Below are 99,339 nucleotides of genomic sequence, written 5' to 3'. Positions count from 1 at the left end.
AGTAGGTCATCGTCAAGATTAAATTCCGAAACCCCAATTGCGAAAGCAGTTGGGGTTTTGTTTTGGGCGCTCGAAAATTCCAGCGCTTCCAGCAACATTAAATAATCTGCCGTTGAGGGAATTCGATACAAAGTGTTTCTGCATTTTTGCTATGGTGCAGCACATTTTCACAAGGATTGATCTTTATCCGCAGGATGCGGCGTCGACCTTTTCCAACGAGATGCTGTAGAAATGCCTGAACCGATACCTATCAAAGACCACGAAAAAGAAAACCGCCTAGTCAACAAGCGCTTGCTCGCCTGTGCGGTGCTGGTGATTGGGATCACCTGTGCGCTGGTAGGGCGCATGTATTTCCTGCAGGTGGTGCAGTACGACTACCACTCCACAATTTCGGAAAACAACCGGGTCCACGTACTGCCCATCACACCGACTCGCGGCTTGATCTATGACCGTAATGGCGTGGTGCTGGCCGACAACCGCCCTAGTTATAACCTGACCATCACCCGTGAGCGCACCGCCGACCTCAAGGGTGAGCTGGACGAAATCGTCAATCTATTGCACCTGCCTGCCGAAGACCGTGCGGTGTTTGATAAGGCGCTCAAGCAGGCCCGTCACCCGTTTGTTCCCGTCACGTTGTTCTACGAATTGACCGAAGAGCAGATCGCCGTTTTGGCCGTTAACGAGTTCCGTCTACCTGGGGTGGACGTGGAACCACAATTCGTTCGCCACTACCCCCTGGGCGCGCACTTTGCCCATTCCATTGGCTACGTCGGTCGTATTAACGAAAAGGAATCCAAGACCCTTGATTCGGTGGAGTACCGCGGTACCCAATCTATCGGCAAAACCGGAATCGAGCGTTTTTACGAGTCTGAACTGCATGGCCATGTCGGTTATGAAGAGGTAGAGACCAACGCACAGGGCCGTGTGCTGCGCGTGCTCAAGCACACCGATCCGATCCCTGGCAAAAATATCGTCCTGAGCCTCGACGTCAAGCTACAGGAAGCTGCCGAAGAGGCCTTGGGTGACCGTCGTGGTTCGGTGGTCGCCCTGGACCCGCAGACCGGTGAAGTACTGGCTATGGTCAGTAAACCGAGTTTCGATCCGAACCTGTTTGTCACAGGCATTAGCTTCAAGGAGTACGCTGCGCTGCACGACTCCATTGACCGCCCGCTGTTCAACCGCGTGCTACGCGGGCTCTATGCGCCGGGCTCAACCATCAAGCCGGAAGTGGCCATCGCCGGTCTCGACAGTGGCGTTGTTACTCCACAAACCCGAGTGTTCGACCCGGGTTACTATCAGTTGCCAGACTTTGACCATAAATACCGCAACTGGAACCACAGTGGTGACGGCTGGGTGGACATGGACGCGGCCATCATGCGTTCCAACGACACTTACTTCTACGATCTGGCCCATAAACTCGGGATCGATCGCCTGCACGACTATCTGGCCGAGTTCGGCCTGGGTCAGAAAGTGTCCCTGGATATGTTCGAAGAGTCTGCCGGCTTAATGCCATCCCAGGCCTGGAAGCGTGCAACCCGACGCCAGCCGTGGTTCCCAGGCGAAACCGTGATCCTCGGCATTGGTCAAGGCTACATGCAAGTAACACCTCTGCAATTGGCCCAGGCCACTGCATTGATCGCCAACAAAGGCGTATGGAACCGACCGCACCTGGCCAAGACAATCAATGGTGTGCCACCGGTGGATGAGCACCCAATGCCCAACGTGATCCTCAAGGACCCGCGTGACTGGGAACAGGTCAACCATGGCATGCAATTGGTGATGCACGATCCCCGCGGTATCGCCCGAGCGGCAGCGCAAGGCGCGCAATACCGTATCGCCGGCAAGAGTGGTACCGCCCAGGTGGTGGCGATCAAGCAGGGTGAGCGCTACAACCGTAACAAGACGTTGGAGCGGCATCGCGATAACGCCTTGTTCGTCGGTTTCGCGCCGGCCGAACATCCGAAAATCGTGATTTCAGTCATGATCGAAAACGGTGAGGCCGGCGGCCGTGTAGCCGGGCCTGTGGTGCGACAGATCATGGATGCCTGGCTGCTCGACCAGGAAGGCCATCTCAAGCCGCAATATGCAGCGCCGGCCAAGGCTCCCGGCGATCCAAGGGTTTGACTCAAACCTCCCACTCATCCCAGCGTGCTACGCCGTCATAGGCCAGCCACGGTACTTCATGGGCCGTCCAGATATGCGAGGTGGGCCTGACGCCCGGATCATCATCCAGCGTCGCCACCCGCACGATCACGTGAGGCTGATGCCCACGTTCAGCGATCAGATGTGAGCCGCAGCGCGAGCAGAAATGTCTGAATTTGCCCGGTGAGGATTCAAATGACGACAGCAGTTGCTCACCCTGCGTCCAGCGAAAATGCTCACGCATCACCCCGGCCGTGGCAACAAATGCTGCCGCGTGTGCCTTGCGGCAGCTTTCGCAGTGGCAGTGGCTGATGGGCATGTCCAGGCTGTCCACTTGATAGCGCACGCCTTTGCACAAGCAACTTCCATTCAGTGGGTCAGTCATAACCTATGGCCAGGCAAGGAGGGGGTCATCATCATCGCGCACAACGCAAGGTTGCGCATTGGTTGATGTCGCCTACTGTTCAATGAAGGAGGTGACTTATGCACGTATTAGATCGCATCGAACGTAAAGTCCTGCTCAATGCGTCACGTAAACAGGTCTGGGAGGCTCTCACGCAGGCCGAGCAATTTGGACGCTGGTTCGGTATCGCGCTTAAGGGTAAAACCTTTGTGGCTGGGGAAACCATCGAAGCGCCGATTACCTATCAAGGTTATGAACATGTCGTGTGGAAGGCCAGGATCGAACGTATCCTGCCCCAAACGCTGTTTTCCTTCTGGTGGCATCCTTTCGCAGTGGAAGAGGGCGTCGACTACGACAAAGAGGCGCCGACGCTGGTGGAGTTCACGATTGAAGATCGCGCTCCAGGCATTCTGTTGCGGGTCGTTGAGTCCGGTTTTGACAAGGTGCCCGAAGCGCGTCGTCAGAAAGCCTTCAAGATGAACTCCCGTGGCTGGGATGAGCAAATGGGCAATATCGAAAATTATCTGAGCAAGCCCCCAACAAGGTGATGGCGCACACCGGAGGGCAGTCTTCACTCCCCTAGGCAGACAGGCCGCTGACGGGCTCACAAATCACGTTCAGCTCAATGCCTTTTCTTGATTTGCTGGGCTTCATGCACGTAGCGGTCGGTGGTGGCGTTTGCACGGATGCCGAGTAGAATCACGCCCTGAAAGCGATTCCTGAGGTGCGGTACGGTGGATTTACAGCAGGGTTTTGTCCTGACCCGGCATTGGCGCGATACCCCGGCGGGCACCGAGGTCAGCTTCTGGCTGGCCACCGATCAAGGGCCACGGTGCATTCGCCTACCCGTGCAGACCTCGGTGGTTTTCATCCCAGAGGCCCATCGCAAGCCACTCGACTGGCTGCTCAAGGGGGAGCGCGATCTCGAGTTGCGCCCCTTGCAGCTATGCGACTTTCATCACCGCCCGGTTCTGGGCCTCTATGCGCGCCAGCACCGCCAGTTGATGGATATCGAGAAGCGCCTGCGTGCTGCCGGGGTCGATGTCTACGAAGGTGACGTGCGCCCTCCGGAGCGCTACATGATGGAGCGTTTTATCACCGCTCCCGTCTGGTTCGGTGGCACCGCTGATGCAAGCGGCACCTTGCTCGACGCGCAAATGAAGCCTGCCCCCGACTACCGTCCTCCCTTGAAGCTGGTGTCCCTGGACATCGAGACCACCGCCCAGGGCGATCTCTACTCCATCGCTCTCGAAGGCTGTGGCGAACGCCAGGTGTACATGCTCGGCCCGCCGAACAAAACCGACGCCGTGGATTTCAAGCTCGACTATTGCGACACCCGCGCTCAACTGCTCGAACACCTCAACCAATGGCTGGCCACTTTCGACCCCGACGCGATCATCGGCTGGAACGTGGTGCAGTTCGACCTGCGCGTACTCCACGAACACGCCCAGCGCCTGAACGTGCCGCTGTTGCTCGGGCGTGGCGGTGAGGCCATGGCCTGGCGCGAACACGGCAGCCGCAATCACTACTTTGCGGCGGCGGCAGGAAGACTGATCATCGACGGTATCGAAGCGCTGCGTTCGGCCACTTGGAGTTTTGAATCCTTCAGCCTGGAAAACGTTGCGCAAACCCTGCTCGGCGAAGGCAAGGACATCTCCACGCCGTACCAGCGCATGGACGAAATCAACCGCATGTTTGCCGAGGACAAGCCTGCTCTCGCGCGCTACAACCTCAAGGACTGCGAACTGGTCACGCGGATTTTCGAGAAGACCGAGTTGCTCAAGTTCCTGCTGGAACGTGCCAGCGTCACCGGGTTGCCGGCCGACCGTAACGGCGGCTCCGTGGCCGCCTTCACCCACCTGTACATGCCGTTGATGCACCGCCAGGGTTTCGTCGCGCCGAACCTGGGCGACAAACCGCCCCAAGCCAGCCCCGGCGGGTTTGTCATGGACTCGCGCCCGGGCCTCTATGAATCGGTGCTGGTGCTGGACTACAAAAGCCTTTACCCGTCGATCATCCGCAGCTTCCTCATCGACCCGGTGGGCTTGATCGAAGGCCTCAAGCATCCCGACGACAGCGATTCGGTGGAAGGCTTTCGCGGAGCGCGCTTCTCCCGCACCCGGCATTGCCTGCCGTCCATCGTCACGCGGGTGTCCGAAGGCCGCGAAGAGGCCAAGCGCGAGCGCAATGCGCCGTTGTCCCAGGCACTGAAGATCATCATGAACGCCTTTTACGGTGTGCTCGGCTCCAGCGGCTGCCGGTTCTTCGACACCCGGCTGGCGTCCTCGATTACCCTGCGTGGGCACCAGATCATGCGCCAGACCCGCGCGCTGGTTGAGGCCCAAGGGTACGAGGTGATTTACGGTGACACCGACTCCACCTTCGTCTGGCTGGGCAGTGCGCACTCTGCGCAGGACGCCAATCACATCGGCCTGGCGCTGGTGCAGCACGTCAACGACTGGTGGCGCGCGCACCTGAGCAACGAGTACGGCCTGCAAAGCGCCCTGGAGCTGCAATACGAAACCCACTTCAGCCGCTTCCTGATGCCGACCATTCGTGGCGCCGAGGAGGGCAGCAAAAAGCGCTATGCGGGCCTGGTCGTGCGCGAAGATGGCAGTGAAGACATGGTCTACAAAGGCCTGGAAACCGTGCGCAGCGACTGGTCGCCCCTGGCCCGGCAATTCCAGCAGGAACTCTACCAACGCATCTTCCATCGCCAACCCCATCAGGACTACATACGCGACTACGTGCGGCGTACCTTGAGCGGCGAATTCGATGAGTTGTTGATCTACCGCAAACGCCTGCGCCGGCCCTTGCACGACTACGAACGCAACGTCCCGCCCCACGTACGCGCCGCGCGCCTGGCAGACGAGTACAACGACCGCCTGGGCCGCCCGCGCCAGTACCAGCGCGGTGGCTGGATCAGCTACGTGATCAGTGTCAACGGCCCGGAACCGCTGGAAGTGCGTCAGGCGCCCATCGACTACGACCACTACGTCACGCGCCAATTGCAGCCCGTGGCCGACGCAATCCTGCCCTTCGTGAATGACGATTTCGGTACCCTGGTAGGCGGGCAGATGGGGCTATTCTAGGTAATCACCACAGGCTCAATATTGCCCATCGCTCAGGAGGAAACGCCCATGTACACCCTTTATGGCACCGACGAATCCGGCTCCTGCATGATCGAAATCGCCCTGCAGCGCTGCGCAGTGCCGTGGCATCGCGTGCAGGCCAGTTCCTGGCAGGACGGCGAGGGTAGCGACGCCCTTGCACGTATCAATCCACTCAAGCAGATCCCCACCCTGGTCACTCCAAATGGCCAGGTACTGACCGAAAGCGCCGCGATCCTGATCCACTTGGGCCTGGAGTATCCCAAGGCCGAATTGCTGGCCGGCGATCGTACGCAGATCCTGCGCGGCTTGCTGTATATCGCCGCCAACTGCTATTCGGCGATCGGCATCATCGACTATCCGCAACGCTGGTTGGGCAATGCCGATGAGGCGCAGCAAGCACAACTGGTCAGCGGCACACGGCGCTACCTGCACCAGGCTTGGGTCGTGTTTGCCGATCAGTTTGCCGGCCAGCTGTTTACACCCAGCAACGCGCCGAATGCACTGGGCATCATGGCGGCGGCGGTATCGCGTTGGGACGACGCGCGCGAGGTGCTCGGCAACCTGGCGCCGGGCTTTGCGCAGAGCCTGGAGCGGGTAGACGCCGACCCTGTCGTGGCCCCCGTTTTTGCCCGGCATTGGCCGCAGTGGAAGGTCTCGTAACCGGAAGAAACAATGACCGAGCCACTGTCCAAGCCCTTGCGTAGCGGGCTTCCTGACCTACGCTTCTCAAAGTGGTGTAGGAATCATCCTTGAATTTGGCTGTCGCAGACATGAAACTCAAGAACCCTGCATGGAATTCAAAGGAGGTGCGCATGCTCATCCGGTCGCTGACCCTGGCTACCTTGATGGCTTTTACGGGGCCGTTGTTGGCCGCTGATGATAATCCGCTCAAGCAGGAATTGGGCAAGACGCGCCCCCTGGTGGTCGTGGAGCTTGATGCTGGAAACCCGACACTGGCAACGCTGAAGAAACAACTGGAAGAGGCTGCCACCAAGCAGGCCTTCGAAGAGCGCAGCATGGTGTTCTACACCGTGAAGTTCGGCAGCATTGGTGCCGAAGGGGAGAAGTTCGCCAAGGATCCCAAAGACAGCAAAAAGCTCACGCCGCCTGAAACCAACGCACTGATCCGTGCCCTCAAGCTCGGCGTCGGCAGCGGCACCAAAGTGATTCTGGTCGGCAAGGACGGCGAGAAGAAACTCGAAAAAACCGTGCCGCCGGACAGCCTCGACCTGAAGGAATTCTTCAGCGCCATCGACCAGATGCCGATGGCAGAAAAAGAAGCAGCTGCCGTGGCAGAACCTGAGCCTGCCGCACCTGCTGCGCCGGCCAAGGGGGCCAAACCTGGCAAACCCGTCAGCAAGTCGGCGCCTCAGCAACTTGATGATTGAACTACATGACCCATGTGGGAGCTGGCTTGCTGTGGCAAGCAAGCCCGCTTCCTCATTAGTCCTGTAGTGCTTTTAGGGTTTAGGCGCTTTGCGCACCGGAAACGGAAAATAGAAAAACCGCAAGAACGCCACCCGCTTGATCACTTCCCCTATCAGCAACGGCACCAACAGTGCCACCACCAAACCTACACATGCCGCCATGAACGGATGCAGGCCCAGGCGCTCCATCAGGTCAAACGTCTTGTGCTGGATTTCGCCATGAAAGATCAACAGAATCAGGGTGGACTGGCCGATATAGGTCATCACTCGGGTGAGCAGCGCCGACACCATCAACACCCGCGCCAGCGCCCAGCAAATGTACACGCCGATCACCGCCAGCAGGCTGGTCCATAGCCAGTGGTCGTAGCGTCGCTGGGCCAAGTCCATGGTGTCGTGGCTGTAAATGAACACGGCGGCGAACAGCACCACCGAGATCAACAGGGTCAGCAACGAACCTTCATGCCGACGCAGCCAATCGCGCAGCAGGTAGCCATAGATGAAGTAGGTGCTGCTGATCAGCGTGACGTCGAGGCTGAAAGGCAGGCCGGGCAGCGTCCAGGTGTGGTCACCGACGCTCACCGGTATCTGCCAGAACCATTGCAGCGTCCAGATGCCTAGCAACAGTTGCACGCCGATCAGCATGCAGGCGGCCACCAGGGGCAGCTTCAAGCGCTGGATCAGCCGCAGCATCAGCCAGCTGAATAGAATCGCCACCCAGAAGTGCGGCAAGAACCACAGCGCTTGCCATGGGATAGTGTCCACCGAGGCATACAGCACGCCGCCTATATCCGGCAGCAGCGGTTGCCCCCGCAGTACGTCACGCACGATCACGTACAGCAGCATGGTGAAAAAAAACGGCTTGAGCAGGCCATCGGCCTTGCGCACCGCCATCTCCACGAACGGTTGCTCGGGCTTGAAGAACACCCCTGACAGGAAAAAGAACAACGGCAGCACGAACGACGCCAGGATCGGGTACATCAAGTCCAGCGAGGTGGCGACGAACCAACTGTGGCCATACACAATAATCAGGATACCAATGCCCTTGGCGATATCCATTTGAATCCAGCGATGTTTCATCTAAGTCTTCCCGAACGATCATTCACGCCTTGCGCCACGGCCTAAGCCACAGCCCCATGCCCAGCAACACCAAAGCACCTGCCAGGGTACTCAACCCCAACTGCAGCCATACGCCTTGCAACCCGAACAACACCAGCGCCGCCAGCCCCAGCATCAACGTGCCGAGCAGCCAGTGCCGCGCCCAAGGCAGTGCCGTGAGCAGCCCCTGGCGCTGCATCAGCAGCAGCGCGGTGCAGATCACCCCAGCCAACGCCGCCAACGGAATACCGGCCAGGCCAAATGCAAACGGCAGTGCGCAGAGCAACAGCACGTTGACCAGGCTGCCCAATAATTCACAACGCAGCGGCTGGCGCGTATCACCCGCGGCATACGCATAGCGCGCCAGCAGGGCGTTCCATGCGCCAAACACCAAGGGCACGGCAAACCATGCCAGCAGCAGTGGCAGAGGCGAATCAACCGATTGCTTGGGCAGCAGCAACGCCACCAGACTGGGCGCCGCCGCCACCAGGCCGACGCCCGCCGGCAGCGTCAGCACACTGGCGGTTTCCAGGCCGCGCTTGAGCAGGGCCAGGCGTTCATCGCCCTGACGGCGGCTCATCATGCCCAGCAGCACCTGGTTGAGGCTCATCAGCGCAATCAGTGGCAGGTTCATCAGCTTGCGGGCCAGGTTGACCCAGGTCACCGCGCCTTCCCCCAGCAGCGACGCCACCAGGCGTTCGATCAAAGCCAAGCCCTGGCTGGCGCCGTTGCTCAGTAACAGCGGGCCTATACGCTGGCCCAACTCCCGCAGGGGGGCAACCGACAGCTGCATGCGCCACGGCCGCCAGCCCTGACGCCAAATCGACGGCAACAACGCCAAAGGCATCAACAGGCTACCGGCGAGACAGGCCAAGGCGAGGCTATGGGGTTGACTGGCCGTGCCGGCCAACGCGAGATAGGCCACCGGCGGCAGGTTGAACAACAACGAGCCGAGCCCTGCCAGCAAAAAACGCTCGCTGGCCTGCAAGGGAATACTGAACAGTGCATGCAGCATCAAGCCTGGCACGCACCAGGCCACGACCTGCAAATTGCTGGCGGCCAGGGCGGTGGCACTGGTCGCCAGCCCCGGGCCCAGTACCTGCACCAGCCAGGGGGCTGACAGCATCAGCAGCAGACTGACCAGCAGGGCAACCAACAGCAATGCCGGGAACAACACGGCCAGCCAATCGAGGCGCTCGCTGTCCTTGCGCTGCAAGTAGAGCGGCAACGCGGCGGCGCTCAACACGCCACCGGCCAGTGACATTCGCAGCGCCTCGGGCAAGAACAGTGCGATCAAGAACGCATCACTGCGCTCCCCCGCGCCCCAGGCCGCCACCAGTAACCATTCGCGTGCGAACCCCAGGCACAGGCCGAGCAGGGTCGCCAGCGTCAGCCATACGGCAGAACCGAGCATCAGGGGCGCGCGCCATCAAGCAGCGGCTTGCGAAAAACCACAGTCTTGACCTGTGGCAGGCGCGCTGGGAACAAGCGCCGTGCTTCCAGCACATTGATCCCAACCATCAGCCAGAACAGCGCGACCATCACGACGGCAAAACTGAAGTAGTGGTCAAATAACCCACTGACCAGCGCCGACAGAATTCCTGCCGTGCTGCCCAGCCACAGGGCATTGTCCTTGGTCAGGCGGATCGGGCCTTTTTCCGGCCTGGCTTCACGCCACCAACGCACCGTAACGGCTATAAAGAGCAGCATGCCGACGATGCCGGTCTTGTAGATAAAGTTCAGCCACAGGTTGGAGATCCCCAGCAAGTGTGTGCCCGGTACCGGAGGGTCAACCTTGAAGCCAATGCCGAACGGATACGCCACCACGGCCTGGGGGAACATGCGGTATTCATCAAAACGAACTTCGGTGCTGGCGTTGCTCGACGAAAAGATCGTCGCCAAGCGTTCCTGCAGCGGTGGATAGGCCATCACCAAGGCCACGGTCAACGCCGCGCCGATCATCAACAAGCGTCCGGTGTAAGGCACGCGGCGGGTGGCCATCCACATCAGTACCAGCGCCAGGCTGACCATCGCGCCACGGCTGCTGGCCAACAGCAACGCCGCCGCTCCCAGGCACGCCACGCCAAGGCCCAGCGCACGTTTGAAACCTTGTTCGGTCATGCCGTAACAGAACGCCAGGGGCAGCAACAGCGCCATGATCCCGCCGATGGCGTTCGGGTGCATCCACGGTGAACCCATGCGCGACGACATGGCTTCCAGGCCGAATTTCAACATGTCGAAGTTGCCGTAGTTGAGAAGGGCGAGAATCGGCGCAATCCCTGCCCCTGAGCGCGTGCGCACGAACACGGCGATCGACATCACCAGCATCGCCAGAGTGCCCAGCAGCAAGGCGATCACCAGGCTTTCGCGGCGTTTATAGTCCACCAGCAGCTTGGCGGCCAGGAACACCCCAGACAGGTTCAACAACCAGCGCAGCCAGTTGGCTACGCCGCTGCTTTCGGCGTGGATGCTCACCTGGCCAACGATAAACGGGAACACGCTGAACAGCATCAGCCACAGCAGCATCTGGTCGGTGGGCCGGCGTGCCAGGCGCGGTGCATCGGGCAGGCGTGACAGGAAGCTGTGCCACAGCACGGCGCCCCAGGTCAGCGCCAGGATGGCTTCGCTTACCGTGCTGCGGATGCCCAGGTTGAGGGTGGAGTAGGGCATGAAGGTCGCGACCAGGGCAAACAGCAACAAGCCCCAGAAGGGAAAGCGCAGGATGGTCACGGCTGCCGCAACACCCATCACAGCGAGAAAGGCCTTGGCCGGTGACAGCGCCAGGGCGGCTGCACCAAACAGCACGCCGAAGAGGATGGCGACGAGGCTTGCCAGGGAGAGTCTCATTTCAGTTCCTCGATCAGTTCGGCCAGGCGCCGACGATAGGCGTTTGGGTTGTAGCGTTCGGCCCATTGCTTGCGTTGTTCTGCAGAAGACTCGTCGCTGCGCTCGCCCAGGCTCAGCATCAGTTGCACCAACGCCGGGCCATCGGTCGGGGAAAACCGCGGCGCCGACGGCGGGGTGATTTCATCCAGCGAGGTACCGCTGGCCACGGCCACAGGTGTGCCGACGCTCAGCGCTTCAATCACCGGTAAACCAAACCCTTCCGCGTAGGAGGGCTGCCATACACGGGACGCCTGGCGGTACAACGCCTGCAGTTGGGCATCGGTGACACCACTGAGTGCGCGAATTCCCGGTAGCCCGCGCTGTGCTTCGGGCAAATGCTCAAGGCTGCCCACCAGCACCAATTCCGGTACAGCGGGTGATTGCTGCCGCGCCTGCTGCCAGGCCTTCACCAGAAAGGGTACGTTCTTGCGCAACTCGCGAGTGCCCACCAGTAGCCAGAAGGCTTCGGGTAAGTGGCGATCAGACAGGTCTGCTGCCGGCTCATTGAACCCATCCACCTGATTAGGCAGCACACGCACCTTGCCCGCCGCCTGGGGAAACAGGCGTACGGTTTCATCGGCACTGTATTGGGAGGGTGTCCACACGCGGTCGGCGCTGCGCACCGCATAGGCAATCGACAGCCGGTCGCTGGTCTTGTAGACCAGGGCCTTGAGGCGATTGGCGTGGTAGTTGTCCAAGGTGATCTGGAACAGGTCGTGCAGCAGTACCACAGTGCGCAGCCCCTTGGGCTTGGGTGGTAATGGCAAGCCCATATTGAAGGTGCTGATGTACAGGTCAATCTGTTGTTCGCGCAGGGCCCGGGGTAAAAAGCCGGCTTCGAAACGCAGGCGATTCTGTGGCTGATGCATCGCCGTCTTCGCGCAACCCCAGGTCGGGCAGTGGGCCTGCAAGCGTGTCTGGTCGCCCAGCGGGGCCACGGTAAACCGTTCCAATTCGATACCCGGCAAGGCACGCAAGGCGCTTTCCAGGGCATACACCTGGCGGCTGATACCCGATTGCGGCGAGGTGCCGACGGTGCGGTAATCCAGGCCTACACGCATACAGGCTCCTTTTGAGTGAGCGGCGACAGGCTGGCGTACACCTGCTCCAATTGGCTGGCGGCCACGCTCCAGTCATGGGCTCGCCGCACATAGGCGCGCCCGGCTTCGCCAATGGGCGCTGCGGCCGCGGGGCATTGCAGCAGGCGTACTACAGCATTCGCCAGTTCAGCGGCGGTCTGCCCTGCGAGGTAGTCCAAGCCGTCGACCAGGTCCAAGCCCGACACGCCCTGCTCGGTGCTGGCCAGGGGCAGCCCGGCCGCCAGCGCTTCCAGCACTTTGAGCTTGGAGCCGCCGCCATGGCGTAACGGTGCCAGGAACACTGAACAACTCGATTGCAGGCTCAGCAGGTTCGGCACGAAGCCTTGCCACTCGATGCGGGGGTCCTGCCAGCGCTCGCGCCAGCTGTCGGGCATGCCGAAACCGCACACGCTCATGCGCGCATCCGGGCAGCGCTCCCAGACTTTGGGCAGGATTTCATCCAGGGCCCACTCGATCGCGTCCACATTGGGCGCGTACTCGTAGTTCCCGAGAAACAGTACACGGCGTGTCGATGGATCTGGGTGTGCAGCGGCAAAGTGGTCGCAGTCCACGCCATTGACCACCACCGGCACCGGTTTGCCGGCGATGCCTTGCATCACCTGTGCATCGCTGTCGGTTACTGCTACCACCTGGGTAGCCTGGCGCATTACCCGGCGTTCCCAGCGCATATAGCGCCATTGATCGTAGCGAATGAACGGCAGCGCCCAGCTCGGCAGGCGGTCATAGGTGGCCGCGCCCAGGGCCGATTCCACGTTGTGTTCGGTGAGCACGAAGGGCTGGGACTTACGCACCAAGGCGTCTTCATACGGCTGGAAGCTGTAGCTGTGTTCTATTTGCACCACATCCCAGTGCTCATTGAGCAGTTGGTTGAATCGGTCCTGCAACGTCCCCGACAGCCCATTCACGCTGGCCAGCAAGGGGTAGGGTGCAAAGAGTCCGGCCACCAGGGTCTTCACGCTGCGCAGCGGGCGACGGGGCAAGATGATCAATTGCTCTAGAAAGGCTTCCAGTACCTGGCGATCGCTCAGTGATACCGGGTGTTTGTCATGCAGGAGCAAGGTGATCCGATGCCCCCGGGCCGCCAGGCTGCGCAGCAGGTGGAACTGACGCGTCTTGCCGCCGCTGGTGGCGGGCCAGGGTGAGTAGGGCAGGATCCATAAAATGCGCATGACGGGTTTCAATCCCATAACAGAATTTGCAGGTTCGGCTTGACCGCAACGGTCAAGCCGTTGGTGCCGCTCACTGGGGTTTGCGTGCCGCGCAGCGGGTCATACAGGGTGGCGTTGGCGAGGTCCGGCAGGTGCGCATTACCGCCTTTTGCCGACCAGAAGAACCACAGCTTGCGACCATCGGCGCGCGTCCATCCGATGCTGAACAGGCCCTCGGGCAGTTGGTCGGCGGCGGGTGGGTCGCCAGGCGTCAATTGCGGTCCGCTGACATCGAGAAAATGCTTCAGGGCGGTGTAGACCGGTTTTGGCTTGGCATCGAGGTCGAGCAAGCCGTAGGCACGGTCGCGCACGCTGGCGCGCTGGTCGAGGTCGCTCAAGGTGAACAGGAAGATCTTGTCGAAATCCATCGCGCTCATCAGGGCAAGGCGGCGGAGCACATAGTCGGCCTGGCCTTGCAGGGTAATGATGTCCTGGACTTCCTTGGGCCCCGTGTAGGCTGACCAGCCCCATTCGGTGCTCCACAGGGTCTTGACGCCATTGCTGCGCAGTTTCTGGTTGAGCGCAGTTGTCTTGGCGACGAAGTCCAGGTTGGCGGGGTCGTTTCCTTCGGGCAACTGGGTGTAAGGGTGATAGGACATCACGGTGTTCAGGCTGGGCACGCCGAGGGCATCGAAGGCGTCGAGCATGGTCTGGCCGTTGGGCATCTCGCTGAAAAACGCCAGGCCAGCCGCCACCACTGGTTTATTCGGGTTGACCGCACGCAGGGCCGCTGCGCTGCTTTTCAGCAGGGCGGCGTAGCCGGCCGGGTCGGCCACGGGGCGCCAGAAGCCGAGCAGATTCGGTTCATTCCAAACCTGCCAGGCATCAACGCTGGGATAACGTTGGGCCAACAGCGCCATGCGGATCGCGAACACATTCGGGTCCTTGGGCGGGTACTGGTCCTGATACGGCGCACCCACGGGCGCGGTGGTGATGAAGGGCGCCGAACCCACCAGGTAGAAGACCGACTTGAGCTGGTTGTCCTGCAACTTGGCCACCAGTTCGTCCAGCGTGGCCACCTGGTACTGATCAGCCACCGGCTCCAACCGATCCCAATGCAGGTCCAGGCGTACCCACTGCAAGCCCAGGTCCTTGAGACGGTCGATCTGCATCTGGTAACGCTGGGGGCTGAACCACAGGAACTGCGCGTTCACTCCCAGGAAATCCTTCCACACCAGCACCTTGTTGCCCTTGAGCACATGGCTCTCGGCATCGGCCGGGCGCCCCCAGATAAAGACGGTAACGCCCATGACCGCCACCAGTGCAAGCGTGGCCAAGTACGTACGTTTACGCACCATAAGGGGCCCCCGCAATCGCTTGCTCAAAAAGCTGCTTGAACTGCCGTGCGGTCAGCGGCCACAGGCGTTGGCCGCCAATGTGCGCGGCGCGTTCGGCCCAGTCCCTGGCCAGCGTCGGGGTCTGCGCCAGGCGCAGTAGTTGCGCGCTCAACGCGGCGACGTCGCCTTGGGGATAGATTGCGCCGTTCCCGCTGGCAACCTCTTCGGCAAATGCCCGTGCATCCGAAGTAATCGCCCCGCGCCCGCACGCGGCGGCCCAGGACAACGCGCCGCTGGTGCCGCGCTGGCGACCCAGCAGGCCAAGTTTTTTCGATTCGCGATACGGCAGCACCATCACGTGGTGCGCCTGTATCGTCTGCGCAATCTCGCTGGCCGGCAGGTTCAGCCGCCAGTCGATGGAGCCAGACAGGCCAAGGTCGGCTATCTGGCGGTTCAATTGTTCAAGGTAATTGCCGCCCGCCCCAAACGCCATTTCGGCGGCAGTGCCACCGGCCAGGGTCAGGCGCACACGGTCACGCAATTGGGGGGCTTGCTGGAAGACTGCGGCCAGGGCCTGTAACAGGTCTTCAATGCCTTTGCCCCGGTAGATAAAGCCGAAATAAAGCAGGTGCAGCGTATCCAGGGGCGGCAGCGCCACCGCCGCAATCGCCAGGTTGGCATGGTTGATCACCGCCACTTTGCCCGCAGGCAATTGCATACGTTGGCTGAGGCAATCGGCGCCCAGGCGGGTGAGGGTGATCAGTCTTGTGAGGCCGCGGGCCACCTGCCGCTCTTCACGCAGGGTCAGCGGGTCTGCCAGCACCACCGCCGCTTGCGGCAACGGGCTGGGCAAGCGCTCCAGCAGGTTGAGCGGGAAGGGCAGTTGCTCGCGCCGCCATACCATGCGCTCGGGGTCATGCACGGTGGCCGTCAGCGGCAGGTTGGGATAGGCCTTGCGCAACTCGCGCAACGCCAGAAACTCCCCCAGCCGGCCGCCGCCCAGCTCGGCGTGGACCAGGTCCACGCTCTGCCAGTCGAATGCAGCCATGGCCTGCTTGATCGCGATGCTGGTGCCCTCGACGCCGCTCAACGGTGTCGCCACCGTCACGCCCAGCTGCTCCAGTGCCGTCTTGAAATGGTTCGCGTAGTCGGCGATCCCATTTTTTTCCGGCGGCAAAGGCGCGAGCAGGGCGATGCGCATCAGAACGCCCCCCGATATTTGGCGATGGTCTGCAGCACCTTGGCCGGCACTTCGAATTTACGCCGGTTGATGATGATGCCGTCCACTTTGCCGAATGCGGTATTGAGGATCGACAGCGCATGCTCCACCACCGGGACCGTGCTTTTCTGCGCCTCCACCACCAGGGCGATCAGGTCGGCGCGACGCAGATTGACGAAGGCATCGCGGTTGTCCAGCAGCGCCGAGGCATCCAGCAGCACCACTTCGCCCGGCGCCGCCGGGGCCGCACCGCCGACACGCACAGTAATGCCGTTTTCCTGAAGCAACTGGCGCAACTGTTCCACTACAAACGTCACCCCTTCGCCATGGCGCGCCGAGGTCAACCCGAGGGTCAGGCCGCGCTCAGTGATACGGTCCAACTGCAGCAGACCGTAGAGCCGGTAGATGCTCGCGTTGAAGGCGTTGGTGCCTTGTGCGGTACTGGTATCCAGTTCCGGCAGGGTGGTCCACAGCGGCAGGCCGAACTTGCGTTCCACCAGGCCGCCGTCATGGATGCGCTGGTCGAGCAGGTAGCACAGGTAGATCACCAGCAAGCCGACCACGATGGAAAACGGGATCGCCAACAACAGCATCAACAGGGTTTTAGGGAAGATTCGGCCAGGGTTCAGGGTGGCTTCCTCGATCACCGCGATGTTGCTGATCTGGCTGTTATCCAACTCACGGTCGATGCGCGATTTTTCCAGGTTATCGACATACAGCGCATAGTTACGCTCGGTGGCACTCAGTTCACGGGACAGGCGCGCCAGCTCCGGTTCAATCTCCAGGGCTTCCTTGCGTTGCGCCTCGAGGTTCACCAGTTGTTTCTGCTGTTGCACCAGTTGTGTACGCAGCGCCGAGTTGTTGCTGGACTCATCGAGCAGCACCCGCTGCAAGTGGATCTCCAGAGTATTCGGCGCACGGTTTTCCGAGCTTTGCACGGTATTGCTTTCATTTGCGACCTGGGCCTGCATGGCGCGGATCGACGCATCCAGGGCTTTGACCGGCGGCGCATTGTCGGTGTAGGTGCGCATCATGTCGGCCTTTTCCAGCAACTTCTGGTTGAGCAGGCGACGCAAGTCCTGCTGCTGCGGGTTCAGCGCAATCTGGCGTACCGTGGTCACTTCCTTGGGTTGGGTCTTGAGCTGAGTGCGGGTGCTCTCCAGGGCGCTGTCGGACGAGGCAATCAAGCGCGTGGTATTGAAGGTTTCGCCACGCAGCACGTTGATGCGCTCGGACAAATCCTCCAGGCGATCGGTGATGCTTGCCGCGCCGATCTGGTTCAAGTGGGCAAGAATCTGCTCCTTGTAGCTCTTGATCTCGGTAGCGCTGTTGGCTACCTGGCCTTCATAGAAGGCATACAGGCTCTTGCGTCCCAGGGCCTGGGTGCGTTCGTTGATGTAGGTCTCGACCCAGCTTTTGACCACCGCCTGGGCGATTTCCGGGTCGCTCCACTTGAAGCTGATGTCCATGACCGTGGAACCGGCCGCGTGGCTGACGTCGAAGTTTTTCTCCAGGCTGGCGGCCAGGCGCTCCACGGGTGTGGTCTGTTCAATGATGCCCACGGTTTCCAGCACCACGCGCACACCGTCGAACACTGCGCCGATACCACTTTTGACGTAGTACTTGGTGCGCTTCCAGAGGCCTTCCGGTGGCGGCATTTTGTCGATGACTTCCAGGTAATGCTCGGCCACCGCCCGCACGATAGGGCGACCGGTCAGCAGGCGTTCCTCATCGACAATCGGGTCGCGTTGAGTGCTCGGCATGACCAGCGCCTGGCGGTTGCTGATCTCAATGGGCAGCGTCGAATCGCGCCCCGGCTTGACCAGCAAGCGTGCGGTGGATTCGTATTTGGCTGGTAGTAAAAAGGCCCCCAGCAGAATGATCACCAGCGCCGCGATGGCCGCCAGCTTGAACTCGTGCCGGAAGATGAAGAACAGGCGCAGAAGATCGCGAAAAGAACGGATCTCGATCATGGGATGTCGCTCCTTTAGTTACTGCCGCCGCTGGTTCGGGTGTAGTTGTAGCCAACCCCGATCGACTTGGTGAATGGGATCAACTGGTTCAAGTAGGTATCTACGCCCTGGATGCGCTCGCCCACGTTGGATTTGGGCACGAACACCACATCTCCCCGCTGCAGCGGCACTTGTTTACGCCCGTTGGGGCCGGTCTTGAGGTACTGGCTGAAGTCCAGGAAGTAAGCGCGGTAGGTGCCTTGGGTGTCTTCGCGCAACAGTGCGACCATGCTGGCGTTGCCCGCCGGGTTCACCCCGCCGGCGCCGACGATGGCTTGTTCCAGGGTGTTGGCCGAGGCGATCGGCACCGTGGTCGGGTTGTTTACCGCACCGCCGACGATGATCGAGTTGCCCGGTGCCTGGTTGATGTTCACCGTCACCCGTGGCTCGCGATACACCGGCGCAAGCTTGTTGCTCAGCTCGTTCGCCACCTCGGCTGGCGTACGACGCGCTACCTGGATCGGGCCCAGGAACGGGTAGTTGATCTTGCCATCGGTTTGCACGGTGTACAGCGTCAGCTCATAGATGGTGCTGACGTTGAACGCCGACAGCGTTGGCATCTCACCGGCATCGCGCACAATGCGCAACTGATCGCCGATGCGGATACGCTCTACCGCCGGCGGCAGCTGCGCAAGCTGGTCGAGGGCGCGCTTGCCGTCCTCGACCGTCTTGCCGTCGGGGGGGACGATACGTGCAGGGGTATTGCAGGCGGCCAGTGCCATCATGGCCAGGACGAGCATAGTTCTTTTCATCAAGGGGGACTTCCTGTAGGTCATGATGCTCACCTCCAATAACCGGGAAACATGCTGATGCGCCGCTTTAGGGCGAGGGGTAGGCGGCGTTCCAGATGGCCCAGCCGATAGCCGAGCAATTTGAACGCGCTGCGCACCAGTACTTCGGGTACGCGGTGCAATGCACCGGCTGCGCGCAACGCTGCGAGTTCAGCCTGTACATAGCGTTTACCTTCACCGCCGGCATCGCCAAAGGCTTGGCGAATCCACGGTTCGCGACCGTAGAACACGCCAATGTCGAAGTAGCGGTGAAACTCATCCATGAGTCGGTAATCGTGGGAGTGGTACACCCGCGCCGTGGCGGCGTAGCGCACCTTGTAGCCATCAAGCAGCATGCGCGCCGCGACGTAGGCATCCTCACTGCCGATCACATCGGCGGGGAAGCCACCCACGGCCTGCAGGGCGCTGCGCCGGTAGACTGAAAACGAGTCGGAGCTGAAGCAGGTTTTAATCCCCAACTGCGCAGCGTCGGCAAGGCTCTTGGTGCGGCTCTGGGCCGGGTAATTGAAGTGGCGTGACTGGGCTCCCAGCACGCCAGCACCTGGGTGCGGCAATTGCCGGCCGTAGGCCACGCCGTTGAGTGGGTCTTGTTGCAATTCTTCGAGCAGGTTGGCGAAGGTCTCGGGGTCAGCCGGAATCGCGTCCTGAGTCATCACGATCAGTGCGTCACCGCTCGTGTGTTCACTGGCCCAGCGCCGTGTGCCACCGTGGTTGAAGTCGCGTGCGTCGATAACCTCGACCCGCGCGCCAAATTCGCGAAAGCGCGCCACGGTGTCATCGCTGGACGCGCTGTCGACTACCAGCATCTCGTCCGGTTGCCGGGTCTGCATCTGCAGCGCGGGCAGCAGCCGCGTCAAATGACTGGACGCGTTGCGGGTCGGAATGATCAGCGAGGTGCGCATGTCATTTCTTCTCTGCGGGCGCGCGCCCATAGATGTCATCGAAGCGCACGATGTCGTCCTCGCCCAGGTATTCGCCGCTCTGCACTTCGATCATCACCAGGTCGATGATGCCGGGGTTAGTCAGGCGGTGCTTGTGCCCTGCCGGGATGTAGGTCGATTCGTTGGCGTTGATCAAAAATTCGCGCTCGCCATTGGTGATCTGCGCGGCACCGCTGACCACTACCCAGTGTTCGCTGCGGTGGTGATGCATTTGCAGCGACAGCGACGCCTGGGGCTTGACCACGATGCGCTTGATCTTGAACCGGCTGCTTTCCTCCAGCACGGTGTAGGTTCCCCACGGCCGTGTGACGGTGCGGTGCAGGCTGAACGCCGGATGGTTCTGGCGCTTGAGCTCGGCGGCGATGTAGCGCACGTCCTGGCTGCGATTGGCGTCGGCGATCAGCAGGGCATCGGGGGTATCGACGATGATCAGGTCTCGCACGCCAACCGCACCGAGTACGCGTTTGGGCGAGTCGATATAGCAGTTGTGCACGTCATGCAAGATGGCTTCGCCATTGACCTGGTTGCCCTGGGCATCGCTGGGCGTGAGCTGGCGCAGGGCTTCCCAGGAACCGATGTCGCTCCAGCCGATGTCGCACGGCACCACGGCCACTTGCGCGGACTTTTCCATCAACGCCACGTCGATGGAAAGGTCCGGCGCGGTGCCGAAGGCCTCGCTGCCCAGTTCACGCTGGCGCGAGGTGCTGTTTTGCAGGTGCTGGCTCTGCTCGAGGGCTGCACGAGCGGCCCCCAGTACGTCGGGAGCATGGGTCGCCAGCTCGTCCACCAGAGTACTGGCCTTGAAGCAGAACATGCCGGCATTCCACAAGTGCTTGCCGCCGTCGAGATAGGCTTGGGCCGTGGCCAGGTCGGGTTTTTCGACGAAACGCTTGACCCGGTTACCCAGGCTCAGGGCTTCACCTTTTTCGATGTAGCCGAAGCCTGTTTCCGGGTGATCGGGTTGAATGCCGAAGGTCACCAGGTAGCCGGCTTCGGCCAACTCGCGTGCCTGGGTCACGGCGTCGGCGAACGCGGTTTCATTCAGCACCAGATGGTCGGCTGGCATCACCAACAACTGGGCGTCGCCACCGAAATGCTCCTGCACGTGCAGTGCCGCCACCGCAATGGCCGCTGCGGTATTGCGACCGAACGGCTCCAGCAACAGGTCCAGAGGCAGCCTGGCCTGGTTGACCCCGCGGTAGTCATCCAGGGTGCGAAACAGCAAGTCGCGATTAGTGACGGTCAGCACACTTTCCACGCCGGGCAGGCGCGCGGCACGTTGAAAGGTTTTCTGCAGCAGGCTCTGGCCGTCCCGCATACGCATGAATGGCTTGGGCATGTTCTGCCGGGACACCGGCCACAGCCGCGTGCCTGACCCACCGGAAATAATGCAGGGGATTAATCCGTTGAGTGTATTCATCAATAGACTTCCTTGGTGGAAAGGACGGCTGGGACCGTCATGAAGACGATGTACAAATCGAACCACACGGACCATTTGGAGATGTACTCCAGGTCGTATTCGACGCGTTTCTGGATTTTGAACAGGGTGTCGGTTTCACCCCGGTAGCCGTTGATCTGCGCCCAACCGGTGATGCCGGGCTTGACCCGGTGGCGCGAGCTGTATTCGCTCACAGCCACTTCGAACGGAATACCGGCGGCTTTGGTGGCGGTGGCATGAGGGCGCGGGCCGACCATCGACATGTTGCCCTGCAGTACGTTGAACAACTGCGGCAGCTCATCGATGCTGGTCTTGCGGATGATGCGGCCAACCCGGGTAATGCGCGGGTCTTCACGAGTGGTCTGGCGTTCGGCGGTAAAGTCGCTCTGGTCGGTGTACATCGAGCGGAACTTGAACACGCGAATTTCGTTGTCGTTATAGCCGTAGCGGTTCTGGCGAAACAGCACCGGGCCCTTGGAGTCGAGCTTGATCGCAATGGCCGTGACCAGCATCACCGGTGACACCAGCACCAGGGTGATGCTCGCCAGGAGCAGGTCTTCGCAACGCTTGATAAACGGCGACCAACCGCGCAGCGGCAACTGCGAGGTATTGAACATCAGGATGCCGCCCACGTCTGTGATCCGGCTATGGCCGTAGCGCAGGGCAGCCATGTCGGGCACCAGCATCACGTTCACCGACATTTGCCGCAGGCGATTGACCAGCCCGTGAATGCGTTGCTCGGCAGCCCAGGGCAGGCAGATCATCACTTGGTTGACCTGTTCGGCGCGGATCAGTTTTTCCAGGTCGCGGGTATTGCCCAACAGCGGCAGGCTGCTCAGCTCCTTGGGAATACGCTCGGTGCGGTCGTCGATAAAGCCGATAAGCCCGGAGCGAATGTCGCCGTTGCGTTGCAAGTGGTCGGCGACATGCACGGCGGTGTCTGTGAAACCCAGGATCACTGTGCGTTGCAGGTATTTGCCCTTGCGCATGAGTTTGCGGTACAGGCGTAGCATCACCAGGCGTTCGGCACAGAACATCGTCAAGCTGGCGATATACCACACCACCAGGTTGCGCGGGTTCAATTGCGGAAATACCTGCAGGATCTGGTACATGAACAACAGGATGCAGAATGCGGACGACCAGGCCACGATATTGGTGCGCAGGCGCAAGCGATTACTGAACAGTTCCTCGGAATAAATGCCCAGGGCCTGGAACAGAATGATGGTCAATACCGCAAAAAACAGCAGCAAGCCCAGAAAGTGCGAACGCATTTCAGGGTCCATCGGGTCGAGGAAAAGCGCCAGGACCAGCGGTGGGAAAATGGCCGTCAGACCGTGGACCAGCTTGACGAAAACCACAAAAAACTCGACAAACCCTGCTCGGGTCAAAAACAAGCTGACAACTGACGACTTCTCTCGCATACAAACATCCCTCATTGCACACCAGGCGTTCTATTCGGTCGTCTGAACCAGACGGCAGCGGACTACGCTGGGTAAAACGCATCCCTTCCTTCGGATGGATCGCTCCAAATGAAAGAATTTTGCAAGGGCAGTGGCTACTACAGGAGGACTTCCTTTTCTCTTTCAGTCAATAATTTGACCTTGTTTCAGCGATGATATCATAGACACTTTAAATGTTCCTTCTTGTGTCATTTTGTTGACATTCCTTGTGCAAGAGGACCCGGTCTCGGGGTGTGATTTTGAGTGTAGGAACAAAAGTGTGAATTTTCCTGTTTGTCAGGAAACACTTTTTTGACGGGTCCCGGGGAGGCGTGGGAAAAGAGGGCGCAACGCACCAGGCGCGTGCCCTCAAGAGGATTGAGCGGGTTAAAAGGTGCCTTTCAGACTGACCGTTAAATTACGCGGTTCGCCATAAAAATTGCCCCATGAGGCTGTGCCGACGGTTTGGTAATAGTTTTTGTCGAAGAGGTTCTTGGCGTTAAGGGCGACGGTCCAGGTGTCATCTACGCGGTAGGCCAATCGTGCATCCCAAACCGTATAGCCGGCCTGTTCGAGCTTGAGGCCCTGCTGCATGCGATAGTTGCCGCTCTGGGCATTGACCCCCGTACCCACGCTCCATTTGGACAGCGCGCCATCCAGTTGGTAATCGCCCCACATGCGCAACATGTGGCGGGGTACATAGGTGTTGGACGCGCCTCCTTCGATAGCGGTATCAATGTTTTTCAGCGATTTGGTCTGAGTGTAGGTGTAGCCCCCCGAGACTTGCAGACGTTCGAGCAACTGGCCGCTGACTTCGGCTTCGACGCCCTGGGCGCGGACCTTGGCAGTGTCGGTATAGCAGTAGCCATCGGACGAAGTTGGGCAGAAACTCAGGAAGTCAGTCTCGGCGCCGTTTTTCTCTGTGGCCCGGAACAACGCTACGGAACTGTTGAGACGCCCGTCGAACCATTCGCCCTTGATACCCAGCTCGTAGTTGTCCCCCATCTTGGGCTTGAGTGCCGCGCCGTCGGCGGTGGCATAAGAGCTCTGCGGCTGGAAGATATCGGCGTAGCTGGCGTACAGGGAAAGGTGCTCGTCGAGGTCGTAGATCAGAGCGGCAAACGGCGTGACTTCACCGGATTCCTTGGTGCGCGCATCTTGCACGCTCCACTCGCCCCAACCCAGGGTGTTGGACTGCCGGCGGTTTTCGTACCAGCTCACACGGCTGCCCACGATCAACATCAAGGGCTCGGCCAGGCGCAGGCGCAAGGTGGCGTAAGTACCATACTGGGTAGCGGTTTCCTTGACCGTGCCACCGCGGTACATGTTTGGCCAGAAGGTGTCATTGGCCGGTTCGGGGAAGTGGTGGTCGGGCTGATAAATGCTCTGGCGCGTGGGCAGGTTCTGGATCGCGAATACGTCATCCTGGGTGCCTCGGCTGCCGTTGGCCCCAAGGATCAGTTCGTGTTCCAGCCCAAAGGCTTGGAACTTGCCATCGACGTAAGCGTCGAGGCCGAAGTCCTTGTGCTCATAGTCCATCAATGCTGCGTAGGAGTTGGCGGTGGGGCTTGGGGCGCCATAGGCGATGGTACCTTCGCTGGCGGCGTACTTGGTGTCTTGCAGGTTGCGGCTGTGCACAGCGGCGACTTTGATTTGCCAGTCGTCATTGAAGTGATGGGTGAGGTCAGCGAAGAACGTCGTGCGTCGGCTTTGCCAGTCGTTCCAGGATTGGCCCAGGCAGGTGGAACGGCTTAACCTGGCGCTCTTGCCATCGCTATAGCGCGGCAAGCCACCCCAACAGGGGCTGGCGTCGACGTCTTCGTAGCTGGCTCCCACGCCCAGGGTTGTGTCGGGGCTCAGGTCGACGTCCAGTGCGGTATAGAAGGCCTGGTCCTGGCGCTTGGAAATGTCCATGTAGGAGCCGCGATCCTGTTGGCTGAACGCCGCGCGGCCGCGCACGGTGCCGCTGTCATTGAGCGGGCCACCGGTATCGACGTCGGCGCGGTAGTTGTCCCAGGTGCCGGCGGACAGCATCAGGCTTGAGGTCGGGGTGGCCTGTGGCCGCTTGCGCACGAAGTTCACCGCACCGCTGGCCGTGCCGGCCCCCTTGAGCATGCCGGCTGCGCCTTTAAGTACTTCCACGCGATCATAGATCGCCATGTTGGCGCTGAAACTGTCCGCCTGCACATAGTCCTTGCCCATGTCCAGCGGTACGCCGTCGTACTGGTACTGGCCAAGCATCTTGAATCCACGGGAATAGAAATACTTGCCGCCCATGGGCGACTCGTAGGTGGTGATCCCCGGTGTACGTTCCATCACATCGTCGATGGTGGTGACATTCTGATCGTCCATCAATTGGCGGGTCATCACGCTAACTGACTGTGGCGTTTCCCGCAGGCTGTGTTGGCCTTTGCCGATGGTGACCGCGCCGGTAGTGTAGGAACCGGTGCCTTCGGTCAGGGCCCCCAGGCGTTGGCCGGTCACCGTGGTCGCGCTCAGGTTCAGGGCACCGGTGTCGACCATTTGCGGCAACAGCAGCCAGATATCATTGCCTTGGCGCTGGGCTTGCAGGCCCTGGCCGCGCAGTAACTGGCCCAAGGCCTGTTCTCGATCGAAGTTGCCGCTCAGGCCCGTGCTGGTTTTACCGGCAACGCTGGTGGCATCGTAGGACAAGCTGATGCCGGCCTGACGGGCAAATTGATCCAGTACCGAGGTAAGGGAGCCGGGGGCGATCGCCCATGCGCGAACCTGGGTATCAGCGCTAGCGGAGTCGGCCATCACGGCGAGCGGCAAGACGCCGCCGCCCAGGCAGGCGCCAAGGAGGGCAGCCTGCACCGCGTGTTTGAGTGGAGAACGTTTGGAGGGGAACGCTTGCATGACCGCGGGATGCTCCTGAAGGAAGTGGACAAACCGGCCTGTTGATCGGCCCTTCCTTACAGGTCGAATGGCAATGAGAATTCACCTCATTTATTTTTGGCCGGTCACACCCGAGCGGAGACGGTTACCCAGTAGCGGCTGCGGTAGGTCACATCGATCGCCAGCGATTGAGTGACCAACTTGAGCACCTGGTCGGTGTCCTCCAGTTGGTAAGTGCCCGACACCCGCAGCCCTGCCACGGCTTCGCTGCAACGCACCAACCCATTGCGATAGCGGCCCAGCTCGGCCAGGAAGTCGTCCAGGCGCATGTTGTGGGCGCTGATCACGCCGTCACTCCAGGCCCAGGGGTCCAGGCCGTTATTGGGGGAAGGGCGAATGCCGCTACGGTTGAACATCACCTGTTCGCCTGGCTTGATCACCTGGCGTGCGGCGCCGTCATGGCGATCGGCAAACACCGCTACCGCACCCTGTTGCACGGCCAGCAGGGTACCTTGGGGTTCTTCGCGCACCAGCAAGCGCGTGCCGACGGCGCGCAGGTAACCGTCGCGGGTATGCACCCACAGCGGGCGGTGGTCGGCGCCGGTATTGATCAATATTTCACCCTGGCGCAGGTTCACCAGCCGTTGTTCGGCGCTGGAGGTAATGTCGACGGCACTGGCGCTGTTGAGCTGGACTTTGCTGCCATCCTCCAATGTTACCCAGCGCCGCTCGCCAGTGGCGGTGCGGTAGTCCGCCATCAAGGCAGGCAGGGGCGTGTAGTCGCGGCCCAGCCAGGCTAAACCTGCGGCGCCGGCAAACAGCCCGAGCAGTTTCAGGCTTTCACGACGGCTGATGTGCTGGCGTGCGCCGTCGAGTGCATGGCGACTGACATGCGCTGGCAAGTGGTTGAAATCGTCATTCAGGGTGGCGACCCGTTGCCAGGCCTGTTGATGCGCCTCGCTGGTGTGCAGCCACTGGTCAAAGGCCGCGGTGCTGGCGTCGTCGGCGGTGTTGTAGCGCAGCTTGATCATCCATTGGATGGCCTGGTCGACCAGGTGCGAGTCAGGAGTCGGCATAGCGCAACCGGTAACAGGCGTGCAGCGCCTTGGACAGGTCGCGTTCCACCGTGGCCTTGGACACGCCCAGGCGCAAGGCGATCTGCGGGCAGGTCAGGCCGTCCAATTGGGCCAACAGGAACGCCTCGCGCACCCTCGGCTTGAGCTGGTCGAGCAAACGGTCAATGCGCTCCAGGCTGTCGAGGATCAGCCGCTTTGTTTCTTCGCTCGGCACCTCTACTTGCGGGAAGTGCGCCAGGCTCTCCAGGTAGGCGCGTTCCAGTTCGCGGCGCCGGTATTGGTCGATCATCAAGCTGCGCGCGATGCTGCTCAGATACGCGCGCGGCTGCTGCAAAGTCTGTTGCTGGCGCGCGTTGAGCAGGCGCACGAAGGTGTCCTGCGCGAGGTCAGCCGCGCGCTCTTGGCAGCCCGTGCGCCGGCTCAGCCAGCCTCGCAGCCAGGAATGGTGGGCTTGGTATAGCTGGCCGATGGCAGCAGGGTCCAGTGGGTGATCGCTCGACATGGTCATCCTGGCGCAGCAGGCTTAATTGATAATGTTTCGCATTCTAGACGTTGGTCGTGGCATTCAGCAATCACTGGGTTCGCTGCGTGAGCAATGTATCCAGCACAATTTTTTGTAGGGCCTGCAAGCGCCGATTAATCTGGATTTTTTCCCAGCGGACGGTTCAACCATGATCAGCCTCGTCACACTTGGTGTTTTTTCCGGCGCTGTGTTGCTGTTGCTGCTGTCACCGGGGCCGAACATGGCGTTTGTCATCAGCCAGGGTGTCGCCCATGGCTGGCGCGGCGGCGTTGCTTCGGCCCTGGGCATTGGCGTGGCCGACCTATTGCTGACGGCATTGACCGCCATGGGGGTGACGGCGTTGGTTGCCAGTTGGCCGCCGGCATTCGACCTGATCCGTTATGCGGGCGTGATTTACCTGCTGTGGCTGGCTTTCAAAACTTTGCAAAAACGCCCCCGTCTGGACACCGCTGACGTCGGCCGCGTGGTGTTGGGCCGGGTGTTTCTGCAGGCCATGTTCAACAGTTTGCTCAACCCCAAGGCGTTATTGTTTTTCATGGTGTTCCTGCCACAGTTTGTGCGGCCCGAGGCGGGGGCCATTGCCTTGCAACTGATGGTGCTGGGCGGCGTGCTGACGTTGATCGCGAGCGTGTTTCACATGCTATTGGGCCTGTTTGGCGGGGCGCTCAGTCGTTTCTTCGCCAAACGCACCAAAAGCGCTTGGCTGCAGAAGTGGGGCTTGGCAGCGGTGCTGACGGCGTTGGCCGTGCGCTTGGCGGTGATGTCACGTCCTGCCTGAATGACAGGCGGGAAGCCAAGCAAGTTTCTTTGTGGCGGGGGAGCTTGCTCCCGCAACGGCCCGACAGCCGATGCTCATCTACCAGACACCCCGCAATCCAACTGTGGGAGCTGGCTTGCCTGCGATGGCGGCCTGCCAGCCGACGCCTATCTACTTGGCACCCCGCAATCAAACTGTGGGAGCGGGCTTGCTCGCGAAGGCGGCCTAACAGGCGACGCAGTTATACCGAGAGCATATCCATTCCTGCGGTAACGGCTACTTAGGGTTCCGCCCTGACGGCGGCTCACTTTCGAAAAGCGCGAAAGTAAGCAAAGCGCTCTTGCCCCACCACTCGGCACCTCGCTTAGGCTCGGTGTGCCCGTAATCCGCCAGTGATTTGGGGGGCCGCCGCCACGCGCCATCCATGGCGCGGGGCGGCTAAACCGGCATCCCTGCCGGTTTACCCCCCAAATCCCTGTCGAATTCCGGCCAGCGTGGTTTAACGGGGCGCCTAAGATCAAAAGCAGATCAAGATCAAGAGCGGCTCGCTTCGCATCGTGATTACCGTTGAGCTAACAGAGTTATGTAGATACCTATGCTGCGATGGCGGTGGGTCAGCTACCTATAAGCTAACTGGCAGGCCGCTATCGCAGGCAAGCCAGCTCCCACATTTGGATATTCGTCAGGCATAAAAAAAGGCCACCCGAAGGCAGCCTTTCAAAACTAAAGAAAGAGAGTTGTTACTTACACCGCCGCAACGGGACGCATGTAAGAGATCGGTGCGGTGCTGGCATCTTCGAAGGTCACGACTTCCCAAGCGTCTGTCTGCTCAATCAACTTGCGCAGCAGCTGGTTGTTAAGGGCGTGGCCCGACTTGAAGCCTTTGAACTCGCCTATCAGGCTATTGCCCAGCAGGTAGAGGTCACCGATTGCATCGAGGATCTTGTGCTTCACGAATTCGTCTTCGTAGCGAAGGCCGTCTTCGTTCAGTACACCATCCGCGTCGACCACAATGGCGTTTTCCACGCTGCCGCCGAGTGCGAGGTTGTGCTTGCGCAGGTACTCGATGTCACTCATGAAACCAAAGGTACGGGCGCGGCTGACTTCTTTTACAAACGAAGTGCTGGAAAAATCCACGCTTGCACTTTGGGTGCGGTCACGGAATACCGGGTGATCGAAATCGATCTCAAAGCTCACTTTAAAGCCTTCGAACGGGACGAAGGTGGCGCGCTTGTCGCCGTCTTCTACTGTCACTTCCCGCAGAATGCGAATGAACTTCTTGGCTGCGTCCTGTTCTTCCAGGCCGGCAGATTGAATCAAGAATACGAAGGGTCCAGCGCTGCCATCCATGATCGGGACTTCGGACGCGGAGAGCTCGACGTAGGCGTTATCGATGCCCAGGCCAGCCATGGCCGAGAGCAAGTGCTCCACCGTGTCCACTTTGACGTCACCGTTGACCAGAGTGGTCGACATCGTGGTTTCGCCAACGTTTTCCGCGCGAGCAGGAATCTGCACCACAGGGTCCAGGTCGGCACGAACAAACACGATGCCGGTGTCGACAGGTGCGGGCTTGAGGGTCAGGTATACCTTCTCCCCGGAGTGCAGACCTACACCTGTGGCACGGATAATATTCTTCAGGGTGCGTTGTTTAATCATGGCTTGGACCGCTTCAGCGCAAATTGCGAACTGGTATCAACAAAGGCTGGCGATAATAACAGACCAGACCTTTGCTGAACACCAATCACCTTCATAGCCCTGATACATTCCATTAATCGGCCTGACGACGCAGGAATGCCGGGATGTCCAGGTAGTCCAGGTCATCTTGCGGATTCGGGCTACGGGACGCCGCAGCACCGGCCTGAGCCTGGTTGCGCATCACGGTCGGACGGTCCAGGTCACGGTAGTTCACCGACGGCAGTTCCTGGCGAGCAGGGGCTGGGGCAGCAGTTGCCTGGCTGGCCTGGCTAGTGTGCAGGGTGTTGTCGATGACCTTTACAGGCTTCTCGATTTTCGCACCCAGGCCGGTCGCAACCACGGTTACATGCAGTTCGTCGCGCATGTCCGGATCGATAACGGTACCCACCTTGACCATGGCGTGCTCGGACGCGAAGGCTTCGATGATGCTACCCACGTCGGAGTACTCACCCAGGGACAGGTCGGGACCGGCGGTGATGTTCACCAGGATGCCGCGTGCGCCTTGCAGGTTCACGTCTTCGAGCAACGGGTTGCGGATGGCCGCTTCGGTGGCCTCGCGTGCACGGTTCGGACCGCTGGCGCAGCCAGTGCCCATCATCGCCATGCCCATTTCGCTCATGACCGTACGAACGTCGGCAAAGTCGACGTTGATCATGCCCGGACGCTTGATGATGTCGGAGATACCGCGAACGGCACCGGCCAGTACATCGTCAGCCTTGGCGAACGCAGACAGCAGGCTTGCGTCCTTGCCCAGGATGGTCAGCAGTTTCTCGTTGGGGATGGTGATCAACGAGTCGACGCTTTCAGACAGCAGACGGATACCTTCGTCGGCGATCTGCATGCGCTTGCGGCCTTCGAACGGGAACGGACGCGTCACGACAGCAACGGTCAGAATCCCCATTTCCTTGGCCACTTCGGCAATGATCGGTGCAGCACCGGTACCGGTACCGCCGCCCATGCCGGTGGTGATGAACACCATGTTGGTGCCTTGCAGCACTTCGGCAATACGCTCGCGGTCTTCCAGGGCGGCTTGACGGCCGACTTCCGGATTGGCGCCAGCGCCGAGGCCTTTGGTCACCGCGGTGCCCAATTGCAGGATGGTCCGGGCGCCGATGCTTTTGAGCGCCTGGGCATCAGTGTTGGCGCAGATGAACTCAACGCCTTCAATGTTGCTCTTGACCATGTGGTTGACAGCGTTGCCGCCGCCACCGCCGACACCGATTACTTTGATAACCGGGCTAGCGGGGATGTTGTCTACGAGTTCGAACATGTTCCCTCTCCTTTCATTTTCTCTAGTTTTTTCGCCTACTGCTTATTGCGGGTGTTGCGGTGTCGCGGTAAATCTTTAGAAATTGCCTTTTACCCAAGCCTGCAGCCGCTCGAACAACGGCGCTTTCGCCTCGTCGTCGCTGCGGTAGCTGTCACGGATGCTCGGGCCCGACAGGGAAATGCCGTCGGTCTGCTTTTGCAGCCCGTACAACAGCAAGCCCACACCGGTGGAATAAATCGGGTTACGCACCACGTCGCCCAAGCCCTTCACGCCATGGGGCACGCCCAGGCGCACCGGCATGTGGAAGATTTCCTCGGCCAATTCGACCGCGCCTTCCATCTTCGAGGTGCCACCGGTCAGCACGATGCCGGCCGGGATCAAATCTTCGTAGCCGCTGCGGCGCAGTTCAGCCTGGATCAGGGTGAACAGTTCGTCGTAGCGTGGCTCGACCACTTCGGCCAGGGCCTGGCGCGACAGCTCGCGGGGTGGACGATCACCCACGCTTGGCACCTTGATGGTCTCACCGGCACCGGCCAGCTTGGCCAGGGCGCAGGCGTAGCGGATCTTGATTTCTTCGGCGTACTGGGTCGGTGTGCGCAACGCCATGGCGATGTCGTTGGTGACCTGGTCGCCAGCAATCGGGATCACGGCGGTGTGACGGATCGCACCCTCGGTGAAGATCGCGATGTCGGTGGTGCCGCCGCCAATGTCCACCAGGCACACGCCCAGCTCTTTTTCGTCGTCAGTCAGGACCGAGTAGGCCGAGGCCAACTGCTCGAGAATGATGTCGTCGATTTCCAGGCCGCAGCGACGCACGCATTTTTCAATGTTCTGTGCGGCGTTGACGGCGCAGGTCACTACGTGGACCTTGGCTTCCAGGCGAACGCCCGACATGCCCAGGGGCTCGCGCACGCCTTCCTGGTTGTCGATCACGTAGTCCTGCGGCAGGGTGTGCAGCACGCGCTGGTCCGCCGGGATCGCCACGGCCTGGGCAGCGTCGAGGACGCGCTCAAGGTCGGCCGAGCTGACTTCACGGTCGCGGATCGCCACGATGCCGTGGGAGTTCAGGCTGCGGATGTGGTTGCCTGCCACGCCGACGAACGCCGAGTGAATCCGGCAACCGGCCATCAGCTGCGCTTCTTCGATGGCGCGCTGGATCGACTGCACGGTGGACTCGATGTTCACCACCACGCCCTTCTTCAGGCCCCGGGACGGATGCGTGCCAATACCGACGATTTCGATCGCGCCGTCTTCCCCGACCTCGCCCACCAGCGCCACCACCTTGGAGGTGCCGATATCGAGACCGACGATCATTTTGCCGCTTTGCACGTTTGCCATGGGTCCTGCCTCTTCTTAATTCTTCGCGACAGCGGGTTGTGCTGCCGTGGGCGCAGCCGGTGTACGCCAGCCGACGGCCAGGCCGTTGGCGTAACGCAGGTCGACGCTCGCAATGTTCGTAATCTGTTCTTTCAAGGTTTTTTCATAGATGGCAATAAAGCGGCGCATCTTTTCCACCAAGCGGTCGCGTCCCAGCAACAACTCGATGCCCGGGCCGGAACTGCCTGCCCCGGTCGTCAAAAACCAGCTGCCCCGCTCACGCAATTCCAGGCGTGCAATGGAGAAGCCCAGTGGCCGCAGCATCTGGCTCAAGGCCTGGTACTGCTGCATCACTTGCTGCTGCGCCCGCTGCGGCCCGAACAGCTGCGGCAGGTGTTCATAGTTGGCCAGCTCACGCGGAGTGAACGCCTGGCCCTGGTTGTTCAACAGCGCTTCATCGCCCCAACGGGCCACGGGCAGTTGTTCTTCCAGGCGGATCGTGACCTGGTCCGGCCATACCCGGCGAACTTCGGCGTGGGCGATCCACGGCATCTGCTCCAGCTCCGAGCGCATGCCAGCCAGGTCGATGGTAAAGAAGCTCGCCGCCAGGTATGGGCCGATGCGCTGCTGTACCGCTTGCTGGCTGATGTAGCTCAAGTCGCCCTGCACGCTGATCTTGGTGATCGGCCGGTCGGCATACGGCAACAGACGCTGCGCGCCTTCGTACGTGCCAAAGCCCAGCACCACCAGCAGCACCGGCCAGAACAGCGCCTTGATAAAACCAAAGTTGGCTTTTGGCAGGCGCGCCGACATCGGCTCTTTAGCCACCATTCGGCTTGCTCCCCGTGGCACCGGCTTGCGGCTCGGTGCTTGTGGGGGCTGATGACGAAGCGATGCGCCGTTCATGTGTTTAGCCTCTTGGCTCAATGCTGTCGGCCAGGATCGCCAGCACTAACTGCTGGAAATCCAGACCGGCGGCACGGGCTGCCATGGGAACCAGGCTGTGGTCGGTCATGCCCGGTGCGGTGTTGACTTCAAGGAACCAGAAATTCCCTTGGTCATCCTGCATCACGTCTGCCCGCGCCCAACCGGCGATACCCAGCGCCTCACAGGCTTTCGCCGTGAGGTCCATCAATTCCTGTTCCTTGGTTGCTTCGAGCCCACACGGGATCCGGTACTGAGTATCGGAAGCCAGGTACTTGGCGTCGTAGTCATAAAAGGTGTGGGGCGTGCCCAAAGCGATGGGCGGCAATACCTGGCCACGCAGGGTGGCGATGGTGTACTCGGGACCGGAAATCCACTGTTCCACCAACACTTGCGAATCGTAGGTACTTGCCGCTTTCCATGCGTCGATCAATTCGGCGGCCGAGTTCACTTTGGCCATGCCGATACTGGAGCCTTCATGGGCTGGTTTGACGATCAAAGGCAGGCCCAGTTCCTTGGCCGCAGAAATACAATCGTCTTCACTGCACAGTACGGCGTGACGTGGGGTCGGAATGCCCAGGCTGTGCCACACCTGCTTGGTGCGCAACTTGTCCATCGCCAAGGCCGACGCGAGGATGCCGCTGCCGGTGTAAGGGATGCCGGCGCATTCGAGCAGGCCCTGCATGCTGCCGTCTTCACCGCCGCGGCCGTGAAGAATTAGAAAGGCACGGTCGATCTTCTCGGCCTGCAGGCGGGCAAGGAAGTCATCGCCCACATCGATACCGAAGGCATTCACGCCAGCACTTTGCAGCGCCTCAAGCACCGCATTGCCGGACTTGAGCGACACTTCGCGCTCGGCGCTCTTGCCGCCGAACAACACGGCCACGCGACCGAAGTCGGCAGGCGCAAGGGTGGAAAACAGGGAGCCGTAATCAGTGGTCATTTCGACTTCCCCTTGGCGGCTGCAAACAGCGGGCTCGCCAGCAATTTGGGCGCAAGGCCACCGATATCACCGGCGCCCTGGCACAGCAGGATGTCACCGGCACGCAGCAGCGGCTTGACGATAGGCGCCAGGTCCACGCCACGCTCGATGTAGATCGGGTCCAACTGGCCGCGCTGGCGGATGCTGTTGCACAGCTTGCGGCTGTCAGCGCCCGGGATCGGTTCTTCACCGGCCGGGTAGACTTCCATCAGCAGCAGCACGTTGGCATCGGCCAGTACATTGACGAAATCGTCGTACAGGTCGCGGGTGCGGCTGTAGCGGTGCGGCTGGTACACCATCACCAGCCGGCGCTCCGGCCAGCCGCCGCGCACGGCCTTGATAACGGCCGCAACTTCGGTCGGGTGGTGGCCGTAGTCGTCCACCAGCATCACGTCACCACCTTCAACCGGCAGTTGGCCGTAGACCTGGAAGCGACGGCCCACACCGGCAAAGCGCGACAGGCCCTCGACGATGGCTTCATCGCTGACGCCTTCATCGGTGGCAATGCAGATGGTCGCCAAAGAGTTCAGCACGTTGTGGTTGCCCGGCATGTTCACCGACACGTCCAGCGGCTCGCGATCGGGGCGCAGCACGGTGAAGAAGGTTTGCATGCCTTCCTGGCGCACATTGATTGCGCGCACGTCGGCGTCTTCGCTGAAGCCGTAGGTCACGGTAGGGCGTTTGACCTGGGGCAGGATTTCACGCACCACCGGGTCGTCCAGGCACACCACCGCCAACCCGTAGAACGGCAGGTTGTGCAGGAAGTCGACGAAGGTTTTCTTCAACTTGTTGAAGTCGCCATCGTAGGTCGCCATGTGGTCTTCGTCGATGTTGGTGACGACGGCAACCAGCGGTTGCAGGTGCAGGAAGCTCGCGTCACTTTCATCGGCTTCGGCGATCAGGTAGCGGCTGGTACCCAGTTGGGCATTGGTGCCAGCTGCATTCAGGCGGCCACCGATGACGAAGGTCGGGTCCAGGCCACCGGCGGCGAACACCGAGGCGATCAGGCTGGTGGTGGTGGTCTTGCCATGGGTACCGGCGACGGCGATGCCGTGGCGATAGCGCATCAGCTCGGCGAGCATCTCGGCACGCGGTACCACAGGGATACGGCGCTCAAGGGCGGTGGCCACTTCCGGGTTGGACGTGTTCACGGCGCTGGACACCACCAGCACGTCAGCCTCGGCGGCGTTCTCGGCACGGTGGCCGATGAAGATCTGTGCGCCAAAGGACTTCAGGCGCTCGGTGACCGGCGACTCTTTCAAGTCCGAGCCGGACACCTGGTAGCCCAGGTTCAGCAACACTTCGGCAATCCCGCACATGCCCACGCCACCGATACCGACGAAGTGAATACGACGGATACGGCGCATCTCGGGTTGCGGCATGGCTTTCTGATTCTCAACCATGGGCCACCTCCAGGCAGATATCGACCACGGTGCGGGTTGCGTCAGGTTTGGCCAGGCGGCTTGCGGTGCTCGCCATGCTGTTGAGTCGTTCCGGTTGCATCAAAACCTCGGTCAGGCGTGCGGCCAAATCGGCGGCGCCAGTCGTTCTTTGCGGCAGCAGGAAGGCAGCGCCCTCCCCGGCCAAATATTCGGCGTTACGGGTCTGGTGATCGTCGATGGCATGGGGCAAAGGCACCAGCAAGGACGGCAGACCGGCGGCCGCCAGTTCACTGACGGTCAGCGCACCAGCACGGCAGACCACCAGGTCGGCCCAGCCATAGGCTTGGGCCATGTCTTTGATGAAGGGCTGTACATTGGCCTCTACACCGGCCTCGCGATAACGCGCGGCGGTGACTTCATCGTGGTTCTTGCCGGCCTGGTGGAAGATCTCCGGGCGCACATCCTCAGGAAGTTGCGCAACGGCTTCAGGCAGCAATTTATTCAGTGGCTCGGCACCCAGGCTTCCGCCCAGGATCAGCAGGTGAGCCTTGCGCCCCGCCAGCGCGTCACGCGCAATGGCCATGAACAGTTCGGTACGCACCGGGTTACCGGTGGTGCGAAGCTTGTCGGAGGCGGCGAAGGTTTTCGGAAAGGCTTCACACACCCGCGCGGCCAATGGCACCAGCAGGCGGTTGGCGGTACCGGCGACGGCGTTCTGTTCATGGACGATCACCGGCACGCCCGCGAGTTTCGCCGCAACGCCACCAGGGCCGGTCACATAACCACCAAAGCCAAGCACACACACCGGCTTCAACTCGCGAATGATCTTGCGCGCCTGCATGACCGCCTTGAGCAACACGAACGGCGCCTTGAGCAATGACAACTTGCTCTTGCCGCGCAACCCGGTGACGTTGATCAAATGCAGCGGCAAACCGGCATTGGGCACCAATTCGTTTTCGATGCCACGAGGCGTACCCAGCCAGTGCACGGTGTAGCCACGGTTCTGGAATTCACGGGCGCAGGCCAGGGCCGGGAACACATGCCCCCCGGTACCGCCCGCCATGATCAGCACGTTAGCGCCCATGAGTCGGCTCCTCGGCGAAGTCGCTCTCGCTGAACTCCATCTCTTCGCTGCCCAGGTGGGTGCGACTCTCCCACTCGATACGCAGCAACAACCCGAGACAGGCGCAGCAAATCACCAACGAACTGCCGCCATAACTGAGGAACGGCAAGGTCAGGCCCTTGGTCGGCAGCAGGCCGACGTTCACGCCGATGTTGATCAGGAACTGGCCGATCCACAGGAAGGCCAACCCATAGGCAACGTAGGCGGCGAAGAACTGCTTGGCCTTCTCGGCCCACAAGCCGATGTACATGGCGCGCACACAGACGAATACAAACAGAGCCACGGTGCACAGCGAGCCCACCACACCCAACTCTTCGGCCAATACCGAGAACACGAAGTCGGTGTGGGCTTCCGGCAGGTAGAACTGCTTCTGCACACTGTTGCCCAGGCCCACACCCAGCCACTCGCCGCGACCGAAGGCGATCAGCGCCTGGGTCAACTGGTAGCCGGAGCCGAACTGGTCGGACCAGGGGTCGGTAAAGGTGATCAAACGCGCCATCCGGTAGGGTTGCGCCTGCACCAGGATGGTCACCGCCGCGACGGCCAGCACCACCATCAAGGTGAAGCGGAACAGCCCGACACCACCCAGGAACAGCATCGCGGCGGCGGCGCCCATCATCACCACCGTGGCGCCGAAGTCGGGCTCCATCAGCAGCAGGCCAGCCATGGGCAGCAGCACGATGAACGGCTTGAAGAAGCCCATCCAGCTTTCGCGTACTTCTTTCTGACGGCGCACCAGGTAACCGGCGAGGTAGATCACCACGAACACCTTGGCAATTTCCGAAGGCTGCACGTTGAACGCGCCGAAGCCGATCCAGCGCATCGAACCGTTCACCTCGCGGCCAATGCCCGGGACGATCACCATGACCAGCAAGCCGAACGCACCGATCAGCATCAGCCAACCCAGTCGCTGCCAGGTGGCAATCGGAATCATCATGGTGACGATGCAGGCGCCCAGGCCGATCACCAGGTACACCAGGTGGCGGATCATCATGTACAGCGTGTTGCCCGACTGCACGGCGGCCACTTCGGAGGACGCTGAAGTGATCATCACCAGGCCCAGGCCGAGCAGCGCCAGGCAACCGGCGAGCATTGGGAAATCAAGGTCAATGCCGCGCCCGGTAATGATCGGCGACGGGTATGGCTTGATGATGTTTCTCAGGTTGAGGCTCATGCCAAAGCCTCCACGGCGCGGGCGAACAGTTGGCCGCGCTCTTCATAGTTCTTGAACATGTCGAAGCTGGCGCAGGCGGGCGACAGCAACACCGCATCGCCAGGCTGGGCCAGGGCTTTGCACTGGGCAATGGCGTCGTTCAGGGAAGCTGCGCGTACTTGCGGTACAGCGTCACCGAGGGCGGCGGCGATCAGGTCCGAATCGCGGCCCATCAGCACCACGGCGCGGCAATGGGCGGCCACTGGCGCTTTAAGGTCCTTGAAGTCGGCACCCTTGCCATCACCACCGGCGATCAGCACCAGCTTGCCGTCGATATCGGCCCCCAGGCCTTCGATGGCCGCCAGGGCTGCACCGACATTGGTGGCTTTGGAGTCGTTGTAATAGCTGACGTCATTGAGGTCGCGCACCCACTGGCAGCGATGCTCAAGCCCGGCAAAGGTGCGCAGGCTCGCGAGCATGGCGTCGAACGGCAGGCCAACCGCGTGACCGAGCGCCAAGGCCGCCAGGGCATTGGACTGGTTGTGTGCGCCACGGATTTTCAGTTCGCGTACCGGCATCAGGTTCTGGAATTCGAACGCCAGGTACTTCTCGCCGTTCTCTTCACGAATGCCGAAGCCTTTGAAGTCCGGTTTGCCCAGGCCGAAGGTCCAGCAGGGCATGCCCTCGCCTATCAGCGGACGGCTCAGGGCATCCTGACGATTGACGACAAATTGCCTGGCGCCACGGAAGATCCGGTGCTTGGCCAGGTGATAAGCCGGCAGGCCGCTGTAGCGGTCCATATGGTCTTCGCTGACGTTCAATACCGTCGCCACTTCAGCGCCCAGGTCGTGGGTGGTTTCCAGCTGGAAGCTCGACAACTCCATCACGTACAACTCGACGTCGTCGCTGAGCAAATCCAGTGCCGGCACGCCAAGATTGCCGCCGACGGCCACACGCTTGCCCGCCGCAGCCGCCATCTCGCCGACCAGAGTGGTGACGGTGCTTTTCGCATTGGAGCCGCTGATGGCCACGATCGGCGCCTTCGCGTTGCGTGCGAACAGGTCGATATCGCCAGACAGCTTCACGCCACGGGCCGCAGCCGCTTGCAGGGCCGGTGTCGCCAGGGCCAGGCCCGGGCTCACGTAGAGCTCGTCGGCACGGCACAGAAACTCGACATCCAGCTCGCCACAACGCACTTCCACGTGCGGGTAGTCACGGCGCAGCGTGACCAGCTCCGGTGGATTTTCCCGCGTATCGGCCACGGCAAACGACGTGCCCCGGTTCGCCAGGAAGCGAACCAGGGACATGCCGCTCTTGCCGAGGCCGACAACGATGCGGAAGTGGTCTGAAGCGATCAGGGACACTCGTTTCTACCTCAGTTTCAGGGTGGCAAGGCCGACCAGTACCAGAATCACGGTGATGATCCAGAAGCGGACAATCACGCGTGGCTCAGGCCAGCCCTTGAGTTCAAAGTGGTGGTGAATCGGCGCCATGCGGAACACACGACGCCCGGTCAACTTGAAGGACGCCACCTGGATGACCACCGACAGGGTTTCCATCACGAACACACCGCCCATGATGAACAGCACGATTTCCTGGCGAACGATCACCGCGATGGTGCCCAAGGCTGCGCCCAGCGCCAGTGCGCCGACGTCGCCCATGAAGACTTGTGCCGGGTAGGTGTTGAACCACAGGAACCCCAGGCCGGCACCGATCAAGGCGCCGCAGAACACGATCAACTCACCGGCGCCCGGTACATAAGGGATCAGCAGGTATTCAGCGAATTTCACGTTACCGGAGAGGTAGCAGAAGATGCCGAGCGCGCCGCCCACCATCACCGTCGGCATGATCGCCAGGCCGTCAAGGCCATCGGTCAGGTTCACCGCGTTGCTGGAGCCGACGATAACGAAGTAGGTCAGCACCACAAAACCGACACCCAGTGGGATGCTCACATCCTTTAGCATCGGGATGATCAAGGTGGTTTCCACGGCACTTGGCGCGGTGGTGTACAGGAAGATCGCGGCGGCCAGGCCGAACACCGACTGCCAGAAATACTTCCAGCGGCTTGGCAGCCCCTTGGAGTTTTTCTCGATCACTTTGCGGTAGTCATCCACCCAGCCGATGGCACCGAACAGCAGGGTCACCAGCAGCACCACCCACACGTAGCGGTTATGCAGGTCGGCCCAGAGCAAGGTGCTGACGCCAATGGACGACAGGATCAGCGCGCCGCCCATGGTCGGAGTGCCAGACTTGGACAGGTGCGACTGCGGGCCGTCGTTACGAACCGATTGACCAATTTGCAGGTTCTGCAGGGTGCGGATCATCCACGGCCCTAAAAACAGCGACAAACACAGCGCGGTCAGCACACCCAGAATCCCGCGCAGGGTCAGGTACTGGAAGACCGCGAAGCCTTTGTGGAACTGTTGCAGATACTCAGCCAGCAGCAGCAGCATTAATGTTTCTCCGTACTTGAGCCACACAAGGCTGCGACGACGTTTTCCATCACCGCGCTGCGCGATCCCTTGATCAAAATGGTTGTGTGTTTGTCATGTTCAGCCGCCGTCAACGCCTGGATCAGCTCGGCCTGGCTTGCGAAATGCCGCGCGCCAGGGCCGAAAGCGTTGACCGCATGGGCCATGTTCGTGCCAACGGCGTAGAGCGCATCCACTTTGCCGGCGGCATAGGCGCCGACTTCACGGTGGCCTTGTTCAGCCCAATCGCCCAACTCGCCGATATCGCCCAGCACCAGCACCTTGCGCCCATCGAAGCCTGTGAGCAGGTCCACAGCGGCATTGATGGAGGACGGGTTGGCGTTGTAAGTGTCATCAATCACGCGCATGCCGTTGCCAGCCAGTTGCGCCACAGTGCGGCCCTTGACCGGCTGCACCGCGCCCAGGCCCGTGGCAATGCCGAACAGCGACACACCCAGGGCATGGGCGGCAGCGGCGGCGGCCAAGGCGTTGGCGACGTTATGGTTGCCCAGCAGGTTCAACTGCACGTGCTCATCACCTTGCGGAGTGTGCAAGGTGAAGGACGGGCAGCCACGGGCATCGACATTGATGTTGGAAGCGTGAAAATCGGCTGCGGCATTCAGCACTGCAAACGTCAGGACCTTGCGACCGGCGGCGCGTACACGCCAGGTCTCGAACGCCTTGTCATCCAGGTTCAGTACCGCAGTGCCCGAGGCGTCGAGGCCCTCAAGGATTTCGCCCTTGGCTTCGACGATTTTTTCCGGGCCGCCGAACTCACCAACATGGGCGGTACCGGCGTTGTTGATGATCGCCACGTGAGGCTGGGTCAGCGCCACGGTATAGGCGATTTCGCCGATGCGCGAAGCCCCCAGTTCAATCACTGCCGCCGTGTGTTCCGGGGCCAGTTCGAGCAGGGTCAGCGGTGCGCCGAAATCATTGTTCAGGTTGCCACGGGTCGCGAGTACCGGCCCGCGCGTACGCAAGACGCCAGCAAGCAGTTCCTTGACCGTGGTCTTGCCGCTGGAACCGGTAATGGCCGCCACCGGCTTATCAAAAGCAGCACGGTTAAGCGCACCCAGTTGGCCCAGGGCCAGGCGGGTGTCGGCTACCAGCAATTGCGGCAAGGCAGAATCGGCCACTTCACGCTGCACCAAGGCACCGACGGCACCTTTGGCGGCAACGTCGTTGAGGTAGTCGTGACCATCGAAACGCGGGCCGGCCAGGGCGACAAACAGCTGCCCCGGCTGGATGTTACGACTGTCGATACTGACGCCGGTGAATGTGCAGTCGCTCGACAGCACACGGGCCGACAGGGCCTGGGCCAGTTCGCTGAACGTCATCGCCTTAAGCATGGGCGACCTCCCAGCCGGTCAGGGCGTGATCCGCCTCGACCAGATCGGAGAAGGCATGGCGCTCACCGTTGATTTCCTGATAGTCCTCGTGGCCTTTACCCGCGAGCACCACGACGTCGTCCGCGCCGGCACTGGCGATCAGTTGGGCAATGGCGGCGCCGCGACCAGCCACAAACGTGACCTTGGAGGCGTCTTTGAAACCGACACGGATGTCGTCGAAAATCTGGCTCGGGTCTTCGCTGCGCGGGTTGTCGTCGGTGACAAGTACGCCGTCGGCCAAACGCTCGACAATTTCGGCCATCAACGGGCGCTTGCCGCGATCGCGATCACCGCCGCAACCGAACAAGCACAGCAGTTTGCCTTTGGCATGTGGGCGCAGGGCTTCGAGGACTTTTTCCAGGGCATCCGGTGTGTGGGCGTAATCGACCACCACCAGCGGTTGCGTGCCGCCACCCAGGCGCTGCATGCGACCGGCCGGGCCTTCCAGCTTCGGCAGTACCCGCAGGATTTCATCCAGGGCGTAGTCCAGGCCCAGTAATGCACCGATAGCGGCGAGCACGTTGCTCAGGTTGAACCGCCCGAGCAAGGTGCTGCGCAAGTGGTGCTCGCCCTGCGGCGTCACCAATGTGGCGCGCACGCCTTCATCATTGAATTGGGCTTCGCGGCAATACAGGTAGGCACTGGCATCTTGCAGGCTATAGCTGATCAGGCGTGCGTCGCTCCCTTCGCCCGCCAGTTGGCGGCCGAATGCGTCGTCGAGGTTGACCACCCGGCACTTCAGGTCATTCCAGGCAAACAGCTTGGCCTTGGCGGCGGCGTACGCCTCCATGGTGCCGTGGTAGTCGAGGTGGTCGCGGGACAGGTTGGTCATCACGGCCACGTCAAAGGCCAGCGCGGTGACACGCCCTTGGTCCAGGCCATGGGAAGACACTTCCATGGCTACCGCCTTGGCGCCGGCTTTTTTCAGGTCGGCCAGGCTCGCTTGTACGGCAATCGGGTTTGGCGTGGTGTGCAGGCCGCTTTGCAGCGCGCCATAGAAACCGGTGCCCAGGGTGCCGACGATGCCGCAGTGCTGACCCAGCAGGTCCAAAGCCTGGGCAACCAATTGGGTCACGCTGGTCTTGCCGTTGGTGCCAGTCACGCCAACCAGGTTGAGTTGGCGGCTCGGGTCACCGTAGAAACGCCCGGCGATGTCGGACAACTGCGCTGCCAGGCCCTTGACCGGAATCAACGGCACATCGGTGATCGGCAGCACGGTGGCGCCTTCCACTTCATAGGCGACCGCAGCCGCACCGCGTTGCAGGGCATCGGCGATATGCGCACGGCCATCGAGCTTGCCGCCAGGTACCGCCAGGAACAGGTCACCGGCGCGTACATTACGGCTATCCAGCGTCAGCTCACGAATCAGCAGATCGTGGCCGGCATGGGCAAAAATCTTGTTCAGGCTAAGAGACATCAGCCGCGCCCTCCATTGGCTTTGACAGCGGCAGCCGGTGGACCAGCGTTGGCTTGTTGCGTCGGCGGCAGGTTGTCCGGCGTGATATTCATCAAGCGCAGGGTGCCGGACATCACTTTGCTGAACACCGGCGCCGAAACCAGGCCACCGAAGTAGCCGGCTTTACTAGGCTCGTCGATGACCACGACGATGGCATAGCGTGGGTCGCTCATCGGGCCGAAGCCGGCGAACAACGAACGGTAGGAGTTTTCGGCATAGCCCTTGGTGCCCACCGAAGTCTTACGCGCCGTACCGGACTTGCCAGCAACGTGGTACGCCGGCACCTGGGCGCGGAATACGCCACGCGGTGCCTCGATCACTTGTTGCAGCATGCCTTGCATGGTCTTGGCGACGTTTTCCGGGATCACTTGGGTGGCTTTTGGCGCTTCGTCGACGTGGATCAGACTGAGCGGAACCATACGGCCGTTATTGGCCAATACCGAGAACGCGTGGGCCAACTGGATGGCGGTCACCGACAGGCCGTAGCCGTAGGACAGCGTGGCAGTCTCGGCTTTTCTCCACTCGCGGTAGTTCGGCAGGTTACCGACCCGCTCGCCCGGGAAGTCGAGGCCGGTGGGTTGCCCCAGGCCGATCTTTTGCGCCAGGTGATAGATGGTCTCGCCGCCGATATCGAAAGCAACCTTGCTCATGCCGACGTTACTGGAGTTGATCAGGATGCCGGTCAGGTCCAGCACTGGCCCCTCGGTGCGGGACACGTCACGAATGGTGTACTTGCCCAACTGCAAGGTGCCTGGGTAAACCTCGACCTTGTCGCTGGGTTTCCAGCGGCCGGTTTCCAGGGCAGCGCTCATGGAGATGGCTTTCATGGTCGAGCCCGGCTCGAACACGTCGATCATCGCGCGGTTACGCATCATCGCCGGCTGCAGGTTGCGACGGTTGTTCGGGTTGTAGGTCGGCTGGTTGACCATGGCGAGGATCTCGCCGGTCTTCACGTCCATGATCACCAGGCTGCCGGCCTTGGCGCCGTTCTCGATGATCGCGTTACGCAGTTCGCGGTTGGCCAGGTATTGCAGGCGCAAATCGATCGACAACGCCAGAGGCTTGCCGGCCTTGGCGTTTTTGGTGACCTGGACATCCTTGATCAGTCTGCCGCGCCGATCCTTGATGACCTGCCGCTTGCCGGGAACACCGGCCAGCCATTCGTCGTAGGCCAGTTCGACACCTTCGCGACCATGGTCATCGATATCGGTAAAGCCGACCATATGCGCGGTGGTTTCACCGGCCGGGTAGAAACGACGAAACTCCTCGATGCCGTAGACACCGGGGATTTTAAGGTCGAGCACTTGCTGGCCTTGCTCAGGGGTAAGCCCGCGCACCAGGTAGATGAATTCTTTGTTGGCCTGGGCTTCCAGGCGCTCGGTCAGGGCCTTGCGGTCTTGCCCCAGGGCAGCGGCCAGTTCAGGCCACTTGTCCTTGGCAACTTGCAGTTCCTTGGCGTTGGCCCACAGGGTCGTCACCGGGGTACTGACGGCCAGAGGCTCGCCGTTACGGTCGGTGATCAGGCCGCGGTGCGCAGGAATCGGGATGTGCCGCAGGCTGCGGGCGTCACCCTGGCCGATCAGGAAGTCGCGGTCGACGACCTGCAGGTCGAAGATGCGCCAGACGATCGCGCCCACCATCAATGCCAGCAAGCCGAGCATCAGGCGAAAGCGCCATGGGTAGAGTGCCCCTTCGAGTTTCATCATGGCGCCACCATGCGAACTTCAGCCGCGCCTGGGATGTGCATCTTCAACTGTTCGGTAGCCAGCACTTCGATACGGCTGTGGGCCGTCCAGGTGCTTTGCTCAAGAATCAACCGGCCCCATTCTGCCTGGGCTTTGTCGCGCACGCTCAATTCCCCGTAAAGGGTATTGAGCAACTGACGGTTCCAGTGGGCGCTGTAGGACACCGCTATCGCGGACACCAGCACGCCGACAAACAGCAGCAACATAAAGAAGCTGCCGCCCGGGAGGGGCTTGGCGAAAAGCTTGCTCACCGCAATTTCTCCGCAACACGCATGACGGCGCTACGGGAACGTGGGTTGGCCTTGAGTTCGGCTTCGGAAGCGAACTGCGCTTTGCCATGGATTTTGATTTTCGGCACGAAGGCTTCGAAACGCACCGGCAGGTTACGCGGCAGGTTATCGGACTCGCCCTTGACCAGGCGACGCATGAACAGTTTGACGATGCGGTCTTCCAGGGAGTGGAAGCTGATCACCACCAGGCGACCGCCCACTTCCAAAGCATCCAGAGCGGCTTCGAGGCCGGCTTCCAGATCGCCCAATTCGTTGTTGACGTGGATACGCAGGCCCTGGAACGCGCGGGTAGCCGGGTTCTTGCCCTTTTCCCAGGCAGGGTTGGCCACTTTCAGCACTTCGGCCAGGTCAGCGGTGCGTTCGAACGGCTGGATTTCGCGGCGCTCGACCACGGCACGCGCCATTCGACCGGCGAAGCGCTCTTCACCGTATTCCTTGAACACACGGGCGATTTCTTCTACCGGCGCGGTGGCGATGAATTGTGCGGCACTGACCCCACGGGTAGGGTCCATGCGCATGTCGAGGGGGCCGTCGTTCATGAAGCTGAAGCCGCGCTCCGGGTCATCGAGCTGTGGCGAAGACACGCCCAGGTCGAGCAGAACCCCGGCCACCTTGCCCGCCATGCCGCGTTCGGCAACTTCGGCCCCCAGCTCGGCAAAGCTGCGCTGCACAACGACAAAGCGGCCGTCTTCGGCCGCTAGCGCTTGCCCGGTGGCAATCGCTTGAGGGTCTTTGTCGAACCCAAGGAGTTTGCCGTCGGACCCGAGCTGGCTGAGTATCAACCGGCTATGCCCGCCCCTGCCGAATGTGCCATCGACATAGCAGCCATCGGCACGTACGGCGAGAGCCTCGACGGCTTCGTCAAGCAGTACGGTGATGTGGTTAAAGCCGCTATCAATAGTCACAGGATCAAATCACGCAGTTCATCAGGCATGGCGCCCGGTTGTTGAATAGCAGCCAGGTCCGCTGCAGACACAGCATCCCAGGCATCTTCGTCCCACAATTGGAACTTGTTCAGTTGGCCAACCAGCATTGCGCGCTTGTCGAGCCTGGCGTACTCGCGCAGTCGCGGCGGCACCAGGAAACGACCGCTGCCATCGAGTTCAAGGTCGACGGCATTACCGATCAGCAAACGCTGGAGGCGGCGGTTTTCTTCACGCAATGAAGGCAGCGCGCGCAACTTGGTTTCAATCAACTCCCACTCATCGAGAGGGTAAACACACAAACAGGGGTCAACGGCGTCAATCGTGATGATTAACTGCCCTGAACTTCGCGAAATGAGCTCGTCACGATACCGGCTCGGCATGGCGAGACGGCCTTTTGCATCGAGACTGATAGCGTTAGCTCCGCGAAACACAGATGCGTTTCTCCAAATTTTAGCGTTTTACGTTCAAAAAACCCACTTTGTGCCACTTTCCGCCACTTGCGCACACTATAGGAATGCGCCCACCACACCGTCAAGGCGCGTATTCAAGGAAAAGCCTTACAGAACGGAGATTTAGGAGTGCAAAAGGAGGAGAAACGAGAGTTTGGCGATGTTTTTGACTCAACAACGGCATATAGCTCAGAGAGCTAGAGGCTAAAGTTAAAGTAATTTATTAAGAGTAAGATTTTTTTGGTATTACGAAGATGCATCTGCCAATGATTTGGCAGGGAGGGATTCTTGCGTTACTACCGGGTTTGCGCACGAGATTCGAACGCAAGGAAAAAAGGTGGAGAGTCGATCTGTAAGCCGGGTTCTGTCTTGAACAGTCATTCGTCTACGATGGCCATCACTGGACATCTTTAGCAACCTACCCGGTCCCAGCGCGGGCCACGCCTTGGGACCCTATTTGGTCTTGCTCCAAGTGGGGTTTACCTAGCCACGAACTGTTGCCAGTCGTGCGGTGCGCTCTTACCGCACCTTTTCACCCTTACCGGCACCGAAGTGCTTAGGCGGTTATTTTCTGTGGCACTTTCCGTAGGCTCACGCCTCCCAGGCATTACCTGGCACTTCGCCCTATGGAGCCCGGACTTTCCTCCCCCCCCTAATTTTCATAGAGGGCAGCGACTGTCCAATCGACTCTCCGCCGCGCAGGTTAACGGCACGGCGGCTTGAGGACAAGTATTAAAAGTGCGGCATTGCCATCACGTTCAGACGAACTACAGATTTGCCCCTGGAACTATTCGGCCTTCTGCTTATCGAGCGCGACCTGATACAACACGTTCTTGCGCACGCCGGTAATTTCCGCTGCCAGGGCGGCGGCGCGCTTGAGTGGCATTTCCTTGAGCAACAAATCGAGGACGCGCATGGCCTCGCTGCCCACCGCATCTTCATTCTCCGGCGCGGTCCAGCCTGCTACCAGCACCACACATTCACCACGTTGTTGATTGCTGTCGCCCTCGACAAACGCTCGCAGCTCCTCCAGCGGCAGCCCCTTGAGGGTTTCGAAGGTCTTGGTCAACTCTCGGGCCAGCAAAGCCAGGCGCTCACCGCCGAACACCAGCTCCATGTCTTGCAGGCATTCCAGGATGCGATGCGGCGCCTCATAGAAGATCAAGGTGCGCGGTTCTTCTTTAAGCGCCTGCAGACGCGCCCGACGCCCTACGGCCTTGGCGGGCAGGAAGCCTTCGAAGATAAAGCGGTCCGAGGGCAACCCGGCAGCCGATAATGCAGCAATCAGCGCGCAGGCTCCCGGAACAGGCACTACATTGATACCAGCGGCACGGGCCTGGCGGACCAGGTGGTAACCAGGATCGGAAATCAGGGGCGTGCCCGCGTCGGAAATCAGCGCGACGTCATCACCCGCCAAAAGACGTGTGATAAAGCGGCTACCCTCTTCACGTTCATTGTGTTCGTGGCAGGCCGCTAATGGCGTGCTGATACCAAAATGCTGCATCAACCGCTGGGAGTGCCGCGTGTCTTCTGCCGCGATCAATTTCACCTCGCGCAACACTTTCAGCGCCCGGGCACTGATGTCGTCCAGGTTGCCAATGGGCGTCGCCACCACAAAAAGCGAGCCAGCAGTGGAATTCAAAGGACCTGGAGCAGTCAAAGCGCACACCTCGATGGTTGGCAAAAGCCACATTGTAGCGCGTAGACGCCTTGAAAATATGCCATCACGGCCGATGCCGTTTCAGCCACCGCTAGCTAAACACAACATTTGCACGACCTAAATCCACGGTTTAACGCCATGAACATCGCGCCTGGGCCAGTGCTTGGGTACACTTCCACGCTAATTTGATCGGTATCAGGAACACTTACATGATCGCTTGCCTGCGGCTGCTCTCCGCCCTCTGCCTCGCTGCCTTGCTGGCTGCTTGCGCCAGTTCGCCCTCCTCCAGTCTTGGCGAACTGCCACGCACGCCCGACGCCAGTATCGAGCAACTGCTCGAACAGGCGACGAACGCCAAGACGCCAGAAAAAGCCGCGTTGCTGCGCCTGAGCGCGGCGGACCTGGCTTACCAGCAGAACAACCCTGGCCGCTCCTCGCAGATCCTTGCGCAAGTGCCCCTGGACGCCCTGAAGCCAGCCGCGCAGGTATTTGCCAGCACCCTGGCCGCAGAACTGGCCATGGGGCGCAACCAGCCCAAGGCAGCCTTGGCAGCGCTGAACCACCCCAGCCTGCAAAGCCTGAAGGAACTGCCGACCGACCAGCAGATCCGCACCGGTACCGTACATGCACGTGCCTATGAAGCCGATGGCCAGACCCTCGCCGCCGCTCGCGAGCGGGTGTCCATGGCGCCCCTGCTGACGGGTGAGGCTGCCAACAGCAACCACGAGGCCATCTGGGTATTGATTGCCGCGCTGCCAGCCGAACAGCTGCAAGCCACTGGCAACCCGACACTCGATGGGTGGATCACCCTGGCCCAGGCGGTCAAGGGCGCCGGTACGCTGGAGCAACAACAAGCCGCCATCGACACCTGGCGCGCACAGAACCCGGGCCACCCGGCGGCTGTGCAACTGCCAGCGCCGCTGACCAAACTCAAGGAACTGGCCAGCCAGCCCCTGAACAAGATCGCCCTGCTGCTGCCGCAGGAAGGCCCGCTGGCGACTGTGGGCAAAGCGCTGCGCGAAGGCTTCATGGCGGCTCACTACCAGGCTGAACAAGCCGGGCAGAAGCCACCGGTCATCGAGTTCTATGACAGCTCGCGCCTGGGCTCCCTCGACGACTTCTACGCCAAGGCCCAGGCCGCCGGCGTGCAACTGGTCGTCGGCCCGCTGGAAAAACCGCTGGTCAAGCAACTCAGCGCACGCCCGCAGTTGCCGATCACCACCCTCGCCCTGAACTACAGCGAGACCGATCAAGGCCCGGCGCAGTTGTTCCAGTTCGGCCTGGCCGCTGAAGACGAAGCCCGCGAAGTGTCGCGCCGTGCCCGCGCCGATGGCCTGCATCGCGCCGCCGCCATGGTGCCCCGTGGCGAGTGGGGTGAGCGTGTCTACAAGGCGTTCCGCCAGGATTGGGAAGCCAATGGCGGCACCGTCATGGGCGTTGAATATGTCGACCAACCTGTGGCCCTGGCCCAGCAGATCGCCGATCTGTTCCAACTGCGCAAGAGCGAAGGCCGCGCCAAGAGCCTGCAAAGCACAGTCGGTACCGACGTCGCCGCCCAGCCTTCGCGTCGCCAGGACATCGAGTTCATCTTCCTGGCCGTCACGCCGCAACTGGCCCAGCAGATCAAGCCGACCCTGAACTTCCAATACGCCGGCGATGTGCCGGTATACGCAACCTCCCACGTGTACAGCGCCAGCGGTGATCGTAACCAGTACCTGGACATGACCAACGTGATGTTCTGCGAAACCCCTTGGCTGCTTAATACCACCGACCCACTGCGCAACCAGGTCGCCGCGCAATGGCCGCAAGCCAATGGCAGCCTGGGCCGCCTCTACGCGATGGGCGTCGATGCCTACCGCCTGGCGCCACGCCTGGGCCAGCTCAAGGCACTGCCGGACACCCGTGTCGACGGCCTCTCGGGCAACCTGGGTATCAGCGCCAACCAGCGCGTTGATCGCCAGATGCCGTGGGCGAAGTTCGTCGGCGGCGAAATTCAGCGCCTGCCCGATACCCCACGCTGATGCCCGAGCGGTCCAGCGCACAAAGCGGCAAGGATGCCGAACTGCATGCACTCAACTACCTGCAACAACAGGGTCTGCGCCTTCTGGCGCAGAACTGGTTATGTAGACGCGGCGAGCTTGATCTGGTCATGCTTGACGGCGATACAGTAGTATTCGTCGAAGTCCGCTACAGAAAACACGCACAATGGGGTGGCGCGCTCGCCAGTATCGACGGGCGCAAGCGTCAAAAGCTGATACTCGCTGCGCAGTTTTTTCTGCAAAAAGAGCATCGCTGGGCTGACTGCCCCTGCCGTTTCGATGTGGTTGCCATGGAAAGCACCCCGTCAGGCACAGCTGATCTGACCTGGCTCAAAAATGCCTTCGACAGCTGATTCGCCGGGCACCTTCACCACTCATTTTTGCTCTTTGCTTTGCGGGCTGCACATTACCTGTGCCAAACAGCCGCGCTACTTAAGGTCACACAGATGGACATGCAATCCCGAATTCGCCAGCTTTTCCAGGCCAGCATCGACACCAAGCAACAGGCGATGGACGTACTTGCACCGCACATCGAGCAAGCCAGCCAGGTGATGGTCAATGCCTTGCTCAACGAAGGCAAAATGCTTTCGTGCGGCAATGGCGGTTCGGCTGGCGATGCCCAGCATTTTTCCTCCGAGCTGCTCAACCGTTTCGAACGTGAGCGCCCGAGCCTGCCGGCTATTGCCTTGACCACCGACTCGTCGACGATCACCTCGATTGCCAACGACTACAGCTACAACGAAATCTTCTCCAAGCAAATCCGCGCCCTCGGCCAGCCGGGCGATGTATTGCTGGCGATTTCCACCAGCGGCAACTCGGCAAATATTATTCAAGCGATCCAGGCCGCACATGATCGCGAAATGATTGTCGTAGCCTTGACCGGTCGCGACGGCGGCGGCATGGCTTCGCTGCTGCTGCCTGAGGACGTGGAGATTCGCGTCCCGGCCAATGTCACTGCACGTATCCAAGAAGTTCATCTGCTGGCGATCCACTGCCTGTGCGATCTGATCGACAGCCAACTGTTCGGGAGTGAAGAATGACCGTTAATCGCCTCAGTCTTTTGGCCATCACGCTGTGCGTCGCCATCAGCGGCTGCAGCTCGGCTATCACCGCTACACGGGACACCCCTATCCAGGATGACCGGGGCACACGCACCTTCGGCAGCACCATTGATGATTCGCTGATCGAAACCAAGGTCAAGGTCAACGTTGCCAAGGCGGCTACCGACCTGGGCAACGGGGCCTCGCGCATCGTGGTGACCAGCTTCAACGGTGTGGTCCTGCTGGCAGGCCAAACCCCGCGCGCCGACCTCAAGGCCCAGGCCGAGCAAGCCGCCGCCGGCGTGCAACGCGTCAAGAAGGTCCACAACGAACTGCAGGTCATGGACCCGATCACTCTGCTGGCCATCAGCAACGATGCGCTGCTGACCACCAAAATCAAGGCCCAGATGCTGACCGACAGTGCAGTGCCAGGCTCGCGGATCAAGATCGTCACCGATAACGGCATCGTCTACATGATGGGCCTGCTGACCCAGGCAGAAGCCACCCGCGCCGCCAACCTGGTACAGGGCGTGTCGGGCGTACAGAAGATCGTGAAGGTGTTCGAATACATCGACTGATGTAGATCGAAGGTGCCTGATCGTTCCCACGCTCTGCGTGGGAACGCATCCCGTGACGCTCCGCGTCACCGCACACGCTTCAGCTTTTGCGCCAAGAGTAGGACGCGGAGCGTCCGAAGGAGCGGGCATTCCCACGCAGAGCGTGGGAACGATCAAAAAAGGGCGCCGTGCATTGACTGCACGGCGCCCTTTTTAGTGCCCAGGGTTTACTGGTATTGCTGGTACGGGTTGCCCTGGAACTGGTTGTTCTGCTGTGGCGCCTGCTGCTGGCCAGGCTGGCCGTATTGCTGGCCAGGGATCGGGCCGAGGTTGACTTCGACGCGACGGTTCTGGGCACGGCCATTCACGTCGGCGTTGCTGGCAATCGGGTTATCCGGGCCGGCACCGCGTGCGCTCAGGTTGGCCCCGTTGACGCCCTGGGAGGTCAGGTAGTTGGCCACGCTCTGCGCACGGCGCTGGGACAGGTCCATGTTCAGTTGGCGGCTACCGGTGCTGTCGGTATAGCCAACGATCTGGATGGTGTTCTGGTTGAACTGCTTGAGGGAGTTGGCCAAGTTGTTCAGCGGCTGGTAGAAGCTGCTGGAGATCGCGTCCGAGTTGGTGGCGAAGGTAATGTTGCCCGGCATGATCAGCTTGATCTGGTCACCCTGGCGCTGCACTTCCACCCCGGTGTTGGCCATGCTTTCACGCAGTTTTTTCTCTTGCTGGTCGGCGTAGTAGCCATAGCCTGCCGCACCAGCACCCGCAACCACTGCGCCAATCAGCGCGCCCTTGCCACGGTTGTTATGGTCGATGGCCGCACCGGCCAATGCACCAGCCAGCGCACCGAGGCCGCCGTACTTGGCGGTTTTGCTCATGCCGCTCTCGGAACCATTGCTGGCCTGTCCCTGGCTGCCGTCATAAGGGTTAGGTGAAGCGCAGCCAGACAACAGGGCTACGGCGGTAGCGACAACAAGCAGACGACGCGGAGTGAACATGAAGGAAGCTCCTACTTTTGCATTCTGTGATGCAGAGGACATTGGCAATGGACCTGTGCCGAGTTTGGAACGCGACAAGCGGCAAAAATTCCGTGGCTGGCGCCCCAGTAACAATAAAAAGGCCAGCCACTTGCCCAACGCTGCGCCAGCCCCCCGCGTGGTCGGTGATCTGCAGCTAGCCGCGGATATGTTTAAGCATAGCTAACGTTTAGTTCTTAAACTCTGGATCTATCATTTACCTCCGATTCTGCCTCGGATCCGGTGCGTAAACCGGCAAAAAAATATCAACCTTATTGGAAATTTATTCATTTTATTCATAGTGTTAGGAAGTTTTCTCCAAGTACGCCTACGCGCATTTATCGTTATGTTTGCATTGCCTGCCTGCACTGCCAGCAGCTTGAATTCTTAAACGGTTCTGCTATAGATGTCGGGCTTGCGAAGACGTATGGAAATGTCGACGATCCGATCGGATCGCTTTATAAAAAAGTAAAGGAGTACTGGGATGCAGGGTCTCTCCCGTGACGAATCTGCGGTGCCTGAGCTGTTGGCTGAGGTGTGTCGTATTTCGCTGGATTTTCTGGCCGACGCTCGCAATGCAGACGTGGTGAATACTCAGCCCCATCCCCGCGTGATTCAATCCGCTATGCCCGAACAGGGAATTGGCGGGTTAGCCGCCCTGACCAACTATTGGGAAAACTACGGCGCAGCCCACACGCGCAGTACCGGCCCACGCTACTTTGGTTTTGTCACTGGCGGAACCACGCCCGCAGCGTTGGCCGGTGATTGGCTGGTGTCAGTGCTGGACCAGAACGTTGCAACTGAACGCCATTCCGTCGCGGCATTCATTGAAGCCCAGGCACTGAGCTTCCTCGCAGACTTGCTCAGGCTGCCATCCGACACCTTCCATGGCGTACTGACAACAGGCGCTACCGCAGCGAACCTTGTTGGCTTGGCCACCGCCCGCGAATGGTGTGGTGAACAGAACAACGTCAGCATCGCCCGAGATGGCCTTCAAGCCGCCCCTCCCGTAATGGTTTTCTGCGCCTCCCCCCACTCAAGCATCATCAAGGACTTGGGGCTTCTCGGCATAGGCCAGCGTAACTTTATCAACGTCAATTGCCTGCCTGATCGCGAAGTGTTTGATCTGCAAGCGCTGGAACAATCCCTGAGCTCTTGCCCGTCGCCATGTCGAATCGTGGTCGCCAGCGCTGGCACCGTTAATAGTGGCGATTTTGATGACCTGGTTTCGCTGGCCGCGCTATGTAAAAAATATGCCGCATGGCTGCATGTCGATGCTGCGTTCGGTGCCTTTGCCAGGTGCTCGAGTCAGTATGGGCACTTGGTGGAAGGCTTGGAACTGGCGGACTCTATAACGGCCGACGCGCATAAATGGCTTAACGTTCCGTATGACTGCGGTATCGCGTTTACCCGCCATGTCACTCTCCATGAACGAGCCTTTTCGGCTGATGCCCCTTACGTTCCAATGGAAGGGCAATTACCGGCATTCATGAACCGAGGTGTTGAACAGTCTCGACGCTATCGGGCGCTGCCGTTGTGGATGACATTGATGGCCTATGGCAAGGCCGGATACAGGGAGTTGATCGAGCGTCATTGCGGTTATGCCCAGCGAATCGCCACATGGGTTGATGAAAGTCCATGCTTTCAACTTTTATGTGAAGTCAGATTGAATCTGCTGGTGTTTCGTTATTTCAAAGAGGGTTGCTCTGCCAACACCTTGGCTGAACTCAATAGGCAGGTGCTGAACAATCTGAACAGCAGTGGTGAACTGTATATCACCCCTACGACATACCGGGGTGAATATGCGTTGCGTTTATCAATCAGTAATTGGATGACCCAAGAGGAAGATATCAATCGGGTCACTGCCGCGTTACAACGCGCCGCCGATTAATTGCCCGACAGACTTAACCCCACTTTCGATTCCACAAGGAAAGAAGCCAATGTCTTCAAAAGCGTCCGCGAGCCACGCTACTGGCAACGGGCTGTTCGGCCTGTTTTGCCTGGGCAGCTATTTACTCTCCCTGTCGTATGGCACGACGTTTTTATTGGCAATGAAGCTCAGGGAAAGTGGTGGCAGCGAGTCCGACGCCGGAACGATTATCTCGGTTGCAATGCTCAGCACCTTCCTGGCAGTCATCTTCTCAGGCCACTTGACCGACCTGATCGGCGCGCCCAAAGCCATCGCTGCGGGCGCTGTGTTATTGGCAGCGGCGTGCCTGGGCTTCGCAACCGTGCCTGCGTTCGGAGTGGCCCTGTTGGCGAGCGGCTTGATCCTGGGGTTTGGATGGGGCGTGTTCTACACCCTTGGGCCGATCATTGTGGCGATGATCATAGAACCTGCCCGGCGAGTGAAGTATTTTGCCTTGCTGTCAGGCAGCATGATGAGCGGCATAGGCACCGGCCCTTTGGTTGGAAGAGCTGCCGAGGCGCTGGGCCATTCTGTGGAGTCGGCGTTTGTGGTGGCAGCCATCGCCAGCCTGGCTGGGGGGTTGGTGTTTTTCCTGCTCGGGCCGAACATCAAGCAGCAACAAGCGCGACTGGGGCCGGTGACCGTGTGCAAGATCAGCGCCCGTGCGGCGAAGGCAGTACTGGGTTCCAAAGCGGTATTTGCCATCATCATGGTCGGCCTAGGCGGTGCGATCTTCGGCGGACTCTCCAGTTTCCAGACCTCCTACGCCGCTCTCAACCACCTCGACTACTCGCTGTTTTTTCTGGGCTTCATGAGCGCGGCGATCTCCTGTCGACTGTTGGTCGCGGGCTATATTGTCAAGCGCGATCCCTACGTGATGTCCAGCCTGTTAAGTGCGTTGATGGTGGTTTCGGTATTGATGTTCACCTTCTTCGTACACTCATCGGCGGCGTATTTGCTGGCAGCCATTGTGCTGGGGGTAGGGTATGGGCTGACTTACTCGGTGATAAACGGATTGGCAGCCAATGAGGCCCCAACCGGCCAGACCGCGCAATCGTTGGTTTTATTCAGTCTTTCCTACTTTGTCGGCGTGTTCGGATTTCCGTTGTTGGCCGGTAAAGTCATCGTCAACCAAGGCATGTCGACGTTGCTCTATATCATTCTGGTGGTCGCCTTGTGCAACTGGTCGATCACGTTGGCGCGTCTTGTATGGCGACGAACAATGCTCGGCGCGACGGCGTAGCTGCCATCGTTAACGCTGACTGAGTATTGCCGCACCCCGAAGACGGGGCCGGCCATTAACTTTCCTCCTTGCAATCAGAAGTAGCAGGAACAATAAAAAAACGCTCACTTATCGAGCGCGGCACACGCCGCGCTCGCCACTGCGACGCCTCTCAACGTTCTCCAGCATGGATGTGAATGAACATGTCTACCTTGATGAATTCGCCTGCTCTTCCCTATGAAACCGTCGGCGACGGTGTCGAGTCCCGCAATGCTGCCTGGAGTTTTGGCGGCACCACACCGCAGCACTTTGATTCGCATGTATCCAAATCCGTACCCCGATATAAGGACGGGCATGAAATCGTTTTGTCACTCAGCGACTTCTTTGTAAAGAGCGACAGTACCTGTTACGAACTTGGCAGTTCTACCGGCACACTGACACGTCAACTGGCACTGCGTCACGGTGCGTCAACAAAGTGGGTGGGCATTGATGTGGAAGATGCAATGACCTGCCAGGCAAATACACTGCTGAACGCGGCACCGCAGGCCAATGTCAGCTTTGTCACGGATGACATACTCACGTTTGATTATCAAAAAAGCGATTTGATCGTTGCTTATTACACCGTGCAGTTCGTGCACCCGCGTATTCGCCAGGCCCTGTTTGACCGAATCTACGAATCATTGAACTGGGGCGGTGCGTTCATCATGTTTGAAAAAGTACGCGGCCCGGATGCGCGCTTTCAGGACATCCTCAGCAGTCTCTACGTGGACTATAAACGCGACCAGGGTTATAGCGCCGACGAAATACTGGCGAAAACCAGAAGCCTCAAAGGTGTGCTTGAACCCTTCTCCACCGCCGGGAATATCGACTTGCTAAGCCGTTCAGGCTTCAAGGACATCACGACGGTGTTCAAGCACATCTGTTTTGAAGGCTTTTTTTGCATCAAGTGACCAGGATGTCCTCGTGAGCACACCCATAGAACAAACATACTTACAACGCCTGCAAATGCCAGACACTTATCGCGTACACAAAATGGACTGCGAAGTGTGCGACTCCAAACAACACTCGGTGCTACTGCACAGTGTTCGCGGGCCGGATGAGCAGGCGGTCGACTTGCCAGTACTGGGTTGCCAGGAGTGCGGGCATATTTTTCAGCAATACCGTTTTGAGCAATCGTTCTATAACGCTTACTACGACAAGTTTTATCGTCTGAACCTGTTCGGCAATTCGGAACCCGAGCGCGCGTTTTTTCTTGATCAGGTACGCCGCGGGGAGCACCTGTATCGGTACCTCAAAGAGCTACTTCCCGCCGCCGGCAAACTGCTCGACGTCGGTTGCTCCGCTGGCGGGCTGATGATCCCGTTTGCCAAACAGGGCTGGTCGGTCAGAGGCAATGATCCGGACCGGGCCTATGTGGAGTACGGCAAGAAGATCGGCCTGCAGATCGATCTGGTGGGTGCCGAGCACATGAGCCCGAATGGCGACTACAACCTGATCATCATCAATGGATCACTGGAACATGTACATGACGTCAACCAGGTCATGCAATTGTGTCGACAAGCCAGTGCGGACGATGGGTTGTTGTTGATTGAGGGGCGCGCCCTGGGCTATGGCCTTGAACAGGGCTTCCTGACCCATAACCATCGGCGCTACCTCAGCGCCAGTAGTATCGAATACCTGATGTGCAAACATGGCTGGGAACCGATTCGCACCACCCATGAGCCCGTCTGCGGCCCAACGCGACCAGGGGCTGTTTTTGTCCTGGGGCGCGCCAGCCATCAACGCAGCGACAAGCGCCTGGCAGACATCAAGGCCCAGGGCCGCAAAGCACTGGAACAAACCTATCGGCCGCAGTTGCACGCGTGGTGGGCTCAGCCATGAGCAACTCTGCCATTGCGACCAGCAAGGTTGCAGCGCCAGCCCATGCCTGCTTGAGAGATGACCTGGTCGTGACGCCGCCGACAGCCGATAGCGTGGTGCAACGCTACCATCTCTATGACCCCTCTTCAGACCTCGGCTTTGAGCTGGGCAAGGCCGAGTACTGCCTCGCATTGCTATTCGATGGTCAGAGCAGCCACGCGGACATCATGGCCGCAGCTCTTGCACGCCACCGAATGAAGGTCAGCCCCGAGAAACTGATGCAATTCGAACGCAAGCTGCTCAGCCTGAAATTGCTGACCAGCGAGCACACCGCGCACAAGAACGACCTGCGCGACCCGGCCACGGGTATTACCTATGGGCCACTCAAAGAACATTTGCTGATCAACCTGATAAAGGCCAACCCGCAGCCGTTGCTCGATCACCTTTACCGATGGGCACCCTGGTGCTGTGGTGCGCGCTTCAATGTGGTGCTGCTGGTGTTGGCACTGGCAAGCTTTGTATACCTGGGCATGCACTTCGACGCGTTCATGGCTGACGCCGCCACAACCTATGTACACAGCTACCGTTGGTTGATCTGGCACTTCCCGGTCATCGTCACCTCCATTGCCCTGCATGAGCTTGGCCATGCCATGGCATGTCGACACTACGGCGTCAAAGTCACTGACTTCGGGATTGGCATTTACGTGCTACTGGCCACCGGCTGGGTACGCCCGGTGCAAAAGCAGTGGTCGCAATTGCCCCTGAACCAACGGGTTGTCACCATTCTGGCAGGCCCCATGGTCAGCCTGATGTACGCCGGTGCGGGGATCGCCTTGTGGGCGTTGTACCGGGATGCCCAAAGTGTTTTCTCGTCGCTGTTCGTGGTGATGGTCGTCGCGTCGTTTATTTCCCTGATACCGACCCTTCTGCCGATGTTCAATGGCGATACCTACCTGGCAATTATCGAATGCCTGGAGCAACCACGCCTGCGCCAGCGGGCATTCAACTACGTGCGGCGCTCGCGCCGCGCCGCACAAGAGCCGGTCTCTGCGCAGTTGCGCCGGCTCTACTGGAGCACCTTTGTGCTGACCTGCCTGGGCTGGGTCATTGCCTGGTGCTTCACCGCCTTCACTGTAATCCGCCTGTTCAACCACCCCTGAGGAAAGTGCCATGACTCAATCGCCGACCACCCCGATCATCGAAAACGAACTGCACGTCGACAACGCAACCGTTCCCGCTACCCAAGCGACCGAAGAAGCATTGTTCGAGGAGTTCGATCTGGATGACATCGAAGTCATCGAAAGCAAAGTTTTCGCCTGACAGTTTCAGACCTTCCCCGGCGTGCTGCCGGGGAGGCCCCCTTATTTCGCCTGACTGGGCAACCCATGACTCAATTCGTTAAGCCCGACCCGATTGGCGTGGGCATTCAGTACAACCCCGAAATCCTTGACTGGTTTCCCTTCGAGGACATTGAAGTCGATGTCCTGGAAATCCTGCTCGATAACATCATGGCGCCCATGGATGGTCCGCAGATCATCAAGCCGGCGGCCAAGGCGATGATGGAGCGGCTGGCCGAAAAGTTCACGTTGCTGGCGCACTCCAATTACGGCTGCGATTTTGGTTTCAGCCCTTTGGAGCAAACCGCTGCGGTGCAGCGCCATGTGCCCTTGGCGAAAATGTTGAACAGCCCCTGGGTGGCCAATCATTGCTTTTATGGCGACAACTCATGGCTGGATATCTGGAGCAGCCCGCTGCAGTTTTCCAATGCCGAAGTGCTGCGCTGTGCCGAACGGGCCAAGGCGTTGCAAACGCACTACGGGATGCCCCTGGCCCATGAAAACGCCGCCTATTATTTGCAATGCCCTGGCGCTGAAATGCGCGAAGCCGAATTCCTCGCGCGGCTGGTGCAAAAGTCCGGCACCTTTCTGCACCTGGACCTGCACAACATCTACACCAACCACCTGAACCTCAAAAATTTCGACCTGCGCGACTACCTCGATACCTTGCCGCTGGACAAAGTAATCTCGGTGCACCTGGCCGGGGGCAGCTGGCACGAGGGGCTCTATCACGACTGGCACGACGCCAGCGTGCCCGAGCCGGTCTGGGAGCTTTACGAAGAACTGATGTCGCGGGCCCGACCTTCGGCGATCATCCTGGAGTATCAAGGGCAGGCCCACCATGCACTCACCCGAGTCATGGATGCCAATGACGAACACATGATCGTCACTGACGTGCGGCGAGCACAGAAAATCTGGAATCATTACACCCAACCTGCAAGGGAGCTGGCGCATGGATGCTGAGCAGGTCTGGAAGCTCTGGCGACGCTTGCTGCGCGATGAAACCTTGCAGCAGCAGTTGTTCCAGGCGCAGGGAGCAACCCAATGGCTGCAACACTTCCCCGAGGATGAACGCACGATTCTTGAGGCCTATGCCGGCCAGTTCGACCGCGTGAAGTGGTTCGTCGAAAACTACCAATTCCGCCTGGTCAATTCTTTCACCAATGCACTGGAGACTGGCGCCCCGCTGACCTTGCGGGCGCTGATCAACATCGGGTTGGATCTGCCCGCACTGTCCCGTACTTTTTTGCGAGAGCAGGACTGGTTCGACTTTGGACCGAGGGTCTACAGCTATTGCGATGCGGTACTGGTTTTTTTACTGGGACGCCAGGAGCTGGCCGAGTACCCCGAGATCCGCGACCTGATCGAGCTTGAACGCGAGTGTGTGCATCTGTACACCGGGCTGATGGATAACGCCGCTGCTCCGGTACCCGGCTGCTATCAACGTACCGCCCAGGCCCGCCTCCACCAGAGTCGCTTCGCGCTCTCACACTGGCTGCGTGATAAAAGCCAGCTGGGACGCGGGGCTCTGGAACAGACCTGCGAGCACATCCTGGTGTATTTGCCCAATCTTGAGGCCCGCCACAAATTCACGCTCATCAGCCCACATGCAGCCAGCCTTTACACCGAGCTGGAACAGCCACGGCTGCTTGAAGATTTGGCATTGCAAGCGCCACAAAACGGCGCTGACCTCGCGGTGCTTGCCAAGCTGCACCAACTCAACGCGATAAGGATGCCGGCCTGAATCATGCAAAGTTCACACTACTTCTGGCTGCGCTCAACCGGCTTCCCTATTCATCACCTGACCGCACTGGGAGGGTTTTGCGAGCAGCCTGCGTGCGCCGCCTTTGAACAGAAATTTCGCGCCTTGCAAGGGGTCAAGGCCACGCTGCTTGATGCAGGCAATGCCCACTCGCCCCAAGCTTGCCGCAAGCTGATTCGCAAACTCAACGAAGGAATCACGCTGCAGATCGCCGACCTGCCGCAAGCGTTGCGCGCCCCCTTGAGCGCTGCCGTACACGACTGGAATGGCTTGCTTGAGCAAACCGCAACACGCACAGAAGCAGACATGCAATACCAAGCGTATCTGGAACGCACCCGCCAAGGGTTGATCGACTTTCTGGATGACGACGCGGTTGCCGAAGCGCTGTTCATCTCCAACCCGGCCGCATTGACACGCACACGGGAACTGATCCGCGACCGACACGCTAAAAACGATACGCGCAAGAAACAGAAGCTGCGATTGGGCTGGAGCTACGCCCAACGTTTTTGCGCCAAAAACGACACCTCAAGCTTTTTCGGTCCGCTGGCCTGGGGCCGGTTCGATCCCCAGCAAGCAGCGAACATACACGTCACCCACGGTGATACATGGATCAAGGACCGCCAGACGTTTTTCGAAAACTGGGCAGTGCAACGGCTGGTCGATCAAATCAACCAGCAATGCCCGGCCCCCGACTGCATGCCATTGCAACTCAACGCGGGTTGCTACCTGCAAGACCACACCTTGTTCATGCCGATTGGCAAGAAGCAGCACCTGAGCCCGGCAACCGCGCAGGTACTGGCCTACGTCAACGACCCCGGCGAGGGCGAGCCGACACTCCAGGGCTTGTTGAACGCCTGTGCGGATACGCCGCCCGGCAACCTGCGCGACCTGCTGGAACACTTGGTCAGCAAACGCATTGTTCGTCGTGGCTGGCGAATGTCACCGCGTGAACGCCAACCGATAGAACAGATGCAACGCTGGCTGGAAGATGCCCCACTACCTGACGCATTTCGCCAAACTTGGCGATTACGCCTGGAAAAGCTGGAAAACGCACGCCGCGATTATGCTGAGGGCAACCTTGAGCGCCGCACTGAATGCCTCGACACCTTGAACCACCTGCTGACTGAAGCCGGTGTCGACCTCAGTCGAGAAACCGGTGCCATGTATGTGGGTCGCTATCCGGTGTATGAAGACTGCTCGAGAAACATGAATATCAGTCTGGGCCAAGAACTGCTCAAGCAGATAAATGCAGAATTGGCGCCGCTGATGCAAATCCACCAATGGCTCATCAAAGCCATCGGGCATCAGCTCAACCAAGCGTTCATTGAAGTATGGAAGCAGCGTCAAGGCAGTCTGGCGGATACGCCGGTGGACTTTCTCGACCTGCTCAACGCGCTGGCTCCGCTGCTACCGGCGATTGAAGCGCGGATTGTCATCGATCTGGAACAGCGTTTGGAAAAAGCCTGGGCACTGCAACTGGAGTGCCACCCGGACAATCTTGATGTACATCTTTCGGCTGCAGACATCGAGTGCCTGATAAGCCGGCTGGATGCCGAACTGGGCGTCGCCGCCTTCGAGGTGTTTGGCAGTGACTTCCACTCGCCCGACTTTCTACTTTCCAGTGCATCGGTGGATGCCATCAATCGGGGCGATTACGCCATTATCGTGGGTGAAGTGCACCCGGCGGTGCATACCCTCAGCCAACCTGTTGCGGCGCCATTTGGTCCGTTCAATACCCAGGTGAACGCAGAGGTGGAGGCCATTTTCCAGCGTCCGCGCTTGATTCTGGCTGACTCGCCGGAAAGCTACCAACGCTCCCATATCGACTGGCCGTTGCAGCCCTCCTATCGGCAACTGGTATTGCCCTCGGGAGGCGGCTGCGTCGCTGCGCATCAACAGTTTGCAGCCGGCCGGGCAAAAGTGACGCTCGTCGAGGGCCGTTTGCGGGTTATCGATGCCTTGGGCCAATTCAGCGAAGATCTGCTGTGCGTTTATCCAACCCCTCTGCATCGTCTCGGTTTCGCCTTGGCCGGCAGCACTGTGGCCAAACACGATCAGCGTCGTATCTGGCTGGGGCACGCGCTCTACAAGCGGGCTTGCTGGTTGTTCTCAAGCGATCAATTGCCGCCAGTAAAAACCTCCGTTGATGATCTCGACCATACGTTGCACTGGCGCGCCTGGGCGGCTACCCAGGGTTTACCGCGTTATGCATTTATCAAAATTGACACCGAGCCCAAGCCCTTATTCCTCGACTTTGATAATCCCTTGTCACTGGACGGCATCAGTAATGCCTTGCAAAGCGCCGGCCAAGTGAAGTTTTCAGAGATGCGCCCGTGCCCCGAAGAGCTTTGGCTTGAGCAAGCACGAGGTCGATTCTGTTGTGAAATACGTACAACCTTTTCTACCTTTAAGGAGTTGATGCCGAGTAATAGGTAAAACAGTGACAACCGCTGGTAAGCTACGCCAACGCGACTGACTCCCCGGCAACGGCCAACACCGCAGTCAGTCGCATTTGGAGCAGCACATATGGCGAATCAACAGATCATCTGCGAACACTGCGACTGCGTGTACGAGAAAGTCACGCTCGCCAAACATCAAAAAGCCCTGTGTGTGCGTTGTTCTGGCGTGCTGCAGCGCTATAACGGCCTGTCGGTGCAGCAACGCCTCGCCCTGACGGTGACCGCCGCAGTGCTGTGGACCTTTGCGAACTTTTATCCGGTGATGAGCATCAGCCTGCAGGGCTTGAAAAACAGCGCGACGCTCTGGGATTCAGTCGTTGCATTGAGCCTGGGGCCGATTACGTTCATTGCCTTGGTCGCGGCAATTTCCATCATTATCGCGCCGGTGTTTCAGCTGCTATTGCTGATCTGGGTGCTGAGTTTCGCCTTGGCCGGCAGGCGCTCGCCGGCGTTCAAGCTGTGCATGCGCTGGCTCGAAGCACTCCGGCCCTGGAGCATGCTGGAAGTGTGCCTGTTGGGCGCGATGGTCGCGGTGTTCAAGCTGGCCGGCATGCTGGATGTGATCCCAGGCACCGGCCTGTTCGCCTTGGCCGCCCTGAGCCTGTTGCTGATCCGCATTGCCGGGCGCGATGTGCGCGACCTGTGGGACACCGTATGAATTCACCGCCCACCGCCCGCGAGCTGAACCTGTGCCTGTGCCACACCTGCGGCCAGCCCTGCGACATGCGCCTTGAGCCCACCGAGTGCGACCGCTGTGGCGCCGCGTTGCATCGGCGCAAGGTGCAGTCCCTGACCCGAACCTGGGCCTACATGCTCACCGCCCTCGCCTTTTATGTCCCGGCCAATTTATTGCCAGTGATGAACACCACCATGCTCGGCTCGGGCGCAGACAGCACCATCATGAGCGGCGTGCTGGAGTTCTGGCAGCATGGCGCCTGGGACATTGCGCTGATCATTTTCATCGCCAGCATTGCCGTGCCGGGCATCAAGTTCCTGTCGCTGGGGCTGCTGCTGGTCACTGTGCAGCGCAATAGCCAGTGGGCGCGCAAGGAGCGTTCGAAGCTGTTTCGGTTTATCGAACTGATCGGCTATTGGTCGATGCTCGATGTCATCGTGGTCGCCCTGGTGGCCGCACTGGTGAAGTTTCAAGCCCTGGGCACGATAGAACCGCGCCTGGGCATTCTGTTTTTTGGCCTGGTGGTCGTGTTTACGATGCTCGCGGCGATGAGCTTTGATCCCCGGCTAATCTGGGAAAACCCACATAACGAGGAGACCTCGGATGAGCTCATCCAAGGCTGACACCCCTGCGGGGCAACCCGTGATCAAGACGCGTCGTTTCAGTGTCTCGCTGGTCTGGATCGTGCCGATTGTCGCCGTACTGGTGGGGATCTCGCTGGTGATTCACAGCGTCATGCAACAAGGGCCGACCATCGTCCTCAACTTCAAGACCGGCAGCGGGCTGGTTGCCAACAAAACCGAGGTCAAATACCGCAACGTGGTGATCGGCCAAGTAACCGCCGTAGCTCTGAGTGATGACCAGAAAAGCGTCAATGCCACCGTCGAGCTGGTCAAACAGGCCGAAAGCTTCACCCGCGAAGATTCGAAATTCTGGGTGGTGCGCCCGCGCATTGGCGCAGGCGGCGTGTCGGGCATCGACACGTTGTTGTCCGGCGACTACATCGGCGCGGACATCGGCCAGTCCGAGACCCGCGCCAAGCACTTCACCGGTTTGGAAAACCCGCCGCCCATCACTTACGGCGAACCGGGCAAGCGCTTCACGCTGCACACCCAGGCCTTGGGCTCCCTGGATATCGGCTCCCCCGTCTATTACCGCAAGATCCCGGTGGGCCAGGTGGTGGCCTATGAGCTGGACAACGAGGGCAAGGGCGTGAATGTCGAAATCTTCGTGCATGCGCCCAATGATGTGTACATCACCGAGAACACGCGGTTCTGGAATGCCAGCGGCGTCGACTTGAGCGTCGGCGCCAATGGCTTCGCGCTGAAAACCGAATCCTTGTCGTCCATGTTGATGGGCGGAATTGCCTTCCAGGCGCCGCCCTACAACCCCAATGACAAACCGGCCGAAGAAAGTCGCAGCTTTGAATTGTTCGAAGACCAGCAAAGCGCCCTCGCCCCGCCCAACGGCAAGGGGCAATACATGGTCCTGCGCTTCGATCAGGCCCTGCGCGGGCTGAAAGTCGACGCACCGGTGGAGTTCCTCGGCGTCGAGTTCGGCAGGGTTGTATCGATCAACCTGGATTTCGATGCGAAGAAACGCACCTTCCCGGTCAATGTCGGCATCGTGATCTACCCGCAACTGCTCGGCGAGGCCCACACCAAGCTGCTCAAGGCCATGAACAATAACCCTGACGATGAGGCAGCCGGCGTACGCCTGATCGGGACCTTCATCGAAAACGGCCTGCGCGCCCAGGCTCGCAGCGGTAACTTGCTGACCGGCCAGCTCTACATCGCCCTGGATTTCTACCCCAAGGCGGAAAAAGTCGCGTTCGACCCGAACCAGCGCCCCGTGGGCATCCCCACCATCCCGGGCAACCTGGAACAGCTGCAAGAGAAGTTCGAAGGCATCGTCAACAAGATCAGCCAACTGCCTGTCGAGCGTATTGCCGGCAACCTCGACGCCAGCCTGGTCGAACTGCGCAAGGGCCTGGCGCAATTCAACGCCAAGACGCTGCCGGGTGTGCAAACGACCTTGGCCGACGTGAGCAAGACCCTGCAATCGGCCAGTTCAACCCTGGCCGAAGACTCGCCGCAGCGTGAACAACTGACCCAGACCCTCGACGAGTTGGGGCGCATGTCGCGTTCCCTGCGCGAGCTTTCGGATTACCTGGGCCGGCATCCGGAGTCGCTGATTCGCGGCCGCCCCGATAACGCCGCACCGACGGACCTGCAAGGGCCACCCCGCAAATGACCATTGGAGCCGCCATGACATTGCCGTTGAAGATCACGTTACTGAGCGCCCTGCTGTTGCTCGGTGCCTGTCGCAGTGAACCCATCGCTTTTCATACCCTGACCCCGGCGCACTTGAGCCCGAGTACGCGAGCAGAGGCCGGCGGTGTGCGCATTGAGAGCATCAGCGTGCCGCCTCAGGTCGACCGTGCGCAGATCGTGATCCGCCAGGGCGACAGCGGCCTGGCGATTCTTGAAACCCAATGGTGGGCGGCCACCCTCGCCGATGAACTGAGGAGCGCCTTGGTCGATCAATTGGCCAACAGCAATGCCCGGCAAGCCGTGGCTTTGCGCGTAGACGTGCAGCGGTTTGACTCGGTACCGGGGCAGTACGCATTGCTCGATGTGCGCTGGCGCCTGAGGCAAGTCAATGGCGATCGCCCGGCCTTGACCTGCCGCACCACCTTGCAATCACCTGCCGGGCCGAGCATCGACGAGTTGGTGGTGGCGCATCAGAACAACCTCAAGCGTTTCGCGGCGCTGATCAATCAGACCGTCGACACCTCACTCAAAGGCTGCCCGACCACGCCATAAACCCAGGGCTCAGGCCAACAAGCCCATGGCCTTGGCCCGCGCTACTGCCTGGGTACGACGCTCCACGCCGAGCTTGCTGTTGATGTGGCTGGCGTGGGTCTTCACCGTGTGCAGAGAGATGAACAACTGGTTGCTGATTTCCTGGTTTGAACAGCCTTGGGCAATCAGTTGCAGCACCGCCAGCTCTCGGGTGCTGAGGGTTTCCTGTTGAGGTGCGGCTTCAACTGCGCTGACTTGGGGCAGCAACGCCAGCAAGCCCTGGTTGAGCAGTCCATGAGGATCCTTGCCCAACTGCTCGCGCATCCACTGCGGATAACCCTCCAACAACCGTTGAAACGGCTGCAACGCACCGCCCGAACCGGCTTCCAGGGCACGGGCGAATACCGGCCGGGCCTTGGCCTCCTGGCCATTATCCAGAAGTAACTGCACCTGCTGGACCAGCGCCATCAGGGCAATCATCTGGCGCCCACTGTCATGGGCCTGTTGGGCCAACGCTTCCAGGCGTTGCAGCGCACTGTCGGGCTGATGGCGCGTGGCATCGAGCGCGGCTTGTTGCAGCTCGATATGTTGCGGCAGGTGCGGATGAAACTCGGGGGCGGCCGCGGCGTGCTCGCCGTTGTAGGTCTGCCCCAGGCGGGCCAGCCAGGCGTCGGCCAGGTCAGTGCGCCCCTGGGCCAGCCACAACTCGCATTTGATCAGGGTGATCATCGCCAGGTAATAGATCGGCGGCACATCCCAGATGTGCATCAAGCGTTCGGCCTCGGCCAGTTCGGCAAAAGCATGGGCAAACTCCCCACGCCGCCCTTCGAAGCTGGCGATGACGCAGTGCCCGATCAGCACGCTGATATCGCGGCAGGCACGGGCCTCGGCCAGGCCGGCGCGCAAACGCGCCAGGCCGGCTTCGGGCTGGTAACGCACCAGCAGCAGGTACCCCTCGTACAGCGACAGCCGTGCGCGCACGGCATACAGGCGCTGGGGCGCCAGCCCATGCAGGCGCTCAAGGCCCTGGCGGGCTTCATCCAGGGAACGCAGGATCTCACCCCGCGCCTGCAGCACCCGCGCCCGGTCGTAATGGGCCAAGGCTTCAAACAAGGGGTTACCGACGCGCTGCGCCAGCTCCAACGATTCGCGGTTCAGGCCACGAGCGCGCCACAGGTCGGCATCGACGATCGCCAGGTTGGACAGGGTCGAGAGGCACATCAGGCGCTGGCCGTAACGCTTTTGCGGCAAGCTTTCCAACGCTTCGTTGCAATAGCGCTGGGTCAGCTCACGGTCTCCGCGCCCACGGGCAATAATCCCGCTCAGCGCCAACCATTGGGCCAACATGGATTTTTGCGCGGTGGCCGATGGCGCCGGCAGGAAGCGGCTGAGGTAGCTGGACAGCTCCTGCGCTGCATCCAATTGGCATGCGAGCCCCAGCGCCCAGCTGTACAGCACGATCAAACGCGGCGTGCTGATCAGCAGGCTGTCGGGCAGGTCCATCTTCCAGCGCAGCAGCATGCCGATGTTCTGCTCCGCCAACAGTTGCTCTTCGGACAGGTTCTGCACCAGGTTAGCCGCCACATCCAGATGCCCGGCCCGCAGCGCCTGCTCCACAGCCTCGTCGATCAAGCCCTGGGCGTTAAACCAGCGACAGGCGCGCAAGTGCAAGCTGGCCGGCGGCAAGGTAGCGCTTTTCTCGCGGCGGGTGCGCAGCAGGTCGGAGAACAAATGGTGGTAGCGGTACCAATGGCCTTGCTCATCCAAAGGCACCAGGAACACTTGATGAGCCTGCAAATAGCGCAGGATTTCTGCGCTGTCATGGGCCTCGCGGACGGCGTCGCATAATTCGCTGCAAAAGCGCTCCTGCGGTGCGGTGTCATACAGGAACGCTTGCACTTCTGCGGGCAGGCAGTCGATGACTTCTTCGAGCAGGTAATCGCGAATCAGCCCTTCGCCACCGTGCAGGCTTTGGGGCAAGGCGCCCTCACTGCCGGCTTCGGAGGCCGCCAACAACCAGAAACGCAGGCCGGCGACCCAGCCCTCGCTACGGCGGATCAGGTTTTCCAACGCCTCACCGCGCAATGCGTTGCCGTGTCCATCGAGCACCGCCAGGGATTCGTCATGGGTCAGGCGCAGGTCTTGCTCATGCAGTTCCAACAGGTGCCGCGACAGGCGCAGGCGTGCCAGGTGCCAGTCCGGACGCTGCCGGCTGGTGACCAGCACCACCAGGCCATCAGGCAAATGATTGAGAAAAAACTGCAGGCAGCGATCCAGCACCGGGCCTTGGGCCAAGTGATAGTCATCCAGCACCAGCAATAACGGCGAACGTGCAGACAGGTGCACGGCCAGTTCGTCGAGCAGGCCATCGAGCCATTCTTCGAAGGCAAAGGGTTGGTGACGCTGGCGCATTTTCAGCAACCCCAGGGATTGGGCGCCGAGTTGCGGGAAATACTGTTGCAAGCCGTCGAGCAGCCGCTCCAGGAAACGGCCGGGGTCGCTGTCCCGAGGGCTCAGGCCCAGCCACAGGCTTTGCCACTGGGCAGGCAAGCCCTGGCAGAACTCCACCGCCAACGAACTCTTGCCAAACCCCGCGGGCGCGCTGACCAGCAACAGTCGCCCATCAAGGCCCGCATTCAGCCGTTCGCACAGGCGCGGGCGCAGCACGTAGCCGTCAGGCAGCGGGGGCCGGTAAAAGCGGCCTTCCAGGGTCGGCATCACCACACTGGCAGGCCCATGGGTTCGGGACAGATCAGTCATCGCCGGGCTCTTGTAGAAGGCTGTTGTCGGCATTGCAGATTTCCGCAGACTAGCGGTAAAAGCGGCGGGATTGTAGATCTTTGCAACAAATGACTGAAAAAGAACTGCGACAAGAAATATCCCTTCCAGCCGCCAAGCAAGAAGCAGGAGCGAGCTTGCTCGCGAAGCACAAAAAAAAACGCGCCCATCCAGGAATGATCGTTCCCACGCTCTGCGTGGGAATGCAGACTTCGACGCTGCGCGTCGACTTTTGAGGCGTGACGCAGAGCGTCACAGGAAGCACTCCCACGCAGAGCGTGGGAGCGATCATTCAGAGAGCATCAGCAGAGGTTAGCGAACACCGTCCTGGCGCAGGGCGGCTGGGGTGAAGTCGCTGGTGCTGGCGGTGAAGCCGAAGTCATAGGCCTGCTTCTCTTCGTTCTTCATGCCCAGGGCCAGGTAGCGGCCGGACTGCAGGTCGTAGAGGGTTTCCAGGGCGTACCACGGCACTTGCTTGTCGTAGTAGTTCTCGCCATGGGCCTCGGCGACGCGCCACAGTTGGCCACGACCGTCGTAGTGGTCGATCACCGCTGCCTGCCAGGTGTCTTCGTCGATGTAGAAGTCACGCTTGGCGTAGATGTGACGCTGGCCTTCCTTCAAGGTGGCGACCACGTGCCAGACACGGCGCAGCTCGTAGCGAGCCAGGTCCTGGTTGATGTGGCCAGCCTTGATGATGTCGGCGTACTTGAGCTTGGGATCGTCGATCTTGTAGCTGTTGGAGGCAATATAGATTTCTTTCTTGCCTTCCAGCTTCCAGTCGTAGCGGTCCGGCGCACCGTTGTACATGTCGAGGTTGTCGGAGGTGCGCAGGCCATCGGCGGCAGTACCCGGCCCGTCATAGGACACTTGCGGCGCCCGACGCACACGGCGCTGCCCGGCGTTGTAGACCCAGGCCGAACGCGGCTCTTTGACCTGGTCCAGGGTTTCGTGCACCAGCAGTACACCACCGGCCAGGCGCGCTGGCGCAGTCACTTGCTGCTTGAAGTAGAACAGCACGTTGCCTGGGTTTTTCGGATCGAAGTCCTTCATCTTGTCGCGGAACACGAACTGATCGCGGAAGTACACCAAGCTATAGGAACCGTTGGTTTGCGGGGTGGCCTGGGTAACCAGGCGGGTCACGCTGCCGCCGCGGTAACGGGTGATGTGGTTCCAGATAACCTCGACGCCGCTCTTGGGAATCGGGAACGGGACGGCGGTTTCGAAGTTTTCCAGGCCGTTGCCGCCGGACACCAGGTTGGTGGTGGTGGCGTTTTTCTTGATCGAGGCAAACACCTCGGCCGGCACGGTGGCGCCGCGATGGGTCGGGTACACCGGCATCTTGAAGCTGTCCGGGTAACGCTTGAACATCGCGTATTGCCCGGGGGCCAGCTTGTCTTTGTACTGCTCGACGTTCTGCGCGGTGATGGTGAACTGCGGTTGCTCGCTGGCATACGGGTTGGCGAGGAAACCACGGGCGTCCACCGCGCCGGCATTCGTCGGCAATGGCGACCATTTAGGAATGGTGCCGGCCGCGTTACCGGCCATCTCGGCGCCCATCGGGGTCAGGGTCGTGCCGAGCTTGGCGGCTTCATCTGCCGAGACTGCCGCCATGACGTTACTCGCCAGGATCGACAGCCCAAGCACACCCACGTGCAACAGACTTTTTGTTATTTTCATGCTCTGGTCTTCCTGAATACATGCCACTTGAAAAGAGTGTGCTTAGAAGTTGGCGCCGAAGCTCAAGGCGACAAAGTCGCGGTCATCCACGGTGCTGAACTTGCCACCAAAGAAGTTGGTGTACGCCAGGCTCGCGGTGTAGGTGTTCTGGTATTCGGCATCCAGGCCCAGGCTGACCGCCTTGCGACCTTCTTCAAAGTTGCCGCCTGGGCCTGGCGAGTAACCTTTGACGTCATGGGACCAGGCCACGTTGGGCTTGAGGTTCACGCCTGCGAACACGTCCGGGTATTCCCAGATGGCACGGGCGCGGTAGCCCCAGGACGTTGCGGTGGTATAGCCGTCGTTATTACAATTGGTGTTCAGACCAGCAGCGTTGGGCAAGCCGGCGCCGTTGGCGGTGGAGTTGTTGAGGGCGTTGCAGAACCCACCTGGCAGCGAGCCTGGGCCGAACACCGGGTCGCGGCCGTAACGAGCCTGGGATTTGCTTTCCAGGCCACCCACGTGGGTCACGCCGATTTCACCGACGGTGGTGAGGCGGCTGGCGCCCATGACCTGGTCGAAGAAGTGCGTGAAGGTGGTCTGGAACTGGGTGACTTCCTTGCGGTTGTAGCCGTGCAGGTCCTGGCCCGGCGTGCCCTTGAGCACGGACGCATTGCCAAAGCCGGGGATCGGCGTGACACCGGCGAACAGAATGTCAGTGGTGCTCAACTGCACCGGCGCATTCGGACGGTAGCTCAACTCACCGCTCCAGGCGGTGCCGGTAGGCAAGGTGGTGGAGAAGCTCAGGCCGTAGAGGCGAATATCTTCCGGGTACTCGACGAAGTAGTTCGAGCTACCCGCCACGATCAACGGTCGCAAGGCCCCCAGTGGCCCCAGCGGACGCGTGTAGGCCGCCGATGGCGCGCCCTGCGCGCTGAAGATCGGCGCACGGCTGTGGTAGTTCATGAAGTAGGCGCCGAATTCGGTATCCAGCGGTTCGAAGTTGTAGCGCATGGCCACGCCGAACTGGCCGCTGTCGCGTGCATCACGGTCCGGACCGCGGCGCACCAGCACGCCTTCGCTGTTCACGTCCACACCCAAGGCACCCAGAGTCGGCAGGGCGGCGGCAGGAATGGTGGAACGCTTGTTCAGTACCCGCAGGTTGTTGCTGCAACCATCGGAGATCACGTCCGGCTGCGAGAAGAACGTGCCGCAGTTATCGGTCACGGTCTGGTCCCATTCCAGCTGGTAAAACGCCTCGGCCGACAGGTTGTCGGTGAGCGTCTGGGACACATAGAACATGTTCACCGGGATCAAGCCTTCCTTGATCTCGGCCCCCGGACGACGAAACGCCGACACGTCGATCGGGTTGATGGAGTTGATGCCGCCGCCGATGAAGGTACTTTCGCCCCAGCTCACGACTTGCTTACCAAAACGCACGGAACCCGGCGCATCGGCAATCGAATAGTTGTGGTAGACGAATGCATCGAGAATCTGCCCGCCCGAAGACTTGGCGCCTTCCTTGCGGTTGTTGTCGCTGATGTCCTTGAACGGACGGCTTTCGTCCTTGAGTTCGAAGTCGTACCAGTACTTGCCCCGCACAAACACACCGGTGTCGCCGTACTTCAGTTCCAGGTCGTGGATGCCCTTGAAGATCTTCGAGAAGGTCTCGCCGCGCTTGAAGTTTAGGTGGCCGTCATCGGAGGTCTGGGACAGGCCCTTGCCGCCGTTGTTGGCACCGATCAGGTCACGATTGGGTTTGGCCGTGGACCAGCTCGCCCCCACGGAAAGCGACGAGTCAAAGCTCCCTTCGATTTCACCAATGTTGAAACTGACGCCGAATGCCGGCCCGGCGAGCGTAGAAGCGAGGCTGACGGCCAAGGGCAGTCTTGCCCGGCGCCAGAACTGGTTTACTGAGGTCATCGACGCTACTCCATGTGCATATTTTATTGTTATGGCAGTGAGCCCTTTCTTCAGATGTAACGGCCGGGATACAACGATTCCAATGCCGCATCGCCACCGAGCCTCCATGGCTCGAAGCGCAACATCCGCGAAAAACTCTGAAAGGGACTATAGCCAGAGGGGGGTAGTGCTTGATCCCTCTAAAGTGTGATTTGCATCACCAACCTATCTGCCACAACCCTTTCGCCACGCCGACGAAGGTCGACGCGGGAAGGATGGCTGAAATTCGGCAAATCACAAGTAAAGGCTTGATATAGAGCATTGCCGCGCCCGAACGGGCGCGGCGAGAGGGTTTAGAGCGTGGACAGGAACGTGCTGTTGTTGGCCTGCCATTCGATGATGTCGACACGGATACGTTTCTTGTCGAGCTTGCCGACGCTGGTCTTGGGAATTTCAGTAACAACGGCGATCTGGCTCGGGATCGCCCACTTGCTCAAATGGCCCAGCTCGACAAAAGGCTTGAGGTGTTCCTTGAGCTCTCGCGCATCGATCACATGCCCTTCGCGCACTACCAACAAGGCGAAGGGGCGCTCGCCCCATTGCGGATCGGCGATGCCTACCACCGCCACTTCCCGTACGGCGGGGTGACGGCTGACCAGGTCTTCGAGGGCAAGGGAGGAGATCCATTCGCCGCCGGTCTTGATCACATCCTTGATGCGATCACGGATATCAATCACGCCGAAGGCATCCAGCGTAGCTACATCACCGGTGTGCAACCAGCCACCGGCCCATAGCTCGGCGCCCTTGTGCGGCTCGTTGTAGTAACCCTCGGTCAGCCACGGCGCGCGCAGCACCAGTTCGCCCTGGGTTTCGCCATCGGCGGGCAGGAAGCGACCGTCGGTGTCCATGATTGCCGCTTCGACCAACGGCCCCGGCACACCGGCCTTGATGCGGTAGGTGGTGCGCTCATCTTCGCTGCCAGCCATCAACTCATCATTGAGGTGAGCGCAGGATACCAGCGGCCCGGTCTCGGACATGCCATATGCAGCGGTCAGTTGAATGCCTCGGGCCTTGGCGGCTTCGTACAGCGAACGATTCAGCGCGCTGCCGCCGATGACGATTTTCCAACCGCCGAAATCCACGTTCTGCGCAGCCTTGGCGTTGAGCACCATTTGCAGGATGGTCGGCACACAGTGGGAGAACGTCACCTTCTCCTTTCGCCACAGTTCCACCAGGTATTCCGGGTCGTAGCGGCCGGGGTACACCTGCTTGAGCCCGAGCATGGTCGCCACATACGGCAAGCCCCAGGCGTGCACGTGGAACATCGGCGTGATCGGCATATATACATCGTTGGTGCCCAGCAGCCGCACGCTGTCGACGCTGCCCATGATGGTCGCCACGCCGATGGTGTGCAGCACCAGTTGCCGATGGGTGAAGTACACACCCTTGGGGTTACCGGTGGTGCCGGTGGTATAGAAAGTGGTGGCGACCGAGTTTTCGTCGAAATCTTCGAAGTCATAGGTGGGGCTGGCGGCGGCCAGCAGGGTTTCGTACTCACCTACCAGGTTGGGTAGCTCGGCGGTGTGGGTGTCACCATCGGTAATCAATAAGGTCTTGTCGACGGTAGTGAGTTGCCCGGCAATCGCCTGGTAGAGCCCCACGAACTCACTGTTGACCAGCACAAAGCGGTCTTCGGCGTGGTTCATGGTGTACAGAATCTGTTCTGGCGACAGGCGCACGTTGATAGTGTGAATCACCGCGCCGATCATCGGGATGGCGAACATACACTCCAGGTAACGGTGGCTGTCCCAGTCCATCACCGCCACCGTGTCACCGGCCTTGACCCCGGCTTCGGTCAGCACATTGGCCAGGCGAGCGACGCGCTCGATCAGCGTCGGGTAGCTATAGCGCAGCTTGTCGCGATAGATAATTTCCCGGGTTTTCTCGTAGCGAGTCCCGGACATCAACAGGCGCTTGATCAACAGCGGGTATTGGTACGCACCTTCGGCGGGCGGGATAACACGGGTCTGCAACATAAGAATCCCTTTAATGACTGCACGGTCTTGGCTTGAAGACCTGCACTGTAGAGCGCTTATGTTTCAGCCAAATCAGCCAAAGGAATGATTTGCAGGGGCCAGTAAATGCTAGCGTTACGCCATTACCGAGGACCTAATGAGACCCAATGTGGGAGCGGGCTTGTTCGCGAATGCGTAGTGTCAGCCCGTATATCTTTGACTGAAGCACCGCATTCGCGAGCAAGCCCGCTCCCACATCTGGATTGTGCTCACTTGAGAAAGGTGATTATTTCATGCTGGTAAAGGCCAGTTTCACCCCGATGGCAATCAACACCGCGCCCATGGTCCGATCAAACCAATGACCCATCTTTGCAAACCCGGCGCGCACGCGCTGCTGGCTGAACAACATGGCCACCAGGCAAAACCACAACGCAGTCGCCACCGCCAGGTACACCCCATAACCGGCCTGCACTGCCAGCGGCGTGTGCGGGTTGATCACTACGGTGAACAGCGACAGAAAGAACAGCGTGGCCTTGGGGTTCAAGCCATTGGTCACAAAACCTGCGGTAAACGCGCCGCGTGGGGTGCGCTCGCCCGCTTCACGGTGCAACTCGCCCTCGGCCGCAGGCTTGGCCGGCTGGGCGCGCAGGGCCTTGAAGCCAATGTAAAGCAGGTACGCGGCTGCGGCCCACTTCAACGCATTGAACAACACAATGGACTGGGACACGATCAAGCCGATACCCAGCAACGAGTAACCCACATGCAGGAAAATCGCCGAACCGACGCCCAAGGCCGTCCAGGTTCCGGCACGGCGGCCGTGGGTCACGCTTTCACGCACCACCACGGCGAAATCCGGGCCGGGGCTCGCCACTGCCAACAAGTGAATCAAGGCTACGGTCAAAAACTCGGCGACGTACATGCTCACTCCATTAAGTAACTGATTATTTCATCTGATAGGCTCGGCAGATTACGCCTTCGAACCTCGTCGCAAAAGGTACAGTTGATCATGAACAATCGCCGCGCCGTCTTCCTCGACCACCCTTCCCTGGACTTGGGCGACCTCGACCTCAGCGGTTTGCATGACTGCTTCAGCCAGCTTCAGTTGTTTGAACAGACCACGCCAGAAAATGTGCTGGAGCGCTTGCAGGGCGCCCAAGTCGCCATCAGCAATAAAATCCCGCTCACGGCGCAAACCCTGGCGGCCTGCCCCGAGCTCAAACTGATCCTGGTATCGGCCACCGGCACCAACAATATCGACCTTGAAGCGGCCCGCGCCCACGGCATCACCGTGAGCAACTGCCAGGGCTATGGCACGCCGTCGGTGGCACAACATACGATCATGCTGCTGCTCAACCTCGCCACGCGCTTGAAGGATTACCAACAGGATGTGGCCGCTGGCAAATGGCAGCAGGCCAAACAGTTTTGCCTGCTGGACCATCCGATCGTCGAACTGGAAGGCAAAACCCTCGGCCTGCTCGGCCATGGTGAATTGGGCAGTGCCGTGGCACGCCTGGCCGAAGCGTTCGGCATGCGCGTGATGCTCGGCGCGATACCTGGGCGCCCTGCCCGCGCCGACCGTGTGCCGCTGGACGAATTGCTGACCCAGGTCGATGCGCTGACCCTGCATTGCCCACTCAATGAACACACCCGCGACTTTATCGGCGCCCGTGAACTGGCGCTGCTCAAGCCCGGCGCGTTTATCGTCAACACCGCACGCGGTGGCTTGATCAATGAACAGGCCCTGGCCGACGCGCTGCGCAGTGGTCATCTTGGCGGCGCGGCGACTGACGTGTTGAGTGTCGAGCCGCCAGTCACTGGGAATCCGCTGCTGGCGGGAGACATTCCACGCTTGATCGTCACGCCCCACAACGCCTGGGGCAGTCGCGAAGCACGGCAGCGTATCGTTGGCCAGCTCACGGAAAACGCCCAGGGCTTTTTCAACGGCGCCCCGCTGCGCGTCGTCAGTTGATAAACTGCGCCCCTTTTCAAGGAGCAGACTATGGATCCGCGCAGTGAAGTACTGCTTCGACAGGCCGAACTTTTTCAAGGCAACCTGCTGCTCGTAGGTTTGCCTGCCGACGATTTACTTGGGCGCCTGCCCAATGCCCACGGCTGGTGCTGGCATGCCGGTGACCAGGCGGCGCTCGATGCGCGCTTCGCCGAACGCAGCCAGTTTGGCGTGACAGTGCCCGAGCGCGCCTTTGATGCGGCGGTGATTTTCCTGCCCAAGTCCAAAGACCTCACCGACTACCTGCTCAACGCCGTGGCCGCGCGCCTGCCTGGCGCTGAGCTGTTTCTGGTGGGCGAGAAAAAGGGGGGTATCGAAAGTGCCGCCAAGCAGATGGTTCCGTTCGGCAAACCGCGCAAGCTCGATAGCGCACGGCATTGCCAACTATGGCAGGTCACCGTCGCTAACGCGCCGCAAGCCGTGGAGCTTGAGAGCCTGGCGCAGGTCTTCGACGTACCGCTGGCCGAAGGCCCGCTGAAGGTGGTGAGCTTGCCAGGGGTGTTCAGCCATGGTCGCCTGGACCGCGGCACCGAGTTGTTGCTGGAGCACTTGGACAAGTTGCCCAGCGGCAACCTGCTCGATTTCGGTTGCGGCGCTGGCGTACTGGGGGCTGCGGTCAAACGCCGCTACCCGCATAACACGGTGACGATGCTGGATGTGGATGCCTTCGCCGCCGCCAGCAGTCGCTTGACGCTGGCAGCGAACGGCCTGGAAGCTGATGTGTTGACCGGTGACGGTATCGACGCCGCGCCCATGGGTTTGAACGCGATTTTGAGCAACCCACCGTTCCATGTCGGCGTGCACACCGACTATTTCGCCACGGAGAATCTGCTGCGAAAAGCAGCGAAACACCTGGCAAAAGGTGGCGAACTTCGCCTGGTTGCCAATAGCTTCCTGAAGTACCAGCCACTGATCGAAGAGCATTTGGGCATCTGCGCAATCAAGGCCGAAGGCAATGGTTTTCGCATTTACCGCGCCAAGCGCCCCTGACTGACGTTTGAAAAAGAACGCTTGCCGAATGGGTTTTGCCTAGGCAGAATCCGCAGCGTCCTAGGGGAGTAGTCTCCCACGAGCCATGCTCGTCCGGCATACGTCAACATACTTGGTCAGCAGACCATGGCGTATGCGACCCAGGAGTCCGCACAGACGGACCGGGGTTTGACAAGACCTATGACACGCACACCTTACCCGGGGCGGGAAGGCTGTACGTGTCATAGCCGTGTCGACCCGCCCCTGGAAACTACCTGATGCTGGATTCACTACTCGTTCCTACCGCAATCGTTGCCTTGGCCGAAATCGGCGACAAGACGCAACTGCTCGCACTCATCCTTGCTGCTCGCTTTCGCAAGCCCTGGCCAATCATCGCCGGCATCGTCGCCGCGACCCTGGCCAACCATGCGGCGGCCGGTGCCGTGGGCGCCTGGTTCGGGAGTTTCTTCTCGGATGCGGTGCTCCACTGGATCCTCGCCGCGAGCTTCTGCGCCACGGCGCTGTGGACCCTGGTGCCGGACAAACTCGATGATGACGAAGCCAGTACCACCCGTAAGTTCGGGCCCTTCCTGACCACCTTGATTGCGTTCTTCCTCGCCGAAATCGGTGACAAGACCCAGATCGCCACGGTGATGCTGGCGGCGCAATACCCGGAACTGTGGCTGGTGATTATCGGTACCACCCTGGGCATGTTGATTGCCAACGTGCCGGTGGTGCTGGCGGGGAATTTTGCCGCGGAGAAACTGCCGCTGACCTTGATTCGTCGCTTGGCGGCTACGGCGTTCTTCGTGCTGGCGATTATTGCGGTGTACAAGGCCATGCAAAGCAGCGGCTGGCTGTAAACCGATCACTGCTCGCGAAAAACGTCAACGATAACGCGTGCTGCCTGAATAAACGCGGTGCCGGTGAGTTTTTCGCTAGCAAGCTCGCTCCTACAGGGTCAGGACTTCTTGGCCTGCTGGTAGAGCGGCATCACCTTCGGAATCGCCGCCTGCAAGGATGCGATGCGGCTGTCGGAAGCCGGGTGCGTGCTCATGAATTCCGGCGGTGCGCCTTCCGAAGCCTTGGCCATCTTGTTCCACAAGGTGATGGCCGCGTTCGGGTTGTAGCCAGCGCGGGCGGCCAGTTCCAGGCCGATCAGGTCGGCTTCGTTTTCATTGCTGCGGCTGTTGGGCAAGGTCATGCCGTAGTTGGCCACGGTATCGGCCAGTGCCAGGCTGTCCTGGCCGAGACCGAATATTGCCCCGGCGCCCTGCTTGGCCATCTGGATACCGTAGGCCTTGGACATGGCTTCGCGGCCGTGTTCACGCAGGGCGTGGGCGATTTCATGACCCATCACGGCAGCCAGCTCGTCATCGGTGAGCTTGAGGTTGTCGATCAAGCCGCTGTACACCAGGATCTTGCCGCCAGGCCCGCAGTTGGCGTTCATCTCATCGCTTTTGATCAGGTTCACGTCCCAGTTCCACTGGGCCGCATCCGCGCGGAAAGTCGGAGCCTGGGCGATCAGGCGTTTGGCAATGGCCTGCACGCGCTTGGCGTTGGCGCTGGTCTTGTCCAGCACCCCTTTGCTGCTGGCTTCACCCAGGGTCTGCTGATAAGACTGGGCATACATCTGGTCGACTTCCTGGCTCGACAGCATGCTGAACATGTACTGCTTGCGCTCCACCCCAACGGCGCCGCCGCTGGTGGTATTGACCGACTGACAACCCGCCAGCAGCATCGCTGCAACCAAACCGCTTACCACCAATGACTTCTTCATGAACACGCTCCCTGAAAACATGGCGCGTATCGTAGGCGGTCATTGGTATCTGCGCCAGATACACCAGACGTTTAACCGCTGAATTTCAGATACATCCGAACGCGACCGGACTGGCAAAGCTCACGCCGGGGTCAGGCACTCGGGCCCATTGAGCTTCGGATCGTTGACCATATTGGCCAGCACCCGCTCGCGCAGCACGGCAGGCTCAGCCGCCAGCAGGCTCTGCAATACATGCAGCGGTGTCTCGGGGTCGAGCCAGGCGGCCTGCCCTGCCGCGTCCAGGATCAATGGCCGGCGCTGACTTTGCGCCGCTTGGGTAACCACCGCCGTACTCAGCCATACCTGCTCCTGCACCGGATACGCTTCCCACACTGCGGCAAAGAACAACGTGGAGCCCTCCCCCGGCGTGAGCCAATACGGGCGCTTGCGCTGGGTGCCGCGCCATTCGTAGAAACCGTTGGCCGGCAGCAGGCAGCGGCGCTGGCGGAACGCTTCACGGAACATCGGTTGTTCGGCCAGGGTTTCGGCGCGGGCATGGGCTGGGGTACGCGACAGGTCTGTCAGCCAAGGCGGCGTAAGGCCCCAACGGGCACGCGCCAGGGTGAGCTGGCCTTCGCTCAGGCGCTGGATCAGCACCGAATCATTGGGTGAGATGTTCCACTGGGCCTGCTGGTCCGCGGGGAAGCCGGGCAAGGCAGCAAAGGCAGGGTTCCAGCGAAACAGGGCATAACGTCCACACATGGGGCAACACGACTCTTGGGGTAAACCGACCGACAGCCTAACAGACCAATACGTCGGGGAAGCTGTCGGGTTCGTCGCCGGGCAACGGTTGCGCGCCGATATAGGCAGTGATCAGCTCGCGGGCACAGGCAGCCTGGTCGTTATCAACCTCCAGCCCCAGCAAGCCGAATATCGGCAACTCGCCCGTGCCGCCGAGCAAATGGCGTCCCACCAGGTGCGCCTCGATGCCTTCACTGGCAAGCATCTGCTGCAGCAACTCGCCCTCCATGAGGTTTTCCGGTTCGTAGATTCGCTGCATGGGCGTACCTTTTTATTCGTTCCCGCTGCGCATTATTCATTTTCGCTGCGGGTTTCAAGCATCCACTCTTCACCATGAACTTGCAGGTCGAATGTGATCGGCCGGCAACACACTTGGCAGTCTTCTATATAGGTCTGGTCACCACCGGACAAATCCACCGTTGTCTCGACCTCTTCGCCACAATAAGGACAATCGTACAGCGCAGTTTCGAGCATCGCAGTCTCCCAGGTGACTTGTGCGTATAATCGCCGGTCTATTTACAGGGCTATTCTTGGCCGGCCCCTTATTCGGACCGCACCCTGACATTTCCTTTTACTTACCCTAGCCGTTTCTAACAAGAGAGCATGATGGGCGAATTCGATACCATCCGACCTTACAACGACAGCGAAGTCCCGGCAGTGCTGGCGCGCCTGTTCAGTGACAAGGCCTTTCTGGACATCCTGACCCACTTCCGCTTCCCGCGCTTTGCAGGCGCCCTGGGCTGGCTGCTCAAGCCAATGATCGCGCGCAAACTGCGCCGTGAGTTCGCTGGCGTCACCACCGTGGCCACGCTGCAGGACAAGGTCGAGTACTACGTTGACCACACCATTGACCGGGCGACCGACGGCGTGACCTATACCGGCGTCGAGCAACTGAAATCCGGCACCGCCTACCTGTTCCTGGCCAACCACCGCGACATCGTGATGGACCCGGCCTTCGTCAACTACGCCGTGTACCACGCCGGCCTGCCGACGCCGCGCATCGCCATCGGCGACAACCTGCTGCAAAAGCCGTTTGTCAGCGACCTGATGCGCCTGAACAAGAGCTTCATCGTGCACCGTTCGATCACCGGGCGAAAGGAGAAAATGGCGGCTTACAACCTGCTGTCGGCCTACATTAACCATTCGATCCGCAACGACTGCCAGTCGATCTGGATTGCCCAGGCTGAAGGCCGGGCCAAGGATGGCGATGACCGTACCGAATCGGCGATCCTCAAGATGTTCCACGTCAGCCGCAAGGACGAGCCATTTGCCGAGGTCATCCAGTCGTTGAACCTGACGCCGGTGTCCATCAGCTACGAGTACGACCCTTGCGATGCCGCCAAAGCCCGCGAGTTATATATCCGCGCCACCACCGGTACCTACAGCAAGGCACCGGGCGAGGATGATGTGAGCATTGCCCTGGGCATTACCGGCTATAAAGGCCGGGTGCACGTGAACTTTGCGCCGCCGATCACCGAGCGTTTCGAAGACACCAAGCTGCTGGCCGTGGAAATGGACCGGCAGATCCTGGGCGGCTATCGGTTGTTCCCGGTGCACTACCTGGCATATGCGCAGTGGAGTGACGCCGACCCGCAATTGCAGGTGCCCAAGGCGGCGGACGTATTCCCTGCCGATGAGCTGGCCAAGGCCAAGGCGGAATGGGAGCGGCGCTTGAACGAGTGCCCGGCGGAGCAGCGGCCTTATCTGGTGGTGCAGTATGCGACGCCGGTACGCAACCAATACCGAGTCAAGGCTGGGATCCCTCTATAAACACCAACCCAAATATGTGAGCCCACAGGGGATATGGGGCAGGCGCTGATTCTGTGGGCAGTACATGGCCAGTGTGGGAGCTGGCTTGCCTGCGATAGCGGTGGGTCAGTTAAAGATTCAGCGGCTGATACACCGCCTTCGCGGGCAAGCCCGCTCCCACATTTGGTTTTGCAGTGGAATTAGAAGTGGGTGCTGAGCCAGGAGATGGCCAGGGCCAAGCCAAGGCAGGCGAACCCGACGCGGTACGCCAGGCGATGCGCCCGTTCGGTGCGTGTATCCAGAAACAGCATCGGCTGGTCGATAGCGCGCTCTTCGCTGCGCAGGGCCAGGTCGGCCATCGCACGCTGTGCATGCAGGCGGGTGATGAACAGCACCCAGGCGCCCGAGCAGGCAACCAACAGGGCAACAATATTAATGAGCAGTGCGGGCAGCGCCATCGCAAACCTCGGTGAACCAGTGTTCGGGTATCAGTCCAGATACACACCTGAACGACAGTCGCCTCCTGCGCCTTAAATGCTCCTTCCCCATGGACGGCTAATGTATCCAGTAATTTACGCCGTCACCTGAACGTCACCTTAACAAGCCACTCTGTTGCCCTTCGACGCTTGAGGAGCTTGTCATGTTGCATGCGCAAAACCAGGATCGGCTGTATCTGATCGCCCAGAGTGATGAACAGGAGGCGCTGATCGGCAGCCTCGCGTTCAACGTTCAGGACCGCCATTGGCTGGTGTATTGCGCCCTCGGCGGGCACCAGCATGCCGATCTGCCGGAGCTGGATGTGCTCACCGGCGTGAGCATGCTGGACTTTTATGTCGATACGGCGGCATGACAAAACCACAGGCATAAAAAAAACCGGGCACAGCGATGAGCCCGGTTTTTTTGTGAGCGGCTTACTGCGCGCTGAGCAGTTGACCGATGCTTGGGTCTTTGAACAGGCGGGTCAGGGCATCGCTGAGCACGTCGCTGACCAGCTTGGTGTTGGTTTCCTGGTTGGGCGACATGCCGAAACGCTGGTTGAGCGAGGCGGCGTAGCGGCCACTGTAACGGCGGGTGCCGGCACTGACGTCAGACTTGAAGGTGGCGCCGATGGAAGCCTCGGTCACATACAGGCCGTCTTTGGGCGACTGGTATTTAAGCTCGGCCAGGGTCACGGTCAGTTGCGGCACGCCTGGCGAGTTGGTCGGCGTAAAGCCCAGCAAACGCACAGCGGCTTCAGCCTGGGCCTGCAACTTGGGCAACACATCCTGACCGTTCACCGAAATCAGTGCGGTCTCAGGATACAGGCCGCCACGCGAACCCAGGGTTGGCGACGGACGACCGTCAACCACGCGTACCGACACCGGCTGGCCGTGGCCTACCGCAGCCAACTGCGCGGTGACTTTAGGTTGCGGGCTGAGTTGTTGCGGGCTGTTGGCGCAGCCGACAAGGGTCAAACTGGTCACAGTGATCAAACCGAACAACAGGCGTTGCAACATCGCATTTCTCCAGGACTAGGTGCAGACAGGTCGCCAGTATAACGGTGCACGCGCGCCACTCACCAGCGATCCTGAACGACGGCTGAAGCCCCGGTGCAAATTACAAATTCGCATAAATTCGTCACCCCAGTGTCATGCCACACTGGCAACCTTCAAGCATGTAACACACCAGGTACACAGCCATGCGCCTTCTCACGACCCTGTTCATGTCACACACCCGCCATCGTCACTTTGCCTTGCTCGATGCCAAAGGCCATTGCCAGGCATTCAAGCAGTGCAGCCTGCCGCCCGTCGGTGAAGGCTGGGTGGAAGTGACCGAGACTCACCTGGGCTGGATGCACCGCCCACTGCCGGCCAGCGCCCGGGTCAGCCCGCAGGTTTTTCGCGCACAACATCGGCAAGCGTTGGCCTCCTGACCGGGACTCGAATAAAAGTCATAAAACACGCCCATTTCCTTGGCGTTCTTCGCTACAATCTCCCCCCGATTATAAGGACGTCTCCTGATCGGGCCCCGCAGCATCGTTAATGCCCAGGCATTAGCCCCCAAAATCGCCCACAGAGAGCCGCCCACACAGATCGAGTGAAGCTGGCGTGCTTGCTGTTTCCTTTGCAAACCACCCCGTCTTTTATCGAATCTGCCAGAGCTGCCATTGCGCTCGGCCACTTGAGTTGTTTGCCCGTTTTGCCGCGTGTCGGCAGAGGTTTACGGGCCAGGTGCCAGGCTGGGGCAGCCCTTTTTTGAGGTTCACGTCTTCAAAAGAGCGTGAAAAAACGGGTTTTCACAACTTCACAAGAGTGTGGCGAGCAAATGAATAGTTTGGCGTTTGTACAAGCACCATCAGCGTCTGGGTCAGCCCAATTACACAGGATCGAGCCTTCCTCAAAAACCGGAGCTTGAGCCTGTCCGCTACGGATTGGTTGCACGAATCGCACGCTTTGACCATAAGTCGAATTGCCACAGGCGCCCATGAATGCGTTCATAGGCAGATTAGCCCGGCAGGAAGCGTGTGCTGAAGTTGCAAAGAATTGCGAAACGGACATGGCGATCCTGGCCATGGGTAACCTGGGGCAACACGTGAACCGCCCCGTCACTCCTGGCAGCCATGCCGTCAATTTGGTGCTGCAGATTTTGGAGACGCGTTAAATGGCGCATAACGAAGCAGTCGACGTAGTTCTGGTAGGGGCCGGCATCATGAGTGCCACCCTGGCCGTACTGCTCAAAGAGCTCGACCCCGGCCTCACGCTGGAAGTCGTTGAGCTGATGGATTCGGGTGCCGCGGAGAGTTCCAACCCGTGGAACAACGCCGGTACCGGCCACGCCGGGCTGTGTGAGCTGAACTACACGCCGCAGGCCGCCGATGGCTCCATCGACATCAAGAAAGCCGTGCACATCAACACCCAGTTCGAGGTGTCGAAGCAGTTCTGGGCTTACCTGACCAAAAAAGGCACCTTTGGCTCGTCCAGGTCGTTCATCAGCCCGGTGCCGCACCTGAGCTTCGTGCAGGGCGACAAAGGCGTGTCCTTCCTCAAGAAGCGCTTTGAGACCCTCAGCCAGCACCACGCGTTTTCGGACATGCACTACACCGAAGACCGCAGCGAAATGGCCGAGTGGATGCCGTTGATGATGCCGGGCCGCCCGCTCGACGAAAAAATCGCCGCCACCCGTGTGATGAACGGCACCGACGTCAACTTTGGCGCCCTGACCAATCAGCTGCTCAGCCACCTGACCAGTTCGCCAGACGCCCAAGTCAAGTACTGCAAGCGCGTAACCGGCCTCAAGCGCAACGGCGCAGGCTGGACCGTGAGCATCAAGGACGTCAACAGCGGTAACAGCCGCGACGTCGATGCCAAGTTCGTGTTCCTCGGCGCTGGCGGTGCGGCGCTGCCGTTGCTGCAGGCCTCGGGCATCGAAGAGAGCAAAGGCTTCGGCGGCTTCCCGGTGAGCGGCCAGTGGCTGCGTTGCGACAACCCGGAAGTGGTCAAGCAGCACCAGGCCAAGGTCTACAGCCAGGCTGCCGTGGGCTCGCCGCCGATGTCCGTGCCGCACCTGGACACCCGCGTGGTGGATGGCAAGAAATCCCTGCTGTTCGGGCCATACGCCGGTTTCACCACCAAGTTCCTCAAGCACGGCTCGTTCCTTGACCTGCCGATGTCGATTCGCGCCGGCAACATCGGCCCGATGCTGGCCGTGGCCCGCGACAACATGGACCTGACCAAGTACCTGGTCAGCGAAGTGCGCCAGTCCATGGAACAGCGCCTGGAATCCCTGCGTCGCTTCTACCCCGAGGCGAAAGCCGAAGACTGGCGCCTGGAAGTGGCCGGCCAGCGCGTGCAAATCATCAAGAAAGATCCGAAGAAAGGCGGCGTGCTGCAGTTCGGCACCGAACTGGTTGCTGCCAAGGACGGTTCGCTTGCAGCGCTGCTGGGCGCGTCTCCTGGTGCTTCGGTCACCGTCTCGATCATGCTGGAGCTGATCGAGCGCTGCTTCCCGCAGAAAGCCGCCGGTGAGTGGGCTACCAAGCTGCATGAGATCTTCCCGGCGCGCGAGAAAGTGCTGGAGACGGACGCCGAGCTGTATCGCAAGCTCAACACGCAGAACAACATCAGCCTGGAGCTGGTGGAACCTGCAGGAGCGAGCTCGCTCGCGAAAAACGTCAACGATAACGCAGCGCAAGTGGATTAACGCAGCGCTCTCAGGCTCTTCGCGAGCAAGCTCGCGCCTACCGTTGAAAGCGAAACGCCCCGGCCTCTCATGAGGCCGGGGCGTTTTTTTGTGGCTCGGATAATCAGCCGCGGGCGTTGTCGATCAGCTCGATGTATTCGGCGGCGTTGCGCTGGTCTTTGATCAGGTCGACGAAGGTCTGGCCATGCTCGTCCTTGCCGTCCAGGTCCAGGCCTGCTTCTTTGAAAAAGCCCAGGAAACGCTCGAAGTCGTCGATACGCAGGCCGCGATAGGCCTTGATCAGTTTGTGCAGGGACGGCGACGTCGCATCAACCGGCTCGAAGTCCAGGAACAACTTGATCTGGTCGTCACCGATTTCGTCGCCAATCACCTGTTTCTTATCTTTACGCATTACCGACTCCAGCCTGCAGACATTTACACGGGGCTTGAAGTCTACCTGCGCGACGCCGGCTTCGAAAGCGGTGAGAAACAAGCCCCCGCGGCCAGCTGGGCAAACAGCGTCTACCGATTACATCCCTTTAACGGCGTAGATGCCATTGGCATTACGCCAGTAGCCCTTGTAGTCCATGCCATACCCGAAGATATAACGGTCGACGCACGGCAACCCGACAAAGTCGGCTTTCAGCTCTGGGCGCGCCTTGCGGTCGTGGTCTTTGTCGATCAGCACGGCGGTGTGCACTTTGCGTGCGCCGGCATGTTTGCAGAAATCGATGATAGCGCCCAGGGTGTGACCTTCATCGAGAATGTCATCGATGATCAACACATCACGGTCGATGAAAGACACTTCCGGCTTGGCCTTCCAGAACAAGTCGCCGCCGCTGGTTTCATTGCGATAGCGGGTGGCGTGCAGGTAAGAGGCTTCCAGCGGGAACTGCAGGTGAGTCAGCAATTTACCGGCGAAGATCAGGCCACCGTTCATCACGCAGAAGACCACCGGGTTGGTGTCGGCCATTTCGCGGGTGATGTGCGCGCCAACCTTGGCGATCGCTGCTTCGACTTGCGCTTCGGTGTACAGGCAGTCAGCCTCGTGCATGATTTGACGGATATGCTCGAGATCAGCAGACATGGCGCTCTCCAAGGGGGTGCTGTGGCAAGAAAAGCGGGCGAAGGTACGCTTCTCGTGCGCTCCAATCAAGCCTTTATGGACTAACGTACTTGATGTCTATAGGACAACACCCTCGGATAGATTAATCTAGGCCGGTTTTTTTGCCCGCCGCCGGAGCCTTTCCTATGCCCACTCGCGAGATCCGCCACCCGCTGATCCGACACAAACTCGGCCTTATGCGCCGTGCCGACATTAGCACGAAGAACTTCCGTGAGCTTGCTCAGGAAGTCGGAGCGTTGCTCACTTACGAAGCCACCAAGGATTTGCCCCTGGAGACCTACGAGATCCCCGGTTGGGCTGGTCCCGTACAAGTGGAGAAAATCGCCGGTAAGAAAATTACCGTCGTCCCTATCCTGCGTGCCGGTATCGGTATGCTCGAAGGTGTACTCAGCCTGATCCCGGGTGCCAAGGTCAGCGCCGTGGGCGTAGCCCGCAATGAAGAAACACTGCAGGCCCACACCTACCTGGAAAAACTCGTCCCGGAAATCAACGAGCGCCTGGCCATGATCATCGACCCGATGCTCGCCACCGGCAGTTCCATGGTCGCCACCATCGACCTGCTGAAAAAAGCCGGTTGCCGGGACATCCGCGCCATGGTGCTGGTGGCCGCGCCCGAAGGCATCGCCGCCGTCGAGAAGGCCCATCCGGATGTACAGATCTACACCGCATCCATCGATGAGCGCCTGAATGAACACGGCTACATCATTCCGGGCCTGGGCGATGCCGGTGACAAGATCTTCGGCACCAAGCAGAAGGACGCGTGAGCATGCAGGATGAATTCAACGACCCGCTTTGGCGCCAGATCCTGTCTGGCGCACAAATGCTCTTCGTAGCATTTGGCGCGTTGGTGTTGATGCCGCTGATCACAGGTCTTGATCCAAACGTCGCGCTGTTTACCGCAGGCCTGGGCACGTTGCTGTTCCAGGTGGTGACAGGGCGGCAGGTGCCGGTATTTTTGGCATCGAGCTTCGCGTTCATCACCCCGATCATTCTCGCCAAGGGCCAGTTCGGCCTGGCGGCGACCATGGGCGGCGTGATGGCGGCGGGTTTCGTTTATACGTTCCTGGGACTGGCCGTGAAGGTCAAGGGCACCGGTTTTATCGACCGGCTGCTGCCGCCCGTGGTGATTGGCCCAGTGATTATCTCGATCGGCCTGGCCATGGCGCCGATTGCCGCCAACATGGCCATGGGCAAGTCTGGCGACGGTGCAGAGCTGATCCACTATCAGACGGCGATGCTGATCTCGATGCCAGCGCTGCTTACCACTTTGATCGTGGCGGTGTTCGGCAAGGGCATTTTCCGCCTGGTGCCGATCATTTCCGGCGTGCTGGTGGGTTTTGCCATGTCGTTCTACTTTGGTGTGGTCGACACGGCGAAAATCGCCGCCGCCCCCTGGTTCGCCCTGCCCCACTTCACCGCGCCGGAGTTCAACTGGCAGGCGATCCTGTTTATCGTCCCGGTGGCCCTGGCCCCGGCGATCGAGCATATCGGGGGTGTGATTGCGGTAGGCAGCGTGACCGGCCGCGATTACCTGAAAAAGCCTGGCCTGCATCGCACGCTGCTGGGTGACGGTATCGCCACCACGGCTGCCGGCATGTTTGGCGGCCCGCCGAACACCACCTACGCCGAAGTGACCGGCGCCGTGATGCTGACCAAGAACTACAACCCGAAAATCATGACCTGGGCGGCAGTGTTTGCCATCAGCCTGGCGTTCATCGGCAAGTTCGGCGCGCTGCTGCAGAGCATCCCGGTGCCGGTGATGGGCGGGATTCTGTGCCTGCTGTTCGGCTCGATTGCCGCGGTGGGGATGAACACGCTGATTCGCCACAAGATCGACCTGGGCGAGGCGCGCAACCTGGTGATTGTGTCGGTAACCCTGGTGTTCGGGATTGGCGGTGTGCTGGTGGGTACCGGCACCGGCCCGGATGATTTCGGCCTCAAGGGCATCGCCCTGTGTGCGGTGGTGGCAATTGGTTTGAACTTGCTGCTGCCGGGCAATGATGGCTGGAAGAACAAGAAGCCGGATGAGCCGCTGCTGTAACTGACTAAACGCAAATCAGTGTGGGAGCTGGCTTGCCTGCGATAGCGGTGTATCAAACGACAGATAGGTCGACTGTTACACCGTCATCGCAGGCAAGCCAGCTCCCACATTTGATTTTCAGCGTCTGTCAGAGCTCGCCGAGCCCGTCGATCAGCGCCTGGTTCTGCTCCGGCGTCCCGATGCTGATCCGCAGGAACTGGGCAATCCGCTCCTGCTTGAAGTGCCGCACGATCACCCCTTGCTCACGCAACTTGGCGGCCAGTCCTGCAGCGCCATGCCGCGGGTGACGGGCGAAGATGAAGTTCGCTGCCGATGGCAACACCTCGAATCCCTTAGCTTCCAATTGCGCGACGACCTGGTTGCGGCTGTCGATCACCCACTGGCAGGTTTTCTCAAAGTATTCACGGTCGTCAAACGCGGCCGCCGCGCCAACAATCGCCAACCGATCCAACGGGTAGGAGTTGAAGCTGTTCTTGACCCGCTCCAGCGCCTCGATCAGGTCTGGGTGGCCCACAGCCAGGCCCACACGCAAACCGGCCAGTGAGCGCGATTTGGACAGGGTCTGGGTCACCAGCAGGTTCGGGTAACGGTCGACCAGGCTGATGGCAGTTTCGCCGCCGAAGTCGATATAGGCTTCATCGACCACCACCACCGAATCCGGGCTGGCCTTGAGGATCTGCTCCACCGCGTCCAGCGCCACTACGCAGCCGGTGGGCGCGTTAGGGTTGGGGAAGATGATCCCGCCGTTGGGCCTGGCATAGTCAGCGGCCCGAATCTGGAACTGTTCGTCCAGTGGCACCGCGTCGAACGTAATGCCGTACAGGCCGCAGTACACCGGGTAGAAGCTGTAGCTGATATCCGGGAACAGCAGCGGCAGATCGTGCTGGAACAGGCCATGGAAGATGTGCGCCAGGACTTCGTCAGAACCGTTGCCGAGGAACACCTTGCCGGCATCGATCCCGTAATACCTGGCCACGGCCTGCTTGAGCAGGTCGCTGTTGGGGTCCGGGTACAGGCGCAAGTTGTCGTTCAACTCGGCCTGCATTGCCGCCAGCGCCTTGGGCGATGGGCCGTAGGGGTTTTCGTTGGTGTTGAGCTTGACCAGTTTGGTCAGCTTCGGTTGCTCGCCGGGTACGTAAGGCACCAGGTCCTTGACGAAAGGGCTCCAGAATTTGCTCATGCCTTACGCTCCCTTAACGATGCGGTATTCAGCGCTGCGTGCGTGCGCGCTGAGGGATTCACCACGGGCCAGCACCGAGGCGGTCTTGCCCAGCTCGGAAGCGCCTTGTGGCGAGCAGAAGATAATCGACGAGCGCTTCTGGAAGTCGTACACCCCCAGCGGCGACGAGAAACGCGCAGTGCCGGAGGTTGGCAACACGTGATTGGGGCCGGCGCAATAGTCGCCCAGGGCTTCGCTGGTGTGACGGCCCATGAAGATCGCCCCAGCGTGACGGATCGATGGCAACCAGGCCTGTGGGTCCGCTACGGACAGCTCAAGGTGCTCCGGTGCGATGCGATTGGCCACTTCAATGGCCTGCTCCATGTCACTCACCAGAATCAGCGCACCACGGCCGTTGATCGACTTCTCGATAATCTCGGCACGCTCCATGGTCGGCAGCAGCTTATTGATGCTGGCGGCGACCTTGTCGAGGAACTCGGCATCGGGGCTGACCAGGATCGCCTGGGCGTCTTCATCGTGCTCCGCCTGGGAGAACAGATCCATGGCGATCCAGTCCGGGTCGGTCTGGCCGTCACACACCACGAGGATTTCCGAAGGACCGGCAATCATGTCGATACCGACCTGGCCGAACACATGGCGTTTGGCGGTAGCGACGTAGATATTGCCGGGGCCGACCACTTTGTCGACCTTCGGCACGCTTTCGGTGCCATAGGCCAGCGCTGCAACGGCTTGGGCGCCACCGATGGTGAACACACGGTCCACACCGGCGATGCAGGCGGCAGCCAGCACCAACTCGTTGATTTCGCCTCGCGGGGTCGGCACCACCATGACCACTTCGGTCACACCTGCGACTTTGGCCGGGATCGCATTCATCAACACCGACGATGGATACGACGCCTTACCGCCCGGCACGTACAGACCGGCGCGGTCCAGTGGCGTGACCTTCTGGCCCAGCACAGTGCCGTCGGCCTCGGTGTAGCTCCAGGAGTCCTGCTTCTGCTTTTCGTGATAGCTGCGTACCCGCGCCGCAGCGACTTCGAGGGCTTCGCGCTGCGGTGCGGTGATGCGCGTCAGCGCCAGCTCCAGGCGTTCACGCGGCAGGATCAGGTCAGCCATGGACTGCACGTCCAGGCCGTCGAACTGGCGGGTGAAGTCCACCAGCGCAGCATCACCGCGCTCACGCACGGCCTTGATGATGTCGAGCACCCGCTGGTTGACCGAGTCGTCGGACACGCTTTCCCAGCTCAGCAGATGATCCAGATGATGGGCGAAATCCGGGTCGGCAGCGTTGAGTCGGGCAATTGCAGTGGACGTGGTCATAGCGAGGGCCTCAATAGAATTGGCAAAAACTCAGGCGCCCTAAACTAGCAGTCGTTTCCGCTTGGGCACCTGAGAATTCTGGCTATGAGGCGGATAGACGGGCGTAGCTCTTCAGCTACGCGGGTGAGTCAACCGCGGTGTCGAGACTCCACTGCCTTGCGCAGGGTGTCGATCAACGCCTGGATACGGGCGTGCTGCATCTTCATCGATGCTTTGTTGACGATCAGGCGGGAGCTGATGTCAGCGATAAAATCCTGGGGCTCCAAACCGTTGGCGCGCAGGGTGTTGCCGGTGTCGACCACGTCGATGATCTTGTCCGCCAGGCCGATCAGCGGTGCCAGCTCCATGGAGCCGTAGAGCTTGATGATATCGACCTGACGGCCTTGTTCGGCGTAATAGCGCTTGGCAACGTTGACGAACTTGGTGGCGACCCGCAGGCGGCCCTTGGGTTCGACATCACCGACGCGTCCGGCGGTCATCAGTTTGCACAGTGCGATGCGCAGGTCCAGGGGCTCGTACAGGCCCTGGCCGCCGTATTCCATCAGCACGTCCTTGCCGGCAACACCCAGGTCGGCGGCACCATGTTCAACGTAGGTCGGCACGTCGGTAGCCCGCACGATCAGCAGGCGCACGTCGTCCTGGGTCGTGGGGATGATCAGCTTGCGGCTCTTGTCCGGATTCTCGGTCGGCACGATGCCCGCTTCAGCCAGAAGCGGCAACGTGTCGTCAAGGATGCGGCCCTTGGACAGTGCGATGGTCAACATGGGAAATGTCAGTCCTTCATCAGGCTATTGCTGTCCGGTCGCAAACGGCGCCAGACACAGATCGAGGCCATGACAGCCTCGATTTGAAACAAACCAGTCAACAACAAACTGTGGCGAGGGAGCTTGCTCCCGCTGGGACGCGAAGCGGCCCTCGAAGAGCGGGACTGCTACGCAGTCCAGCGGGAGCAAGCTCCCTCGCCACAAACAGGGACTAGCCCGGTACGCGGCGAATCTTCGCGCCGAGCATCTGCAGTTTCTCTTCGATGCACTCGTAACCACGGTCTATGTGGTAGATGCGGTCGATCAGGGTGTCGCCTTCTGCGCACAGTGCCGAGATTACCAGGCTGGCCGAGGCACGCAGGTCGGTTGCCATGACTGGCGCGCCCTTGAGCTTGTCGATGCCGGTGACGATGGCGGTGTTGCCTTCGACCTGGATCTTGGCGCCCATGCGGTGCAGTTCGTACACGTGCATGAAGCGGTTTTCGAAGATGGTCTCGATCACGGCACCGGTGCCTTCGGCAATCGCGTTCAAGGAGATGAACTGCGCTTGCATGTCGGTCGGGAACGCCGGGTACGGAGCAGTACGCACGTTGACGGCTTTTGGCCGCTTGCCGTGCATGTTCAGCTCGATCCAGTCTTCGCCGGTGGTGATCTCTGCGCCGGCTTCCTTGAGTTTTTCCAGGACGGCTTCCAGGATGGTCGGATCGGTGTCCTTGACCTTCACACGGCCACCGGTCACGGCAGCGGCAACCAGGTAGGTGCCGGTCTCGATGCGGTCAGGCATGACTTTGTAGGTGGCGGTGTGCAGACGCTCTACACCATCAATAGTGATGGTGTCAGTGCCAGCGCCGGAAACCTTCGCGCCCATGGCGTTGAGGAAGTTGGCCAGGTCGACCACTTCCGGCTCGCGTGCGGCGTTCTGCAACACGCTGCGACCGTTGGCCAGGGCAGCGGCCATCATGATGTTCTCGGTACCGGTGACGCTGACGGTATCAAAGAAGAAGTTCGCGCCGCGCAGGCCGCCTTCCGGCGCCTTGGCCTTGATGTAGCCGCCTTCGACGTCGATGACTGCGCCCATGGCCTCAAGGCCACGGATGTGCAGGTCGACCGGACGCGAACCAATGGCGCAACCGCCAGGCAAGGCTACTTCGGCTTCGCCGAAACGAGCAACCATAGGGCCCAGCACCAGGATCGACGCACGCATGGTTTTCACCAGTTCGTACGGAGCGACCAGGGTCTTGATGGTGCGTGGGTCGATTTCGACGGCCAGCTTCTCGTCGATCACCGGCTCAATGCCCATGCGACCGAACAACTCGATCATGGTGGTGATGTCGTGCAGGTGCGGCAGGTTGGCCACAGTCACCGGGCCATCGCACAGCAGGGTCGCTGCCAGGATCGGCAAGGCGGAGTTTTTCGCACCGGAAATGCGAATCTCGCCATCAAGGCGGGCACCGCCGGTAATAATCAATTTATCCATAAGAATCTCGACGCCTTGGGGGCTCAGGTGCGCTCGGCCCAGGCCGCGCGGCTGAAAAATTTCATAGTGACCGCATGGATGCTGCCATCGGTGATCCATGGGTTCAAATGGGCATAGATCTGCTGCTGACGCTTGACCGGGCTCAATGCCGCCAGTTCATCGCTAATCACGTTCAGCTGGAAATTGCAGCCTTCGCCTTCGACTTCTACAGTCGTTTCAGGCAGCTTTCCTTCAAGGAAGCTCTTAACTTCTAGGGCCTGCATGCTCAACCTCTATCGGCGCCCAGTGCGCACGGGTCGCACATCATACAAAAAAGCCCCGCGCCTGCGAACCCCGCATAGCAGGACTCTGACGGGGGGCTTCTTTAATAATGTGTATCAGGGATGCGCCAGCAGCTCGGTCAAACCGGAAACTTCGGCAATTTCGCGCATGTCTTCCGGCAACGCACGGATGCTGACCGGCTTTTTCGCCGCCTCGGCATCACGCATGAAGCACAGCAACAACGACAGGCCGACGCTGCTGGACTTGGTCACCGCCGAGCAATCAAGCACCAGCTCTGGCGCCTTGCTGGCCTTGATCAGCGCCTGGCCCTGCTTGCGCAGGTCAGGCCCGGTGCGGTAATCCAGCACGCCGCTGAGGAACAGCTCGCCGGCGTCGCCGATACGAACAGCCGACTCGGTCATTGCGCAGGTTTCCCGGCAGCTTTATCGGTTTCTTCCTTGGCCTTGGCCACTTCACCGGCCCAACCGTTGATGGTCTTGTCCAGATCGTTGCCATTGCGCTGCATCGCGTCGGCGAACTGATCACGGAACAGCTTGCCGATGTTGATACCGTTGATGATCACGTTACGCAGTTTCCACTCACCATTGATCTTCGTCAGGGTGTAGGACACAGGGTACACGGCGCCATTGCTGCCGGAGACTTTCATCCCGACTTCAGCACGGTCGCCCGACTCGTCCTTGGGCGCATCAACGATAATGCCCTGGTTGTTGTATTCCAACAGAGCGTTGCCGTAGAACTGGAACAGACCCTTCTTGAAGTTTTCCTGAAACGTCTGCATCTGCGCAGGCGTAGCCTTGCGCGAATACTTGACCGTCATGATGCTTTTGGAGATGCCTTCAGCATCGACCACAGGGCCAACGATCGTGTTGAGCGCGTTGTAGAACTTGGAAGGGTCTTGCTTGTACTGTTCTTTATTAGCCTTGAGGTCAGCCAGCATTTTGCTGGTGGTGTCCTGCACCAAATCGTGGGCAGAACCTGCCGCGTTGGCCATCATCGGCAATGCTGCAAGCAGTACCAGCAGGCCACGTCGCAAGGTAGAGATCATGAACAGATTCCTCATTTGGCGTCTTTATTGACCGTATTGAGCAAAAATTTCCCGATCAGGTCTTCAAGCACCAGCGACGACTGTGTGTCGTGGATGGTCGAACCATCCTTGAGCAGGGCTGTTTCCCCACCCACGCTGACCCCGATGTACTTCTCGCCCAGCAAACCCGCAGTGAGGATAGATGCCGTGGAGTCAGTTGGCAGATTATCTACCTTCTTGTCCAGTTGCATCGTTACCCGACCGGTAAAGCTGTCGCGATCCAGATCGATTGCCGTGACCTTGCCGATGGTGACACCGGCCATGGTCACTTTGGATCTGACCGTCAAACCGGCGATATTGTCGAAGTACGCGTAAAGTTTATAGGTATCGGCGGTAGGGCTGGCCGAAAGGCCGCTGACTCGCAGGGCCAGCAACAGTAAAGCCAGGATGCCAGCCAGCAAGAAAAGGCCGACACCGATTTCCACAGTGCGGTTTTGCATCAGAAATCTCCAAACATCAAGGCGGTCAAAATGAAGTCAAGGCCCAGTACCGCCAGCGAGGCGTATACAACGGTCTTGGTAGTGGCACGGCTGATCCCCTCTGAAGTGGGCTCACAGTCATAGCCTTGGAATACGGCAATCCAAGTCACCACAAAGGCAAAGACGATGCTCTTTATGATGCCGTTGAGCACGTCACCGGTGAAGGTCACGCTGTTTTGCATGTTGGCCCAGTAGGAGCCGTCGTAGACCCCCAGCCAGTCAACCGCCACCCACGAACCACCCCAGATACCCACCACGCTGAAGATCATTGCCAGCAGTGGCAGGGAAATGAAGCCGGCCCACAGGCGCGGGGCAACAATGTACTTGAGCGGGTCCACGCCGATCATTTCCAGGCTGGACAGCTGCTCAGTGGATTTCATATTGCCGATTTCAGCGGTCAGCGCCGAACCTGCACGCCCCGCGAACAACAAGGCGGTAACCACCGGGCCAAGCTCACGCAACAGGGTCAGGGCCACCATCTGCCCTACCGCCTGCTCCGAGCCGTAGCTGGACAGGATATTGAAACCCTGCAGCGCCAGCACCATGCCGATGAATACGCCGGAGACCACGATGATCACCAGGGACATCACCCCCACCGAGTGCAGTTGCTTGACCAGCAGGCCAAAGCCGCCGCCGATGCCGCCGCGCCCCAGCAAGGCGTGAAACAGGAAAATGGTCGAACGCCCCAGCACTTCGACGATGTCGATGCCCGAACGACCGAAAAGGCGAACCTTCTCGATAAGAGATGTCTTGCGCATCAGCGCTTCCCCAGAAGATCTGAGCGGTAGTCCGCTGCCGGAAAGTGAAAAGGCACCGGGCCATCGGGGTTGCCGGTCATGAATTGGCGAATGCGCGGATTATCGGCGTTCATCAACTCTTCAGGCGTACCCTGCCCCAGCACCTGACCATCACCCACTACATACAGGTAGTCGGCGATGCTCGCGGTTTCGGCCAGGTCGTGGGACACCACGATACTGGTGATCCCCAATGCATCGTTGAGCAGGCGGATCAGGCGCACCAACACGCCCATGGCGATCGGGTCCTGACCTACGAATGGCTCGTCATACATGAGGATCTGTGGGTCGAGGGCAATCGCCCGCGCCAAGGCGACACGGCGCTTCATGCCGCCGGACAACTCGTCCGGCATCAGGTCGATGGCGCCGCGAAGCCCTACGGCCTGCAGTTTCAACAACACGATGTCACGAATCATCTCATCGGACAGCTGGGTGTGCACCCGCAGCGGGAAGGCTACGTTTTCGAACACATCGAGGTCGGTGAACAGCGCGCCGCTCTGAAATAGCACGCCCATATGCTTGCGCGCATCGAACAGATCGCTACGCGACAGCGTTGGCAGGTTCTGGCCGTTGACCCACACTTCCCCGGCACTGGGGCGCAATTGCATGCCCATCAGACGCAACAGGGTGGTCTTGCCGCAACCGGAAGGCCCCATGATGCCCGTGACCTTGCCGCGAGGAATGCGAATATCGACGTTATTGAAGATGCTGCGCGTACCGCGCTTGAAGGTAAGACCCTTCAGCTCGACCGCGTAGGCGTTATCGGCACTCATCTAATCTCCTTGGGATGCAGCCTTTCACTCAGACACCATGTGTGCGACTTTGGTTTTCAACAGATGCGCAATAGTTGAGCACATGGGTTGGGCGGACCGAACTGGCGGCGAACTATATCACTGCTGGTACAGAGCGCCCAAGGCCGGAACAGCGCTGGTTCAGATTTGAGACAGGGAAAAAACGTTGCTTGCTATGTTGCCCACGGTGGTTTTCAGTTATCCCGCGCACAAAGCCTGACGAACTTGCGTGAGGGAATCGATCATTACCGCTATAATCGCCGACTTTTCGTCAGGCTATACGATTTCAGACATGAGCCAATCCAGCGACCTTATTCAATCCGCACAACGCACCATACGCCTTGAGCTTGAAGCCGTAGAGGGCTTGCTGGCGCATATCGACGCGGATTTCGTGCGTGCCTGCGAGATGATTCTGGCCAGCAAGGGCCGCGTTGTGGTGGTCGGCATGGGCAAGTCCGGCCACATTGGCAACAAGATCGCGGCGACCTTGGCGAGCACGGGGACCACTGCGTTTTTCGTGCACCCGGCCGAAGCCAGCCACGGCGACATGGGCATGATCACCAAGGATGACGTGATTTTGGCGCTGTCCAACTCCGGCACCACCAACGAAATCGTGACCCTGTTGCCGCTGATCAAGCGCCTGGGCATCCAGATGATCAGCCTCACAGGCAACCCTGAGTCAACGTTGGCCAAGGCTGCCGACGTCAACCTGAACGTGCACGTGGCCCACGAGGCCTGCCCGCTGAACCTGGCGCCCACCTCCTCCACCACCGCCGCGCTGGTAATGGGCGATGCCCTGGCGGTGGCATTGCTGGAGGCCCGCGGGTTTACGGCCGAGGACTTCGCATTTTCACATCCGGGTGGCGCACTGGGCCGTCGCCTGCTGCTGAAAGTGGAAAATGTCATGCATAGCGGCGCCGAGCTGCCGAGCGTTCCACGCGGCACTCTGCTTCGGGATGCGCTGATGGAAATGACCCGCAAGGGCTTGGGCATGACCGCCATCGTCGAAACCGATGGCCGGCTGGCCGGGATATTCACCGACGGCGACCTGCGTCGCACCCTCGACCGCACCATTGATATCCATACCGCGACCATCGACGCCGTGATGACCCCTCACGGCAAGACCGCCCGCGCCGAAATGCTCGCGGCTGAAGCGTTGAAAATCATGGAAGACCACCGGATAGGTGCACTGATCGTGGTCGACCACGATGATCGGCCGATCGGGGCCCTAAACCTAGGCGACTTGCTGCGCGCAGGAGTGATGTAAATGACCAGCGACCTGATGCAACGCGGTAAAAACATCAAACTGGCGATTTTCGACGTTGACGGCGTGCTGACGGATGGCCGCCTGTACTTCCTCGAAGACGGCAGCGAATTCAAGACCTTCAACACCCTCGACGGCCAAGGCATCAAAATGCTGATGGCAGCGGGCGTGCAAACCGCAATTATCAGCGGTCGAAAAACACCGGTTGTGGAACGCCGCGCACAAAACCTCGGTATTCCTCACCTGTATCAGGGCCGCGAGGATAAACTGGTGGTGCTGGACGAGCTTCTTGGCCAACTCAACCTAAGCTATGAACAGGTCGCC

Annotated in this window: 92 protein-coding genes, 1 other RNA gene and 1 riboswitch (1 of these 94 cut by a window edge); of the genes, 35 read left to right on the top strand and 58 right to left on the bottom strand. The window is 60.3% G+C overall.

What is annotated here, in order from left to right; translation table 11 throughout:
- Positions 1–231: 231 nt before the first annotated feature.
- Positions 232–2,124, top strand: a complete 1,893-nt coding sequence (gene mrdA, locus AC07S6_RS13955) for a penicillin-binding protein 2 (protein WP_197883611.1) — start codon at positions 232–234, stop codon at positions 2,122–2,124.
- Between the two features lies 1 nt (position 2,125).
- On the opposite strand, the gene AC07S6_RS13950 is transcribed toward mrdA, so the two are convergent.
- Positions 2,126–2,527, bottom strand: coding sequence for a GFA family protein (locus AC07S6_RS13950; protein WP_197883609.1), 402 nt, complete (start codon positions 2,525–2,527; stop codon positions 2,126–2,128).
- A gap of 98 nt (positions 2,528–2,625) precedes the next feature.
- Between AC07S6_RS13950 and AC07S6_RS13945 the strand changes: the two genes are divergently transcribed.
- The 4 genes from AC07S6_RS13945 (at position 2,626) to AC07S6_RS13930 (ending at position 7,046) form a co-directional block, all read left to right on the top strand.
- Complete coding sequence (locus AC07S6_RS13945) at positions 2,626–3,093, top strand: SRPBCC family protein (protein WP_495112492.1); 468 nt, start codon at positions 2,626–2,628, stop codon at positions 3,091–3,093.
- A 186-nt stretch (positions 3,094–3,279) separates the two neighbouring features.
- Positions 3,280–5,637, top strand: coding sequence for a DNA polymerase II (locus tag AC07S6_RS13940; protein WP_495112491.1), 2,358 nt, complete (start codon positions 3,280–3,282; stop codon positions 5,635–5,637).
- 48 nt (positions 5,638–5,685) lie between these two features.
- On the top strand, positions 5,686–6,318 hold the full coding sequence (locus tag AC07S6_RS13935) for a glutathione S-transferase N-terminal domain-containing protein (RefSeq protein ID WP_032903754.1): 633 nt from the start codon (positions 5,686–5,688) through the stop codon (positions 6,316–6,318).
- 152 nt (positions 6,319–6,470) lie between these two features.
- On the top strand, positions 6,471–7,046 hold the full coding sequence (locus AC07S6_RS13930; RefSeq protein ID WP_034125844.1) for a DUF4174 domain-containing protein: 576 nt from the start codon (positions 6,471–6,473) through the stop codon (positions 7,044–7,046).
- A gap of 72 nt (positions 7,047–7,118) precedes the next feature.
- Here the strand turns inward: AC07S6_RS13930 and AC07S6_RS13925 are convergent, their stop codons facing one another.
- From AC07S6_RS13925 to AC07S6_RS13855, 15 genes are all read right to left on the bottom strand, one after another.
- Positions 7,119–8,162 (bottom strand): acyltransferase family protein, encoded by a 1,044-nt coding sequence (locus tag AC07S6_RS13925; protein WP_054922231.1) that lies wholly within the window; start codon positions 8,160–8,162, stop codon positions 7,119–7,121.
- Positions 8,163–8,184: 22 nt separating this feature from the next.
- The gene (locus tag AC07S6_RS13920; protein WP_495112490.1) at positions 8,185–9,594 is read right to left on the bottom strand and encodes a lipid II flippase MurJ; all 1,410 of its coding nucleotides are present in this window, start codon (positions 9,592–9,594) and stop codon (positions 8,185–8,187) included.
- A complete protein-coding gene (locus AC07S6_RS13915; RefSeq protein ID WP_495112489.1) occupies positions 9,594–11,027 on the bottom strand; it encodes an O-antigen ligase family protein in 1,434 nt (477 codons plus the stop codon). The genes AC07S6_RS13920 and AC07S6_RS13915 overlap by 1 nt, the downstream gene beginning before the upstream one ends.
- A complete protein-coding gene (locus tag AC07S6_RS13910) occupies positions 11,024–12,127 on the bottom strand; it encodes a glycosyltransferase family 4 protein (RefSeq protein ID WP_197883595.1) in 1,104 nt (367 codons plus the stop codon). The genes AC07S6_RS13915 and AC07S6_RS13910 overlap by 4 nt, the downstream gene beginning before the upstream one ends.
- On the bottom strand, positions 12,118–13,335 hold the full coding sequence (locus AC07S6_RS13905) for a glycosyltransferase family 4 protein (RefSeq protein ID WP_495112488.1): 1,218 nt from the start codon (positions 13,333–13,335) through the stop codon (positions 12,118–12,120). The genes AC07S6_RS13910 and AC07S6_RS13905 overlap by 10 nt, the downstream gene beginning before the upstream one ends.
- A gap of 8 nt (positions 13,336–13,343) precedes the next feature.
- Positions 13,344–14,672, bottom strand: coding sequence for a cellulase family glycosylhydrolase (locus tag AC07S6_RS13900; protein WP_034125838.1), 1,329 nt, complete (start codon positions 14,670–14,672; stop codon positions 13,344–13,346).
- On the bottom strand, positions 14,662–15,852 hold the full coding sequence (locus AC07S6_RS13895) for a glycosyltransferase (protein ID WP_197883591.1): 1,191 nt from the start codon (positions 15,850–15,852) through the stop codon (positions 14,662–14,664). Before AC07S6_RS13895 ends, AC07S6_RS13900 begins: the two co-directional genes overlap by 11 nt.
- Positions 15,852–17,843 (bottom strand): GumC family protein, encoded by a 1,992-nt coding sequence (locus AC07S6_RS13890; protein WP_034125836.1) that lies wholly within the window; start codon positions 17,841–17,843, stop codon positions 15,852–15,854. Before AC07S6_RS13890 ends, AC07S6_RS13895 begins: the two co-directional genes overlap by 1 nt.
- A 14-nt stretch (positions 17,844–17,857) precedes the next feature.
- Positions 17,858–18,634, bottom strand: coding sequence for a polysaccharide biosynthesis/export family protein (locus AC07S6_RS13885; protein WP_034125835.1), 777 nt, complete (start codon positions 18,632–18,634; stop codon positions 17,858–17,860).
- A gap of 29 nt (positions 18,635–18,663) precedes the next feature.
- The gene (locus AC07S6_RS13880) at positions 18,664–19,575 is read right to left on the bottom strand and encodes a glycosyltransferase family 2 protein (protein ID WP_060764306.1); all 912 of its coding nucleotides are present in this window, start codon (positions 19,573–19,575) and stop codon (positions 18,664–18,666) included.
- Position 19,576: 1 nt separating this feature from the next.
- A complete protein-coding gene (locus AC07S6_RS13875) occupies positions 19,577–21,034 on the bottom strand; it encodes a mannose-1-phosphate guanylyltransferase/mannose-6-phosphate isomerase (RefSeq protein ID WP_495112487.1) in 1,458 nt (485 codons plus the stop codon).
- Entirely contained in the window at positions 21,034–22,473 is a 1,440-nt protein-coding gene (locus tag AC07S6_RS13870) for an undecaprenyl-phosphate glucose phosphotransferase (RefSeq protein ID WP_034125832.1), read from the bottom strand. The genes AC07S6_RS13875 and AC07S6_RS13870 overlap by 1 nt, the downstream gene beginning before the upstream one ends.
- 405 nt (positions 22,474–22,878) lie before the next feature.
- The gene (locus AC07S6_RS13865) at positions 22,879–25,368 is read right to left on the bottom strand and encodes a TonB-dependent siderophore receptor (protein ID WP_495112486.1); all 2,490 of its coding nucleotides are present in this window, start codon (positions 25,366–25,368) and stop codon (positions 22,879–22,881) included.
- Between the two features lie 104 nt (positions 25,369–25,472).
- Complete coding sequence (locus AC07S6_RS13860; RefSeq protein WP_054922239.1) at positions 25,473–26,423, bottom strand: FecR domain-containing protein; 951 nt, start codon at positions 26,421–26,423, stop codon at positions 25,473–25,475.
- Positions 26,410–26,925, bottom strand: coding sequence for a sigma-70 family RNA polymerase sigma factor (locus tag AC07S6_RS13855; protein WP_044273581.1), 516 nt, complete (start codon positions 26,923–26,925; stop codon positions 26,410–26,412). Before AC07S6_RS13855 ends, AC07S6_RS13860 begins: the two co-directional genes overlap by 14 nt.
- Positions 26,926–27,094: 169 nt before the next feature.
- Here AC07S6_RS13855 and AC07S6_RS13850 point away from each other — a divergent pair, with 169 nt between their 5' ends.
- Entirely contained in the window at positions 27,095–27,724 is a 630-nt protein-coding gene (locus AC07S6_RS13850) for a LysE family translocator (RefSeq protein WP_197883588.1), read from the top strand.
- A 723-nt stretch (positions 27,725–28,447) separates the two neighbouring features.
- Here the strand turns inward: AC07S6_RS13850 and lpxC are convergent.
- The 18 genes from lpxC to rsmI all read right to left on the bottom strand — a co-directional run bounded on the left by lpxC (position 28,448) and on the right by rsmI (position 47,970).
- Positions 28,448–29,359 carry a UDP-3-O-acyl-N-acetylglucosamine deacetylase gene (lpxC, locus tag AC07S6_RS13845; protein WP_003171886.1) on the bottom strand — a complete coding sequence of 304 codons (912 nt, stop codon included), beginning with the start codon at positions 29,357–29,359 and terminating at the stop codon, positions 28,448–28,450.
- Between the two features lie 112 nt (positions 29,360–29,471).
- Positions 29,472–30,668 carry a cell division protein FtsZ gene (gene ftsZ / locus AC07S6_RS13840; protein ID WP_014716977.1) on the bottom strand — a complete coding sequence of 399 codons (1,197 nt, stop codon included), beginning with the start codon at positions 30,666–30,668 and terminating at the stop codon, positions 29,472–29,474.
- Positions 30,669–30,743: 75 nt separating this feature from the next.
- Positions 30,744–32,006, bottom strand: coding sequence for a cell division protein FtsA (gene ftsA, locus AC07S6_RS13835; protein WP_003188682.1), 1,263 nt, complete (start codon positions 32,004–32,006; stop codon positions 30,744–30,746).
- Between the two features lie 15 nt (positions 32,007–32,021).
- The gene (locus AC07S6_RS13830) at positions 32,022–32,891 is read right to left on the bottom strand and encodes a cell division protein FtsQ/DivIB (RefSeq protein ID WP_019816943.1); all 870 of its coding nucleotides are present in this window, start codon (positions 32,889–32,891) and stop codon (positions 32,022–32,024) included.
- Positions 32,892–32,895: 4 nt separating this feature from the next.
- Positions 32,896–33,852: a D-alanine--D-alanine ligase gene (locus tag AC07S6_RS13825; RefSeq protein ID WP_014716974.1), complete on the bottom strand. Its 957-nt coding sequence runs from the start codon at positions 33,850–33,852 to the stop codon at positions 32,896–32,898.
- Positions 33,849–35,294 (bottom strand): UDP-N-acetylmuramate--L-alanine ligase, encoded by a 1,446-nt coding sequence (murC, locus tag AC07S6_RS13820; RefSeq protein WP_020301253.1) that lies wholly within the window; start codon positions 35,292–35,294, stop codon positions 33,849–33,851. Before murC ends, AC07S6_RS13825 begins: the two co-directional genes overlap by 4 nt.
- Positions 35,287–36,357 (bottom strand): undecaprenyldiphospho-muramoylpentapeptide beta-N-acetylglucosaminyltransferase, encoded by a 1,071-nt coding sequence (murG, locus tag AC07S6_RS13815; protein WP_003188675.1) that lies wholly within the window; start codon positions 36,355–36,357, stop codon positions 35,287–35,289. The genes murC and murG overlap by 8 nt, the downstream gene beginning before the upstream one ends.
- Complete coding sequence (ftsW, locus tag AC07S6_RS13810; protein WP_003188673.1) at positions 36,347–37,570, bottom strand: putative lipid II flippase FtsW; 1,224 nt, start codon at positions 37,568–37,570, stop codon at positions 36,347–36,349. The genes murG and ftsW overlap by 11 nt, the downstream gene beginning before the upstream one ends.
- Entirely contained in the window at positions 37,567–38,913 is a 1,347-nt protein-coding gene (murD, locus tag AC07S6_RS13805; RefSeq protein ID WP_197880168.1) for a UDP-N-acetylmuramoyl-L-alanine--D-glutamate ligase, read from the bottom strand. The genes ftsW and murD overlap by 4 nt, the downstream gene beginning before the upstream one ends.
- A gap of 6 nt (positions 38,914–38,919) precedes the next feature.
- Positions 38,920–40,002 (bottom strand): phospho-N-acetylmuramoyl-pentapeptide-transferase, encoded by a 1,083-nt coding sequence (gene mraY / locus AC07S6_RS13800; RefSeq protein WP_490615362.1) that lies wholly within the window; start codon positions 40,000–40,002, stop codon positions 38,920–38,922.
- Positions 40,002–41,372, bottom strand: a complete 1,371-nt coding sequence (locus tag AC07S6_RS13795) for a UDP-N-acetylmuramoyl-tripeptide--D-alanyl-D-alanine ligase (protein ID WP_014716971.1) — start codon at positions 41,370–41,372, stop codon at positions 40,002–40,004. The genes mraY and AC07S6_RS13795 overlap by 1 nt, the downstream gene beginning before the upstream one ends.
- Positions 41,365–42,828 (bottom strand): UDP-N-acetylmuramoyl-L-alanyl-D-glutamate--2,6-diaminopimelate ligase, encoded by a 1,464-nt coding sequence (locus AC07S6_RS13790; RefSeq protein ID WP_495112485.1) that lies wholly within the window; start codon positions 42,826–42,828, stop codon positions 41,365–41,367. The genes AC07S6_RS13795 and AC07S6_RS13790 overlap by 8 nt, the downstream gene beginning before the upstream one ends.
- Positions 42,828–44,570: a peptidoglycan D,D-transpeptidase FtsI family protein gene (locus tag AC07S6_RS13785; RefSeq protein WP_019816949.1), complete on the bottom strand. Its 1,743-nt coding sequence runs from the start codon at positions 44,568–44,570 to the stop codon at positions 42,828–42,830. The genes AC07S6_RS13790 and AC07S6_RS13785 overlap by 1 nt, the downstream gene beginning before the upstream one ends.
- Positions 44,570–44,863, bottom strand: a complete 294-nt coding sequence (ftsL, locus tag AC07S6_RS13780; RefSeq protein ID WP_003188663.1) for a cell division protein FtsL — start codon at positions 44,861–44,863, stop codon at positions 44,570–44,572. Before ftsL ends, AC07S6_RS13785 begins: the two co-directional genes overlap by 1 nt.
- On the bottom strand, positions 44,860–45,807 hold the full coding sequence (gene rsmH, locus AC07S6_RS13775; RefSeq protein ID WP_003188661.1) for a 16S rRNA (cytosine(1402)-N(4))-methyltransferase RsmH: 948 nt from the start codon (positions 45,805–45,807) through the stop codon (positions 44,860–44,862). The genes ftsL and rsmH overlap by 4 nt, the downstream gene beginning before the upstream one ends.
- Positions 45,804–46,259, bottom strand: a complete 456-nt coding sequence (gene mraZ, locus AC07S6_RS13770; RefSeq protein ID WP_004371993.1) for a division/cell wall cluster transcriptional repressor MraZ — start codon at positions 46,257–46,259, stop codon at positions 45,804–45,806. Before mraZ ends, rsmH begins: the two co-directional genes overlap by 4 nt.
- 355 nt (positions 46,260–46,614) lie before the next feature.
- Positions 46,615–46,968, bottom strand: an RNA gene (rnpB, locus tag AC07S6_RS13765) — RNase P RNA component class A.
- 96 nt (positions 46,969–47,064) lie between these two features.
- Positions 47,065–47,970, bottom strand: a complete 906-nt coding sequence (gene rsmI, locus AC07S6_RS13760; protein ID WP_020301255.1) for a 16S rRNA (cytidine(1402)-2'-O)-methyltransferase — start codon at positions 47,968–47,970, stop codon at positions 47,065–47,067.
- A 176-nt stretch (positions 47,971–48,146) separates the two neighbouring features.
- Here rsmI and AC07S6_RS13755 point away from each other — a divergent pair, with 176 nt between their 5' ends.
- The 4 genes from AC07S6_RS13755 (at position 48,147) to AC07S6_RS13740 (ending at position 51,594) form a co-directional block, all read left to right on the top strand.
- Complete coding sequence (locus AC07S6_RS13755) at positions 48,147–49,958, top strand: penicillin-binding protein activator (protein WP_495112484.1); 1,812 nt, start codon at positions 48,147–48,149, stop codon at positions 49,956–49,958.
- Positions 49,958–50,329 carry a YraN family protein gene (locus AC07S6_RS13750; protein ID WP_495112483.1) on the top strand — a complete coding sequence of 124 codons (372 nt, stop codon included), beginning with the start codon at positions 49,958–49,960 and terminating at the stop codon, positions 50,327–50,329. The genes AC07S6_RS13755 and AC07S6_RS13750 overlap by 1 nt, the downstream gene beginning before the upstream one ends.
- Before the next feature lie 93 nt (positions 50,330–50,422).
- Positions 50,423–51,016, top strand: a complete 594-nt coding sequence (locus AC07S6_RS13745) for a phosphoheptose isomerase (RefSeq protein WP_007904374.1) — start codon at positions 50,423–50,425, stop codon at positions 51,014–51,016.
- Positions 51,013–51,594: a BON domain-containing protein gene (locus AC07S6_RS13740; RefSeq protein ID WP_003188655.1), complete on the top strand. Its 582-nt coding sequence runs from the start codon at positions 51,013–51,015 to the stop codon at positions 51,592–51,594. Before AC07S6_RS13745 ends, AC07S6_RS13740 begins: the two co-directional genes overlap by 4 nt.
- Positions 51,595–51,800: 206 nt before the next feature.
- Here the strand turns inward: AC07S6_RS13740 and AC07S6_RS13735 are convergent, their stop codons facing one another.
- The gene (locus AC07S6_RS13735; RefSeq protein ID WP_019816951.1) at positions 51,801–52,571 is read right to left on the bottom strand and encodes a YiaD family glycine zipper/OmpA-like lipoprotein; all 771 of its coding nucleotides are present in this window, start codon (positions 52,569–52,571) and stop codon (positions 51,801–51,803) included.
- A 502-nt stretch (positions 52,572–53,073) separates the two neighbouring features.
- Here AC07S6_RS13735 and AC07S6_RS13730 point away from each other — a divergent pair.
- The 13 genes from AC07S6_RS13730 (at position 53,074) to AC07S6_RS13670 (ending at position 66,639) form a co-directional block, all read left to right on the top strand.
- The gene (locus AC07S6_RS13730) at positions 53,074–54,480 is read left to right on the top strand and encodes a pyridoxal phosphate-dependent decarboxylase family protein (RefSeq protein ID WP_197880162.1); all 1,407 of its coding nucleotides are present in this window, start codon (positions 53,074–53,076) and stop codon (positions 54,478–54,480) included.
- 49 nt (positions 54,481–54,529) lie between these two features.
- Entirely contained in the window at positions 54,530–55,741 is a 1,212-nt protein-coding gene (locus AC07S6_RS13725; protein ID WP_197880161.1) for an MFS transporter, read from the top strand.
- Between the two features lie 182 nt (positions 55,742–55,923).
- On the top strand, positions 55,924–56,670 hold the full coding sequence (locus AC07S6_RS13720) for a methyltransferase domain-containing protein (protein ID WP_232103880.1): 747 nt from the start codon (positions 55,924–55,926) through the stop codon (positions 56,668–56,670).
- Positions 56,671–56,683: 13 nt separating this feature from the next.
- Positions 56,684–57,601, top strand: a complete 918-nt coding sequence (locus AC07S6_RS13715; RefSeq protein ID WP_495112482.1) for a class I SAM-dependent methyltransferase — start codon at positions 56,684–56,686, stop codon at positions 57,599–57,601.
- Complete coding sequence (locus AC07S6_RS13710) at positions 57,598–58,740, top strand: site-2 protease family protein (RefSeq protein WP_197880160.1); 1,143 nt, start codon at positions 57,598–57,600, stop codon at positions 58,738–58,740. Before AC07S6_RS13715 ends, AC07S6_RS13710 begins: the two co-directional genes overlap by 4 nt.
- A 10-nt stretch (positions 58,741–58,750) precedes the next feature.
- Positions 58,751–58,900: a 3-thiaglutamate biosynthesis pearlin carrier peptide TglA gene (gene tglA, locus AC07S6_RS13705; RefSeq protein WP_197880159.1), complete on the top strand. Its 150-nt coding sequence runs from the start codon at positions 58,751–58,753 to the stop codon at positions 58,898–58,900.
- A 65-nt stretch (positions 58,901–58,965) separates the two neighbouring features.
- Complete coding sequence (gene tglH, locus AC07S6_RS13700) at positions 58,966–59,880, top strand: peptidyl (S)-2-mercaptoglycine synthase subunit TglH (protein WP_197880158.1); 915 nt, start codon at positions 58,966–58,968, stop codon at positions 59,878–59,880.
- On the top strand, positions 59,870–60,661 hold the full coding sequence (gene tglI / locus AC07S6_RS13695; RefSeq protein WP_495112481.1) for a peptidyl (S)-2-mercaptoglycine synthase subunit TglI: 792 nt from the start codon (positions 59,870–59,872) through the stop codon (positions 60,659–60,661). The genes tglH and tglI overlap by 11 nt, the downstream gene beginning before the upstream one ends.
- A 3-nt stretch (positions 60,662–60,664) precedes the next feature.
- Positions 60,665–63,115, top strand: coding sequence for a lantibiotic dehydratase (locus AC07S6_RS13690; protein ID WP_495112480.1), 2,451 nt, complete (start codon positions 60,665–60,667; stop codon positions 63,113–63,115).
- A gap of 90 nt (positions 63,116–63,205) precedes the next feature.
- A complete protein-coding gene (locus AC07S6_RS13685; protein ID WP_014716964.1) occupies positions 63,206–63,796 on the top strand; it encodes a paraquat-inducible protein A in 591 nt (196 codons plus the stop codon).
- Positions 63,793–64,437, top strand: coding sequence for a paraquat-inducible protein A (locus tag AC07S6_RS13680; protein WP_014716963.1), 645 nt, complete (start codon positions 63,793–63,795; stop codon positions 64,435–64,437). The genes AC07S6_RS13685 and AC07S6_RS13680 overlap by 4 nt, the downstream gene beginning before the upstream one ends.
- Positions 64,418–66,067: a PqiB family protein gene (locus AC07S6_RS13675; RefSeq protein WP_014716962.1), complete on the top strand. Its 1,650-nt coding sequence runs from the start codon at positions 64,418–64,420 to the stop codon at positions 66,065–66,067. The genes AC07S6_RS13680 and AC07S6_RS13675 overlap by 20 nt, the downstream gene beginning before the upstream one ends.
- 14 nt (positions 66,068–66,081) lie before the next feature.
- Entirely contained in the window at positions 66,082–66,639 is a 558-nt protein-coding gene (locus AC07S6_RS13670; protein ID WP_019816952.1) for a PqiC family protein, read from the top strand.
- Between the two features lie 9 nt (positions 66,640–66,648).
- Here the strand turns inward: AC07S6_RS13670 and AC07S6_RS13665 are convergent, their stop codons facing one another.
- Positions 66,649–69,378, bottom strand: a complete 2,730-nt coding sequence (locus tag AC07S6_RS13665; RefSeq protein WP_495112494.1) for a winged helix-turn-helix domain-containing protein — start codon at positions 69,376–69,378, stop codon at positions 66,649–66,651.
- An 89-nt stretch (positions 69,379–69,467) separates the two neighbouring features.
- Between AC07S6_RS13665 and AC07S6_RS13660 the strand changes: the two genes are divergently transcribed.
- On the top strand, positions 69,468–69,632 hold the full coding sequence (locus tag AC07S6_RS13660) for a hypothetical protein (RefSeq protein ID WP_197880153.1): 165 nt from the start codon (positions 69,468–69,470) through the stop codon (positions 69,630–69,632).
- 76 nt (positions 69,633–69,708) lie between these two features.
- Here the strand turns inward: AC07S6_RS13660 and AC07S6_RS13655 are convergent, their stop codons facing one another.
- The 4 genes from AC07S6_RS13655 to AC07S6_RS13640 all read right to left on the bottom strand — a co-directional run bounded on the left by AC07S6_RS13655 (position 69,709) and on the right by AC07S6_RS13640 (position 75,888).
- Positions 69,709–71,073, bottom strand: a complete 1,365-nt coding sequence (locus AC07S6_RS13655) for a DUF1329 domain-containing protein (protein WP_014716959.1) — start codon at positions 71,071–71,073, stop codon at positions 69,709–69,711.
- Between the two features lie 42 nt (positions 71,074–71,115).
- Complete coding sequence (locus tag AC07S6_RS13650; protein WP_495112479.1) at positions 71,116–72,975, bottom strand: DUF1302 domain-containing protein; 1,860 nt, start codon at positions 72,973–72,975, stop codon at positions 71,116–71,118.
- Between the two features lie 332 nt (positions 72,976–73,307).
- Positions 73,308–74,990 carry a fatty acid--CoA ligase gene (locus tag AC07S6_RS13645; protein WP_089041368.1) on the bottom strand — a complete coding sequence of 561 codons (1,683 nt, stop codon included), beginning with the start codon at positions 74,988–74,990 and terminating at the stop codon, positions 73,308–73,310.
- A 265-nt stretch (positions 74,991–75,255) separates the two neighbouring features.
- Positions 75,256–75,888, bottom strand: a complete 633-nt coding sequence (locus AC07S6_RS13640) for a LysE family translocator (RefSeq protein WP_014716957.1) — start codon at positions 75,886–75,888, stop codon at positions 75,256–75,258.
- A gap of 84 nt (positions 75,889–75,972) precedes the next feature.
- Here AC07S6_RS13640 and AC07S6_RS13635 point away from each other — a divergent pair, with 84 nt between their 5' ends.
- From AC07S6_RS13635 to AC07S6_RS13625, 3 genes are all read left to right on the top strand, one after another.
- A complete protein-coding gene (locus tag AC07S6_RS13635) occupies positions 75,973–76,938 on the top strand; it encodes a 2-hydroxyacid dehydrogenase (RefSeq protein ID WP_495112493.1) in 966 nt (321 codons plus the stop codon).
- A gap of 30 nt (positions 76,939–76,968) precedes the next feature.
- Positions 76,969–77,967 (top strand): methyltransferase, encoded by a 999-nt coding sequence (locus AC07S6_RS13630; protein WP_034126326.1) that lies wholly within the window; start codon positions 76,969–76,971, stop codon positions 77,965–77,967.
- Between the two features lie 50 nt (positions 77,968–78,017).
- Positions 78,018–78,137: riboswitch (yybP-ykoY riboswitch) on the top strand.
- A gap of 87 nt (positions 78,138–78,224) precedes the next feature.
- On the top strand, positions 78,225–78,809 hold the full coding sequence (locus AC07S6_RS13625) for a TMEM165/GDT1 family protein (RefSeq protein WP_014716954.1): 585 nt from the start codon (positions 78,225–78,227) through the stop codon (positions 78,807–78,809).
- Positions 78,810–78,907: 98 nt separating this feature from the next.
- Here the strand turns inward: AC07S6_RS13625 and AC07S6_RS13620 are convergent, their stop codons facing one another.
- The 4 genes from AC07S6_RS13620 to AC07S6_RS13605 form a co-directional block, all read right to left on the bottom strand.
- Positions 78,908–79,726: a M48 family metallopeptidase gene (locus AC07S6_RS13620; RefSeq protein ID WP_014716953.1), complete on the bottom strand. Its 819-nt coding sequence runs from the start codon at positions 79,724–79,726 to the stop codon at positions 78,908–78,910.
- A gap of 120 nt (positions 79,727–79,846) precedes the next feature.
- Positions 79,847–80,467: an SOS response-associated peptidase gene (locus AC07S6_RS13615; RefSeq protein WP_197880150.1), complete on the bottom strand. Its 621-nt coding sequence runs from the start codon at positions 80,465–80,467 to the stop codon at positions 79,847–79,849.
- Positions 80,468–80,504: 37 nt separating this feature from the next.
- On the bottom strand, positions 80,505–80,765 hold the full coding sequence (locus AC07S6_RS13610; protein ID WP_032893538.1) for a putative signal transducing protein: 261 nt from the start codon (positions 80,763–80,765) through the stop codon (positions 80,505–80,507).
- 32 nt (positions 80,766–80,797) lie between these two features.
- A complete protein-coding gene (locus tag AC07S6_RS13605; RefSeq protein ID WP_014716950.1) occupies positions 80,798–80,980 on the bottom strand; it encodes a CPXCG motif-containing cysteine-rich protein in 183 nt (60 codons plus the stop codon).
- Positions 80,981–81,112: 132 nt separating this feature from the next.
- Between AC07S6_RS13605 and AC07S6_RS13600 the strand changes: the two genes are divergently transcribed.
- Positions 81,113–82,276: a 1-acyl-sn-glycerol-3-phosphate acyltransferase gene (locus AC07S6_RS13600; protein ID WP_495112478.1), complete on the top strand. Its 1,164-nt coding sequence runs from the start codon at positions 81,113–81,115 to the stop codon at positions 82,274–82,276.
- Between the two features lie 179 nt (positions 82,277–82,455).
- Here the strand turns inward: AC07S6_RS13600 and AC07S6_RS13595 are convergent, their stop codons facing one another.
- A complete protein-coding gene (locus tag AC07S6_RS13595) occupies positions 82,456–82,713 on the bottom strand; it encodes a GNAT family N-acetyltransferase (RefSeq protein WP_014716948.1) in 258 nt (85 codons plus the stop codon).
- A 182-nt stretch (positions 82,714–82,895) separates the two neighbouring features.
- Between AC07S6_RS13595 and AC07S6_RS13590 the strand changes: the two genes are divergently transcribed.
- Complete coding sequence (locus AC07S6_RS13590) at positions 82,896–83,105, top strand: hypothetical protein (RefSeq protein WP_014716947.1); 210 nt, start codon at positions 82,896–82,898, stop codon at positions 83,103–83,105.
- Between the two features lie 61 nt (positions 83,106–83,166).
- On the opposite strand, the gene AC07S6_RS13585 is transcribed toward AC07S6_RS13590, so the two are convergent.
- A complete protein-coding gene (locus AC07S6_RS13585; protein WP_034126321.1) occupies positions 83,167–83,751 on the bottom strand; it encodes a YajG family lipoprotein in 585 nt (194 codons plus the stop codon).
- Positions 83,752–83,933: 182 nt separating this feature from the next.
- Here AC07S6_RS13585 and AC07S6_RS13580 point away from each other — a divergent pair, with 182 nt between their 5' ends.
- Positions 83,934–84,167, top strand: a complete 234-nt coding sequence (locus AC07S6_RS13580) for a hypothetical protein (protein ID WP_495112477.1) — start codon at positions 83,934–83,936, stop codon at positions 84,165–84,167.
- Between the two features lie 728 nt (positions 84,168–84,895).
- On the top strand, positions 84,896–86,434 hold the full coding sequence (gene mqo / locus AC07S6_RS13575; RefSeq protein ID WP_495112476.1) for a malate dehydrogenase (quinone): 1,539 nt from the start codon (positions 84,896–84,898) through the stop codon (positions 86,432–86,434).
- A 103-nt stretch (positions 86,435–86,537) separates the two neighbouring features.
- Here mqo and AC07S6_RS13570 read toward each other — a convergent pair whose 3' ends face one another.
- A complete protein-coding gene (locus AC07S6_RS13570; protein ID WP_003188614.1) occupies positions 86,538–86,825 on the bottom strand; it encodes a PA4642 family protein in 288 nt (95 codons plus the stop codon).
- Positions 86,826–86,942: 117 nt separating this feature from the next.
- Positions 86,943–87,500, bottom strand: a complete 558-nt coding sequence (locus AC07S6_RS13565) for a hypoxanthine-guanine phosphoribosyltransferase (protein ID WP_003188610.1) — start codon at positions 87,498–87,500, stop codon at positions 86,943–86,945.
- 164 nt (positions 87,501–87,664) lie between these two features.
- Here AC07S6_RS13565 and upp point away from each other — a divergent pair, with 164 nt between their 5' ends.
- Both upp and AC07S6_RS13555 read left to right on the top strand, forming a co-directional pair.
- A complete protein-coding gene (gene upp, locus AC07S6_RS13560) occupies positions 87,665–88,303 on the top strand; it encodes a uracil phosphoribosyltransferase (RefSeq protein WP_003188608.1) in 639 nt (212 codons plus the stop codon).
- Positions 88,304–88,305: 2 nt separating this feature from the next.
- On the top strand, positions 88,306–89,580 hold the full coding sequence (locus AC07S6_RS13555; RefSeq protein ID WP_003188606.1) for a uracil-xanthine permease family protein: 1,275 nt from the start codon (positions 88,306–88,308) through the stop codon (positions 89,578–89,580).
- A gap of 127 nt (positions 89,581–89,707) precedes the next feature.
- Here AC07S6_RS13555 and hisC read toward each other — a convergent pair whose 3' ends face one another.
- The 10 genes from hisC to AC07S6_RS13505 all read right to left on the bottom strand — a co-directional run bounded on the left by hisC (position 89,708) and on the right by AC07S6_RS13505 (position 97,733).
- Entirely contained in the window at positions 89,708–90,760 is a 1,053-nt protein-coding gene (gene hisC, locus AC07S6_RS13550; protein WP_495112475.1) for a histidinol-phosphate transaminase, read from the bottom strand.
- A gap of 3 nt (positions 90,761–90,763) precedes the next feature.
- Positions 90,764–92,080 (bottom strand): histidinol dehydrogenase, encoded by a 1,317-nt coding sequence (hisD, locus tag AC07S6_RS13545; protein WP_072434184.1) that lies wholly within the window; start codon positions 92,078–92,080, stop codon positions 90,764–90,766.
- Between the two features lie 128 nt (positions 92,081–92,208).
- Complete coding sequence (gene hisG, locus AC07S6_RS13540) at positions 92,209–92,844, bottom strand: ATP phosphoribosyltransferase (protein WP_003188599.1); 636 nt, start codon at positions 92,842–92,844, stop codon at positions 92,209–92,211.
- 211 nt (positions 92,845–93,055) lie between these two features.
- The gene (gene murA, locus AC07S6_RS13535; protein WP_034126315.1) at positions 93,056–94,321 is read right to left on the bottom strand and encodes a UDP-N-acetylglucosamine 1-carboxyvinyltransferase; all 1,266 of its coding nucleotides are present in this window, start codon (positions 94,319–94,321) and stop codon (positions 93,056–93,058) included.
- Positions 94,322–94,344: 23 nt separating this feature from the next.
- Positions 94,345–94,584: a BolA family protein gene (locus tag AC07S6_RS13530; RefSeq protein ID WP_003188597.1), complete on the bottom strand. Its 240-nt coding sequence runs from the start codon at positions 94,582–94,584 to the stop codon at positions 94,345–94,347.
- A 114-nt stretch (positions 94,585–94,698) separates the two neighbouring features.
- Positions 94,699–95,004: an STAS domain-containing protein gene (locus AC07S6_RS13525; protein ID WP_003188596.1), complete on the bottom strand. Its 306-nt coding sequence runs from the start codon at positions 95,002–95,004 to the stop codon at positions 94,699–94,701.
- Entirely contained in the window at positions 95,001–95,648 is a 648-nt protein-coding gene (locus AC07S6_RS13520) for an MlaC/ttg2D family ABC transporter substrate-binding protein (RefSeq protein ID WP_014716940.1), read from the bottom strand. The genes AC07S6_RS13525 and AC07S6_RS13520 overlap by 4 nt, the downstream gene beginning before the upstream one ends.
- A gap of 11 nt (positions 95,649–95,659) precedes the next feature.
- Positions 95,660–96,127 (bottom strand): outer membrane lipid asymmetry maintenance protein MlaD, encoded by a 468-nt coding sequence (mlaD, locus tag AC07S6_RS13515; RefSeq protein WP_003188593.1) that lies wholly within the window; start codon positions 96,125–96,127, stop codon positions 95,660–95,662.
- Positions 96,127–96,924, bottom strand: a complete 798-nt coding sequence (gene mlaE, locus AC07S6_RS13510) for a lipid asymmetry maintenance ABC transporter permease subunit MlaE (RefSeq protein ID WP_003188592.1) — start codon at positions 96,922–96,924, stop codon at positions 96,127–96,129. The genes mlaD and mlaE overlap by 1 nt, the downstream gene beginning before the upstream one ends.
- A complete protein-coding gene (locus AC07S6_RS13505) occupies positions 96,924–97,733 on the bottom strand; it encodes an ATP-binding cassette domain-containing protein (RefSeq protein ID WP_003188590.1) in 810 nt (269 codons plus the stop codon). The genes mlaE and AC07S6_RS13505 overlap by 1 nt, the downstream gene beginning before the upstream one ends.
- A gap of 310 nt (positions 97,734–98,043) precedes the next feature.
- On the opposite strand from AC07S6_RS13505, the gene AC07S6_RS13500 reads away from it, so the two are divergent.
- On the top strand, positions 98,044–99,018 hold the full coding sequence (locus tag AC07S6_RS13500; RefSeq protein WP_032893550.1) for a KpsF/GutQ family sugar-phosphate isomerase: 975 nt from the start codon (positions 98,044–98,046) through the stop codon (positions 99,016–99,018).
- Positions 99,019–99,339 carry the 5' portion of a KdsC family phosphatase gene (locus AC07S6_RS13495; RefSeq protein WP_003188588.1) on the top strand. 204 nt of this gene lie beyond the right edge of the window, so the window shows 321 of its 525 coding nt (coding positions 1–321); the start codon lies at positions 99,019–99,021; its stop codon lies beyond the right edge, outside the window.

The sequence above is a fragment of the Pseudomonas sp. GW821-FHT07B01 genome (assembly GCF_059419065.1).
The sequence above is the reverse complement of the archived record's forward strand: the minus strand, read 5'-3'. Positions and strand labels throughout refer to the sequence as shown.

Coding starts and splice junctions, on each gene's coding strand:
- AC07S6_RS13900 (WP_034125838.1), bottom strand. CDS start 14,672: ATGGTGCGTAAACGTACGTACTTGGCCACGCTTGCACTGGTGGCGGTC.
- AC07S6_RS13950 (WP_197883609.1), bottom strand. CDS start 2,527: ATGACTGACCCACTGAATGGAAGTTGCTTGTGCAAAGGCGTGCGCTAT.
- AC07S6_RS13670 (WP_019816952.1), top strand. CDS start 66,082: ATGACATTGCCGTTGAAGATCACGTTACTGAGCGCCCTGCTGTTGCTC.
- AC07S6_RS13645 (WP_089041368.1), bottom strand. CDS start 74,990: ATGTTGCAGACCCGTGTTATCCCGCCCGCCGAAGGTGCGTACCAATAC.
- ftsW (WP_003188673.1), bottom strand. CDS start 37,570: ATGAGCCTCAACCTGAGAAACATCATCAAGCCATACCCGTCGCCGATC.
- AC07S6_RS13720 (WP_232103880.1), top strand. CDS start 55,924: ATGTCTACCTTGATGAATTCGCCTGCTCTTCCCTATGAAACCGTCGGC.
- AC07S6_RS13680 (WP_014716963.1), top strand. CDS start 63,793: ATGAATTCACCGCCCACCGCCCGCGAGCTGAACCTGTGCCTGTGCCAC.
- AC07S6_RS13885 (WP_034125835.1), bottom strand. CDS start 18,634: ATGAAAAGAACTATGCTCGTCCTGGCCATGATGGCACTGGCCGCCTGC.
- mlaD (WP_003188593.1), bottom strand. CDS start 96,127: ATGCAAAACCGCACTGTGGAAATCGGTGTCGGCCTTTTCTTGCTGGCT.
- AC07S6_RS13740 (WP_003188655.1), top strand. CDS start 51,013: ATGACCGTTAATCGCCTCAGTCTTTTGGCCATCACGCTGTGCGTCGCC.
- AC07S6_RS13640 (WP_014716957.1), bottom strand. CDS start 75,888: ATGTACGTCGCCGAGTTTTTGACCGTAGCCTTGATTCACTTGTTGGCA.
- AC07S6_RS13520 (WP_014716940.1), bottom strand. CDS start 95,648: ATGATCTCTACCTTGCGACGTGGCCTGCTGGTACTGCTTGCAGCATTG.
- murC (WP_020301253.1), bottom strand. CDS start 35,294: ATGGTTGAGAATCAGAAAGCCATGCCGCAACCCGAGATGCGCCGTATC.
- AC07S6_RS13870 (WP_034125832.1), bottom strand. CDS start 22,473: ATGCGAGAGAAGTCGTCAGTTGTCAGCTTGTTTTTGACCCGAGCAGGG.
- tglA (WP_197880159.1), top strand. CDS start 58,751: ATGACTCAATCGCCGACCACCCCGATCATCGAAAACGAACTGCACGTC.
- AC07S6_RS13850 (WP_197883588.1), top strand. CDS start 27,095: ATGATCAGCCTCGTCACACTTGGTGTTTTTTCCGGCGCTGTGTTGCTG.
- lpxC (WP_003171886.1), bottom strand. CDS start 29,359: ATGATTAAACAACGCACCCTGAAGAATATTATCCGTGCCACAGGTGTA.
- AC07S6_RS13655 (WP_014716959.1), bottom strand. CDS start 71,073: ATGAAAATAACAAAAAGTCTGTTGCACGTGGGTGTGCTTGGGCTGTCG.
- mlaE (WP_003188592.1), bottom strand. CDS start 96,924: ATGCGCAAGACATCTCTTATCGAGAAGGTTCGCCTTTTCGGTCGTTCG.
- AC07S6_RS13905 (WP_495112488.1), bottom strand. CDS start 13,335: ATGCGCATTTTATGGATCCTGCCCTACTCACCCTGGCCCGCCACCAGC.
- AC07S6_RS13890 (WP_034125836.1), bottom strand. CDS start 17,843: ATGATCGAGATCCGTTCTTTTCGCGATCTTCTGCGCCTGTTCTTCATC.
- AC07S6_RS13895 (WP_197883591.1), bottom strand. CDS start 15,852: ATGCGCATCGCCCTGCTCGCGCCTTTGCCGCCGGAAAAAAATGGGATC.
- AC07S6_RS13750 (WP_495112483.1), top strand. CDS start 49,958: ATGCCCGAGCGGTCCAGCGCACAAAGCGGCAAGGATGCCGAACTGCAT.
- AC07S6_RS13610 (WP_032893538.1), bottom strand. CDS start 80,765: ATGCAGCGAATCTACGAACCGGAAAACCTCATGGAGGGCGAGTTGCTG.
- AC07S6_RS13585 (WP_034126321.1), bottom strand. CDS start 83,751: ATGTTGCAACGCCTGTTGTTCGGTTTGATCACTGTGACCAGTTTGACC.
- hisC (WP_495112475.1), bottom strand. CDS start 90,760: ATGAGCAAATTCTGGAGCCCTTTCGTCAAGGACCTGGTGCCTTACGTA.
- tglH (WP_197880158.1), top strand. CDS start 58,966: ATGACTCAATTCGTTAAGCCCGACCCGATTGGCGTGGGCATTCAGTAC.
- hisG (WP_003188599.1), bottom strand. CDS start 92,844: ATGTTGACCATCGCACTGTCCAAGGGCCGCATCCTTGACGACACGTTG.
- AC07S6_RS13785 (WP_019816949.1), bottom strand. CDS start 44,570: ATGAAACTCGAAGGGGCACTCTACCCATGGCGCTTTCGCCTGATGCTC.
- AC07S6_RS13525 (WP_003188596.1), bottom strand. CDS start 95,004: ATGACCGAGTCGGCTGTTCGTATCGGCGACGCCGGCGAGCTGTTCCTC.
- AC07S6_RS13565 (WP_003188610.1), bottom strand. CDS start 87,500: ATGTCTGCTGATCTCGAGCATATCCGTCAAATCATGCACGAGGCTGAC.
- AC07S6_RS13825 (WP_014716974.1), bottom strand. CDS start 33,852: ATGACCACTGATTACGGCTCCCTGTTTTCCACCCTTGCGCCTGCCGAC.
- ftsZ (WP_014716977.1), bottom strand. CDS start 30,668: ATGTTCGAACTCGTAGACAACATCCCCGCTAGCCCGGTTATCAAAGTA.
- AC07S6_RS13875 (WP_495112487.1), bottom strand. CDS start 21,034: ATGAATACACTCAACGGATTAATCCCCTGCATTATTTCCGGTGGGTCA.
- AC07S6_RS13745 (WP_007904374.1), top strand. CDS start 50,423: ATGGACATGCAATCCCGAATTCGCCAGCTTTTCCAGGCCAGCATCGAC.
- mrdA (WP_197883611.1), top strand. CDS start 232: ATGCCTGAACCGATACCTATCAAAGACCACGAAAAAGAAAACCGCCTA.
- AC07S6_RS13685 (WP_014716964.1), top strand. CDS start 63,206: ATGGCGAATCAACAGATCATCTGCGAACACTGCGACTGCGTGTACGAG.
- AC07S6_RS13505 (WP_003188590.1), bottom strand. CDS start 97,733: ATGAGTGCCGATAACGCCTACGCGGTCGAGCTGAAGGGTCTTACCTTC.
- murG (WP_003188675.1), bottom strand. CDS start 36,357: ATGGGCGCTAACGTGCTGATCATGGCGGGCGGTACCGGGGGGCATGTG.
- AC07S6_RS13910 (WP_197883595.1), bottom strand. CDS start 12,127: ATGCGTGTAGGCCTGGATTACCGCACCGTCGGCACCTCGCCGCAATCG.
- AC07S6_RS13860 (WP_054922239.1), bottom strand. CDS start 26,423: ATGCCGACTCCTGACTCGCACCTGGTCGACCAGGCCATCCAATGGATG.
- AC07S6_RS13925 (WP_054922231.1), bottom strand. CDS start 8,162: ATGAAACATCGCTGGATTCAAATGGATATCGCCAAGGGCATTGGTATC.
- AC07S6_RS13500 (WP_032893550.1), top strand. CDS start 98,044: ATGAGCCAATCCAGCGACCTTATTCAATCCGCACAACGCACCATACGC.
- AC07S6_RS13555 (WP_003188606.1), top strand. CDS start 88,306: ATGCAGGATGAATTCAACGACCCGCTTTGGCGCCAGATCCTGTCTGGC.
- AC07S6_RS13795 (WP_014716971.1), bottom strand. CDS start 41,372: ATGCTTAAGGCGATGACGTTCAGCGAACTGGCCCAGGCCCTGTCGGCC.
- AC07S6_RS13830 (WP_019816943.1), bottom strand. CDS start 32,891: ATGAACGGCGCATCGCTTCGTCATCAGCCCCCACAAGCACCGAGCCGC.
- mraY (WP_490615362.1), bottom strand. CDS start 40,002: ATGCTGCTGCTGCTGGCTGAGTATCTGCAACAGTTCCACAAAGGCTTC.
- AC07S6_RS13530 (WP_003188597.1), bottom strand. CDS start 94,584: ATGCAGGCCCTAGAAGTTAAGAGCTTCCTTGAAGGAAAGCTGCCTGAA.
- AC07S6_RS13920 (WP_495112490.1), bottom strand. CDS start 9,594: ATGCTCGGTTCTGCCGTATGGCTGACGCTGGCGACCCTGCTCGGCCTG.
- AC07S6_RS13625 (WP_014716954.1), top strand. CDS start 78,225: ATGCTGGATTCACTACTCGTTCCTACCGCAATCGTTGCCTTGGCCGAA.
- AC07S6_RS13935 (WP_032903754.1), top strand. CDS start 5,686: ATGTACACCCTTTATGGCACCGACGAATCCGGCTCCTGCATGATCGAA.
- AC07S6_RS13790 (WP_495112485.1), bottom strand. CDS start 42,828: ATGTCTCTTAGCCTGAACAAGATTTTTGCCCATGCCGGCCACGATCTG.
- AC07S6_RS13880 (WP_060764306.1), bottom strand. CDS start 19,575: ATGCGCACCTCGCTGATCATTCCGACCCGCAACGCGTCCAGTCATTTG.
- AC07S6_RS13665 (WP_495112494.1), bottom strand. CDS start 69,378: ATGACTGATCTGTCCCGAACCCATGGGCCTGCCAGTGTGGTGATGCCG.
- mqo (WP_495112476.1), top strand. CDS start 84,896: ATGGCGCATAACGAAGCAGTCGACGTAGTTCTGGTAGGGGCCGGCATC.
- AC07S6_RS13725 (WP_197880161.1), top strand. CDS start 54,530: ATGTCTTCAAAAGCGTCCGCGAGCCACGCTACTGGCAACGGGCTGTTC.
- tglI (WP_495112481.1), top strand. CDS start 59,870: ATGGATGCTGAGCAGGTCTGGAAGCTCTGGCGACGCTTGCTGCGCGAT.
- AC07S6_RS13730 (WP_197880162.1), top strand. CDS start 53,074: ATGCAGGGTCTCTCCCGTGACGAATCTGCGGTGCCTGAGCTGTTGGCT.
- AC07S6_RS13735 (WP_019816951.1), bottom strand. CDS start 52,571: ATGTTCACTCCGCGTCGTCTGCTTGTTGTCGCTACCGCCGTAGCCCTG.
- murA (WP_034126315.1), bottom strand. CDS start 94,321: ATGGATAAATTGATTATTACCGGCGGTGCCCGCCTTGATGGCGAGATT.
- AC07S6_RS13865 (WP_495112486.1), bottom strand. CDS start 25,368: ATGCAAGCGTTCCCCTCCAAACGTTCTCCACTCAAACACGCGGTGCAG.
- AC07S6_RS13615 (WP_197880150.1), bottom strand. CDS start 80,467: ATGTGTGGACGTTATGCCCTGTTTCGCTGGAACCCTGCCTTTGCTGCC.
- AC07S6_RS13620 (WP_014716953.1), bottom strand. CDS start 79,726: ATGAAGAAGTCATTGGTGGTAAGCGGTTTGGTTGCAGCGATGCTGCTG.
- AC07S6_RS13595 (WP_014716948.1), bottom strand. CDS start 82,713: ATGGCGCTGCCCGCACTGCTCATTAATATTGTTGCCCTGTTGGTTGCC.
- AC07S6_RS13650 (WP_495112479.1), bottom strand. CDS start 72,975: ATGACCTCAGTAAACCAGTTCTGGCGCCGGGCAAGACTGCCCTTGGCC.
- upp (WP_003188608.1), top strand. CDS start 87,665: ATGCCCACTCGCGAGATCCGCCACCCGCTGATCCGACACAAACTCGGC.
- AC07S6_RS13590 (WP_014716947.1), top strand. CDS start 82,896: ATGTTGCATGCGCAAAACCAGGATCGGCTGTATCTGATCGCCCAGAGT.
- AC07S6_RS13605 (WP_014716950.1), bottom strand. CDS start 80,980: ATGCTCGAAACTGCGCTGTACGATTGTCCTTATTGTGGCGAAGAGGTC.
- rsmI (WP_020301255.1), bottom strand. CDS start 47,970: ATGTGGCTTTTGCCAACCATCGAGGTGTGCGCTTTGACTGCTCCAGGT.
- AC07S6_RS13600 (WP_495112478.1), top strand. CDS start 81,113: ATGGGCGAATTCGATACCATCCGACCTTACAACGACAGCGAAGTCCCG.
- AC07S6_RS13945 (WP_495112492.1), top strand. CDS start 2,626: ATGCACGTATTAGATCGCATCGAACGTAAAGTCCTGCTCAATGCGTCA.
- AC07S6_RS13755 (WP_495112484.1), top strand. CDS start 48,147: ATGATCGCTTGCCTGCGGCTGCTCTCCGCCCTCTGCCTCGCTGCCTTG.
- AC07S6_RS13690 (WP_495112480.1), top strand. CDS start 60,665: ATGCAAAGTTCACACTACTTCTGGCTGCGCTCAACCGGCTTCCCTATT.
- AC07S6_RS13710 (WP_197880160.1), top strand. CDS start 57,598: ATGAGCAACTCTGCCATTGCGACCAGCAAGGTTGCAGCGCCAGCCCAT.
- hisD (WP_072434184.1), bottom strand. CDS start 92,080: ATGACCACGTCCACTGCAATTGCCCGACTCAACGCTGCCGACCCGGAT.
- AC07S6_RS13630 (WP_034126326.1), top strand. CDS start 76,969: ATGGATCCGCGCAGTGAAGTACTGCTTCGACAGGCCGAACTTTTTCAA.
- AC07S6_RS13660 (WP_197880153.1), top strand. CDS start 69,468: ATGACTGAAAAAGAACTGCGACAAGAAATATCCCTTCCAGCCGCCAAG.
- AC07S6_RS13915 (WP_495112489.1), bottom strand. CDS start 11,027: ATGAGACTCTCCCTGGCAAGCCTCGTCGCCATCCTCTTCGGCGTGCTG.
- ftsA (WP_003188682.1), bottom strand. CDS start 32,006: ATGGCAAACGTGCAAAGCGGCAAAATGATCGTCGGTCTCGATATCGGC.
- AC07S6_RS13570 (WP_003188614.1), bottom strand. CDS start 86,825: ATGCGTAAAGATAAGAAACAGGTGATTGGCGACGAAATCGGTGACGAC.
- AC07S6_RS13855 (WP_044273581.1), bottom strand. CDS start 26,925: ATGTCGAGCGATCACCCACTGGACCCTGCTGCCATCGGCCAGCTATAC.
- AC07S6_RS13580 (WP_495112477.1), top strand. CDS start 83,934: ATGCGCCTTCTCACGACCCTGTTCATGTCACACACCCGCCATCGTCAC.
- AC07S6_RS13675 (WP_014716962.1), top strand. CDS start 64,418: ATGAGCTCATCCAAGGCTGACACCCCTGCGGGGCAACCCGTGATCAAG.
- AC07S6_RS13930 (WP_034125844.1), top strand. CDS start 6,471: ATGCTCATCCGGTCGCTGACCCTGGCTACCTTGATGGCTTTTACGGGG.